General features: G+C 37.8%; 86 protein-coding genes, 1 pseudogene and 3 riboswitches (1 of these 90 cut by a window edge). Of the genes and pseudogenes, 61 read left to right on the plus strand and 26 right to left on the minus strand.

The window, feature by feature from the left end; translation table 11 throughout:
* The 5 genes from aceA to F1560_RS10895 all read left to right on the plus strand — a co-directional run.
* Positions 1–887: the 3' portion of an isocitrate lyase gene (gene aceA, locus F1560_RS10875; protein WP_149474637.1), read on the plus strand. 391 nt of this gene lie to the left of the window's left edge; 887 of the gene's 1,278 nt are visible here — the last part of the coding sequence; its start codon lies off the left edge, out of view; the stop codon is at positions 885–887.
* A gap of 368 nt (positions 888–1,255) precedes the next feature.
* Positions 1,256–2,527 (plus strand): C40 family peptidase, encoded by a 1,272-nt coding sequence (locus F1560_RS10880; protein WP_245347617.1) that lies wholly within the window; start codon positions 1,256–1,258, stop codon positions 2,525–2,527.
* Between the two features lie 278 nt (positions 2,528–2,805).
* Positions 2,806–4,305, plus strand: coding sequence for a BCCT family transporter (locus F1560_RS10885; RefSeq protein ID WP_149474638.1), 1,500 nt, complete (start codon positions 2,806–2,808; stop codon positions 4,303–4,305).
* A 448-nt stretch (positions 4,306–4,753) separates the two neighbouring features.
* A complete protein-coding gene (locus F1560_RS10890) occupies positions 4,754–6,049 on the plus strand; it encodes a hemolysin family protein (RefSeq protein WP_149474639.1) in 1,296 nt (431 codons plus the stop codon).
* A gap of 475 nt (positions 6,050–6,524) precedes the next feature.
* A complete protein-coding gene (locus F1560_RS10895; protein WP_149474640.1) occupies positions 6,525–7,331 on the plus strand; it encodes a VLRF1 family aeRF1-type release factor in 807 nt (268 codons plus the stop codon).
* A gap of 115 nt (positions 7,332–7,446) precedes the next feature.
* On the opposite strand, the gene F1560_RS10900 is transcribed toward F1560_RS10895, so the two are convergent.
* The 7 genes from F1560_RS10900 to F1560_RS10930 form a co-directional block, all read right to left on the minus strand.
* The gene (locus tag F1560_RS10900) at positions 7,447–7,890 is read right to left on the minus strand and encodes an SH3 domain-containing protein (protein ID WP_149474641.1); all 444 of its coding nucleotides are present in this window, start codon (positions 7,888–7,890) and stop codon (positions 7,447–7,449) included.
* Between the two features lie 79 nt (positions 7,891–7,969).
* Complete coding sequence (gene crcB / locus F1560_RS10905; protein WP_149474642.1) at positions 7,970–8,314, minus strand: fluoride efflux transporter CrcB; 345 nt, start codon at positions 8,312–8,314, stop codon at positions 7,970–7,972.
* Complete coding sequence (locus tag F1560_RS10910) at positions 8,311–8,676, minus strand: fluoride efflux transporter FluC (RefSeq protein WP_246811927.1); 366 nt, start codon at positions 8,674–8,676, stop codon at positions 8,311–8,313. Before F1560_RS10910 ends, crcB begins: the two co-directional genes overlap by 4 nt.
* Before the next feature lie 14 nt (positions 8,677–8,690).
* Positions 8,691–9,104 (minus strand): Fur family transcriptional regulator, encoded by a 414-nt coding sequence (locus F1560_RS10915; protein ID WP_149474644.1) that lies wholly within the window; start codon positions 9,102–9,104, stop codon positions 8,691–8,693.
* A 55-nt stretch (positions 9,105–9,159) separates the two neighbouring features.
* A complete protein-coding gene (locus tag F1560_RS10920) occupies positions 9,160–9,990 on the minus strand; it encodes a metal ABC transporter permease (RefSeq protein WP_149474645.1) in 831 nt (276 codons plus the stop codon).
* A gap of 16 nt (positions 9,991–10,006) precedes the next feature.
* The gene (locus F1560_RS10925) at positions 10,007–10,762 is read right to left on the minus strand and encodes a metal ABC transporter ATP-binding protein (protein WP_149474646.1); all 756 of its coding nucleotides are present in this window, start codon (positions 10,760–10,762) and stop codon (positions 10,007–10,009) included.
* Positions 10,763–10,830: 68 nt separating this feature from the next.
* On the minus strand, positions 10,831–11,796 hold the full coding sequence (locus F1560_RS10930) for a metal ABC transporter solute-binding protein, Zn/Mn family (RefSeq protein ID WP_149474647.1): 966 nt from the start codon (positions 11,794–11,796) through the stop codon (positions 10,831–10,833).
* Positions 11,797–12,085: 289 nt separating this feature from the next.
* Between F1560_RS10930 and F1560_RS10935 the strand changes: the two genes are divergently transcribed.
* From F1560_RS10935 to sufB, 17 genes are all read left to right on the plus strand, one after another.
* Positions 12,086–14,473: a 3-hydroxyacyl-CoA dehydrogenase/enoyl-CoA hydratase family protein gene (locus F1560_RS10935; RefSeq protein WP_149474648.1), complete on the plus strand. Its 2,388-nt coding sequence runs from the start codon at positions 12,086–12,088 to the stop codon at positions 14,471–14,473.
* Positions 14,474–14,491: 18 nt separating this feature from the next.
* Positions 14,492–15,667 (plus strand): acetyl-CoA C-acetyltransferase, encoded by a 1,176-nt coding sequence (locus F1560_RS10940; RefSeq protein WP_149474649.1) that lies wholly within the window; start codon positions 14,492–14,494, stop codon positions 15,665–15,667.
* A 204-nt stretch (positions 15,668–15,871) separates the two neighbouring features.
* The gene (locus F1560_RS10945) at positions 15,872–17,656 is read left to right on the plus strand and encodes an acyl-CoA dehydrogenase family protein (protein ID WP_149474650.1); all 1,785 of its coding nucleotides are present in this window, start codon (positions 15,872–15,874) and stop codon (positions 17,654–17,656) included.
* 142 nt (positions 17,657–17,798) lie between these two features.
* Positions 17,799–18,272 (plus strand): DinB family protein, encoded by a 474-nt coding sequence (locus tag F1560_RS10950; protein ID WP_149474651.1) that lies wholly within the window; start codon positions 17,799–17,801, stop codon positions 18,270–18,272.
* Positions 18,273–18,439: 167 nt separating this feature from the next.
* Positions 18,440–18,796, plus strand: coding sequence for an arsenate reductase family protein (locus F1560_RS10955; protein WP_149474652.1), 357 nt, complete (start codon positions 18,440–18,442; stop codon positions 18,794–18,796).
* Positions 18,797–18,903: 107 nt separating this feature from the next.
* On the plus strand, positions 18,904–19,284 hold the full coding sequence (gene gcvH / locus F1560_RS10960) for a glycine cleavage system protein GcvH (RefSeq protein WP_149474653.1): 381 nt from the start codon (positions 18,904–18,906) through the stop codon (positions 19,282–19,284).
* 239 nt (positions 19,285–19,523) lie between these two features.
* Complete coding sequence (locus F1560_RS10965) at positions 19,524–19,880, plus strand: toprim domain-containing protein (RefSeq protein ID WP_149474654.1); 357 nt, start codon at positions 19,524–19,526, stop codon at positions 19,878–19,880.
* A gap of 22 nt (positions 19,881–19,902) precedes the next feature.
* Positions 19,903–20,217, plus strand: coding sequence for a thioredoxin family protein (locus F1560_RS10970; RefSeq protein WP_187773698.1), 315 nt, complete (start codon positions 19,903–19,905; stop codon positions 20,215–20,217).
* An 81-nt stretch (positions 20,218–20,298) separates the two neighbouring features.
* Positions 20,299–20,402, plus strand: a riboswitch (SAM riboswitch).
* Between the two features lie 159 nt (positions 20,403–20,561).
* A complete protein-coding gene (locus F1560_RS10975; RefSeq protein WP_149474655.1) occupies positions 20,562–21,593 on the plus strand; it encodes a methionine ABC transporter ATP-binding protein in 1,032 nt (343 codons plus the stop codon).
* Positions 21,583–22,251, plus strand: a complete 669-nt coding sequence (locus tag F1560_RS10980) for a methionine ABC transporter permease (RefSeq protein WP_149474656.1) — start codon at positions 21,583–21,585, stop codon at positions 22,249–22,251. The genes F1560_RS10975 and F1560_RS10980 overlap by 11 nt, the downstream gene beginning before the upstream one ends.
* Positions 22,252–22,323: 72 nt before the next feature.
* Positions 22,324–23,157, plus strand: a complete 834-nt coding sequence (locus F1560_RS10985; RefSeq protein WP_149474657.1) for a MetQ/NlpA family ABC transporter substrate-binding protein — start codon at positions 22,324–22,326, stop codon at positions 23,155–23,157.
* A 209-nt stretch (positions 23,158–23,366) separates the two neighbouring features.
* On the plus strand, positions 23,367–23,537 hold the full coding sequence (locus F1560_RS22140) for a YuzK family famiily protein (protein ID WP_187773699.1): 171 nt from the start codon (positions 23,367–23,369) through the stop codon (positions 23,535–23,537).
* Between the two features lie 220 nt (positions 23,538–23,757).
* Complete coding sequence (gene sufC, locus F1560_RS10990; RefSeq protein ID WP_149474658.1) at positions 23,758–24,543, plus strand: Fe-S cluster assembly ATPase SufC; 786 nt, start codon at positions 23,758–23,760, stop codon at positions 24,541–24,543.
* 16 nt (positions 24,544–24,559) lie between these two features.
* Entirely contained in the window at positions 24,560–25,870 is a 1,311-nt protein-coding gene (sufD, locus tag F1560_RS10995; RefSeq protein ID WP_149474659.1) for a Fe-S cluster assembly protein SufD, read from the plus strand.
* Positions 25,870–27,090, plus strand: coding sequence for a cysteine desulfurase (locus F1560_RS11000; protein WP_149474660.1), 1,221 nt, complete (start codon positions 25,870–25,872; stop codon positions 27,088–27,090). The genes sufD and F1560_RS11000 overlap by 1 nt, the downstream gene beginning before the upstream one ends.
* On the plus strand, positions 27,080–27,514 hold the full coding sequence (gene sufU, locus F1560_RS11005; protein ID WP_149474661.1) for a Fe-S cluster assembly sulfur transfer protein SufU: 435 nt from the start codon (positions 27,080–27,082) through the stop codon (positions 27,512–27,514). The genes F1560_RS11000 and sufU overlap by 11 nt, the downstream gene beginning before the upstream one ends.
* 35 nt (positions 27,515–27,549) lie before the next feature.
* Positions 27,550–28,947, plus strand: coding sequence for a Fe-S cluster assembly protein SufB (gene sufB / locus F1560_RS11010; protein WP_149474662.1), 1,398 nt, complete (start codon positions 27,550–27,552; stop codon positions 28,945–28,947).
* A gap of 243 nt (positions 28,948–29,190) precedes the next feature.
* On the opposite strand, the gene F1560_RS11015 is transcribed toward sufB, so the two are convergent.
* Entirely contained in the window at positions 29,191–30,477 is a 1,287-nt protein-coding gene (locus tag F1560_RS11015) for a S8 family peptidase (RefSeq protein WP_149474663.1), read from the minus strand.
* Positions 30,478–30,811: 334 nt separating this feature from the next.
* Here F1560_RS11015 and F1560_RS11020 point away from each other — a divergent pair, with 334 nt between their 5' ends.
* The 12 genes from F1560_RS11020 (at position 30,812) to F1560_RS11075 (ending at position 45,571) form a co-directional block, all read left to right on the plus strand.
* A complete protein-coding gene (locus F1560_RS11020) occupies positions 30,812–31,258 on the plus strand; it encodes a MarR family winged helix-turn-helix transcriptional regulator (protein ID WP_149474664.1) in 447 nt (148 codons plus the stop codon).
* Between the two features lie 13 nt (positions 31,259–31,271).
* Entirely contained in the window at positions 31,272–32,474 is a 1,203-nt protein-coding gene (locus F1560_RS11025) for an MFS transporter (protein WP_149474665.1), read from the plus strand.
* A 275-nt stretch (positions 32,475–32,749) separates the two neighbouring features.
* Complete coding sequence (locus F1560_RS11030) at positions 32,750–34,027, plus strand: nickel pincer cofactor-dependent isomerase, group 22 (protein ID WP_149474666.1); 1,278 nt, start codon at positions 32,750–32,752, stop codon at positions 34,025–34,027.
* Positions 34,028–34,431: 404 nt separating this feature from the next.
* Positions 34,432–35,412: a TAXI family TRAP transporter solute-binding subunit gene (locus F1560_RS11035; protein WP_149474667.1), complete on the plus strand. Its 981-nt coding sequence runs from the start codon at positions 34,432–34,434 to the stop codon at positions 35,410–35,412.
* Between the two features lie 55 nt (positions 35,413–35,467).
* Positions 35,468–37,456 (plus strand): TRAP transporter permease, encoded by a 1,989-nt coding sequence (locus F1560_RS11040; RefSeq protein ID WP_149474668.1) that lies wholly within the window; start codon positions 35,468–35,470, stop codon positions 37,454–37,456.
* A 19-nt stretch (positions 37,457–37,475) separates the two neighbouring features.
* On the plus strand, positions 37,476–38,186 hold the full coding sequence (locus F1560_RS11045) for a FadR/GntR family transcriptional regulator (protein ID WP_246811928.1): 711 nt from the start codon (positions 37,476–37,478) through the stop codon (positions 38,184–38,186).
* Positions 38,187–38,297: 111 nt separating this feature from the next.
* The gene (locus tag F1560_RS11050) at positions 38,298–39,029 is read left to right on the plus strand and encodes a FadR/GntR family transcriptional regulator (protein ID WP_149474669.1); all 732 of its coding nucleotides are present in this window, start codon (positions 38,298–38,300) and stop codon (positions 39,027–39,029) included.
* Positions 39,026–40,438: an FAD-binding oxidoreductase gene (locus F1560_RS11055; RefSeq protein WP_149474670.1), complete on the plus strand. Its 1,413-nt coding sequence runs from the start codon at positions 39,026–39,028 to the stop codon at positions 40,436–40,438. Before F1560_RS11050 ends, F1560_RS11055 begins: the two co-directional genes overlap by 4 nt.
* Positions 40,431–41,714 (plus strand): (Fe-S)-binding protein, encoded by a 1,284-nt coding sequence (locus F1560_RS11060; protein WP_149474671.1) that lies wholly within the window; start codon positions 40,431–40,433, stop codon positions 41,712–41,714. Before F1560_RS11055 ends, F1560_RS11060 begins: the two co-directional genes overlap by 8 nt.
* 277 nt (positions 41,715–41,991) lie before the next feature.
* Positions 41,992–42,099, plus strand: a riboswitch (SAM riboswitch).
* A gap of 183 nt (positions 42,100–42,282) precedes the next feature.
* Positions 42,283–43,650 (plus strand): LLM class flavin-dependent oxidoreductase, encoded by a 1,368-nt coding sequence (locus tag F1560_RS11065; protein WP_281292635.1) that lies wholly within the window; start codon positions 42,283–42,285, stop codon positions 43,648–43,650.
* A gap of 143 nt (positions 43,651–43,793) precedes the next feature.
* Positions 43,794–44,072 (plus strand): hypothetical protein, encoded by a 279-nt coding sequence (locus F1560_RS11070; RefSeq protein ID WP_149474673.1) that lies wholly within the window; start codon positions 43,794–43,796, stop codon positions 44,070–44,072.
* A complete protein-coding gene (locus tag F1560_RS11075) occupies positions 44,069–45,571 on the plus strand; it encodes a sodium:solute symporter family protein (protein WP_149474674.1) in 1,503 nt (500 codons plus the stop codon). Before F1560_RS11070 ends, F1560_RS11075 begins: the two co-directional genes overlap by 4 nt.
* Before the next feature lie 321 nt (positions 45,572–45,892).
* On the opposite strand, the gene F1560_RS11080 is transcribed toward F1560_RS11075, so the two are convergent.
* Positions 45,893–47,020: a YkvI family membrane protein gene (locus F1560_RS11080; RefSeq protein WP_149474675.1), complete on the minus strand. Its 1,128-nt coding sequence runs from the start codon at positions 47,018–47,020 to the stop codon at positions 45,893–45,895.
* Positions 47,021–47,817: 797 nt separating this feature from the next.
* Between F1560_RS11080 and F1560_RS11085 the strand changes: the two genes are divergently transcribed.
* From F1560_RS11085 to F1560_RS11115, 7 genes are all read left to right on the plus strand, one after another.
* Positions 47,818–48,639, plus strand: a complete 822-nt coding sequence (locus tag F1560_RS11085) for a sulfite exporter TauE/SafE family protein (protein ID WP_149474676.1) — start codon at positions 47,818–47,820, stop codon at positions 48,637–48,639.
* A gap of 12 nt (positions 48,640–48,651) precedes the next feature.
* Positions 48,652–50,055: a bifunctional metallophosphatase/5'-nucleotidase gene (locus F1560_RS11090; RefSeq protein ID WP_149474677.1), complete on the plus strand. Its 1,404-nt coding sequence runs from the start codon at positions 48,652–48,654 to the stop codon at positions 50,053–50,055.
* Positions 50,056–50,140: 85 nt separating this feature from the next.
* Positions 50,141–50,449 (plus strand): YunC family protein, encoded by a 309-nt coding sequence (locus tag F1560_RS11095; RefSeq protein ID WP_149474678.1) that lies wholly within the window; start codon positions 50,141–50,143, stop codon positions 50,447–50,449.
* Positions 50,450–50,749: 300 nt separating this feature from the next.
* Positions 50,750–51,526, plus strand: coding sequence for a sporulation protein YunB (yunB, locus tag F1560_RS11100; RefSeq protein WP_149474679.1), 777 nt, complete (start codon positions 50,750–50,752; stop codon positions 51,524–51,526).
* A 47-nt stretch (positions 51,527–51,573) separates the two neighbouring features.
* A riboswitch (Lysine riboswitch) is annotated at positions 51,574–51,753 on the plus strand.
* A 254-nt stretch (positions 51,754–52,007) separates the two neighbouring features.
* The gene (locus tag F1560_RS11105; protein ID WP_149474680.1) at positions 52,008–53,558 is read left to right on the plus strand and encodes a Na+/H+ antiporter NhaC family protein; all 1,551 of its coding nucleotides are present in this window, start codon (positions 52,008–52,010) and stop codon (positions 53,556–53,558) included.
* A gap of 153 nt (positions 53,559–53,711) precedes the next feature.
* Positions 53,712–55,247, plus strand: coding sequence for a sodium-dependent transporter (locus tag F1560_RS11110; RefSeq protein ID WP_149474681.1), 1,536 nt, complete (start codon positions 53,712–53,714; stop codon positions 55,245–55,247).
* Positions 55,247–55,354 carry a methionine/alanine import family NSS transporter small subunit gene (locus tag F1560_RS11115; RefSeq protein WP_149474682.1) on the plus strand — a complete coding sequence of 36 codons (108 nt, stop codon included), beginning with the start codon at positions 55,247–55,249 and terminating at the stop codon, positions 55,352–55,354. Before F1560_RS11110 ends, F1560_RS11115 begins: the two co-directional genes overlap by 1 nt.
* Positions 55,355–55,408: 54 nt before the next feature.
* Here F1560_RS11115 and F1560_RS11120 read toward each other — a convergent pair whose 3' ends face one another.
* Positions 55,409–56,377 carry a M23 family metallopeptidase gene (locus F1560_RS11120; protein ID WP_420874406.1) on the minus strand — a complete coding sequence of 323 codons (969 nt, stop codon included), beginning with the start codon at positions 56,375–56,377 and terminating at the stop codon, positions 55,409–55,411.
* A gap of 46 nt (positions 56,378–56,423) precedes the next feature.
* A complete protein-coding gene (locus F1560_RS11125; protein ID WP_149474683.1) occupies positions 56,424–56,999 on the minus strand; it encodes a YhcN/YlaJ family sporulation lipoprotein in 576 nt (191 codons plus the stop codon).
* A gap of 303 nt (positions 57,000–57,302) precedes the next feature.
* Between F1560_RS11125 and F1560_RS11130 the strand changes: the two genes are divergently transcribed.
* Positions 57,303–57,578, plus strand: a complete 276-nt coding sequence (locus tag F1560_RS11130) for a YutD family protein (RefSeq protein ID WP_149474684.1) — start codon at positions 57,303–57,305, stop codon at positions 57,576–57,578.
* Positions 57,579–57,792: 214 nt separating this feature from the next.
* Here the strand turns inward: F1560_RS11130 and F1560_RS11135 are convergent, their stop codons facing one another.
* From F1560_RS11135 to F1560_RS11145, 3 genes are all read right to left on the minus strand, one after another.
* Entirely contained in the window at positions 57,793–58,143 is a 351-nt protein-coding gene (locus tag F1560_RS11135; protein WP_149474772.1) for a DUF2200 domain-containing protein, read from the minus strand.
* A 103-nt stretch (positions 58,144–58,246) separates the two neighbouring features.
* Entirely contained in the window at positions 58,247–58,459 is a 213-nt protein-coding gene (locus tag F1560_RS11140; protein WP_149474685.1) for a hypothetical protein, read from the minus strand.
* A gap of 149 nt (positions 58,460–58,608) precedes the next feature.
* Positions 58,609–60,054 carry an amidase gene (locus tag F1560_RS11145; protein ID WP_149474686.1) on the minus strand — a complete coding sequence of 482 codons (1,446 nt, stop codon included), beginning with the start codon at positions 60,052–60,054 and terminating at the stop codon, positions 58,609–58,611.
* A gap of 127 nt (positions 60,055–60,181) precedes the next feature.
* On the opposite strand from F1560_RS11145, the gene F1560_RS11150 reads away from it, so the two are divergent.
* Genes F1560_RS11150 through F1560_RS11160 form a run of 3 tightly spaced genes read left to right on the plus strand, consistent with a single transcriptional unit; the run spans position 60,182 to position 62,078 of the window.
* Positions 60,182–60,619 (plus strand): DUF86 domain-containing protein, encoded by a 438-nt coding sequence (locus F1560_RS11150; protein ID WP_149474687.1) that lies wholly within the window; start codon positions 60,182–60,184, stop codon positions 60,617–60,619.
* Positions 60,620–60,630: 11 nt separating this feature from the next.
* On the plus strand, positions 60,631–61,266 hold the full coding sequence (locus F1560_RS11155) for a helix-turn-helix transcriptional regulator (RefSeq protein ID WP_187773701.1): 636 nt from the start codon (positions 60,631–60,633) through the stop codon (positions 61,264–61,266).
* Positions 61,267–61,307: 41 nt separating this feature from the next.
* Positions 61,308–62,078, plus strand: a complete 771-nt coding sequence (locus F1560_RS11160) for a TIGR01457 family HAD-type hydrolase (RefSeq protein ID WP_149474689.1) — start codon at positions 61,308–61,310, stop codon at positions 62,076–62,078.
* Between the two features lie 57 nt (positions 62,079–62,135).
* Here the strand turns inward: F1560_RS11160 and F1560_RS11165 are convergent, their stop codons facing one another.
* Entirely contained in the window at positions 62,136–62,651 is a 516-nt protein-coding gene (locus tag F1560_RS11165; RefSeq protein ID WP_149474690.1) for a phosphatidylglycerophosphatase A family protein, read from the minus strand.
* Between the two features lie 345 nt (positions 62,652–62,996).
* Here F1560_RS11165 and F1560_RS11170 point away from each other — a divergent pair, with 345 nt between their 5' ends.
* Positions 62,997–63,962, plus strand: a complete 966-nt coding sequence (locus F1560_RS11170) for a protein kinase family protein (protein WP_149474691.1) — start codon at positions 62,997–62,999, stop codon at positions 63,960–63,962.
* Positions 63,963–63,985: 23 nt separating this feature from the next.
* Positions 63,986–64,951: a 2-hydroxyacid dehydrogenase gene (locus F1560_RS11175; protein ID WP_149474692.1), complete on the plus strand. Its 966-nt coding sequence runs from the start codon at positions 63,986–63,988 to the stop codon at positions 64,949–64,951.
* Positions 64,952–64,995: 44 nt separating this feature from the next.
* Here the strand turns inward: F1560_RS11175 and F1560_RS11180 are convergent, their stop codons facing one another.
* Positions 64,996–65,220, minus strand: coding sequence for a NifU family protein (locus tag F1560_RS11180; RefSeq protein ID WP_149474693.1), 225 nt, complete (start codon positions 65,218–65,220; stop codon positions 64,996–64,998).
* Positions 65,221–65,386: 166 nt separating this feature from the next.
* Here F1560_RS11180 and F1560_RS11185 point away from each other — a divergent pair, with 166 nt between their 5' ends.
* From F1560_RS11185 to F1560_RS11195, 3 genes are all read left to right on the plus strand, one after another.
* Positions 65,387–65,716: a YuzD family protein gene (locus tag F1560_RS11185; protein WP_149474694.1), complete on the plus strand. Its 330-nt coding sequence runs from the start codon at positions 65,387–65,389 to the stop codon at positions 65,714–65,716.
* Positions 65,717–65,731: 15 nt separating this feature from the next.
* Positions 65,732–66,589, plus strand: a complete 858-nt coding sequence (dapF, locus tag F1560_RS11190) for a diaminopimelate epimerase (protein ID WP_149474695.1) — start codon at positions 65,732–65,734, stop codon at positions 66,587–66,589.
* A gap of 69 nt (positions 66,590–66,658) precedes the next feature.
* Positions 66,659–67,015 carry a HesB/IscA family protein gene (locus F1560_RS11195; protein WP_095309255.1) on the plus strand — a complete coding sequence of 119 codons (357 nt, stop codon included), beginning with the start codon at positions 66,659–66,661 and terminating at the stop codon, positions 67,013–67,015.
* Positions 67,016–67,249: 234 nt separating this feature from the next.
* On the opposite strand, the gene F1560_RS11200 is transcribed toward F1560_RS11195, so the two are convergent.
* Positions 67,250–68,245, minus strand: coding sequence for a nuclease-related domain-containing protein (locus tag F1560_RS11200; RefSeq protein WP_149474696.1), 996 nt, complete (start codon positions 68,243–68,245; stop codon positions 67,250–67,252).
* Positions 68,246–68,346: 101 nt separating this feature from the next.
* Positions 68,347–69,333, minus strand: a complete 987-nt coding sequence (locus F1560_RS11205; protein WP_149474697.1) for an NAD(P)/FAD-dependent oxidoreductase — start codon at positions 69,331–69,333, stop codon at positions 68,347–68,349.
* Positions 69,334–69,743: 410 nt separating this feature from the next.
* Here F1560_RS11205 and F1560_RS11210 point away from each other — a divergent pair, with 410 nt between their 5' ends.
* From F1560_RS11210 to F1560_RS11220, 3 genes are all read left to right on the plus strand, one after another.
* On the plus strand, positions 69,744–70,958 hold the full coding sequence (locus F1560_RS11210) for an NAD(P)/FAD-dependent oxidoreductase (protein WP_149474773.1): 1,215 nt from the start codon (positions 69,744–69,746) through the stop codon (positions 70,956–70,958).
* A 110-nt stretch (positions 70,959–71,068) separates the two neighbouring features.
* Positions 71,069–71,380, plus strand: coding sequence for a YuiB family protein (locus tag F1560_RS11215; protein ID WP_149474698.1), 312 nt, complete (start codon positions 71,069–71,071; stop codon positions 71,378–71,380).
* A 174-nt stretch (positions 71,381–71,554) separates the two neighbouring features.
* Positions 71,555–72,220, plus strand: a complete 666-nt coding sequence (locus F1560_RS11220) for a 3D domain-containing protein (protein WP_149474699.1) — start codon at positions 71,555–71,557, stop codon at positions 72,218–72,220.
* A 55-nt stretch (positions 72,221–72,275) separates the two neighbouring features.
* On the opposite strand, the gene F1560_RS11225 is transcribed toward F1560_RS11220, so the two are convergent.
* The 3 genes from F1560_RS11225 to deoD all read right to left on the minus strand — a co-directional run bounded on the left by F1560_RS11225 (position 72,276) and on the right by deoD (position 74,301).
* Entirely contained in the window at positions 72,276–72,752 is a 477-nt protein-coding gene (locus tag F1560_RS11225; protein WP_149474700.1) for a divergent PAP2 family protein, read from the minus strand.
* A gap of 128 nt (positions 72,753–72,880) precedes the next feature.
* On the minus strand, positions 72,881–73,477 hold the full coding sequence (locus F1560_RS11230) for a biotin transporter BioY (protein ID WP_149474701.1): 597 nt from the start codon (positions 73,475–73,477) through the stop codon (positions 72,881–72,883).
* 116 nt (positions 73,478–73,593) lie between these two features.
* Entirely contained in the window at positions 73,594–74,301 is a 708-nt protein-coding gene (gene deoD / locus F1560_RS11235; protein WP_149474702.1) for a purine-nucleoside phosphorylase, read from the minus strand.
* Between the two features lie 211 nt (positions 74,302–74,512).
* Between deoD and F1560_RS11240 the strand changes: the two genes are divergently transcribed.
* Entirely contained in the window at positions 74,513–74,776 is a 264-nt protein-coding gene (locus tag F1560_RS11240) for a phosphocarrier protein HPr (RefSeq protein WP_149474703.1), read from the plus strand.
* Positions 74,777–74,862: 86 nt separating this feature from the next.
* On the opposite strand, the gene kapB is transcribed toward F1560_RS11240, so the two are convergent.
* Positions 74,863–75,261 carry a kinase-associated lipoprotein KapB gene (gene kapB / locus F1560_RS11245; protein WP_149474704.1) on the minus strand — a complete coding sequence of 133 codons (399 nt, stop codon included), beginning with the start codon at positions 75,259–75,261 and terminating at the stop codon, positions 74,863–74,865.
* 119 nt (positions 75,262–75,380) lie between these two features.
* Here kapB and F1560_RS11250 point away from each other — a divergent pair, with 119 nt between their 5' ends.
* From F1560_RS11250 to F1560_RS11275, 5 genes and pseudogenes are all read left to right on the plus strand, one after another.
* Positions 75,381–75,575, plus strand: coding sequence for a hypothetical protein (locus tag F1560_RS11250; protein ID WP_149474705.1), 195 nt, complete (start codon positions 75,381–75,383; stop codon positions 75,573–75,575).
* 104 nt (positions 75,576–75,679) lie between these two features.
* Positions 75,680–76,261: a superoxide dismutase family protein gene (locus tag F1560_RS11255; RefSeq protein WP_149474706.1), complete on the plus strand. Its 582-nt coding sequence runs from the start codon at positions 75,680–75,682 to the stop codon at positions 76,259–76,261.
* Positions 76,262–76,604: 343 nt separating this feature from the next.
* Entirely contained in the window at positions 76,605–78,044 is a 1,440-nt protein-coding gene (locus tag F1560_RS11260) for a spore germination protein (protein WP_187773702.1), read from the plus strand.
* Positions 78,045–78,074: 30 nt separating this feature from the next.
* Positions 78,075–79,244, plus strand: coding sequence for a Ger(x)C family spore germination protein (locus F1560_RS11265; protein ID WP_187773703.1), 1,170 nt, complete (start codon positions 78,075–78,077; stop codon positions 79,242–79,244).
* Positions 79,245–79,291: 47 nt separating this feature from the next.
* A pseudogene (locus tag F1560_RS11275) lies at positions 79,292–80,391 on the plus strand (GerAB/ArcD/ProY family transporter).
* 225 nt (positions 80,392–80,616) lie between these two features.
* On the opposite strand, the gene F1560_RS11280 reads toward F1560_RS11275, so the two are convergent.
* Positions 80,617–81,795 carry a MalY/PatB family protein gene (locus F1560_RS11280; protein WP_149474711.1) on the minus strand — a complete coding sequence of 393 codons (1,179 nt, stop codon included), beginning with the start codon at positions 81,793–81,795 and terminating at the stop codon, positions 80,617–80,619.
* Positions 81,796–82,284: 489 nt separating this feature from the next.
* On the opposite strand from F1560_RS11280, the gene F1560_RS11285 reads away from it, so the two are divergent.
* Both F1560_RS11285 and F1560_RS11290 read left to right on the plus strand, forming a co-directional pair.
* Complete coding sequence (locus F1560_RS11285; RefSeq protein WP_149474712.1) at positions 82,285–82,836, plus strand: RNA polymerase sigma factor; 552 nt, start codon at positions 82,285–82,287, stop codon at positions 82,834–82,836.
* Positions 82,829–84,376, plus strand: a complete 1,548-nt coding sequence (locus F1560_RS11290) for a hypothetical protein (protein WP_149474713.1) — start codon at positions 82,829–82,831, stop codon at positions 84,374–84,376. Before F1560_RS11285 ends, F1560_RS11290 begins: the two co-directional genes overlap by 8 nt.
* A gap of 53 nt (positions 84,377–84,429) precedes the next feature.
* Here F1560_RS11290 and F1560_RS11295 read toward each other — a convergent pair whose 3' ends face one another.
* The 3 genes from F1560_RS11295 to F1560_RS11305 all read right to left on the minus strand — a co-directional run bounded on the left by F1560_RS11295 (position 84,430) and on the right by F1560_RS11305 (position 87,406).
* A complete protein-coding gene (locus F1560_RS11295; protein ID WP_149474714.1) occupies positions 84,430–85,776 on the minus strand; it encodes a glucose-6-phosphate isomerase in 1,347 nt (448 codons plus the stop codon).
* Between the two features lie 149 nt (positions 85,777–85,925).
* Positions 85,926–86,303, minus strand: a complete 378-nt coding sequence (gene yugI / locus F1560_RS11300) for a S1 domain-containing post-transcriptional regulator GSP13 (RefSeq protein WP_149474715.1) — start codon at positions 86,301–86,303, stop codon at positions 85,926–85,928.
* Between the two features lie 104 nt (positions 86,304–86,407).
* Complete coding sequence (locus tag F1560_RS11305) at positions 86,408–87,406, minus strand: potassium channel family protein (RefSeq protein ID WP_149474716.1); 999 nt, start codon at positions 87,404–87,406, stop codon at positions 86,408–86,410.
* Between the last annotated feature and the right edge of the window lie 135 nt (positions 87,407–87,541).

Below are 87,541 nucleotides of genomic sequence, written 5' to 3' on the forward strand. Positions count from 1 at the left end.
ATTATTCGGAAGGGAATACAGACATCGATTGGTTTGTTCCAATTGTGGCAGATGCAGAAGCAGGTTTTGGCGGACAGCTTAATGTATTTGAATTAATGAAGTCGATGATTGAATCTGGGGCAGCTGGGGTTCACTTTGAAGATCAATTATCCTCAGAAAAGAAATGTGGACATTTAGGTGGTAAAGTATTGCTGCCAACACAGACAGCAGTTAAGAATTTAATCGCAGCACGTTTTGCTGCAGATGTGATGGGTACTCCAACAGTAATTATTGCCCGGACAGATGCCAATGCAGCTGATATGATTACGAGTGATGTTGACCCGTATGATGCACCGTTTATCCAAGGAGAACGAACTTCTGAAGGGTTTTATCGAACCAAGGCTGGCATCGATCAAGCAATCGCTCGTGGATTAGCATATGCACCGTATGCGGATATGATTTGGTGTGAAACTTCAGAACCGAATATGGAAGAGGCACGGCATTTTGCTAATGCGATTCATGAGAAGTATCCGAATAAGTTATTAGCTTATAATTGCTCTCCGTCCTTTAACTGGAAGCGTAAACTTTCTGATGACGAGATTGCTAACTTCCAGAAAGAGCTTGGGAAAATGGGTTATAAATTCCAGTTTGTTACATTGGCAGGATTCCATGCGCTTAATCATAGTATGTTTGAGCTGGCAAGAAGATACAAGGATGAGGGGATGGCAGCATACTCTGAATTACAGCAAGATGAATTTGCAAGTGAGAAGTATGGTTATAGTGCAACACGACATCAGCGTGAGGTAGGTACTGGCTACTTTGATGAGGTAGCACAAGTAATATCTGGGGGTACCGCTTCAACGACTGCTTTGAAAGGATCGACAGAAGCAGAACAATTTACAAGCTGATTATCCCTAATGTGTGTATAGGTCTAAACTCCTCATGAAACAGAATAAAGTGATACCAAAAAGTGCTTATCCTAATAAAATAGGATAGGCATTTTTTGGTAACAAGCAATTTTTTGTCGGATTATTCAAACAACTATATTATTGTTTTGTTAAGATATGAAGAAAAAATAGGCGATTTATGTCGTTTTTGAAATATAATTGTAACATTACTATAATATGAATGACATTTTACAATGTTATAATTCATATTGCCTAGAAAAGTTAATACATAATTAAAAAATAATCACATAGCTGTAGCAACACTGAATTCATAAGGAATTACATAAAAAGAGCTTTGCGGTGTGAAATGGGAAGCGGGGAAATGAAAGTTGAGAAAGACATTTATGGCATTATCCACTGTTGCAGTGGTTGGTTTAGGTAGTACTTTATTCACTGTATCAGCCCAGGCAGAATCCATTCAAGATATTGAAAACAAGCAAGCACAAATTCAAGAAGACCGAGACGCAATTAAAGCAAACTTATCTGATGCTGATAGTAAAATAGCAGAGGTTTTGATAGATTTAGAGGAATTAAATGAAGAAATTGAGAAGGTAAATAAAGCTTTAAAAGAAAACCGGAAGCAAATGGATCAAACCAATGAAGCTATTTCTGAAAAAGAAGATGAGGTAGCTCAACTAGAAAAAGAAATTAAAGAGCTAGAAGAAGCTATTGAAAAGCGTTTTGAAATATTGAAAGAACGCGCTGTATCTTACCAGCAAAATGGTGGGGATATTAGTTACCTTGAAGTGATTTTCGGTTCACAGAACTTTGGTGATTTTATTAGCCGTGTTTCAGCAGTAAATAAAATTACAGAGTCTGACAGCACATTAATCAAAAAGCAAGAAGAAGATAAAGCGGCTGTTGAAGAAAAACAGGATGCTGTACTTGTGAAATTAGATGAATTGAATGAAATGAAGGTTGAGATTGAAGGTATTCTTGCATTAATTGAAGATCAAAAAGCTTCAAATGAGGATAAAAAAGAAACGCTAAAATCGAAAGAAAACGACTTGCTTGCATTAAAGGAAGAACTTCAAGTTGAAGATTCTAAGCTTGCAACATTAGAAAAAGAAGTAAGAGCTAGTTTACAAGCTGCAGTAGAGCCTGCACCTGAAACAGTAATTGCTAATGCAAGTGCTAATGAAAATGTAGATACAACAGGTTCATCCGAAAAAGCTACATCTGGTGGAGAGTTGCAAACATTAAGTAAAGAATCAACATCAAGACCTGCAGCATCTGGTAATATCAATACAGCAATTAATGCTGGATTCTCTCACATAGGAACTCCATATGTTTGGGGCGGAAAAGGACCAGGTGGATTTGATTGTTCTGGATTCGTATCTTGGGCATTTGCTCAAGCAGGAATTTCTATTCCATCAAGCACTACAGGCTTAGCGTCAACAGGTACACAAGTATCTTCTGGCAATATGCAGCCTGGTGATATCGTATTCTTTGACACATACAAAAAGAATGGCCATGTTGGAATCTACCTTGGTGGCGGTAAGTTTATCGGTGCACAAAATTCTACGGGATTAGCTGTTGCTGATATGACAAGCGGTTACTGGGCAAGTAAGTTTTCAGGTCATGTTCGTAGTGTAAAATAATAGATTAATAGAAGAACCATTCTGGATTTTTGCAGAATGGTTTTTTTGTGTTTATGAAAGTAGATAATTTTTCTGGAGGAATAGCTGCTATCAAAATAGTTAAAAAAGGCTTGGATTATGTTTTCTCCATTCCTATAATCTGAATACTGTGCGATATTACCCGTGAAAAAGTAAAAAGTGGTTTAGATAATGATGAAGAGGGTAATAGTGTATATGTTGTATAACCGTACATATAGATTTTGCAGCAAAAAATTGCAGCTGAAGAAAGGAACGCATCGATGAAAAACAAAGCATTTTTAAATCCAGTATTTTTTGTTTCAGCTATTGTTATTTTTTTATTAGTCATTACCGGAGCTATTGCGCCTTCACGATTTGGAAAAGTTGCTGAGACATTATTTAATTTTACGACAACGAATTTTGGGTGGTTTTATTTACTTGCCGTATTTATTTTTATCGCATTCTTAATTGGTCTTGCAATAAGCAAATACGGAAGACTGAGACTAGGGAATGCAAACTCTCGTCCAGAGTACCCTTTCTTTACATGGATTGGGATGCTTTTTTCCACAGGATTTGGTTCTGGTCTGGTGTTCTGGGGTGTCGCAGAACCAATGAGCCATTTTTTAAACACACCATTTCCTGGGCTTGATGCCCAAACTCCAGAAGCAGCAAGAATTGCAATGGGATATGCATTCTTTAACTGGGGAATTAGCCAGTGGTCTGTATTCGCGATTGTTGGACTTGTCATTGGTTATGTACAATTTAGAAAAGATAAAAATGGCCTTATTTCCACTTCGATTCGTCCTGTCGTTGGATCGAATCAAGTTGTGGCGAATACAGTCGACTCTTTTGCAGTTATCGCAACGGTAATGGGGGTTGCAACTTCATTAGGACTTGGGATTTTACAGATGAATGGTGGAATGACTTCGATATTTGGACTACCGAATTCAATCGGAATTCAAATTCTCATTGCTTTAGCAATGCTCATCACCTATTTATCTTCCTCTATAACAGGTTTAAATAAGGGAATGAAATGGTTAAGTAATATTAATCTTGCGGCCTGTCTATTATTGTTACTCTTTGTTTTCTTTGCAGGTCCAACGGTATTTATATTAGAAACTTTTGTTTTAGGCTTAGGTGACTATTTGACAAATTTTGTTCAATATAGTTTACGGATGACACCATACGAAGGTGGTACATGGGTGCATGAGTGGACGATTTTCTATTGGGCATGGGCAATTTCTTGGTCCCCATTTGTTGGTGCTTTTGTTGCACGAGTTTCAAAAGGTAGAACGATACGAGAATTTATTTTTGGTGTGCTCGTAGTTCCACCTGCGATTGCCTGTTTATGGATTGCTGTATTTGGAGGCACAACGCTGTACAGTGATTTAAATTTGGGAACACAAATAGCAGAGGCAGTAGATGTAGATTTAGCAGTTGCACTATTTGAAACCTTTGGGACGCTGCCATTTTCGGCAATTACTTCTGTGCTAGCTATTCTACTCATTTTTACATTTTTAGTAACCTCTGCAGATTCAGCAACCTATATAATAGGAAGTATGACGTCAAAAGGAAGCATAAACCCTTCTATTATAACAAAAGTTATCTGGGGTATTTTAATTACTGCAATTGCTGTTGTTTTGCTAATGGCAGGTGGCCTAGAGGCATTGCAAACTGCGTCATTAACTTCAGCATTGCCATTAACCGTTGTCATTCTTATTATGATGATTTCATTTTTAAGAATTTTATCGAAAGACTTTCGAGATAAGAATAAGCGTTAGTATGAAACAGCTGGAATTTCCAGCTGTTTTTTTGAGAATAGAATAAAATATCTCTCGCATTGACCAAATGGATTACGCTTCATAAGTATAAGGGTCTCCTATAAAGCAAAGAATGATTTCATAAGAATACCTATAACGAAAGATGATTTGTTTTATAACAACTTTCCATGTGTTTTGTAGAGCTATGAAACAAAATACGGCATAAAATTTTACTTTGTTAATTGTACGTTAAATATAGACTCATATTTTCAAATATATTATAATCATTTTAGGGAAGTAGGTGATTCAGGTGGGAAGGTAAAACAATATAACAGATTCAGCAATGATTCGGTGAATGTATTTTTTACCTATGTGTTGAATCATCAGCGTACGGAGTTTCATTTTTATTATACTTAATTTTTAGAAATCAGGAGGTGAAGTCCTTGTGTTTTAAGCACAAGGACCTTAATTGGACGTATCCACGATAGTGAATTTACTTGCAGTTGCTGTACTAATCGCATTTACCGCTTTTTTTGTAATGGCGGAATTTGCCATTGTAAAGGTGCGAAGTACACAACTTGAACCACATATTGAGAATGGTAAGAAAAAAGCGATTTATGCTAAACAGGTTGTCTCACATTTAGACGAATACCTATCTGCTTGTCAGCTTGGGATAACGATCACGGCTTTAGGTATTGGACGTTTGGCAGAACCTACATTTGAGCGAATGCTCCATCCGGTATTCGGTGCACTTGAACTTGGCGGTGCACTTGTAACGACACTTTCAATTGTAGTGTCATTTGCATTTGCTACCTTTCTCCACGTTGTTGTTGGGGAACTGGCGCCGAAAACGTTGGCAATTCAAAAAGCAGAGCAAGTTACACTGTTTGTTGCAAGACCGCTAATGTGGTTCTATCGTTTGCTCTTCCCATTCATTTGGTTCTTAAACGGTTCAGCTCGACTCTTAACACGTGCTATAGGACTAAAGCCTATAAGCGGTCATGAAGAATCGCACAGTGAAGAAGAACTTCGCTTGATTCTTGCAGATAGTTATAAGAGTGGTGAAATCAATCAATCAGAAATGATGTATGTGAATAACATTTTTGATTTTGATGAACGTGTAGCAAGGGAAATAATGGTTCCTCGAACGGAAATGATTTATTTTTCAAAAGAGGACACTTTCGAAGCAAATCTTGATATTATTCGCGAGGGGCAATTTACGAGATACCCTGTCGCTGACGAAGATAAAGATAACATTATAGGCTTGGTAAACCTAAAGGAAGTTCTAACCGGTAAATTTGATGATCATAAACCCAATACAATCGAGAAATTTATTCGTCCGATTATCCATGTTTCAGAAGCAACACCGATTAAGCAGCTTCTGCTTAAAATGCAGAAAGAACGAATCCATATGGCTATTGTAAATGATGAATATGGTGGAACGGCAGGTCTTGTTACAGTTGAAGATATACTGGAAGAAATCGTAGGAGATATCCGAGATGAGTTTGACGAACATGAGATGCCAGAGGTAGAACAAGTCGACGAAAACACCCATCTTGTTTCTGGAAAAATTAGCTTAGAAGAAGTAAATCAACTGTTAAATATTTACCTTGCTGATGATGAGGTCGATACGATCGGTGGTTGGTTCTTTACGAATAATCTGGAAGCCGAAGTTGGAGCAGTAATGGAATATGAAGGCTATGAATTTATTCTAGAGGAAAAAGATGGATATCAGATTAAGCGAATTAAAATTGTGAAATTATAATGTGTGAAAAAAAGGCAAGCTTTCATGAAGAGAGTTTGCCTTTTTCTGTGAGGTAAGAAAGTAGAAGCTCCTATAGTACATGAAGTCTAGAATTCAAGTTAAATTCTGTTCATCGAGGAGCTTACTTTAAAGGAATGGTTAAAAAAGCAGGGATTCATTCTTTGGAAGAAATGGATGCTCATTACGAGGAGAAAGCGGCTCTAACACAATCTATAGATAGTGCTAATGCTTATCTATATTTAGCATGAGATGAATCGAAATATGTAACCGGATTAGAAATAGGTGTTGATGGTGGATGGACGGCAAATTCTTAATAGTCTAGACCATAACCTCTGATAGAAATTGTTATCAGAGGTATTTATTATGTTTGGCATTTATTCGTCATTTACAAAATGGATTGAAAGTAATACGTATAGGTTTAGATTTACTGAATATAGGTTAAAGGGATAGTACAATTTCTTTTAGGAGGTTGCCAATGGATATAAATGCAAAATTAAAAGAACTAGAAAATGTAAAGACGGCAGGTAGTAATAAGGTTTTTACAATGTACTTAAATACAGATAGAACCGATCCGGATCAGCAAGGTGGAGAGTGGAAAATCCATTTCAAAAATGGCATGCGGAATTTTGAAAGTTATTTAAGTGAAGCGAATGATAAAGAAGAGCTTCATAATTTCCAAGTCGTAAAGAAAAAGGTAGAGCGATTTATTAAGGAAAACGAGCAACAGCAGCTAAAGGGGATTATTGTATTTGCAACTGCAGATGATGAGGTTTGGTACGCAGAAATCGTCCAAATGAGATTAGAGAATGAGTTTTATTGGCAAGAAACACCAGAATTAGATCAGTTTCGAAAGCTAAAAGAAACCTATCCAAAGACGGGAATCATTCTTGTGCAACAAAATCAAATAAAGGTTATCGACTCTTATCTGAACCAAATTGAAGATACATTTTCTTATGAGCTCGATGTCGAAACGGATACATGGCGCATAATGCAAGGACCACGTAAAGGTACCTCTGGCACGACAGGGCTAGGTTCCACTAATTTACAGAAGGATAAGTTCGAAGCTCGTTATGAAGTGAATCAACAGCGCTGGTATAAAAAAATTGCTCCTAAAATAGACAAGCAAGCGAAAGATAGAGGTTGGCAGAAAATAGTTGTTGTTGGTGAGAATGGTGCTTCCAAAGTACTTACAAATCAGATGAGTAAATCGGTCGATGAAATTATCCAGAAAAATATGCTTGACCATGAAGAATCGAAGGTTATGCATGAAGTACTGGGGTAAGGATTGAAATGAACATAATAAGCACATAAAAAAGCGTCTAAGCGGGTCAACGCTTAGACGCTTCATGAATGGTACGCATTAGGCAAAAACAAGCAAGCTAATCCTATGGCGAAAATTAATCTTTTTCACTTAAATATTTTTCATTCACATAGCCTGTAAAATCTGGCGTTGTTATTTTAACCCATTCACTTCCGTCATCTTCCACTTCTACTTTCTGATCAATTGTTACGATACCTACAATGTCATAATCCGTGCCAGGGCCACTGCGCGCATTTAATAAATCAGCTGTGACATAACGGGTTGAATAAGTTATCTCCTCAGATTCATCCTCATCTTCTGCTTGGTTGTTCTCGTTGTCATCAGTTGAGAGATCAGAAGTATCATTTTCATCGTCGCTTATAGTTGTTAAGCTATTGTTTGTAGCCTTAGCCAAACCTTGTTCTTCACTAGTAGCAAAGTCCGGATTCATAAACTGATGCTGCATAATGGCAACAAATGCAATAAAGACAGCCGTTAGAATGAGTAATATTGTAAAAATAATAGCTTTTTTTCTATCCATTTCTCACTTCTCCTAAAACTAATATCTAGAAGATAGTATACATGAAATGATAGAAAAAGGAAAAGAAGAAACCAAAGAATCAAAACAGTCGAAGAACAAGGAGTACTACTGCAATAGAAACAAAAAAAGAACTAAAGACATAGCCAATAGCCTTCCAGTATCTTTTTTCCAATAACAGGTTCAACGTTTCATTGCCGAAGGTTGAAAAAGTAGTATATGCTCCACAGAAACCAGCACCAAGGAATAGCCAAATCTTATCGGAAATCATTCCATCTTGGTTGAACTTTAATAAAAACGCTAAAAACATGGAGCCGCTTATGTTGACAACCCATGTAGCGAGTATTCGTTTATTTAATTGAAGCGAGATGGCATACCTAGCAATACTTCCAATAAAACCACCGAGGGCGACGAGTAATAGATTCATGCGTTTACCTGCTTTCTAGCAGCTATACGGTAACCTAGAAAACATAATGCAAGTCCAACAAAAAAAGAAATCAATATGTAGCTGATAGCCATTGCAACACTTTCATTCCATAATCTAGCTGTTTCAAGGGCTAGTGTAGAAAAGGTGGTAAAAGAGCCAATCACGCCGACAGTGAGTGCCGCTAATAATTCTGGAGCCAGCTTTTGTTTTGCATATGGGTGATTTAAAAGGAAAGGGAGCAAAAAACAACCAATTAAATTTACAGTCAATGTGGCGAAGGGGTAGCCGTTCGTATCTCCATAAAGCAAGGAAATACAGTACCGGCCCCCCGCACCAAGCATGCCACCTATTCCTACAGCCAACAACAGTTTTACACTCATGCGCTTTTACAAAGTGGACATAAACCATAGATTTCAAACTTATGACCTTCAATTGCATAGTTTGCAAGTGTTTGCTGTACTTCATCCATTGGACAAACCACAATTTCTTTTGTTTTTCCACATGCATTGCAAATAAAATGATGATGATGATGATGTGTACAATTCATTCGAAAGTGTTTCTCACCGTTTAGTTCTGTTGTTTCTAGAATTCCTACTTCATTATATAAATGAAGGTTACGATAGACCGTATCAAAGCTGATACCCTCATACGTTTCTTCCAGATAATTGATTAAATCCTTGGCAGTACGGTATCCATCAGCCTTTTCAAAAAAGGCGAGGATATCTTTTCGTCTTCCTGTTGTTTTATAGCCTTTATTTCTTAGTAATTCAATCGCTTCATCGATGTTCACGCTAAATCCCCTCCTATATTCGTTTGGGTTAAGAGGTAGCACTTTAAGAGGTAGTTCAAACACGAATTTTAATTCGTTTTATTCCAATAGCAATTAATAAAATAATAATGGATACCATTACAATCGTGCCACCTGGCGGGATGGATAAATAATATCCCGATATGAGTCCGATAATGACGGATAGCTCTCCAAATAAGATCGATAAGAGCATCATTTGTTTAAAACCTTTAGCAAGTCGCATGCTTGCCGCAACGGGTAATGTCATTAAGGCAGATACGAGCAGTACACCGACTATTCGAATCGATGCAGCAATAACGAGTGCGGTCAGCACGATAAAAAGTAAGTGAATCCGTTTGGAATGTAGTCCTGATATCGTTGCATGCTCTTCATCAAATGATAAAGTAAAAAGTTCCTTATAAAATAGTACTACTACTAGTATAACAAAAATTGCGATTGCAAGTATCATTAAAAAGTCATTTTGACTGACAGCGGAAACCGACCCGAATAAATAATTAAATAAATCGGTATTAAAGCCATCAGCGACGGATATGAAAATGACACTTAATCCAACGCCACCGGATAAAATAATTGGAATGGCGAGCTCCTGGTACGCTTTATACACCGAACGGAGCTTTTCAATGAGAATGGATCCGAGCACGGAAAAGGCCATTCCGCTATACAATGGTCCAATCATTAGTCCGAACTTCTTTTCTGCCATTAGTCCAAAGGCGATTCCAGCCAGGGTTACATGGGACAATGCATCTGCAATTAAAGATAAGCGTCGTACAACTATAAATGTACCGAGGAGTGGGGCGATAACTCCAATAAGCAATCCCGTTAAAAATGTGTATCGTAGAAAATCATATTGAAAAAAGTCCGCTAGCATAATAGTTCCTCCAACATCAATGATTGTGGCTAACAATATTTACGGGATGTCCATAAAATTGTGATAAGTCCTTTTCGGTTAAGGACGTGTATTCTTCTGGTTTTCCATGAAAATGTAATGTTTTATTAAGACAAACGATATCTGTTGCATATTCTGTCATGGTGCCCGTATCGTGTGTTACAAGCAACAATGTTTTATGTTGCTTTTGGTGTAATTGGTTCAATAGCTCATAAAATCGTTTTACATTTTCATAGTCGATACCAACCGTAGGCTCGTCCAGAATAATTAAATCTGGGTCGCTAACTAGTGCACGAGCAATAAAGATCCGTTGCTGCTGCCCACCGGAGAGGTTACCGATATTTTCATATGCGTATTCAAGCATTCCAACTTGATCGATTGCATGTAATATTTTATCTTTATGTGTTTTATTAAAAAATTTAAAGTAACCGATTGTTGCAGTTAGCCCGGAGGAAACCACTTCATAAACGGTTGCGGGAAATCCTTTATTAAAAGCATTTGCTTTTTGAGAAACAAATCCAATTTTATTCCGATCCTGAAGTTTATCTACGTTTTCATTAAAGATGTTGATGGACCCTTGGTCAGGCTTTAGTAATCCAAGAATAAGTTTAATCAAGGTTGTCTTTCCACCACCATTCGGGCCGACTACCCCCATGAAAGCCCCTTTAGGAACTTCAAAGTTAATTTGATCAAGTACCGTTTTATTTTCATAAGCGTAACTAACGTTTTTCATTGTTACAGCAGGATATTCCATGATGACACCTCTTTCCTTAAAATATAGGAAGCATCTGCTTTCCATAAATGCAGATGCTAAAAGATAGACTATTTCGTTGCTTGGTTAAGAATATCTAAATTGTATTGCATTAAAGATATATAATCCTCACCATTTGTGATATTTTCCTCTGTTAATACTGACAAATTATGAATCATTAAAGCTGTTGCGCCAATTTCATTTTGAATAATTTCAGAAACACGATTTGAACTGTTTTGTTCGAAAATAATAAAGTCTAGGTTATAGCTCTTCGCTTGATCGATTATTTCGGTTAATTTCTTTTGCGAAGGCTCACTGCTGGAAGATAATCCATTGATCGAGATTTGCTCAATTCCATAACGTTCCTCCCAATAACCGAACGCCGCATGTGAGACAAGAATATGTGTATCATTTTTTGCTTCTAATGTTTCTTGGAACGTTTCATCTAATGCAAGTAAATCAGTTTCCAATGAAGTAAAGTTTTCATTGTAATAGGCTTCCTTGTCAGGATTAAGCGCAATTAGTTCCTCTTTTATAATAGCTGCCATTTCAATCATTCGAATCGGATCGATCCAAATATGTGGATCATGATCACCGTGACTATGCCCATCGTGCTCATGCTCATGTCTGTCCTCTGAATCTGTTTCATGATCATGGTGATCTTCTTCAGTATGGAAGAGTTCTTCGTGTTCGCCAATTTCAATTAATTGTACATCCTGAGAGGCTAGTGCACCTGCAGCACTTTCAGCAAAGCTCTCCATACCAGCACCTAAATAAATGAATGCGGCACTATCGGCAATAGCAGTAATATCTTTTGTAGTAGGTTCGTAGGAATGGGCATCCACACCAGGAGGATAAACGGTTTTCGCTACTACTGTATCCCCGCCAATTCGTTCAACAGCGTATTGAATTGGATAAATCGATGTAAAAATTTCAAGCTGTCCATTCTTTGCATTTGAACTTTCGCCAGCTGAACTGCATCCAGCAATAAATATACTTAGTAAAATGATGAACATAAGATTTTTAAAGATTTTCATGTATACAAACCCTTCATATAACGATAAAATAAATAATCCTTTCCTATCATAACGTAACCATTCCGGTTTGTAAATAGGAATGATTACGATGATCAATAATCGTTTTCACAGTTATTGAATAGAAGTTGGGATCTGCATATACAAATAGATGTATAAAAAATTAATTAAATTTATTGCGAAATGTCAGATATTCGTTTATAGTAAGAAATAGATGGATAGGAAACTGTCTTTTATTTTTTAAACAAAAATGAATGATTATTCATTCACTATGTGATTGGGGGATGAAAAATTGAAGCATTCAATAAAAACGGCAGCCGTACTCGGTTCGGGTGTGATGGGATCTGGCATTGCTGCGCATTTGGCGAATTTAGGAATAGCTGTGATGATACTTGATATTGCGCCAAGGGAATTAACGGAAGAAGAAAAGCAAAAGGGTCTAACGCTAGAGGACTCTAAAGTTCGGAATCGAATCGTGGCAACAAGTAAAAAAGCATTGTCAAAGCAGAAACCATCGCCAATTACGACAAAGAAAAGTCTTGATTTGATTACGATTGGCAACATGGAAGATGATATGGAAAAACTAGCTAACGTTGATTGGATAATTGAAGTGGTGGTAGAAAACCTGGAAGTGAAGAAGAAGGTTTTTGCTGCAATTGATCAGTATCGGACGGAAGGGACCATTGTAAGTTCCAATACTTCTGGTATTTCTGTCGAAGCAATGATTGCAGAATGTTCGACGGACATGAGGAAGCACTTCTTAGGAACTCATTTTTTCAATCCGCCGCGCTATTTGAAATTATTAGAGGTAATTCCAACTGCCGATACAGATCCAGAGGTACTTATATTTATGAAGCGTTTTGGTGAGGACGTGCTTGGAAAAGGTGTAGTGGAAGCGAAGGATACGCCGAATTTCATTGCAAATCGGGTTGGTACGTATGGTTTGCTTGTAACCGTCCAAGAAATGTTAAAAGGCGGTTTCTCGGTTGGTGAGGTTGATTCCGTAACAGGAACGTTAATTGGTAGACCGAAAAGCGCAACATTCCGAACACTGGATGTTGTTGGTCTCGACACATTTAGTCACGTAGCAAAAAATGTATATGATTTAGTAGAAGGGTCGGAAAAGGATCTATTTACTGTACCAGATTTTATGAATACCATGCTAGAAAAAGGGTGGTTAGGTGCAAAAAGCGGTCAAGGTTTTTTTATCAAAAAAGGTCGCGACATTTATGAGCTGAACCCAAAAACAATGGAATATGAAGAACGTAAAAAGCTTAAAACAGCCGCAACAGAAATGGCGAAGCAAGCAAAAGGGTCACGAGGAAAAATGAAAGCGCTTCTCTCGGCTCGTGGTGACAAGGCAAGTGACCTTGTATGGTCGGTTATAAAGCCAGTTCTCTTATATTCGGCTGAGTTATTAGGAGAGATTGCTGATGACATCGTTTCAATCGATCAAGCAATGAAATGGGGATTCGGCTGGGAGCTTGGTCCATTCGAAACATGGGATGCAATTGGAGTTCGTGAATCTATAGACCGTATGCAGAAAGAAGGAGCAGATATACCTGCATGGGTGCTCACAATGCTTGAAAGCGGGAAGGAATCCTTTTATCAATCGGCAGAGGGTGGTATTCACTACTATGATGAAGGTGAATACAAGGAACAGCAATTTAATCAAAAAGAGATCCATATTAAACGTCTAAAGGAAACCAATAAAGTTATTAAAAAGAATACTGGTGCAAGCTTGATTGATATGGGAGATGGAGTTGCCTTACTAGAGTTCCATTCACGAAGCAATGCAATTGGAATGGACATCATTCAGATGGTGAACCATTCCATCGATGAAGTTGAAAAAAACTACGAAGGACTTGTTATCGGGAACCAAGGAAAGAATTTCTGTGTTGGAGCGAATCTAGCAATGATGTTAATGGAAGCACAAGATGATAATTTCTTTGAACTAGATATGGTTATTCGGCAGTTTCAAAATATGGCAATGGCGATTAAATACGCTGAAAAGCCTGTAGTAGTTGCTCCGTTTAATATGGCTCTAGGTGGTGGGGCTGAGGTATCTTTACCAGCAGCTGCGATTCAAGCATCACCAGAAACGTATATTGGCTTAGTAGAAGTGGGGGTCGGACTTATTCCTGGAGGTGGGGGTACGAAAGAGTTGTATTTAAAAGCGATTCGTAATCTACCAAAAGGTGTCCCGTTTGATTTAACGAAAGTTGCAAATGACGTTTTTGAAAAAGTTGCAACAGCAAAGGTTTCTACATCTGCTGCAGAGGCAGTTGAAAATGGCTACCTCGATACAAACGACCGTATTAGTGCTAACCCAGATCATCTTTTATATGATGCTAAACAAAGAGTGCTCAGTTTAGCCAACGAAGGTTATAAGAAGCCGCAGCGAGAAAAAATTCCAGTAGTTGGTGACGCTGGTTATGCTGGCATGCTCATGGGAGCAAAGATGATGGAGTATGGAGGCTATGCATCAGAACATGATGTGAAAATTGCTGATAAATTAGCTTACGTTTTATCAGGTGGACGAATTAAAGAAGGAACTGAAATAGATGAGCAAGTAATGCTTGATCTCGAGCGTGAGGCATTCTTAAGCTTGATTGGAGAGCCTTTAACACAACAGCGTATGCAGCACATGCTTGTTAAAGGGAAGCCACTACGCAATTAATCGAAAGGGGGAGAAAACGTGAAAGAAGCAGTAATTGTTGCTGGTGCAAGAACACCGGTTGGAAAGGCCAATAAAGGCTCACTAGCAAATACAAGACCAGATGATTTAGCTGCACGAACGATTCAAGAGACTTTAAAACGTGCCGGAGGATATGACGGAAACATTGATGATGTCATCATTGGCTGTGCAACTCCAGAAGCAGAACAAGGAATGAATATGGCTCGAAATGTAGCTGCACTTGCAGGATTAAAAAATGATGTACCAGGTATTACAATCAACCGCTATTGTTCATCAGGGTTACAAAGTATCGCCTATGCTGCAGAGCGCATTATGGTTGGAGCGAGCGATACGATCATTGCAGGTGGAGCGGAATCAATGAGCCTTCTACCAATGGGAGGACATGTGCTCAAACCGAATCCGAAACTTGTTCAGGAATTACCAGGTTATTACATGGGAATGGGGCATACAGCGGAAGAAGTTGCGAAGCGCTTTGCAATCTCTCGTACAGATCAAGATGCATTCGCCGTACAAAGTCACCATCGTGCAGCCAAAGCATTAGAGGAAGGCAAGTTTAATGATGAAATTGTAGCTGTCGAAATAAACGAGCGTGTTATCGGCAAGAACAATAAAATTGAAGAAAGAAAGTCATCGTTTACAATGGATGAAGGAGTTCGTCCGGATACAACAGCGGATATTTTGGCAAAGTTACGTCCTGCCTTTCATGTAAAAGGTTCTGTAACAGCAGGAAATGCATCGCAAATGAGCGATGGTGCAGCATCAGTACTTGTGATGGATCGTGAAAAAGCTGAAGGAGAAGGGCTGACACCAATCCTGAAATTTCGTTCGTTTGCAGTTGCTGGTGTAGAACCAGAGATCATGGGTGTTGGACCTGTTGAAGCAATACCGAAAGCGCTAAAAATTGCTGGGTTAGAGCTTTCAGATATTGGTTTATTTGAGCTTAATGAAGCATTCGCCTCTCAATCTTTACGCGTTATACAAGCACTTGATCTTGACCCTGAAAAAGTAAATGTGAATGGTGGAGCGATTGCATTAGGACATCCACTGGGATGCACAGGAACGAAATTGACATTAACTTTAATGCATGAAATGAGACGGAGAAATGAGCAATTCGGAATAGTAACAATGTGTATTGGTGGCGGCATGGGAGCAGCGGGTGTTTTTGAACTTCTGTAAATTCCGTGAAAAGGAGTTCATAATTTACTTATGGATCCCTAATTACGGATGTTCAGACAGAATAGGCTGATAGATTTCCTGAAATGGCTGATATTCCCCCAAAAAAAGCTGATGTTCACAATTTAAAGGCTGATAGATTTAAATAAATTCCATGATGCGGTTTACGAAAGTGATTAACATTCCTAAACGGAAAGGGAGATTCATATGAGTGAAACAAGGGATAAAATATTCAAGGGTGGCGGATTCTTAGTTGAGGATTTAACGGGTGAAGATATTATTACACCAGAGGACTTTACAGAAGAGCATCACATGATTGCAAAAACGACAGATGATTTTATTACGAGTGAAGTTTTACCGAAGTTGGATCAATTAGAAAACCATGAATTTGAGCACTCTGTTGAGCTATTAAAAAAAGCTGGGGAACTTGGTCTTCTAGGTGTCGATGTACCAGAGGAATATGGCGGCTTAGCACTTGATAAAATTAGCTCTTCTTTAATCACAGAAAGATTTTCCCGTGCAGGCGGATTCTCAATCACACATGGTGCTCATGTAGGGATAGGTTCACTTCCAATCGTATTTTTTGGAAACGATGAGCAGAAGGAAAAATATTTGCCGAAACTTGCAACCGGTGAATTGATCGCTGCGTATGCACTAACAGAACCTAGCTCTGGATCAGATGCGCTAGGCGCAAAAACGACAGCAAAATTAAATGAGGCTGGTACACATTATATTTTAAATGGAGAGAAACAGTGGATTACAAACTCAGCTTTTGCAGATGTATTTGTTGTCTATGCGAAAATTGATGGGGAGCATTTTTCTGCCTTTATTGTTGAAAGGGAGTACCCTGGTGTTTCAACTGGTGTGGAAGAGAAGAAGATGGGAATAAAAAGCTCATCAACACGGACGTTGATTCTCGAAGATGCAGAAGTACCGGTAGAAAATTTGTTAGGTGAAAAAGGGCGCGGCCATATTATTGCCTTCAATATTTTAAATGTTGGGCGCTATAAGCTTGCAGTCGGAGGAGTTGGTGGCGCTAAGCGTGCACTAGAGCTTGCTGCAACTTATGTAAACGAGCGCAAGCAGTTTAATACCCCTATTTCAAGCTTTTCTTTAACACAGGAAAAGCTAGCAACAATGGCTTCTGAAATTTATGCAAATGAAAGTGCAGTTTATCGAACAGTAGGATTATTTGAACAGCGGATGGGTGCGCTAACAGATGAACAGTTGAAGGATGGACGTGAAGTAGCACGGGCAATTGCTGAATACCAAATTGAGTGCTCCATGACGAAATATATGGCGACTGAATTGCTAGATTATACGGCAGATGAAGCAGTACAGATGCATGGTGGTTATGGGTTTATGCAAGAGTATGAAGTAGAACGGATTTATCGTGACTCACGAATCAACCGTATTTTTGAAGGCACAAATGAAATTAATCGTTTGCTAGTTCCGGGAACATTGCTGAAAAAAGCTATGAAAGGTGAACTGCCACTGCTGCAAAAAGCTCAAGGATTACAAGAAGAATTAATGATGATGATGTCAGAAGAAGTTGGTACAGAGCCTTTGGAGCAGGAAAAGTATTTACTGCGTAATGCGAAGAAAATAGTTCTTCTCGGTGCAGGTTTAGCTGCGCAGAAGTATATGCAGAAATTAGAAGGGGAGCAAGAAATCCTTGTAAACTTAGCTGATATGGTCGCAGAGGTTTACAATATGGAATCAGCAATACTTCGTACGGAAAAAGCAATTAGTAAGGATGGGGAAGAAAAGAACAAGCAAAAACTGCTTTATACGCAGGTTTATGTGCAGGAAGCATTTAATCGTATCGAAGCAGATGCGAAAGAAACATTAATCGCAGTAGAGGAAGGCGATACATTACGGATGATGCTTTCATCACTTCGTAAGCTAACGCGACATACACCAATCAATGTCATTGCGAAGAAGCGTGAAATTGCTAAAGGTATTATTGAAGAAGAGAAATATATCGTCTAATCTTCTGTGCCACTCCTGATCGAACAGGAGTGGCATTATCTATTGAGTTGTTGAACTAATTGTTTCTCGGCATAATATTTGATGAAAAATTTTAGTGCTGTTAATCTTAAAATAGCCATTGTTAAAAGAAAGGGAGATAAATATGTATCGTACTGTCAAAGACTTTGTGAACGATTGGGATCATGCTGCAAATGGAACAATTGCGGTTCTCGAATCGTTAACAGATGATAAACTAGATCAAGCAATCGTAGAAGGCCACAGCACCTTAGGGTGGCTTGGGTGGCATTTGGCGACAAGCCCAGTATTCTTTAGCGGACTTGTAGGTGTAGAAATTGATACACCTGAAACTCAAAATGCTACACCAGAAAAAGCAAGTGAAATAGTAGAAGTATATAAAAAAGTAACAACAGCAGTTAAAGACCAAGTCGAACAAACTGTAACGGATAAAATGCTGGAAGAAGAAGTAAATGCTATGGGAGGGACTGTGGCAAGAGGCGCATTGTTACGTACACTCATTGACCATCAAACCCATCATCGTGGACAAATGACCGTGTTATTACGTCAAGCAGCCTTGCGAGTACCTGGTGTGATGGGTCCAACAAAGGAAGGCCGCTAAAAGTGAAGGCCATGAAGAAAATGGGCAGTCTTTTACCTGTTTTCTTCATGGCATATTTTGCTTGGTTGGAATATAAAATAAACTGCTAAGGAAGCTATACTAATAATTTTATAGAAATCATGATAGAATAAAGTTTTAATTGTTTAGATTGACTGGAGGAGTTGTACATGACGCTAACATTTTACTGGTACCCTAATTGCGGAACATGTAAAAAAGCGAAGAAATGGTTTGATGATCATAACATCGATTACACAAGTATACATATTGTAGAAGATACACCTTCAAAAGAAGAGCTACTTGGTTTAATTGCCAACAGTGATCTGCCAGCTAAAAAATTCTTTAATACAAGTGGGAAGAAATATCGTGAACTAAATATTAAGGAAAAAATAAAAGATGCCAGTACAGAAGAAATGGCAGAAACGCTTGCTTCTGATGGAATGTTAATCAAACGTCCGATCGTCACGGATGGCTCAAAGGTAACTGTTGGCTTTAAAGAAGAAACATTCCAAGAAAATTGGTTGTAGTTATTCGTTCAAAATGGTTAACTTTTCGTTTAATTTAATGTAAAGACTAGAAAAATACATGGTTAGATTGTATAGTTAAATTGGAATGAATTAATGGAGGGATTACAATGAGCTTGCCACAAGATTTGCTTTATTCAAAAGAACATGAATGGGTTAAAAAAGAAGATGGAAATGTACGTATTGGAATTACTGACTTTGCCCAAGATGAGCTAGGTGACATCGTTTTTGTTGAGTTGCCTGAAGTAGGAGACGAAATTACTGCTGACGAGCCGTTTGGTAGTGTGGAATCTGTAAAAACAGTTTCTGAATTATATGCTCCAATCAGCGGGAAAGTGGTCGCAGTTAATGAAGAATTGGAAGATAGCCCAGAATTTGTAAATGAATCTCCTTACGAAAAAGCATGGATGGTTGTTGTTGAACCTTCTGATGAAGCTGAGCTTGAGCAATTATTATCTGCAGATGCATATCAAGAATTAACTGAAGAATAATGCCCAAAGGCTAACTTACGCGCGTAAAAGTGTATAGTTAGCCTTATTTCAATCATATAATGTATGTAAATAGATGTTGTTCAAAAAATCTGGTGAAAATGACTAACGAGAACAGCGAACTTCAACTAATCATCGACACACCTTGTGCCGAACGTCGAAGTCAATTCGATCTTTTTCATCTTTCTTTTGAACACGCATTAAGAAGGCAACTTTTTTGCTTGCATAAGGAGTGCTGTGGCATGATAACTACTGAGTTTGATAAAGTGATTATTGTCGAAGGGCTTACAGATAAGAAGCAAATAGAAAAAGTAATCAATGACGAGGTTATAATCGTATGTACAAACGGTACATTTGGAGTAGAGCGATTTGATGAATTGCTGGAAACATACGAATTGGATGAGAAGGATGTGTTTATTCTAGTTGATGAGGATAAATCTGGAATGAAATTGCGTAAGCAGCTAGCTCGTGAGCTACCACATGCGGAACATATTTATATTAGCAGTGAATATCGTGAGGTAGCGGCAACTCCAGAGAAAATCCTTGCGAGCACACTTCTGAGTAAACATTTTTCTGTTCATCCTATATTTTTAATATAGATTGTGCTTAAGGTGGTTAGAAATGCAGCAAATAACAGAAGAAAGTCTGAAACAGGAACGCATGTTACTCTATATTTATACACCTTTTTGTGGAACATGTACGGTGGCAAGGTCCATGCTGGATACAATCGAGTCTGTCCATGGAATGGATATCTTTTATGAGATGAATGCGTCCTTGTATCCAGAATTTATGCAGGAAAATAAAATTGAAAGTGTACCATGCCTTCTCATTAAAGAAGGGAATCAAGTGAAAGAAAAAATCTATGCTTTTCAATCGACAGGCAATATATATAGCTATTTAATGACGTATAAACCGGAAATATTTGCCATTAAATAGCTATATGCCAATTATGATTGACACAGGTATTTTAGCATGCTACGATAGTGTCACCGAATTGCTAAATCGAATACGATCTATCTCTTATCTTGAGCGGTGGAGGGACTGGCCCTTTGAAACCGCGGCAACCTTCAATTTTTTTGAAAGGTGCCAATTCCTGCAAAGTAATCTTTGACAGATAAGAGAACGTGAGACTTTATCATAATTACGTCTTTCTGTTCTCTTACAGATGGACGTTTTTTGTTTTTGCAAAATGGATAGTATAAACCTACATACCTGCACAAGTACAAGGAAGAAAATTACTTAAGACATGGTGATAGCCAGAACGAAGAGGAGGACGTGAAGTGATTTCGATTGAAGGCTTACGTAAGGTTTTTAAATTAAATAATAATGACATTACAGCTGTCGATGATTTGACGCTTACTATACCTGAAGGCGAGATTTTCGGTGTTATTGGATACAGTGGTGCAGGAAAGAGTACATTTGTCAGACTGCTTAACCGACTGGAAGAACCATCATCTGGAAGAATTGTTATTGATAATCAAGAAATAACAGCACTTAATTCGAAGCAGCTTCGCCTTGCAAGACAGGGAATTGGCATGATTTTTCAGCATTTCAATTTGCTCTGGTCGAGAACGGTTGAGGCAAATATTGCGTTTCCACTCGAAATCGCGGGAGTTCCTAAAGAGGAGCGTGCAAGGCGAGTACAGGAGCTCATTGATTTGGTCGGGCTTAGTGGACGAGAGAAAGCATATCCATCCCAGTTAAGTGGCGGTCAAAAGCAGCGTGTTGGGATCGCACGAGCACTTGCGAATAACCCAAAAGTGCTGTTATGTGACGAAGCAACTTCGGCATTGGATCCCGAAACGACGAACGCTATTTTAAATTTGCTCGTCGATATTAATCAAAAGCTCGGTCTGACAATTATTTTGATTACACATGAAATGCATGTGATTCGAAAAATCTGTAACCAAGTAGCGGTTATGGAACAAGGGCGAATTGTTGAACAAGGGAATGTGCTTGATGTATTTACTCATCCAGTACAGTCAGTTACGAAGAAGTTTGTACAGCAAATAATGGGTACAAACGAGGAAGAGGACGATATTACGAATTTAATCGACAACTATAAGGATGGAACGCTTCTAAAGCTTCAATTTATAGGAGAAGCAACGAATCAAACCTTGATAAGCGAAATTGCAAAGCGCTTTGATATCCATCTCAATATATTGCAAGGAAAAATTACACAAACACAAGCAGGCGGATATGGAACACTATTCGTTCAGGTTATGGGTGAACAAGAGGAAATTGATAGAGCAGTAAGCTTTATACAGGAGCAGACCTCGGTCGAAGTGGAGGTTATCCGGGATGTTAACTGAGTTATTCCCAAATATTAAATATGATGATTTAGTTGAAGCAGTTTATGAAACATTTTACATGACAATCATTTCAATTATTGGAACATGTATAATCGGTCTACTATTAGGTTTGCTTTTATACCTAACGACAAAAGACGGCATCTGGCAAAATAAATACATTAATTTTATCGTAGCGGCTTTTGTAAATATATTTAGAGCGATTCCGTTTATTATATTAATCTTATTACTGTTTCCATTTACCAACTTTCTTATCGGAACGATACGAGGACCAAATGCAGCATTACCAGCATTAATAATTGGTTCTGCGCCGTTTTATGGTAGACTCGTTGAAATTGCACTTAAGGAAGTGGATAAAGGAGTAGTAGAGGCAGCGAAAGCGATGGGTGCGAAAACCCGTACAATCATTTTTCGTGTCTTAATTCCTGAATCAATGCCAGCTTTAGTATCAGGGCTTACCGTTACCTCTATTGCGTTAATAGGTTATACCGCAATGGCTGGTGCTATTGGTGCAGGTGGTCTTGGAAGCTATGCGTATTATTTTGGATTTCAGCGACGAGATTTTGATGTCGTATTTCTTTGTACCATTATTATTGTAATTATCGTGTTTATATTCCAATTTATTGGGGATTTTATTACAAACAAGCTTGATAAACGATAAGCATTTCCAATGCATCAAAATAGGTGAAACCTATTTAATGATAATAACAAATAAAGAAGGGGAGAAATGAGAATGAAAAAGATTTTAGCATTCGTAGCATTTGCACTTGTACTATTATTAGCTGCTTGTGGTGGAAATGATTCAGACAATGGTTCATCAGAAGAAACAGCAGAAATCACAGTTGGAGCATCAAGTACTCCGCACGCAGAAATTTTGGAAGAGGCGCAGCCACTACTTGAAGAACAAGGTATAACACTTCATATTGAGGAGTATCAGGATTATATACTTCCAAATGATGATTTAGATAATGGCACATTAGATGCGAACTACTTCCAGCACATTCCATATTTAAATCAAACCGTGGAAGACACTGGCTATGAAATCGAATCGATTGGAGCTATTCACGTAGAACCAATGGGCGTATATTCAAAAGGGATTGCATCTGTTGATGACATAGAAGATGGGACGGAAGTTATTTTAAGTAATTCTGTTTCCGATCATGGACGTGTTTTAGCATTATTTGAGCAGGAAGGTTTAATTACATTAGATGAAAGTGTAGAAAAATCTGCTGCAACAATAGACAATATCGTTGATAATCCAAAGAACTTAGTTTTCTCACCGGATTATGAGCCGGCATTCTTGCCAGAGCTTTATGAATCAGAAGACGATACACTTGCTGTTATCAATACAAACTATGCGATTGGTGCAGGACTTAACCCATTAGAGGATGCTTTATTTATTGAAGGGGAAGAATCCGAATACGTAAACGTTATTGCTGTAAGATCCGAAGATGCTGATAACGAAGGATTAAAGAAACTGATTGATGTATTGCATTCTGAGGAAATTCAAAACTTTATTACGGAAAACTACGAAGGTGCAGTTGTACCAGTCGGTGGCAGTAATTAATTATAATTGAATAAGAGCATTTTAAAGGATACACCCGCTATTTGCCATTATTTAATGTCGTTACTATGTTTTAACGTTGTGATTCGTTCATTTATAGAATAATCCATCCATAGAGGTTTAAATCCGAATTGTAAAGGGAACCTTTCTAGTGTTACCATATTGATGTAACCAAAACGAAAGGATGATTCACTATTGACAGTGGTCTGAGTTTGAATTACACTTCGGAAATGGAAAAAGGAATGACGAAGTCTCGACACGTTTGCTATGAGGAATACAGCAGAAATCTTGCAAAGCGAATGGACGTGGAAAAACAACGAGAGCGGGAATATAAAAAGGCAAAAAGGCTTGTGGCAGAAATGGATAGCCAATTAGTAAAATAATAAACATATGATTATCATTGGTGCTGGTGTCCAAAGAAGGATATCAGCACTATTTGTTTGTACTATTATAGCTAGTTTGATATGGTTAAACTAGGAATGGGCTGTACACCTAAAAGAGTTGATAATTAATTGGAAATGCTTTAAGATTGTAATGAGAATAAGGTGAGAATGATATCAATTCATTTCATACTAGAAAATAGCTTACTTGGAGGTATGTTTTATGTCAGGATCAGTTTTAGAAATTAAGAATCTTCATGTATCCATTGAAGATAAAGAGATATTAAAAGGTGTAAACCTTACGATAAAAGGTGGAGAGTTCCACGCAATCATGGGGCCGAACGGAACAGGTAAATCTACCCTTGCTTCTGCAATCATGGGGCATCCAAAATATGAAGTTACAGAAGGTAGTATTACACTTGATGGTGAAGATGTACTGGAGATGGAAGTAGATGAGCGTGCTCGTGCTGGTCTGTTTTTAGCGATGCAATATCCAAGTGAAATCAGCGGTGTAACAACTTCTGACTTCCTTCGTTCTGCAATTAATGCTCGTCGTGAAGAAGGCGATGAAGTATCCCTAATGAAATTTATTAAGCAATTAGATAAAGACTTAGATTTACTTGAAATTGATCAAAACATGGCTACACGTTACTTAAATGAAGGTTTCTCTGGTGGGGAGAAAAAACGTAACGAAATCCTTCAATTATTGCAAATCAACCCTGCTATTGCAATTTTAGATGAAATCGATTCTGGTTTGGATATCGATGCATTGAAGATTGTATCTAAAGGAATTAATAAAATGCGCGGAGAAAACTTTGGTTGCCTAATGATTACGCACTACCAACGTTTACTAAACTACATTACTCCTGACTTTGTTCACGTTATGATGCAAGGCCGTGTTGTGAAATCAGGTGGACCTGAGCTTGCGAAACGCTTAGAAGCAGACGGTTATGAGTGGATTAAAGAAGAGCTAGGTATTACAGACGAAACAGTAGAACAAAACGCGTAATGTTAGGAGGAGTAAAATGACTGTCGAAACAAAGCTGCCATTTGATAAAGACTATATAGAACAGTTTTCTAAAGATCGGAATGAACCTGCGTGGATGTCTGAATTACGCGTGAGCGCTCTTTCTCAGGCGAACACGCTTGAAATGCCAAAGCCGGATAAAACGAATATCCGTAACTGGAATTTCAAAACGTTCAAACATGAATTTACATCAGGTCAGGCTGTTAATAATACAACCGAATTACCTGAGGAAATACAAGCATACTTTGATGAAGAAAATAAAGCAGAAAACTTGTTGATTCAACGTAATCATACAGTTGCGTTTTCTACGTTAAGTGAAGACTTAAAAAATAAAGGTGTTATTTTTACAGACATTTTTACTGCGTTGAATGAGCATAATGATCTAGTTGAAAAATACTACATGAAAGAAGCAGTTTCTGTTGATCAGGATCGTTTAACTGCACTTCATGCTGCATTGATGAATGGTGGAATCTTTATCTATGTTCCTAAAAATGTTCAAATTGAAGCACCGATTCAGGCTATTTTCTGGCAAGAAGATCCGGAATTAGCATTGTTCAACCATGTGTTGATCGTTGCTGAGGAAGGAAGCTCGCTCACTTACTTGGAGAACTATGTATCTCACAATGAAGAGCAAAAAACGGTAGCAAACATTGTAACAGAAGTATTTGCTCATGATAATGCACAGGTTGCCTATGGTGCAGTAGACCATTTTGCAGCTGGAACGACAACTTATGTGAATCGTCGTGGTGTTGCACAGCGTGATGCGAAAATCAACTGGGCATTAGGACAAATGAATGACGGAAATACGGTTTCCGAAAACATTACCTATTTGCTAGGTGATAATGCAACGTCAGAGGCTAAAGCTGTTACGGTTGGACGTGGTAAACAAACACAGAACTTTACGTCAAGCATTCGCCAATTTGGTAAACAAACCGATGCATTTATTTTACAACGTGGAGTTATGAAGGGTAGTGCAACTACAATCTTCAACGCGATTGGTAAAATTGAGCATGGTGGTTCGAAGTCGAATTCGGAGCAGGAATCACGTGTACTCATGCTAAGTGAAAAAGCACGTGGGGATGCTAACCCAATTCTATTAATTGATGAAGATGATGTAACAGCTGGTCATGCAGCTTCTGTTGGTCGTGTTGATCCTTTACAAATGTACTACTTGATGAGTCGTGGACTTACAAAGGAAGAAGCTGAGCGCTTAGTTATTCATGGCTTCCTTGAGCCAGTAGTATCTCAGATTCCAATTGAGTCTGTTCGTAAGCAATTGACTCAAGTAATTGAAAGGAAAGTTAATTAATGGATGTTAAAGCCATTAAAGAACAGTTCCCCATTTTAAACCAGGAAGTTAATGGACATCCTTTAGTATATCTTGACTCATCAGCGACTTCTCAAAAGCCGCTTTCAGTCATTGAGGCGGTTAATACCTATTACCGTGAAGATAATTCAAACGTACATCGGGGCGTTCATACGTTGGGAACAAGAGCAACGGATAAATATGAGGGAGCTCGTGAAAAGGTTCGTGCGTTTATCAATGCAAGCAGTGCAGCTGAGATTATTTTTACTAGAGGGACGACAACAGCGATTAATCTTGTTGCTTCCAGTTACGGGAGAGCGAATTTAAAACCAGGGGATGAAATTGTGATTACGCCAATGGAGCATCACAGTAACATTATCCCATGGCAACAAGCTGCAAAAGCAACTGGAGCAACACTCAAATATATCCCATTGCAAAGCGATGGAACAATTACGTTAGAAGCTGTTCGTGAGACGGTAACAGCAAATACGAAGATTGTGGCAATGACACAGGTTTCTAATGTATTAGGAACAATTAATCCGATAAAGGAAGTTACAAAGATTGCTCATGAGCAAGGTGCAGTTATGGTTGTAGACGGTGCCCAAGGTGCTCCGCATTTGATGGTAGATGTAGCGGATCTTGATTGTGACTTCTATGCATTTTCTGGACATAAAATGTGTGCACCAACAGGTATTGGTGTTTTATACGGAAAAAGAGAACTTCTTGAAAACATGGAACCAATTGAATTTGGTGGCGAAATGATTGATTTCGTAAACCTATATGATTCTACGTGGAAGGAATTACCGTGGAAATTTGAAGGTGGTACACCAATCATTGCAGGTGCAATTGGACTTGCTGCAGCAATTGACTTTTTAAATGAAATTGGTCATGAAAATATTTTAGACCATGAACAAAAATTAGCAGACTATGCGATGGAACAATTACGCACAATAGATGGTATCTCAATCTATGGCCCTGAAAAACGTGCTGGACTCGTTACATTTAATCTTGATGATGTACATCCGCATGATACAGCTACAGCGCTCGACGCTGAAGGAATTGCTGTTCGTGCTGGTCATCATTGTGCACAGCCATTAATGAAATGGCTTGATGTAACAGCGACTGCACGTGCCAGCTTCTATCTATACAATACAGAAGAGGATATTGATCGACTGGTTGAAGGGCTGTTGAAAACAAAGGAGTATTTTGGTAATGTCTTTTAGTAACCTCGATACACTTTACCGACAAGTAATTATGGATCATTATAAAAACCCTAGAAACCGTGGACAAATCGAAGGTGACTCGTTAACCATCGATATGAATAACCCAACATGCGGTGATCGAATTCAACTGCAGATGCAAGTTGAAAATGGTATTGTAAAAGATGCCAAATTCGAAGGGGAAGGCTGTTCAATCAGTATGTCATCTGCTTCCATGATGACACAAGCAATTAAAGGGAAAAGTCTTGAACAAGCAGTTAAAATGTCGAGGGCATTTTCTGAGATGATGCTTGGTAATGAGATTGATACAGAAGAATTGGATATGGGAGACATTGAAGCGTTGCAAGGTGTCTCTAAGTTTCCAGCAAGAATCAAGTGCGCAACCTTAGCATGGAAGGCAATGGAAAAGGGAGCACTGGAGGACTAGGTATCGTTTTTTAAATACCAAGAGGAGGTTATATAATGGCTAAAAAAATGCCTGAAATGGAAGAATATAAATATGGATTTCATGATAAAGACGTCTCTGTTTTCCGAACAGAAAGAGGATTAACACGTAAAGTCGTTGAAGAAATCTCTAAAATGAAAGAAGAGCCACAGTGGATGCTTGACTACCGCCTGAAGGCATTAGAGCATTTTTACGAACGCCCAATGCCACAATGGGGTGGAGATCTTACTGAACTTGATTTCGATGAGATTGTTTATTACGTTAAACCATCTGAAAAACAAGGTAGAACATGGGATGAAGTACCTGCAGAAATCAAAGAAACATTTGATAAGCTTGGTATTCCAGAAGCAGAACAAAAATATTTAGCTGGTGTATCTGCACAGTATGAGTCTGAAGTAGTTTACCATAGCTTGAAAGAAGACCTTCAAGAACTAGGTATCGTATTTAAGGATACTGATACAGCGCTAAAAGAAAACGAAGAGTTATTTAAAGAATACTTCGGTAAAGTTATTCCATATTCTGATAATAAATTCTCTGCGTTGAACTCAGCGGTATGGTCTGGTGGATCATTTATCTATGTTCCAAAAGGTGTTCAAACGTCAACACCATTGCAAGCATATTTCCGTATTAACTCAGAAAATATGGGACAATTTGAAAGAACATTAATCATTGTTGATGAAGGTGCTTCTGTACACTATGTTGAGGGCTGTACAGCACCAGTCTTTACAACAAACTCGCTTCACAGTGCAGTTGTTGAAATCATCGTTAAGAAAGATGCATATTGCCGTTATACAACGATTCAAAACTGGGCAAATAACGTATATAACCTAGTTACAAAGCGTGCGGTATGTGATGCAAATGCAACAATGGAATGGATTGACGGTAACATCGGTTCGAAATTAACGATGAAATACCCTGCGATTTTATTAAAAGGTGAAGGTGCACGTGGTAACACGCTATCAATCGCTATCGCTGGTAAAGGACAATTACAGCATGCAGGTGCAAAAATGCATCATTTAGCACCAAACACATCTTCAACGATTGTCTCAAAATCGATTTCGAAGCAAGGCGGTAAGGTTTCTTACCTTGGTCTTGTACACTTTGGACGTAAAGCAGACGGTGCACGTGCAAACATCGAATGTGACACGTTAATCATGGATAACGAATCGTTCTCTGATACGATTCCATACAATGAAATCTTAAATGATAATATTTCATTAGAGCATGAAGCTAAAGTTTCTAAAGTTTCAGAAGAGCAATTGTTTTACTTGATGAGTAGAGGCTTAACAGAAGAAGAAGCAACAGAAATGATCGTAATGGGCTTCATCGAGCCATTTACAAAAGAACTACCGATGGAATACGCAGTAGAGATGAACAGATTGATTAAGTTCGAAATGGAAGGCTCTATTGGATAATACCTTAAAAAACCCTTGTCACAACAAAAATTGTGGCAAGGGTTGTTTTAATTGATGTTACGTTCGTGTCCATTTAACAAGGTAATTAACTGTATTCCTGCTCGTGAGGGAAATTCGCGTATTTATTTCAAATGCATCACTAGGTACTAGGATCATCATAGAGACAAAAGTCCACTGGAGCAGGAAAGTAGAGCTTCTAACTTTCTACTTGGCATCTGCAAAGCTATTGCATCTTTTTATTATTTAACTCTCAATCAAATTACTAGCATTTAAATAACCAGCGCCTTGAATATGTGGGGATTGTCCCAAATCTTCACACGCATTTAAAAGCCTTTCTTTTACTTGATCTGGTGTAAGATTTGGATCACTTTGAAGTAATTGTGCAATCACACCTGCGCATATTGGTGTAGCCATTGAAGTTCCGGATAAGGAGATATAGTGAGTGTCTACACGTGCTGCTTTATTCGTTTTATCGAGGAAAGATTTGGGCGCTCGTAATGAGATAATATCGACACCTGGTGTAAGCAAATCTGGTTTTATAAGACCATCGATTGTCGGACCTCTGCTTGAGAAATCGGCTACTGAATCATCTGATCGGTCAACGGTATTATTATCGTCAGCTGCACCGACTGTAATGACCTTTGGACTTATACCTGGACTTGCGATGGTTTGTTCTCCAGGCCCCGAGTTACCAGCAGCTACACAGACAACCATTCCGTTATCCCAGGCTACTTCAGCCGCATTTACGACAGGATCATCTTCTGCAGGTGTTACAGCATCAGATCCAAGTGAAAGGGAAAGAATATTAATATTATATTCGGATTGATGCTGGATACACCATTCGATCCCTTCAATAACAGTTGATAATGAACCAGCCCCCATTTTATCTAGTACCTTGACACCAACTAAATTAGCTTGGGATGCTGGAGCTTGGTATTGTTCATTGGATAATAAGCCATTACCTGCTGCATCACCAGCACAATGGGTTCCATGACCGTTATCATCATAGGGATCAGATTTATCATTAACGAAATCCTTAAAACCAACGATGCGACCTTGTAAATCATCATGTGGATGTATACCTGTATCGATAACTCCAATGGTGACGCCTTCTCCTGTTAACCCATTATCTTTTAAAACATTTGAGTTTATTGCCGGGGAAGCAGTATCTAGTAAAGTTGTCACCTTTCTGTCTAAATAGACTTTTTGAATATGGTTACAGTTTTTAATTAAATGCTCCATTTTTTTTACAGATAATTTAGCTGAACAACAGGAAATAGAAGGAAATTCGCGAAGAGAACGGCACTTTGTTTCTTTTACATCATTTAAACCATGAGCAAAGGAATCTGGGTCAAATTTTATTACAACCGGTAATTTCTTTGTCTTCTTTCTAACACGCTCAATGGAGCTTTGTAGAAAACAAGGGATATAGCGAAATGGTCGATAAAAGTTAACCAATTCTCCCCTTATATTTTTGTCAATTTTTTTTCCGTTGCGTCGGACTAAGTCAATCATTGAAAAATTTAACATAAACATTCTCCTTTCTTTGATTTACGATATTCTACGTAAATTATTAGAAAAGAGAGTGATTAAATAGTATAGAAAACAGTAAAAAAGGTAGATAACTATATTGCTGATAGGGCGCATTGCTCGTGTAGAAGTGGGATTTAGAGAAAACTTTTTCTAGTAAAGTTTGTGTTTCGTTTTATAAGTTATCATCCATGTATCAAAAAGAATTAGACTATCCTATTAGGATGTTTCTGTTTAGTAGTAGAAAAAGCTTTTATAATCCCCCCACAATATCTAGACAATCTCCGGAAATCCTGTTATCATGGATAATTGTTACTCAAGATAACCATTATCCATGATAACTATTCAGGAGGTGTTTTCCATACAATCTGCACAGAAGTTTTTTCATCAATTAATTATGTTGTATCGTCCTTTTGAAAATCGTCTAAATGTCTTGTTGAATAAGCATAATCTGCATCGAGCGCAATGGACTGTACTGTATTACTTGTACAACTATGGTAATGCAACACTTGTTGAGATTTCACATTATCAAGGAGTGGAGAAACCTACCATCACAAGAACCTTTGCCAGTTTAGAAAAATTGGGTTATGTCGAACAGGTGGCTGGAAAGGATAAGCGCGAAAAACGCATGCAGTTAACTAAACAAGGAAGAGCAGTTTATGAAGAAGTTCGTGTTACCATTGATCGGTTTGAAATGGAAATTTTACAAGATACCTCAGAAGAAGAATTAATCGATTTTATTCGTATAATGGAAGGAATTAAAAATAATATAAAGAAGTGAAGTGATAGAAACCGTGAAACAAACAAAATCCCAATTATGGACGAAAAATTTTATGATTGTAGCAGCGGCAAATTTTTTCTTGTATTTAGTTTTTTACCTATTATTAGTGACGATGGCTGTTTATGTAGTCGATAAGTATCATGTTTCAGAGAGTGTAGCGGGCCTTGTAACAGGTGTTTTTATCATCGGAACATTGGTAGGGCGTTTGTTTATTGGACGAATGATCTCAACTATTGGGAATAAGAAAGTATTATTTTTGGGTCTCATCTTTTTTATTTTGACGTCCCTATTATACTTCATCCATGCAGGAATAGAAGTTCTGCTGATAACTCGATTATTGCACGGAATTGCGTTAGGTGTGGCAAGTACAGCGACAGGAACTATTATTGCTGAGGTGATTCCTGATGATCGAAAAGGAGAAGGGATTGGCTATTTTAGCATGAGTATTACGTTGGCAACAGCAATTGGCCCATTCTTTGGACTATATATGAGCTCAAATACGAGCTATCAAGTGATTTTTGGCTTTTGTCTAGCATTAGCAATTATTAGTTTTATTATATCTCTGTTTGTTAAGGTACCAATCATAGAAAAACCTGTAAAAGCTGCTGAAAGAAAGAATTTAAAGCTTTCTGACTTTGTAGAACCAAGAGCATTACCAATTGCACTCATTGTGATTATTGTGTCACTTGGTTATTCCAGTATGCTTTCTTTTATAAATTTCTATGCGATTGAAATCAATCTTGTCAATGTGGCAAGCTTCTTTTTTGTTGTCTATGCAGTTGCTATCTTAGTATCACGTCCATTTACAGGTCGCTTAATGGACTTAAAAGGTGAAAACGCAGTGATGTATCCAGCATTTATTCTGTTTGGTGCAGGATTACTGCTTTTAAGCTTTGCAACGAATAGCATTACCTTATTAGCAGCTGGTGTTCTGATTGGTCTAGGATTCGGTAACATGCAATCCATTACCCAGGCTATCGCGGTTAAAGTCACACCACCGCATCGAATTGGATTAGCGACATCAACCTACTATATCGCACTTGACGCTGGACTGGGATTCGGTCCTTATGTACTTGGATATCTGATTCCGCTAACTGGATATAGTAGCTTATATATCATAATGGGATTGATGATTCTCGTTACGACAGCAGTTTATTTCTTCGTGCATGGAAAAAGGCAAGAATCGGTGGGGTACTATAAAACTAAAATCAATTAACTGAGTTAGTATTTTGTATTGCTCAACAAATGAATATAATAACAAGACCCTTTTCACAGCATTGTTGGTGATAAGGGTTTTGTTTGTCTTCATTATCAAGGTGAAAAAATAGTGTAAAAGATATATTACAGATTCCATTTAGTTTAAAAATATTATATTTTTATGAAAAAATATTGTATGCTAATAGTGGGATATTAAATTCAAAATAAACTATAAAATGATAGCGATTTCATCCGTTTTAACGTTATTATTGTATTTTACAGAGGGGGATATAAGTGCTTTTATATGAAATCGAGCAAAAGTTTCAAGGGGTAAAGATTACGGATATAAAAGAGACAATAAGGGGAGAATTACAACAAAATAAACAATTACACTCGCTTCCTAAACATGCAGAAATTGCTATTACGGCAGGGAGTAGGGGAATTGAAAATATTGTACAAATCTTACGAGAAACCATTTTATATTTAAAAGAAAAGAATTACCGCCCCTTTATTGTTCCGGCAATGGGAAGTCATGGCGGGGCAAATGCGGCTGGACAAGTCGAAGTACTTCACCATTTAGGAATTATGGAAGAATCGATGGGAGTTCCGATTCGCTCTTCAATGGAAGCGGTTAAATTAGGGATAACACCAGAAGGTTTACCAGTCTACATGGATAAGAATGCTTATCAAGCAGATGGTATTATCGTAATTAACCGAATAAAAGCACATACAGCTTTCCGTGGAAAGGTAGAAAGTGGATTAAGTAAAATGGTAACAATCGGGTTAGGAAAGCAAAAAGGTGCTAGCTTTGTACATAGTCAGGGAGCGGATGAAATGGAGCGCAATATTATGGCTATTTCGAAGTACGCAATCAACAACTCCTCTATCTGTATGGGACTAGCCATTATTGAAAACGGATATGATCAAACATCTGTAATTAAAGGTGTTGCTGCCCATAATTGGCATATACTTGAAGAAGAACTATTAAAGAAATCTAAGGAACTCATGCCATCACTTCCATTATCAGAACTCGATATTTTGGTAATAGAAGAGATTGGTAAAAATTATAGTGGTACTGGACTGGATCCGAATATTATTGGCCGAATGCGAATTGATAGTGTTCCTGAACCAACAGAAATAAATATTAAGCGTATTCTGGCGCTCGACTTATCGGAACAATCACATGGTAATGCTCAAGGGATTGGTTTGGCTGACTTTACAACAGAAAAATTGATTCATAAGATAGATCGAAAACCGACATATATGAACGCACTTACAAGTACATTTTTAAAAAGAGTTATGTTCCCAATGTATTATGAAACGGAACAAGAAGCATTAGAGGCTGCATTTACAAGTTTGGGGCCAGAAATAAATCGCAGTGAAGTTGATTTTATACAAATCCCAAATACGCTACATTTAAGCAGATTGTATATTTCTGAAAGTGGGTTGAAAAAGATAGATAAACAAAAAATCAATTATGAAATAATAAGAAAGCTAGAGTTACATTTTGAAAATGGGAAAATAAAAGCTAGATTATTAGCAAGTAATCGGAAAAAATCAGAAATCGTATAATACAATAAAAAAGTTGATTTATCAGAATGTATGATCCATTTGTAAAATGATTTTCAACATGTCTTATGGAATGCGGGCTCCATATTTTGTCGTTGAAGGTGTAAACTTCTACAGTTAAAAAAGGTATAATCCCACTCAGATTATGAGAGGTTATACCTTTTTAATTTGCATGGATCTCTTTAGGGATTCTATATTTTTACAACATAATTTATAGAAAATATATTAGTCACGCTTGATAAATAATTTACCAAGCAAACAAATTATTAGATATATCTGTAACAAAAGAATAAAAGTAATTTTTTAATAATTGTTAAAAAAAGCTTGATTTGTAATGTTGTAACATTGTATACTTGTAATACAAATTTATAAAAGCGCTTACATTGGCGTGGGGGGGAGAAACATTTATGAAAAAAATTATAGCTCCAATCTTTATTGTGCTTGTACTGGTGCTATCGGCATGTGGGGATACAAAATATCTGTCCGTTGCAACCGCCTCCTCGGGTGGTACATATTATCCAATCGGAGTTGGATTGGGTCACCTTTGGACAGAAACAATGGAGGAAATGAAGGTTACAGGTCAATCTTCAGCAGGTTCTATCGAAAATATCGATCTACTTCGAAAAGGGGAAGCTGACCTAGCTATTTTGCAAGGGTTAATTGGTGCACAAGCAATCGAAGGATCTGGAAGTTTTGAAGGGAACGCTTATAAGGAGTTACGTTCGATATTGATGCTTTGGGGAAATGTGGAACATTTTGTATTAATGAATAACAAGGTGGAAACAGGAACAATTGAAGATATTGAAGGAACATCCTTTTCTGTTGGACCACAAGCAAGTGGAACAGAAGAATCTACAATTACCATTATGCAGGGTTTTAACTTAACAAAAGACAATATTACAACTGAATATTTAGGGTATGACGATACAGTTTCTGCAATGAGAGATGGTCGGCTTGATGGGGGATCTTTACCAGCTGGAGTTCCTGTATCTTCTGTAATGGATATGTATGCAAGTGGAGTTAATGCTAGCGTGCTGGAAGTCACAGACGAACAACTCGAATCTATCAATAATATTTATAATACATGGTACCGATTTGTAATTCCTGCTGGTACATATCCAAATGTGGATGAAGATATTAATACGATAGCAATGCCTAATTTTCTAGCGGGATCAGCAGATTTAGATGAGGAAGTTGTTTATGAGCTAACAAAGGCTGTCTATGAAAACTTAGATCAAGTACATGAAATTCATAGCTCAGCAAAAGAAGTTTCACTAGAGACTGCGCTTGATGGGTTACCTGCTCCTCTTCATATTGGAGCATACAACTATTTTGTGGAAATAGGTTTAGAAATTCCAGATGAACTTGTTCCTCCAGAAGCAAATTGAGGATGGAGAAATTAATCTATAAAGTTATTTATTAACTTGAAAGGTGGTAAAACGATTGTTTTTTAAAAAGAAAGCAGCCAATGATGTTCAGAATATTGATTTAGATAATGAAGGTGGAGGAGGGATTCGACAACTAGAAGGAAACCAAGCGATCGTTATTGCAGTATTTGCAATAGGATTGTCCCTTTTTGCTATCTATTCAAATAGTTTCATGAATATTCAAGAAATCTATCGAAACACAATCTTTCTCGGGTTTATTTTCGTCTTAGGATTTCTATTAAATCCAGCTACTAAAGCCGGGAATAAGCATAAATTTTCTATACTTGACATGATTTTTGCAGTTGCAGGCTTAGCGGGTGTAATTTATATTCTTATGAATTATATTGCTATCCACAATGATAGAATGTCACAACCAATTGTATGGGATTATGTGTTTGCTATTATTACAATTATTGCTTTATTAGAAATTTCGAGAAGAAGCATTGGGATATTCATTCCAGTACTGACTCTAGGAGCAATCATTTATGCCTTATTTGGACCTTATTTTCCAGGTGTTATGGGACATGCTGGATTTTCGCTAGAGCGATTATTATTCCGTTTTTATATGACGACGGAAGGTATTTTTGGAATGACCTTATCGATTGCAACTACGTATATTGTTCTCTTTATCTTATTTGGAGCATTTTTAAGTGCTAGTGGGGCAACTAAATTGTTTAATGACTTAGCTGTTGCTATTGCAGGACAACGTCGTGGTGGTCCAGCCCAGGTTGCTGTCCTCTCTAGTGCTTTAACAGGCTCATTAAGTGGGAGTGCGGTCGCGAACGTCGCAACAACAGGTCCGTTTACGATTCCATTAATGAAGAGTATTGGGTTAAAGCCTAAATATGCTGCTGCAGTTGAAGCATCTGCATCTACTGGTGGAATGATTATGCCACCAATCATGGGTGCTGCAGCATTTATTATGGCAGGTTTTCTTGGAGTTAGCTACAACATCGTTATTCTTGCAGCCATTATCCCTTCATTGCTTTATTATGCTGGCTTAATTATTGCTATTGATATTGAAGCAAAAAAAGAAGGATTAAAAGGAATGAGTAAAGATTCCATTCCACAGGTTTGGGCAGTGCTGAAAGAAGGAGGTGTTCTCCTGGTACCACTCGTAATTGTAATTCTTACACTATTATCAGGGAAAACTCCTATTGCAGCAGGGTTTGCAGGTATTATTTCTGCTATTATTGCGAGTTGGCTTACAAAGAGTAAAAGTAATCGTATTACGATGAAAAAAGCAGCAGGTGCACTGATTGATGGGGCAAAAGGATCGATTCAAGTAGCAGTTGCATGTACATCCGTTGGTATTATTATTGCAGTTGTAACGATGACAGGTCTAGGTGCAACACTTTCGTATAACATTATTGCATTATCTGGTGGATCATTAGCGGTAATATTACTATTAGTTGCGATCACCTGTATCGTTTTAAGTATGGGTTTACCTTCAACCGCACTTTATATTGTAGTAGCTGTTACAGCAGCACCTGCATTAATTGAGGCGGGAGTGAACCCGGTCGCTGCACATTTCTTCGTATTTTGGTTCGGCGCACTTTCTAATATTACACCACCGGTAGCACTTGCTTCCTTTACTGCTGCTGGACTTGCTGGGGCAGATGCGATGAAAACGTCATGGATAGCTCTAAAACTATGTTTACCAGGATTTATTATACCGTTTATGATTGCTTATAATCCAATTATGGTTATGCAAACGGAAACTGGGGAAGTTGCTTCTGCTTTAAGTGGTATTCTTGTATTTATAACTGCGGCTTTAGGAGTCTATGCACTTTCTATTGCGGTATTTAATTTCTTCCGAACAAAATTAAATATCATTGAACGAATTGGTTTCTTCGTTGTAGCGTTACTTTTAATTAATCCTGGTTTGCTTACAGATGCAGTGGGCTTAGCTATAGGGATATCATTTTTAACATGGCATATTATTCGTTCTAAGAAATTAGAAAATATTTCCACTCAGGAAGAAGATAAAGCGGTTGGAGTTTAACGGATAAGGAGGTTCTCCCGTGCAGATTGAAAGAAAAAAAATATCTGAATTGGTACTTGAGGAACTTAAAAATATGATAAAATCTGGTGAATTTCCACTGAATAGTAAGCTACCATCTGAAAAAGAACTTACACAAAAGTTTGGAATTAGTCGTGTGCCTCTAAGGGAAGCATTAAGTGTATTAGAAGCTAGTGGCATTATTGACTCCAAACAAGGTGGAGGGTATTGGGTAAAAGAAGTAAATTTAGCGAAGATGTTTGAAACGACTCATTTTGATATGGTTGATATAAGCCAAGTACATGATTTATTAGAGATGCGTACAATTATTGAATCAGAAGCAGCTTTTCTTGCGGCAACTCGTCATAGAGAAGAAGATATAGAGGAATTAAAGTCGAGCTTAGATGCGTTCAGAAAAGTAATGAATGATGAGTGGTCGGTAGGATATGAAGCAGATTTTTCCTTTCATGGGCTTCTTGTAAGAGCTGCATATAATCCATTTTTAACGAAGACGATGAATAATTTATCCGATCTTCATTTACGAGCATTAAAGTTCTCGTTAGAAAAAAACTTAGGCTGGGCAGCGAAAAGAAAAGAAGTTTATCTAGAACATGTAGAGATTTATGAAGCAGTTAAACGTAGGGATGGTCATGCAGCAAAAAAAGCGGTTATCAATCATTTAACGAAAGCACGTATTAAACTCAATGACGAGCGGGTAATTGAAAGTGATTAGAAGTGGAATGAAAGAAAGTTTTGCAGAAAAAAGAAACAATAGCCTTGTTTCTTTTTTCTATAAATACTCTGGACTGTCCACTGAGCCGCTATACAGATTGGAGGGCCAACTGTGGCATTTACACCAATAAAAAAGCAGAAAAAAATCTATCAAACTATCATTCAACAAATTAAAAATTCCATTGCAGATGGAAATATTTTACCAGGTGAAAAACTGCCGTCAGAAAGGGCACTAGCTGAGATGTTCAGTGTTTCAAGAACCTCTGTGAAAGAAGCGGTAACTGTACTGGAATCATCCGGAATTATCACCGTACGCTCCGGGGTTGGAATGTTTTTAAATGAAGATTCACAGCAAGACTTATTACATAAATTTTCACAAATGATGGATGAAAAAGGTTCTGCCTTTATTGATCTCATTGAATTAAGGCAAGCAATAGAAGGAGATGCTGCGTATCATGCAGCAACTAGGATGACGAATGATCAGAAAGAAAAATTAACAAGCATTTATCATCAACTACTTGCAGTTGAAAAGAATGGGTTGATTGCACTAGAAGAGGATTACGCTTTTCATTATTGTATCGTGGAAGCTTCTAATAATCCGGTTATGTTAGAAGTGATGAATCTAATTTCGGATAAGATTAGGTCAAACCTAAAAGAGAGCAGAGAACATTCGATTAAGAATGACATGCTCAATCAACAGGTGATGAAGGAACATGAAAATATTTTTACATCCATTATTCATAAGAAAGCTGAATTAGCAAGGAAGACAATGTGGGAACATCATCAAAATATTAAAGAACGCCATATACAAAGTCGTTTGATAAAAATGGGGGAAGAAAAGTGAAACAAGAACAGCTGACTGCATTACTGAAAAACATCGTGAAGGAAGAAAAAAGAATCCTTACAGATAAAGTAGACTTATATAGTTATTCTTTCGATGCTTCGTTTGGTGTTCATGTTCCAGATATCGTTATCCAACCGAAGTCCGCGTCTGAGGTATCAGAAATTATGAAACTAGCAAATGAACACGGGGTACCTGTTTATCCTCGCGGGCAAGGAACGGGTTTAAGTGGTGGTTCACTGCCAGTCAATGGGGGTATTGTACTTGATTTATCAAAGTGGGATGAAAGGCTTGAGGTGGATTCGGAAGATATGGTTGTCGTTGTCTCTCCTGGTGTCCTAACAGCAGCCATTAATGATGCTGCCCTCGAGGTTGGGCTTATTTACCCGCCAGATCCAAGTAGCTCGAATGTATCGACAATTGGAGGCAATTTAGCAGAGAACTCAGGAGGTCCAAGAGGCTTAAAATATGGTGTAACAAAAGATTACGTCATCGGACTTGAAGTCGTTACACCAGAAGGGGAAATTATTCGTACTGGTGGTAGAACGGTCAAAAATGTGACCGGATATGATTTAACAAAGCTTATCGTTGGTTCGGAAGGAACACTCGGTGTCATAACGGAAGCAACACTTCGACTTTTTCCAAAACCGCAAGCAACAAAGACGATGATGGCAGTATTTGATGACATTGTTTACTCTGGAAAAGCAATTACAAAAATGTTAAGTTCGGGAATTTTACCATCGAAGCTAGAAATAATGGACAATGGATCGATAAAGGCAGTAGAAGCTTATGAACCACTAGGTCTTCCGACAGATGCAGAAGCATTGCTTTTAATTGAATTGGATGGGCATCCACAAGCAATTGAAGATGAAATACGCAGTGTAGAAATTGTATGCAAAGAGGCGGCAGCAAGAGATGTACGTGTTGCGAATACAACGGAGGAAGCAACTGAGTTATGGAGAGCACGTAAACTCGTATCACCTGCGATTGTCCGGGAAAAACCAACGAAGATTTCCGAAGATGCTACAGTACCTAGAAGTAAGATTCCAGATATGTTTGGTCGATTAAAAGAAATCAGAGAAAAATATAAGGTGGATCTCGTTGTTTTTGGTCATGCTGGTGATGGTAACTTGCATCCGAATATCATCGCTGATAAACGAGATCAGGAAGAGATGCGACGCGTAGAGCAAGCAGTAGAAGAAATTTTTAAAGCGGCGATTGAACTGGGTGGAACATTATCCGGTGAACACGGCATTGGCACACTTAAAGCGCCGTTTATGGAAATGGAATTAGGCGAAGTCGGACTCGATATGATGAAACGAATTAAGGATAGCTGGGATCCGAATAATATTCTCAATCCAGGGAAAATCTTCCCGAAAGCCGGTCAAAGGTTGGTGTTAACGAATGGCTGAACTAGCTTATGAAGAAACGTTTGACTGTGTACAATGTGGTTACTGTTTACCTGCATGCCCTACCTATTTAACAATGGGAAAAGAAACACACTCACCTAGAGGACGAATTAATTTAGTGAAAATGGCTGCTGAAGGGCATATTTCCTATTCCGAATTAGAAGGACCGATTAATTTATGCCTAGGGTGTAGGGCGTGCGAAGTAGTATGTCCAACAAATGTCCAATACGGAAAAATCTTAGAATCAGCGAAAGAAGTTATCAGGGAAAATAAAAGGGAAACAAAAACGATAACGAAGCGTGCAAAATTATTCCAAGAGTTTGTCTTTGATAAAGCAATGCCAAGTAAGAAAATCCTAAGCACTGCAGGCACAGGACTTGCGCTATACCAGAAGTCAGGATTACAAAAGGTTGCAAGGAAAACAAAGGCAGTAAACATCTTGCCTGAAAACTTACGTACATTTGAGAAAATTTTACCAACAGTTGAAGGACCGACTCAACGAAAAAAACGGGCAGAACATTATCCAGCTGAATTAAAACCAGCGTTTCGTATTGGATTTTTCACTGGATGCATCATGGATACGATGTTCTCTTCTATTAATACCCAGAGCATAAAGTTACTTCAACGTGCTGGTTGTGAAGTTACCGTGATTAAAGAACAGACATGTTGTGGTGCAATGCAAAACCATAGTGGGGCAACTGAAATCACGAAAAAGTTAGCAAAAGCAAATATCGCAGCATTCGAAAAATATGAGTTTGATTTTATTGTAAATAGCATCGGCGGTTGTGGTGCACAATTAGTAGAATATGATCACTTATTAGAACATGATCCTGAATGGGTAGACCGTGCGAAACAGTTTGCGCAAAGGAATGTGGATATAAGTGTCATCTTAGGACAATTACGTTTGCCATTTGAAAAGAAAATGAACAAAGTGGTAACTTATCAACCATCTTGTCATATGTCGAATGTTCAAAAACGGGTAAATGAACCGCTAGAGCTGTTAAAGTCTGTACCAGGAATTACTTATTTAGAACTCCCAAATAAAAACATGTGCTGTGGATCAGCAGGAATCTACAATATTGTCAATTATGAGGAATCAATGGATGTTTTAGATGAAAAAATGAAACATGTTAAGAAGGTTTCTCCGGAAGTGGTTGTTACGACAAACCCTGGTTGTCATTTGCAAATGAAAGTTGGAGTTGAGCGAGAGGGATTGTCAGAACGGATTGAGGTTGTTCATATTGTTGAGTTGTTGGCAGAGGCTTGTGGGGTTGAGTAGATTAGTAGTGGAAATGAGCATTATTGGTTAACGGATATATGTGTGAATATCAAGGTTATTCTTTAGCTTCTGTATAACATGTTAATTAACCCTGAATTGATAACAACAATAATAGGGTTGCGGTTTTAGCCTCGCTTCTAATTTCAGAAAGGTTCATGGGAAAAGCTAAAATTTCTAAGGGTAGAGATATGACATCTACGTGATTAATATTCTAAAGATAAAATCATTCTTGACTAATCGGATTTATTGGAATATACTAAACGCAACATTTAAATAATTCTTATCAAGAGAAGCCGAGGGATCTGGCCCTGTGACGCTTCAGCAACCTCTGATAATATCAGGAAGGTGCTAATTCCAGCGGGATTTATTTCTTGAGAGATAAGAGTGGAATTGATAACGGTAAACACCCTCTTTTCTCATGATTTAGAAAAGAGGGTGTTTTATTGTTTTATAAATAAAAAGAAATTTATGGAGAATAGCTAAATGGTTAAAGTTGTTCGAAAAAGTTTTTTAGAGTAAAAAAATTGAAAATTCAAAAGTGAGGGGCTAATAACATGACAAAAAAAGAATCTACTTAAATGCATTTGATATGAATTGTGCTGGACTTTATTCACCGGGATTATGGACACACCCTAAAGATAAATCCTCAACCTATAAAAGTGCTGATTATTGGATACATCTGGCTAAAGTATTGGAAAAAGGGCGCTTTGATGCTATTTTTCTGGCTGACGTTTTAGGGATTTATGATGTATATGAAGGCTCACGTGATGCTGCAGTAAGACAAGGAGCTCAAGTTCCAGTAAATGACCCTGCCTTTGTAGTTCCAATTATGGCTCAAGTGACAAAACATTTAGGTTTTGGTTTAACAGCCTCTACAAGTTATGAACATCCATATAGTTTTGCAAGACGTATGTCGACATTAGACCATATAACGGAAGGGCGGATTGGCTGGAATATTGTTACTTCTTATTTAAACAGTGCTGCAGTGAATCTTGGGTTAGACCAGCAAATAAGTCATAGTGAACGCTATGAAATTGCGGATGAATATTTGGAAGTGGTTTACAAGCTATGGGAAGGAAGTTGGGAAGAAGACGCTGTTTTGGTAGATAAAGAGAAGGGAATATATGCAGATCCAGAAAAAGTACATGACATAAGACATGAAGGAAAATACTTTAATGTTCCTGGGGCGCATTTAAGTGAGCCTTCCCCTCAAAGAACACCAGTTATTTTTCAGGCTGGAGCTTCAAGCAGAGGAAGGAAGTTTGCAGCTAAACATGCTGAACTTGTATTTATTAGTGCTCCGACAGCAGAAATTACGAAAAAAACCGTAGACTCCATTCGAGAAGAAGCAAAACACGCTGGACGTAATCCAAATGAGATCAAAATCCTTTCTTCACTTACACCAATATTAGGTAGTACACAGAAAGAAGCAGAAGAAAAATATGAGGAATACAAAAAACACATAAGTTATGAAGGTGCGTTGGCACTATTAGGTGGATGGACAGGCATAGATTTTTCGGTATATGACCCAGAGGACAAAATTGAATATGTCAAAAGTGATGCAATGAAATCGGTAGTTGAAAATTTCACAAAAGTGGACCCGAATAAACAATGGACAGTAAGAGAATTAGCCAATTTCGTAGGTATTGGTTCTGTAGGTCATGTTGAAGTAGGTACACCAGAAAGAGTAGCGGATACAATGGAAAAGTGGATTAATGAGGTTGGGATTGATGGGTTTAATATTTCCTATGCGATTACACCTGGAACCTTTGAAGAATTTGTGGATGGTGTCGTTCCTATTTTACAAGAGCGTGGTCTTGTTAGAAAAGAGTATGAGGAAGGTACTTTTCGTAACAATCTTTTCGGATATGACCGTTTACCAGACCACCATGTTGCAGCTCAATTTCGAGAGATTCACTCGAAAACAGAAGTTTAAGAAATGTATTACTGAGTATAAGAAATAGTATTTTATTGGATTTGCAGATGAAGATAGAGGGGATTATAGTTTTCATCATAATCCCTCTTTTAAATTTATTGTTTATTTTAAATTATTAAAATATATTGTTGGAGGGTATTAAGATGCTCATTAATATTAGAAACAAAAAAAACAGCATTTTTTTAATTTATTATTCTTTAATATCTGTTTGCATGACTTTTCCAGGACTATTTGATTTAGCAAATAGAATCGAGCCATGGGTATTCGGATTACCGTTTTCAATGTTTTATCTTTTTTTATGTGTTGCTCTTTTATGCGCGGGGTTATGCATACAGTTTTTTATTGAAAGTAAATTAGGTGAACTAGATATTGAGGTTACGCCGAAAGATAATAGTAATGTTAGTGGAGGCGAGGAAAGTTGAATATAATACCCTTAATAATGATATTTACCTTTTTTGCGATTATGCTTTTTATTATAAGGAAAAAGTTAGGTGTCAGTTCTTTTGAGGACTATGCAACAGCTAACCGATCTTTTGGTTTTTTTGCTTTAACTTTTTCGGTTTTAGCAACATGGATTGTTGGGGCTATGTATACGGCTTGGGCAGGAATGGCTGTGACCTATGGGTTTACAGCATTATATTGTATAGCATATGCAATAATAACAATGATTGTTATGTATTATGTTGCACCAAAAACATATATTTGGGGTGTGAGGTATGGAATTAAAACGCAATCGGAATTATTAGGGTTTAGGTATCAAAGCAAGTCTTTACGAATGCTAACTGGAATTTGGGGTATAGTGTTTACAATCCCTTGGTTGATAGTTGAGATTGTAACTCAGGGGTATGTTTTTGAATATGCTACCGGTGGTTTGATTTCCCAGTTTTGGGGCATGGTCTTGGGTATAATAGTAGTTGCCGTCTTTGTTTCACTGGGTGGTATGCGATCCGTAATAACTGCGAATGTTTTTCAGGGTTTAATATTAATATTTGGTGGTACCGCTCTAATGATTTACTTTGTATATAAATACTTTGGAGGATTTGCTTCAGGATTTGAAATGGTAGTTAATGATTATCCTGGGATGCTTACTTATCCTGGTCCTGGTTGGGATTCACCGACTCCGTATTGGACATCAATTGTGATATTGAGTGGTTTAGGTGGGTTTTTGTGGCCATGGGCATACAATAAGTTATTTGCGGGAGATAGCATACGGACTATAAAAGTTTCTGCTGTACTCGCACCAATTATATACGCAATATTCTTTTCTATATTTGTTGTTACTGCTATATTTATTCATTCTTACGATCAAACGCTTTCTGATGTACAAGGTGCTTTTTTATGGATAGCCAGTGAATCCGGTCCTATAGCACTTGGACTGCTAGGTGTAGTAATTATGGCAAGTAGCGTTGGAACAGTTAGTGGTATAATACAGGCAATTAGTACAACAATATCGAGAGATTTAGCACAAGTAATAAATAGGAAGATTTCAGATAAGAAAGCAGTATATATAGCAAGAATTTCAGTTGTTGTTATTTCAATTGTTTCTTTGTTTTTTGGTACAGCAGATTTGGGATTAATGGTTTTTCTTGCATTATTTACTTATGATGGAATAATCCTGCTTTTTCCAGTTGTTATTTTAGGATTGTACTGGAAACGTGCTAATAAAGAAGGAGCAATAATTGGTTTGATTGCAGGAACTGCACTATCTATGTTCTTACGATTTTTTAATCCTAATTTTATTGAGGGTTGGGGTTGGCAGCCAGGAGTTTATGGTTTAACTTTAAGTTTTATTATTATGATAGTTGTAGGATATATGAAAAATCCAAGTGCTTTTGTACAAAAACTATGGGAAGATACAGAGATTATTTATGCAGAAAATGTCAGAGTTCCTACATTAAAGCCAAGATCACGTATTAGCTAAAAGTACAATTAAACATATAATTAAATATTATAGTGACAATGAGAAGGTCTAGAGACTTTTTATAAAGTAGACGTTGGGAGATTAACTTGATGTTGTATGAATCCTAATTTAAACATCAGTGATTATGGACCACGATATTGAGCTGCTATTTGAGAGATTTTAAGTCAGTAAGTGCTGAAACAGGGCTACTGGTTGTAGAGCCCAAAAAAATAAATAGCCATTGTAATGTTAATGCCAATGGCTATTTATTTTATCTAAACCTTTATCTACTAATTGCTTACAATAAATTAAAAGAATTGTATTTTCCAGCAATCTTTCACCTTACATTATTTTCGCATCAAGTGACTTGCCATCATTATTCTTATCTTTTTTATTCTGGATAATATTTCTTATACTTTTAAGAATCATTAAGGCTAGTAAAATTATACCTACATACCCATTAATTACATAAACAACATTTACAAGCCTATCAAACGGAATAAATAATCCAACAATTGTTCCTATAATTGCTAGTATTATCGTAACATACTTAAACTTACTACTCTTTTCATCTGCAATTTTGGATGAAACTGTCCAAAGAAGTGGTACAGCTGTAGAATAGATCGCTGCTACAACTATCAATGAAAATATTACTGCTACACTAGGATGTATATTTCCTGCTAAAATTAATGAGGGTACTAAAGATCCTTCGACTTGCTGAATATTAGCCATAAACCCTAAGGCTACCACTATGATAGCCGCCGAAAAACCAAGCGCTCCGAAAATTGCACCAAGAGATGCAGTTTTTTGGTTTACTGCTGTTGTTCCCATTGTAGATAAAAATGCAGCTAGCCACAGCATACAAAATCCTACATAAGAACCCGCTGCGAATACCCAATTACTTGATGCTTGCATTAAATCTAAATCAGGTATAATCTGACTAACCGTAATTAAACCAGAAGGATTCATAACAATAGCTGAAATCCCCAATAGTATAGCCAAAATACATATTACTGGTCCAATCTTGCCGATTACATCTACTATTTTGTTAAGCCCAAATAATACCGTAAATCCTGCAAGTATGGCTAATCCTATAGCACCTATTGAAACTGGAAGTTCAAATTGCTGTTTGATTGTGGCTCCTGATCCTCCAATCATTACAATAAAAGATAGATAAATAAATAATATTGAAAAGTAATCAAAAAATTTACCTATTGTCTTTCCGCAATAATATGTGTAAATATCATTCGGTTTCGGAAATTTATGCTTATACCCCGTCACTATAAAACTAGTTCCAACATACAAAAAAAGGAGGAAAACTACTATTGCTCCAACAATACCCATATATCCATACGCAACAAAATACTGCATTATTTCCTGTCCAGTTGCAAATCCTGAACCTATTAAAAATGCTATAAAAGCTCCGCTAAAAGCAATAACTTGTTTAAAATTTACATTATTACTCTCCATACACACCCATCCCACTCTCTTTTTAAGTATAATGCTAGACTCTTTAAAATTTCTAAGTGAAATTTTAGTTACCACCTCAAATTCTATAAAAAAGAAAATGTAATAGATTTTACTTATGCCTTGAAGTTGAAAATTTCTAAAACACATAGGTGTCTAACTAATGAAAATAAAATATTTTTAAAATAGTGGAAATATTAAATGTGTAAGCGCTTGCTGACATTATAATGCGTTTTTTGAATCATGTGAAATGATTAATTGTGATGTTACCCATCTTGTTTATTGATGTGTTCAATTAAATTGAAATTATGAAAAATAGGAGTGGAGTTTTAAGAAGTGCTTTCATACTGCATTCATCAATTTTAGTTAGAGAGAAGTGTGTTCGTTGTTCTAATTGCATTTTAAATATATTGACCGTGATAGGCTGTTATTGGTAGAAATACCTAGCATGGCCTGAAATAGTATGCTTTCGTAAGGTTCGAGTATAAAAAATTATGTACAATAGCTGAGGGGAAAACCTTCATCTATTCTCTGTTTTTTTATGAACTCTGTCCATCTGATAGGATAATGGGATTTTTAACTTATTGAAAAACGGAATGAACTACTCTCATCAGGTTTAATAATTATTGAACCCCTTACTAGTAAATTCGACGTAAGCAAATAAGCATTTCGTCACATCTCGAAAACGCAATTTTTCCTTAGAAGAAATATGGTATAGAAAATTAAACACTTTCCAAACACAGTTACCCCCACCAATATGATAAGATATAAATACAATATAATAGATGGTAGGGGTTGTTTTGGTTTTTATTATATGTTTAGTTATTGGACTGATTACTGCATTTGTCGGGTCAATGTTTGGACTTGGTGGAGGTATTATTCTTATCCCAACGTTGTTGATGGTTAGCTCTTTTTTAGACAGCTTTGCTTGGGTGACGCCACAGTCTATTGTTGGAATTTCTTTGATTGCGATGATTGTTACAGCATTATCTTCAACGCTGGCATATGCGAAGGGGAAACGAGTTGATTATAAAACGGGGCTTTTATTTCTTACTGGGAGTATACCGGGCGGTGCAATTGGTTCTTGGTTAAATCAATTTGTTGATTCGAAGTCATTTTTATTGTATTTTGGCGTATTAATGATTGTTATATCCCTGCTTTTCTTTATCAAAAAGGATCGAGCACCTAAAAAGGAGTTCACTGGAAATGAAAAAGGTGTTCGTACATATGAATTATATGGACAGACATATCGGTATCGTGTACCGATTTTAGGTGCCTTTTTACTATCGCTAATTGTCGGAACTTTATCTGGACTTTTTGGAATTGGTGGTGGTTCCATTATGGTGCCGGCAATGATTCTATTGTTCGGATTCCCTGCACATGTAGCAACAGCAACATCGATGTTTATGATTTTCTTTGTTAGTATTGCAGGTGCTAGTACTCATATTGCACTCGGACATATTGCATGGGAGTATGTTTTGTTTTTTATTCCAGGAGCTTGGTTTGGTGGGAAGCTTGGTGCGAAAGTGAATCAGCTTCTTCCTGGGAAAATATTAGAATGGGGATTGCGTGTCATTTTAATATTTATTGGATTGCGTATGATTTTTCAAGGATTATCCTAAGGAGTTATGTAAATGGAAGAAAAACTCTATTTTTATTATACGAATGATTTGCACAGTGATTTTGATCAATGGCCCAGAGTTGTGACATATTTAAAAGAGTCTCGCGAGCTACGAAGTAAACGGGGTGAAGTGAATTGGACAATCGATATTGGAGATCATGTAGATCGCTCTCATTCCATAACTGAAGCATCGATGGGTAGGGCGAATGTCAAGCTATTGAATGAAGCAGGTTATGACCTTGTAACCATTGGCAATAATGAAGGAATTACGATATCGCATCAGGATTTATATCACTTATATGATGAGGCTGCATTTAAAGTTATTTGTGCAAATTTACATAGTACTGATAACATTCAGCCACCATGGCTTCGTCCTACAGTTAAAATCGAGACAGATAATGGTGTGAAAATTGGTATGATTGGCTTAACAGCACCATTTAATGCCTTTTATGAGCTGTTAAATTGGCACGTCTCCTCTGAAATTGAGATTTTAGATAAATATGTGAAGGAATTAGAACAATCCGTAGATATCATTATCGTCATGTCACACCTTGGAATTACTGTTGATCAGGAAATAGCACGAAGATATGATGCAGTTGATGTAATAATTGGCGGACATACACACCACCTGCTTCGTAGTGGCGAGTATGTAAATAATGCTGTAATTACTGCAGCAGGAAAGCATTGTGCCTATATAGGTGAAGTTATTCTTACGTGGGATCATGAGCAGAAAAAGTTAGTGAAAAAAGAAGCGTATACGACCGATATTACGCATTTAGAAAAGGACGATGTAACAGAGCAGACATTACATGCAATGCAAAAAGAGGCAGACAGCTTGCTTGGAGAAACGGTTGTACAGATCGATAGTCCGATGGAAGTGAATTGGTATGCGGATACACCAATTATGCAGGATCTTACAAATACGGTGAAAGAATGGACGAAAGCGGATGCTGCGATGCTGAATAATGGCTTACTGTTGGATAGCATACCAGCAGGGATTGTCACGTATAAGGATATTCATCGAATTTGTCCACATCCGATTAATCCTGTTGTTGTTGACCTAAAAGGAAATGAATTGATTGAAGTTATTCGTGCATCACTAACAAAAGAATTTATGCAGCGGGAATTGAAAGGTTTTGGGTTCCGCGGGAAAGTTTTAGGGAGAATGATGTTTGCTGGGCTTGATGTAGAGGTCGCATTCCATAAAAATGGTGAGGAGTATGTAAAACGGGTTCTGCTTGAGAATGGGCAGCCGATCGATCCAGAGCATACGTATTATGTTGCGACTGCGGATACCTTTACATTCGGTCGTTTACTGCCAGAAGTAGCTAAATCAGATTCCAAGCATTATTTCGTACCTGAATTTTTAAGAGACTTGCTTGCACAGACACTACGCGCGAAATTTCCGACGAATTAAGATTGAGCAATTTTCTAGTTGTGACACGTTGCCACCTTCATGCATACACATATAAGGTAAATTGTGAAGGGGGCATTTCATCATTATGATTACGGTGAATCCACTAGAAGTAGACGGTATGATTTTTATGGCGGTAAGTGTCGAGCTTCCAAAAACGAATTTGCTAATGATATCCAATGACATTGGCTATATCATGTGTGCAGCATTGGATGTGGATATTTTTAATGAAATACCGAAGCTACAAGAGCGTAATGTCGTTGCAGGGCGTGCAATGGGCGTACGAACAATTGATGAATTATTACATGCACCGCTGCAGAAGGTAACAGACGCTTCAAAGGCTTATGGCTGGGAAGTCGGCATGACCGGAAAGGATGCTTTATTAAAAATATCGTGATCTTCTTAAATGTCTTCCATTTTGGGAGACATTTTTATTTTCACGGAACTAATTCTATTTACTTATTTTGCAGACGGCTGGCTAATGTCGAAATACTAGAATGACTGAAAGCGGACGGTAAAAGACTGGAATCGAGAGTGGAAAGGCTGATGCTCCCAATTTGCAAGTCACTTCCAAATTCATTCGTGCAATCCCATCTAGGTGCGCATAGATACGTTAGTGTTTTTCTTAAGCTCCCTAAATTCTCTAGTCTAACCCTCTTAGAACAAGCATAAATTTATTCCAGAGGGGGTATCTGAGTTGAGACATAAAAAACGCTTTCGCAAAAGAAGAGCATCGCCTCCAGGGAAGCACATTTTAATCATAACAATAATCGTATTTATTGTCTGTGTATTTTTAAGCATTCGATTAATTGATAAACGAATTGAACCTGTTCTAATGGAAATAGCGACAGTAAAGGTCGATGAGTTTGCAACTCGGGCGATAAATTCAGCTGTTCGGTATGTTGAGGACTATAGCTTTGAAGACATGTTAGACATTACATATGACAATGAAGGTCATTTTGCAACGTATAACTGGAACCCTTCTGTCATTAGTGAAATCAACCGCGTCGCAACGGATCGGGTAGAGGAATTTTTCATTAATGTGAACCGGGGGGATCCGCTTGTATTTGAAGATCCGCTCCTAGAACCATATGATTATAGTGATGGTGCTGAAGATCGAGCGAAACAGGATCCGACATTGGTGGAGATTCCTCTTGGGCAGGTTACAGGAAATACGGTACTAGCTAACCTTGGCCCGAAAATACCGATTAATTTAGAGATTGTTGGAAATGTCCGGACGAATGTTATCCGAGAAGAAGAAGAATTTGGTATAAATGGCGCTTGGGTGTCATTATATATTAATGTGGAGGCAGATGTTCAGATTGTCATTCCATTTACAACGGAAGTAACAACCGTAAACACGGAGATCTACCTGGATGGTGGAGCCATTATGGGGAAGGTTCCAGATTTCTATGGTGGCGATGGTGGCGGGCCTTCGATTGCTGTGCCAAAAGACGACTTGCAGAATAACTAAAAGTCTAGTATAGTATTGAGGTAAATGAATAATAAACCTTATCAGATCGGTGAGGTAGAGGCGCAAATATTATTAGTAATCAACAGGAGAATGACAACAGTGATGGTTGATGAAAGGGGTACTTGCCGAAGCGTAATAAGGGTCAAACTTATTATTTGCTGGTATATCTTTGAACAAGAGATGTACTGTCATGCTTAAATGGATGTGCATGGAGAACTACTGATCGAGATGGAGGATAACGTATATTGTAATTGTAAAAAACAATGATGGTTATTTTCTGTCATTGTTTTTTTGTGTGCTTTTTATTAGAAAACTTGGCATGCGTCAAGCTTTTGGCGAATACCTTAGCTGCACTTATGCAGAAAGGGGAGTTATACTTTCTTTTCTGCTAATAGCAATCACATATGTTCGTATACCAGCATTTCGCCATCAATTCGTATCTCTAATACACATCTGAGATTATAAATATGGAGGGACTACAATGGAAGGTACCATTTATTCAATTATTCCAGCACTAATTATGCTTGTGCTCGTTATCGCGACGAGGAAAATTTTATTATCCTTAGGTTCGGGAATTGTAATTGGAGCGTTATTTATTCATGATTTTAATATTTTGCAAGCACTGAAGGAAATTGGGCTTGTATTTTATGAAATCTTTATTTCAGAAGGGGCTTTAAATACTGGGAATCTCCTGTTAGTTGGATTTTTATTATTATTAGGTATGATGACCGCATTTTTACAAGCATCTGGGGGAAGTAGAGCATTTGGTGAATGGATGATGAAACGTGTGAAAACACGTACTGGGGCTCAAGTTATGACCGGTATTTTAGGATTAATTATTTTTATTGATGATTATTTTAACAGTTTAGCGGTTGGGCAAATTGCAAGACCATTAACAGATCGTCATAAGGTTTCACGTGCAAAGCTTGCTTATTATATTGATTCGACATCAGCGCCAATAACTGTTATGGCTCCAATATCAAGCTGGGGAGCTTATATTATTGGAATTCTTGGAGGATTATTTGCTGCCAATGGAATCACAGAATACCAGCCGATAGAGGCATTTATCTGGATGATTCCGATGAATTATTATGCAATAGCTGCGGTCCTGCTTGTGTTTATCGTAGCATATTTTCAATTTAATATTGGCCCAATGCGTACCCATGAAAAGCGTGCGATGGAAACGGGCGAGCTTTTAAACCCGGAGCAGAGCACGGTTGCAGGGGATTTAAGCGATGTGTTTAAACCGAATGAAAACGGAAAAGTGTACCATTTATTTGTACCGATTGTGGTTCTTTTTGTAGCAACGGTTGTAGCGATGATCACAACTGGTATTGTAGCAACAGATGGTCGAGCTACGATCCTCGATGCTTTTGCGAATACAGATGTTAATTTATCCTTAGCAATTGGTGGAATTTCAGCTGTATTAACGTCATTAATTTTCCACATGGTTCAAGGAAAGCCAAAAGCAAATACAGCGAAAATATTTGCTGAAGGAATCAAAACGATGCTTCCAGCTATTTACATTTTAGTGTTAGCTTGGATGATTGGGTCGATTATTGGTACGTTGGAAACTGGGACATATTTAGCGAATTTAGTTAATAATTCCTCTATAAGTGTTAGCTATCTACCGTTAATTTTCTTTGTGATTGCAGCAATAATGGCACTGTCCACAGGGACTTCATGGGGAACGTTTGGTATCATGCTGCCGATTGCGGCAGAAGTAATGAGCAATACGAATATTGAGTTATTACTTCCAGCATTAGCCGCTGTACTTGCTGGCTCTGTGTTTGGTGATCATTGCTCACCAATTTCAGATACAACGATCCTTTCATCAACAGGTGCAGGTGCGAACCATATTGACCACGTTTTAACACAGCTGCCTTATGCAGTGATTGCAGCAGTTGTAGCAATACTCGGCTATTTATTGCTTGGGTTGACAGGACAAATCGTTCTTTCCTTGGCTGTTGCACTTGTGTTTCTATTTGGAGTTGTATTTGTGTATCGAACGGTTTTAGGTACTAAAAATTAGTTACAGGATATTTTGTACTGCTAAAGATGTGTTTTGGCTGCTTAGCCATGACACATCTTTTTTATTTAAAATATATAGAAGAGTAATTATTCCTAATATTTATAATACAAATAATATAGAAGCTTGTATAAATAAAAAAGGGGAGGTTTGTTTATGGAAACACGTTCTCAGTGGGGGACAAGGGCAGGTTTTATCTTGGCTACAGCCGGATCGGCTATCGGCCTTGGGAACATTTGGCGTTTTCCAGCAGTTGCCTATGAAAATGGTGGAGGGGCGTTTTTGATTCCTTATCTGTTTGCGTTACTTACTGCCGGAATTCCGATTCTGATATTGGAATTTACAATGGGACATAAGTATCGTGGGTCAGCACCATTAACATTTAAACGAATGCATAAGAAAACAGAGTGGATTGGCTGGTGGGGAGTTGCAGTAGCATTTATCATATCTACCTATTATTCAGTAATTGTTGCCTGGGCTATTTCTTATTCTGTATTCTCCTTTAACTTGGGGTGGGGAGAAGACACGCAAGGGTTCTTGTACGGCGACTACTTAAAATTAGCAGAAGTACCAGGGCAGATAGGGAGTCTAGTTCCTGGTGTGTTGATTCCTTTAGTAATTGTTTGGGCACTTGTCTTAGGTATCTTATTTAAAGGAGTTAAGAAAGGGATTGAAATTGCAAATCGCATTTGTATACCAGCATTAGTCATCATATTCCTCATTATCGTTATTCGAGCAATAACACTTCCAGGTGCCATGCAGGGATTGGACGCATTCTTTGCACCAGATATTGGACAAATATTTTCTCCTGATGTATGGATTGCTGCATATGGTCAAATCTTTTTTAGTCTATCCATTGCTTTTGCCATTATGATTACGTACGCTAGTTATTTGCCAAAAAAATCGGACATTACAAATAATGCTTTTATTGTAGGCTTTGCAAACTCTGGATTTGAATTGTTGGCAGGTATTGGGGTGTTTGGTGTATTAGGGTTTATGGCTTTGCAGTCAGGCTTACCAATTAATGAAGTTGTAAGTGGTGGGGTTGGCTTAGCCTTTGTAGCATTTCCAGCGATTATTAATGAATTCACAGCCTTTAATGAATTCTTTGGTGTATTATTCTTTATTTCTTTAATGTTAGCTGGGCTAACTTCATTGATTTCGATCACAGAAACATATGTATCCGGTGTAGCTGATAAATTTCAAATCTCAAGGAAAAAATCAGTGATGATCGGTGGTGGGCTAGCAGCGGTTATTTCGTTACTATTTGCTACTCAAGGTGGATTGTTCTTCCTAGATGTAGTCGATTACTTTATTAATCAATTCGGTGTGGCGATGCTTGGATTGGTTGAGGTTATCTTAATTGTTTGGATTCTACGTAAGGCGAAAATGTTCAAAAACCATGCAGATGGAATTTCGGATATTCGACTTGGTTCATGGTGGACGATAAGCTTAGGAGTTATTACACCAATCGTAATGGGGTATATGATGTATGGCTTGTTTAAGCAAAATTTATTAAAACAATTTGCTACGGACACGGGTAACTATGAAGGGTATTCCAATACATTTATTCTTGTTGGTGGCTGGTCAATAGCAATAGCAGCGCTAATCATAGGTATTATCATGTCGTTAACCAAATGGAAAAATAAGGTATCACCAGAAGAAGTTGACGAGAAGAGGGAGGCTAAATAATGAGTGGTGCATCAATCACTGTTATGATTATCGGAATGATCATTATTTGGGGTGGCCTTGTAGCAAGTATTTGGAATGCGATGAGAAAGTCAAAGCAAGCTGATTAATGAATAATAAAGGAGTCTTTACCATTTTTTATAAGGTAAGGACTCCTTCCATTGTTATCTCTTATCTCTAGCCATTCGCTCCCATTTCCGTAAATATGGATACGGGTCAAAGGACCATTCGCTATACCCATTATCTTTATACATTCCATAATGTAGATGTGGTGGGAATTTTCCTGATGTTCCTGGTGGGCCATAGCCTGTCGATCCGACACTCCCGAGAACATCTCCTGGCTTAACGACTTGTCCAAGCTTGATATTGTCGTCATAACCACTCATATGTGCGTAATAATGATAAATATTGAATATATCGCGGATTCCGATACGCCATCCCCCGTAGAGATTCCAGCCCATCATTTCGATCACTCCATATGTGGTTGACTGAACAGGAACACCGTAGTTAGCGAAGATATCTGTACCCTCATGGATACGTAATCCACCAAAACCTCTTCGATCACCCCACGTATTTCGATAACTATAATTGTGATTGATCGATACTGGGAAGTCTCGATCCGTTAAATTGATATCTTGGAACGTTTCGAATACCTTTGCTGTATTCATGATTGTTTGAACGGTTAAATCACGCTGATAGTGATTCCACAGTGCTATTTTTATATCATCTTTTGTAGGTCCATATTCTAAAATAAGCATCGCCATCGTATAAAGTACATCTTCTTCATTCGTTGGATCTGCCTTTCCGTCACCATTTCCATCTTTTCCTTTACCATCAAACGTGTCAATGATAGCTTCTTCTATGATTTGTGAGCTGTTTCCCGGTCCGAACCATAGCTCTGTTGGGAACCCAATGGATATTACTTGCTCAGGCTCATCACTATTTTTTATATTTCGCTCATAGTTATCAATGGCAGCAAAATAGTACCAAGGAATTTGTGTTAGTGCTTCAGTCTTTTTAAAAAGTGCCATCCGTTCATCATAAATCGAATCCTCATCCTCAGCATAAACAGAGCTAGCGTGCAACAAAAGAAAGGCAGCGATAACAATGGAAAAGATTATTCTGTTCGTCAATGTATTCACCTCCCGTACTCATTTTTTAGTGTTTTTGAATGAATGACTATTCAACAGCGTCTTTAATATTTCGATTTTCCTTTGATGTTTTTTCCATTTCTTTTATAATGGCGTGAATGGTGTTATCATAATTTCGGTTTTCCGATGTTGATCGATGTAGGCTTTGGATATCCTGCATGAGTGTTTCATTATCGGAAACATGGATATTAAAAAAGCTGGGCATGATAGATGCAGCAGTTTTCTCACTTACATCAGCTGCTTCCTCAGCTGAAAGTTCTTCATTTCTTTGATAAGCAATTAAAACTTCTTTATCTGTAACGAGTGTTGCTACTTCTTCAAAACCATCATTTCTAAGAATAATTTTCGTGATCATGTCAGCCATTTCGTTGCGATCGATGGTAAGCTGCTGTTCACCGTTCTCCATTTCATTATCCAATTGATCCTTCGTGTACCGAACATATCCTAGCTTTGAGCTCAGTTCATCATCGGTAGGTTCTGGCGTATTTCTTGTTGGATCCAATTCATCGAGTATTTGTTCCCGCTCACTTGTCGAATTATCAAATGTTGTACAGCCAACAAGGATTGTCGTTATCGTAAGCATCATAACAAGGATTGCTTTCATGTTCTTCCTCCTACATATAAAAGGTTGTTCAAAAAGTCCGGTGAAAATGACACATCGAATTACTTCGTTGGCTTGCTTCTCCGCTACTCACGTATTAATTGCATACGTTCCGTTGCTCAAAGCTACGCCGCCTCGAACTTCTTGGTCATTTTCATCCTCCTTTTAAACACGCAATTATAAATTGATTAGTTCTAGTTTCTTTAAAAAGGCGAAAATAATGCATGTAAATATTTCTGGTTTCTATATCGTGACGTATGGTAAACTAGAAGCAACATATGTGTGTATATAAGTGGGGTGAAACACTTGATTGAATTAAATGGTAAAAACTATGAGATTATAGAAAATATAAGAGAAGGCTTTCAAGAGGAAGCACTTAAAAATCGATATTCTGAAATATTGGCGAAGTACGATTATATCGTAGGAGACTGGGGCTATGAGCAGCTCCGGTTAAAAGGATTTTACAAGGATAGAAATGCAAAAGCGGCGATCGATTCCAAAATAAGCACATTAGATGATTATTTATATGAATACTGTAATTTTGGATGCGCCTATTTTGTGTTGAAGAAAGTACATAAGTAAAAGGTAGCAGTTCAAACACCTGAGCTGCTACCTTTTGTCGTCCTCGTACACGTACACACCATGTCTCGGATGAGACCCATCTATATGTCTTGATGGTGGTTGTAAGCTTTCGAAAAAAAGTAAAGTTTGATCAAAAGACCACTTTAAATACAGATCTTCGATTCTTTTATATGTTATAAATGGAATGAATCAGTGCTTCTTCAATGGTTAATTGTTATGTTCGCAAAATCTTTTCCATCTTTTTTCCTTTTGCTAGCTCATCGATTAGTTTATCCAAATAGCGAATTTCCTGCATCGTTGGTTCTTCGATATCTTCCACTCGAACACCGCAAATTACACCTTTGATTAAAGTCCGTGAAGGATTCAGTTTGGGAGCTTCTGCTAAAAAGGTCTCAAAGTCTGTCTGTTTTTCCAGTTGCGCTTCTAACGTTTCCTGGCTATATCCTGTTAACCAACAAACGATTTCATCGACTTCTGTTTTCGTACGTCCTTTTTTCTCTGCCTTCGTAACATAATGAGGATAGACACTTGCGAAACTCATTGTATAGATCCGATGTTTGGCCATAATAAATTTCATTCCTTTCACTGTGCTCAAGGCACAAAAACACCCCTTTAGACAATCTTATCCAAAGGGGGAAAGCTTCGCAACTTTTTAAAACGTTGCGACTTTATTTGAATCTATCCTGATTTTTATCGGGAAATGTAAATGCACTTGTGCGATATTGTCCCTTACCCCACGGTTCGGACTTACTTGTTACTTTCTCCTCATTGTTGATTGCTGAACCAGATGGCCCCTCTGGAAATTCTTCCGGAATTAACTGATTACGCTGCTGATCTACATTCGAGAAATCCGAAAAACGGTTGTTCTTTTTATTTGTCATAACATTACGCTTCCTTCCATGCTGCAAGTAGTGGTGTAGGTAGGAATAGTATTTGATGAAATTTGGATCATATTCGGTGGTGTTTAGCTTGTAAAAAGTTAACAAGCATTATTGAAACGTCTTTTTATAAGGAAAAACAGTCATTCCGATTACATGAATGACTGCTGCGCTGTTTCAGTTGTGTAAAGCACATATCCTCTAAATTTCTTTTCAATTAATCTTCCTAGGCGGAATATTGCATCTTCATTACCAGTGGAACTCATGATTTGAATGCTGATTGGCATATTGTTTTCATCGGTTCCAACAGGAATAGTTAATGCCGGAAGTCCCCATACATTTGCGTAGGCTGCATAGGGCATATACTGTAAAAATGTTTTTCGAATCGAGAAAATTTCCTTGAAAACTTGACCATGTCGGAGTGCCCCAGAATGATAAACGGGAAAAATGAGCAGGCGATTTTTTAAATACGTTTTTAATAATTCGTCTCCTTGTTCAATAATTGACTCGACTTCACGAATGCGCTTTCTTGACGGTCGAAACATTTTCGCACCCATAATGGCCCAGGAAAGATATGGATGTACCTTCGTTCGTTGCGTTAATTTTTCTTTAAAGAAAGAGGTGTAAACACTCGACCTGTCATTGTTATATGCTTCTTGTTCAATCAATTTACTCCCTTCCATTGACATTATTTCTTGCCAAATTAGAGCGCTGTCTCTGAAGTAGGGAGGAATAGATTGTTTCGTAGAGAAAGTCTTTTCTAGAAAAAGCTCCACTTGGTTAAGTATGAGTTTTGTTTTTTCTGATAAAGGATAATCAATCGTACTAGGTAAAACTTCAATTCGAAAGCGGTTTAAAGGCTTTGGATCTAAAGAAATACCCGAAAGAATCTGATAAAATAACCGCATATCTTGAACAGATTTCCCCATTGGTCCAATCGTTAGCATTCGGGCTTGAAGCGCATGTATAACAGCTGGAAAGTGACCATCGTTTGAAATGGTGAACATTCCGGGCTTAAAGCCGACTATTCCATTGAAATGTGCTGGAAAACGAATTGATCCGCCAATGTCCGAGCCAATGCCTGCAGCAGCTCCGCCTACAGCAAGAAGTGCACCTTCTCCTCCCGACGAGCCTCCAGCAGTTCTGTTTGTATCCCACGGGTTATTTGTTCTTCCGTATAATTTATTTTCTGTTTCCTGGCAGAAGCAAAGTGCAGGTGTATTGGTCTTTCCTAAAATAATTGCTCCGGCTTTTTTTAAACGTCCAACGACTTCGGCATCAACCCTGGAAATCAAATCCTGCCGGTGTTCCAAACCGCCTGTCGTTTTCATTTCTGCAACATGCAGTGATTCCTTTACTGATATCGGTACACCGTGAAGTGGCCCTTTTACTTCACCTCTAGCTAGCATCTGATCCAATTCATTTGCTTCATAAATTGCAGCATCAAATCGATCCTCAACCATCGCATTGATGTTTGGATTCACGTTTAAGATATGAGCAATATACGCTGAAACAGCAGCTTTGCAAGTAACCTGCTTATTTTGAATTGCACTTGCTATTGATGTTGCATCCATCGCAACAAGTTGACTATCGTTCATTGTGCTTCCCTCATTATAAAGTTGTAATTATTATGAATACAATCATCTTAAATATACCATGTTTCCATTCATAATCATACGTAATATGATATGATAAAATTATAGACAGATATCGGGGGTAATATGTATGTATTTCGTAGATCGTAGCAAAATTGAGAAAACGCTTTTATATGTAGATCAAATCTTAGAAGTACTAAGAAATCATCAAGCTACCAGCTTTACTGAGAAATTAAGCTTGGAACGTATGGTACATGTAAGTATTGAAGCGATGCTTGATGTCGGGAACATGATGATTGATGGATTTATTATGCGTGATCCTGGAAGTTATGATGATATCATTGATATTTTAGTGGATGAAAAGGTGCTGCCAGCAACTGAAGAAAAAGCATATAAAACATTGGTATCGCTTCGTAAAATGCTCATTTCTGAATATACTGACGTAAATCATGATGTGCTGCTGGAAGCGAAGGATGCATATCATACGGTATGGAGCGAGTTCAGTAGCAAAATTCGGACGTACTTGAATAATGAGCTAGGAGTAGCAAACGCATTTTCTAACGAGTGAAGGTGATGGTTATGAGTAAGCGCACACCAACAAAGCAACAGCTATTGAATATTTTAAAAAAGGCTAACAGATTAACAATTGCGGAGATCATGGTGCATTTCACTATTTCTGAAATTGCTGTGAGAAAACAACTCCACGAACTTGTACAACAAGGTTATGTTAAGCAAAAGTCCCATAAACAAAAGCTCGGTAGACCATATCTTACGTATGAACTTTCAGAGAAAGGTCATGAAACATTTCCGAACCAATATAAAACAATCCCAGTGGAACTCCTTGAAGATTTAGAGGAATTACAGGGTACACAAGCTGTTCGTGCGTTATTGGATAAGTATGGGGAACGGGAAAAAGCCTATATGGATAAAGTGATGCAGGAGGATGACCTGGATAAAAAAGTAGCTGAAATGGCACGAATTCAAAATGAACGTGGATATATGGTGGAGATTGAGAAAACGGCTGAAGGCGACTTTGAGATTCGAAATTTCAATTGCCCGGTCGCCGCCATTGCATCGTGTTATCATCAGATGTGTACGAACGAGCAAAAGCTTTATGAAGAACTTTTCCCTGAAAGTGAAGTCAGAGCGCATTCGTTTATTACACACGGTGATCACGTTTGCAAATGGACAATAAAAAATCCGAATGGAAGGTGACGTTGTTCATCTTCTTTTTGTTTCGAGAGGAGAGGTTTGATATGAGAAATTATAAAGGTTATTTAATTGACTTGGACGGTACGATGTATCGTGGAACAGAGGCGATTGCTGGAGCTGCTGAATTTATCAACGAGCTCCACAGAAAGGAAATACCTTATTTATTTGTAACGAATAATTCTTCTAAAGCCGCAGAGGATGTATCGAATAAATTAAATACGATGGGAATTAAAGCTGAGCCCAATCAAGTAGTAACATCAGCTCTTGCAACAGCTAATTACATAAAATCAATAAAGGAAAGAGCTGCATGTTTTGTTATTGGTGAAACAGGACTGCTCGAAGCATTGGAAGCAAGTGGAGCTATTATTACGGATTCGGATTGTGACTTCGTTGTAATGGGAATTGATCGACAAATAACCTATGAAAAATATACCAAGGCTTGTCTGACTATCAGAAATGGTGCAAAACTGATCGCTACGAATAGTGATGTCGCTATTCCAACCGAGCGTGGTCTTCTTCCAGGGAACGGTGCTCTCGCTTCTGTGGTTTCGGTTAGTACTGGAGAAAAGCCGCTATATATTGGTAAGCCAGAACCGATAATTATGGAAGAAGCACTTAAACTTCTCGGCTTATCGAAGGAAGAAACATTGATGGTTGGTGATAATTATCACACTGATATTTCAGCTGGTATACGTGCTGGAATCGATACGTTAATGGTTTTTACCGGGGTGACTCCATTTGAGGACTTAGAAACATTGGAGGTCCCACCAACGTATTATGTACATCAATTAACAGAGTGGCTAGATAAGATCTAGTCTAGCTACAGCTAAATAAAAAAGAAACACACAGATCAGTTTGTGTGTTTCTTTTCCTTAAGCATCCACATCATCCAACGCATCTGCATCGCTATGCGCTAATCTACTTGACGCAGCAGCTGCGATTGCTCCAACAATATCATCGAGGAATGTATGAATTTCACCGCTGGATTTATCATTTAGTTTTTTCAAAATACCAGGTTTTTGTTTATCAATATAACCGAAGTTCGTCATCCCGATTGATCCATACACATTAACGATTGATAGTGCAATTACCTCATCAATTCCATAGAGTCCTTCATCAATTTCTATCGTTCGCTGCAATGGCTGACTTAGTTTTTTCTGTTCAGCTAGCATATCGAGTTCAATCCCCGTTAAAATCGCATTTTGTACCTCGCGTTTTGTCAGTACACGTTCTACATTGTGGCGGCAATCATCCATCGATAAATCATTATGATATTTAGATTGTAAATAATAGACAAGCTCCGCAATATCTTCTACATTTACACCACGGTCGGTTAAGGCTTGTCTTGCTTTCACTTCAAGTTCACTTTTCTTCGTGTATTTCGCCATCAAATCACCTTTTCTTTATTATAGTTAAATTATCTTTGGTACATTCATACACTTTAAAAGGATGTTCAAAAAGTCCGGTGAAAATGACACATCGAGAACAGAGGATCTTCGACTAACTACCGACACGTATCCTGTGGAAGCTCGTTAGCTTGCTTTTCCGTGCCTCACGTATTAAAGGATTCAATGAACTTCTGTTAAAACCGTCCACGTCCTGTGGACAACACAGAAGTCACGACATCCTGTGGAAGCCCGGTACGGGGAGCTACGCGGCCTCGAACTTATCGGTCCTTTTCATCCTCCTTTTGAACAAAGACTTTAATAAATGAGGAAAAAGGGGAGATCGTTTTGCCACTAACAGAAATGCTCGCTATCTATTACCGTATCCATTCAGAAGGAAAAATATCATTCGGCAACAGAGAAGGGTACAAACAGGGTGATACAATCTATTTTACCATTCCAGGAAGAAACAAGGAAACAATTCTAACCGAACAAGCAGCATTGACCTATTTTTTAAAGGGAAATCCAGTGGAAATAATGACACTTCCAATTCCAAATTCACAAGGTGAATGGTTCACATCCTATGGTGAAAATTCATGGATGGTTATGCAAATGCAACAATTGGAAAGTAGAGAATATTCCTCGAAGCCCGCGGGTATTCGTCTTGCTGAATTTCATCAAATTGGGTCAACGTTTGGTTATGAACCTAAATCGATATCAAGCTATGGGAAATGGAAAGAATTATGGATAGAAAAATTAACTGCCTTTGAGGCTGGAATCGGGCGTGAAGCACAGGAGAAGCCATCCGATTATTATCGTATGTTAATGAATTTCTTGCCGTATATAATTGGATTAAGTGAAAATGCAATTCAATTTCTGCAAGAAAGTGAGCGGGAACGAAGAATACTTGAAACGGATCAAGGAACCATTACCTTTAATCGCTATGAATCGTTGAATTATCCTGTTATTTGGACAGATCAGCTCATGTACGATCATCCAGCGAGAGATATTGCTGAATATATACGTAGTACTATCCTAAATAATGACAAAGCAGAAAAAGTAATTTCTTTTTTAAATGACTATCAACAGGTAGTGCCAATTTCTGTGTTTGGTTGGCGGTTAGTCTATGCTCGTTTGCTTTTTCCAATCCATCTGTTTGATTTCATTGAACGAGGCTTTACTTCACCGGATATCAAAGGTTTGGAAAAAATAATCGAACAGCAAGCATTGCTTGAGAAGTTTTTGGGTGAATTTTTTCAACTGACAGGTGTGGATGCTGAAACTTGGGGGATTCCTGTGGTACACTGGTTGTAATTGGTTACAAAGAGAGGGATAACATGGGAAAAGCCACAATTTATATCACAAGAAACATTCCAGAAGCATTATTAAAACCGTACGAGGAAAGCTTTTCATTCCGAATGTGGGAGAGGGAGGATGTACGTGTACCACGAGATGTGCTGTTAGAGGAAGCAAAGCATGCTGACGGCTTGTTGACTGTACTCAGCGATAACGTGGACGAAGAGCTTTTAGCACAAGCGCCAAACCTAAAGGTTGTTGCCAATTTAGCTGTTGGTTATGACAATATTGACGTCGATGCTGCGAATAAACATCAAGTCATTGTTACAAATACACCGGATGTGTTATCAGAAACAACGGCAGATTTAGGGTTTGCACTACTAATGGCAACAGCAAGAAGAATTGTCGAGGCAAGTACACTTATTGAACAAGATAAATGGAACGAGTGGGCACCATATCTTCTTGCAGGAGCTGATATTCATCACAAAACAATTGGCATTCTTGGAATGGGAAGAATTGGTGAAGCGATCGCAAAACGTGCTACAGGATTTAATATGAACGTTCGCTATCATAACCGAAATCGAAAACCAGCAGTTGAGCAGGAACTCGGTGCTATTTATTCTAGTTTTGATGAGTTATTGAGTGAATCAGACTTTATCGTTTCAGTTGTACCATTAACACAGGAAACGGCGAATACTTTCAATCAAGTAGCTTTTGAAAAAATGAAAACAAGCGCGATTTTCATTAATATTTCCCGAGGGGGAGTTGTTGATGAGTCTGCATTACTAGAGGCATTGGATAAAGGGGAAATCCGAGCGGCGGGTCTTGATGTCTTCCGAGAAGAACCCATTCGATCTGACCATCCGTTTGTTGGAAGAGACGATGTCGTCTGCCTGCCACATATCGGTTCTGCGAGTGTGGAGACACGTACGACAATGATTCAGCTTTGTTTGGATAATATTAGTGCAGTTCTGCAAGGGAATAAGCCAAAAACTCCAGTAACATAAAAAAAGGCAGACATTTGATTGTCTGCCTTATACAATATATTTATTTAGAATACTTGTTCAAGCTCTTTAACGCCAGGAACTTCTGCAATTAATGCACGTTCAATTCCTGCTTTTAATGTGATGGTAGAACTCGGGCAGTTACCACACGCTCCCATAAGGCGAACGAGCACTACACCGTCTTCATCTACATCAACTAATTCAACATCTCCACCGTCACGTAGTAAGAATGGACGTAATTTATTTAAAACTTCTTGTACTTGCTCTTGCATATCCATCTAACCCCTTTCCATACTTCTATTATAGAATGACTTCCTATAAAAATCTATCTAAACTTTATTAAGTTCGTTTCAGTTACTTATAGTTTATCTTTTTACGAGGATTTTGTAAAATAAAAGAAACTAGGATAAGCTAGATTATAGGAAGGGGTGGGGTAGTTTGAATACCAAAAAAGTGACCATAACGGTTTATGGAGCAGAGCAAATCTGTGCAAGCTGTGTAGGAGCACCTGGCTCAAAGGATACGTACGAATGGCTTCAAGCAGCAATCGGTAGGAAATATATTGCTGACCCAATTGCATATGAATACATTGATATTAATCAGCCGCAGGATGTGGATAAACATCAGGCATTCGTTGAACAAATTTTTGAGGAGGATTTATTTTATCCAATTGTTTTTGTGAATGATGAAATGGTAGCAGAAGGGATCCCACGCTTGAAAACAATCTATCAATCTTTGGATAAGCATGGTGTACAACTACAGTCTTAGAAAGTTGGAGTATAAATGGAAATACCTTTTATCAAAATGCATGGTCTTGGGAATAATTATATTTATATTGATTTATTCCAATTTAACATAGAAGAAGAACTCCTTTCCGATCTTGCTCAGAAAGTAGCGAATGTCAATACTGGGATCGGCTCAGATGGGATGATTTTAATGCATCCGAGTGAAAAGGCTGATCTTGGGATGCGAATTTTTAATAAAGATGGTTCAGAAGGAAAAAGCTGTGGGAACGGACTGCGTTGTACTGCGAAATACGCGTATGAACATGGAATTGTGACAAAGGAAAAATTTACAATTGAAACACGAGCGAATATTGTAGAAGCTGAAGTTACTGCAAATGACGAACAGGTAGAACTTATTACGATTAATATGGGACGCCCAGAATTACGTCGGGTGCACATTCCAATGATGGGAAGTGATGATCCTGAAGTTATCTCGGAGCCATTTGTCATTAATGGTGAAGAATTAGAGGTGACTGCCATATCGATGGGAAATCCTCATGTGGTATTTTTTGTAGATTCAATTGAGGCAGCACCCTTGTATGAACTTGGTCCTATTGTTGAAAAAGACCCTCGTTTTCCAGAGGGGGTCAATGTAGAGTTTATCGAAGTTATTTCTTCAAATGAACTTCATTTCCGTGTGTGGGAACGAGGCTCTGGTGTCACACAAGCTTGCGGTACAGGAGCGTGTGCTGCGGTAGTTGCTGCGACGTTAAATCACCACTGTAACAAAAATGAGGCGGTAGTTGTTCATTTGGCGGGTGGCGATTTAACGATTAAATGGGATGAAGCTGGAGACGTGTGGATGACCGGTGGTGCAGAGATCATCGCTAAAGGTGTGTTCCAATATGTCGAGTAGAAATAGTTGAACAACTTGATTTCTCTTTGTATACTTAAATATATAGTTTGAAATGAGGAGGTCCGTAAAATGGTCATTACATTGACAGATAATGCCAGCGCTCAAATCAAAGAGATGATGCAGGAAGAATCCGCGGGTGCACATCTGCGCTTTGGAATTAAAGGCGGGGGATGTAGCGGATTATCTTATTCTCTAGGGTTTGAATATGATATAAATGAAGAATTAGACGTTGTAGAAGATATAAATGGAATTCCGGTTGTTTTTTTCAATCAGGACATTCCGATTATTGAAGGAACTACTATTGATTTTAAACAAAACATGATGGGTGGCGGGTTTGCAATTGATAACCCGAACGCTATCGTATCCTGTGGGTGTGGCTCATCTTTCCGTACAAAGGATAAAGTAGGAACACCAGGAGATTGTTAATCAGAACCGGGGCGCTGTATGGTGCTCCGTTTTTTTGTGGGTTCGCGGTTAATTGCGTTTTGGCTTGGTGTGGAATCGCTTTGCTCACGATCGAACAAGGCTGAAATACGATCCAAATCTGCTAAAATACGATCCAATTCAAAAGGAATACGGTCCAATTCAAACAAAATACGATCCAATCACAAAAAGAGCGCACATAAAGTGCGCTCGCAAGCCAAGCTAACCTTGCATTATTCATTCATCATGATCAAGTAGCTGTGACAGTTTCTCGAAATCGAGCAAATAGGTACGATTTTTATATGTGCCATGATGTTTTAGAGGTAATACGTTTAATAATTTTGACGTAACCGACCTAGAATTCAGCAGTGTAAAATCACGAAAGCGTTTGTTTGTTATTTCATGGTCAATCAGAAGCAGGTAATCGATTAGGGATTGAATATGTGCATGTATACTTTGGAATCCACAGCGACCACATTTCCAGTAACCCCATTCTCGACGCATAGAAGGCGTCGTACATCGGATACACAGAATACCTTTGATTAACTGCTTTTCTTGAAGATGATACCTCGCTAATTCATTGGTCATTAATGGAGTGTGATTTTTAAGCAGCAGGGATGATAATTCATCAAGTTGATGCTGGGATAGAATCTGAGTTCGGAAACGGTTTTTCAAACTGTTGATTTTAAAAGGAAGACTTGCTGAGTGAACGACAGAATCAAAGATATGTGCTGCGTTTGATGAGGCCTGTAATAAGGAGGAAGATTTGCTGGAAACGACTAAGGGGATAATTGGTATGGCTGGAACTGCGTGCCTATTGAGGAAATCTTGAAGCTGATGCTGATGGCGATGGATCTGTGTTATTGGGTATGGAAAAACTTCTTCCTTGTCTTCATTGGTACGAATCAATTGCTGTGCAGTGTCGTCGAAGTAAAGCTTGCCTGCTATATGTTTGACTTCTAAAATAAATATACAGAAGGGGGAAACGAGCAATAGGTCGATTTGAAAATGATAGCCGTTAATCCAAGGAAGTCTTAAGTCATGAAAAATCAAGTAATCATCTCGGGTAAAGTTTAAATGGAATTCTAACGAGCGTTCACCTTGATTACCTGCGTAAGCAATTCGCAAATCTTGTCCGATTCTCTCTCTTTGGGGATGAGAAGCAGGCAATCTTCTCAGCAATGCCTCTTTTTTATAAATGGAAAATGGAGTCGTAAAAGTCTTTTTATACAAGAAATCACCTCACAGTCAGTTAGGATAATGATTCGCCATAAACGCCTTGAATTCCTGCTTAGATCATTAAAAAAAGCCATCCAAATCGGATGGCTAACAACCTAAAACATTGCTGTTGAATGCTTTGGTTGGATACGTGCTTTTGGATCGATGTAATTTTTAGCGTTATTAATAGCTGTTGGTCCTTCACCAAATCCAGTAACAATCAGTTTTACTTTTCCTTCATACGTACAAATATCGCCTGCAGCATAAATTCCTGGAATATTTGTTTCCATTTTTGTGTTGACCACGATACTGTTTTTCTCAATTTCGAGACCCCAGTTTTTGATAGGTCCTAGGCTTGAGATAAAGCCATAGTTACAAATAACATCATCTACTTCTATTTCGACTGTTCGATCACCTTTTACCTCTTGGAAAATAATTTGATCAATTTTATCAGACGTAACTATATCTGAAGGAGTGAATGGTGTTAATAGTTCGACAGTTGAAGCTTTTAGCTGCTCTACACTGTGTTCGTGTGCGCGGAATTCATCACGCCTGTGAACGAGTGTCACTTTCTTTGCAACCTTTTCGAGCATAAGTGCCCAGTCCACTGCTGAGTCGCCCCCGCCTAAGAGAACTACATTTTTATCTTTAAATTGATTCATATCCTTTACATAATAGTGTAAATTAATCCCTTCAAAACGTTCGCTTTCACCAATATTGAGACGGCGCGGCTGGAATGCACCATTTCCAGCTGTGATGATCATTGTTTTTGTGAAATGAACTTCACCAGTATTGGAAGTTAATTTAAATGAATCATCCTCAAGCTTTTCTACGGTTTCAATAGCTTGTCCAAGCACAATCTCAGGATTGAACATGTTTGCCTGTTCCTCTAGTCTATCGACAAGCTCCTGGGCGCGAACCTTTGGAAATCCCGCTACATCGTATATGTATTTTTCCGGATAGAGGGCTGTGAGCTGTCCACCAGTATGTGGCAAGCTTTCGATTATCTTTACGCTCGCTTGGCGCATCCCGCCATAGAAAGCCGTAAATAATCCGGTAGGGCCCGATCCGATAATTGTGACATCATATATTTGTTCAGACATGATAAAAACCCCCGATATATTTCAATAAATTATCAACATTCTTATCGTACCACAACCGATTCATGAAGTGTATGGTTGAAAACGATTTTACTGGTAATCGAAAAAACAGTTAATAAATATACAATTAGGAAAATAAAATATAGGGTTGAAAACTTTCATGAAAAACGCTAATATAGGTTAGTGAATATTACAGAATGATGACAAATTAGTTTTAATATAATTATAGAAAAAGAGATTCTGGATTTAGTCAGGTTTTATATTTGGCAATAAAGAAGCATAAGTACTTTGGCATTCACAGCAAGGACTGGTGAATACCCAATTTTTCTAAAGAAAACTAGTGAAATATGTCACATAGGCTTAGAGGACTAGAGTGACTACGTAAAATGAGAAAAATGGAGTAGTGAATGAGAATGAATAAACCACATATTGTAATTTTAGGTGCAGGATATGGTGGAATGATGACTGCCTCAAAATTACAGAAAACGATGCATATGAATGAAGCGGATATTACCCTTGTCAATAAAAATGATTACCACTATCAAGCAACTTGGCTACATGAAAATGCCGCTGGAACACTTCATCCAGACCGAACAAAAATTAAAATTAAAGATGTTATTAATTCAAGAAAAATTAATATTGTTTTAGATGAAGTTATTAGCATTAAGCCAGAGGAAAAAATAGTGAAGTTAGCGAATACAGAACTGAAATATGATGTACTCGTTATTGGATTAGGTTTCGAAGCAGCTACATTTGGCATTCCTGGACTAGGGGAAAATGCATTGATGATTGGTGATATAAATAGTGCTCGTTTAGTGAGGGAGCATTTGGATTATAACTTTGCTAATTATCATAATGAAGCCGAAAAAAATGATGCACGACTGAATATTGTCATTGGTGGCGGTGGATTTACCGGTATCGAGTTTGCCGGTGAATTAATCAATCGAATTCCAGAGCTATGTGCGGAATATGATATTGAGAAAACGCAAGTTAGGGTTATTGTTGTGGAAGGAGCGCCGACGATTCTGCCAGGATTTGATGAAGAACTTGTGGAATATGCCATAAACTCCTTATCATCTCGTGGGGTAGAGTTTATTAATGGTGCAATGTTGAAGGAATGTAATAAAGATCGTATCGTCTATGAAAAAGACGGAAAGCTGACCGAGATTCCGACAATGACAACCGTCTGGGCAGCAGGAGTAAAAGCAAATTCAATTGTGGAGCAGTCTGGTTTTACAACAAATCGTGGTAAGGTAGAAGTGCGTAAGGATATGCGTACACCAGATTATGATGATGTGTTTGTGATTGGAGATTGTGCGCTAATTATGAATGAGCAGACGGGCAGACCTTTCCCGCCAACTGCACAAATTGCGATTCAGCAATCTGGAACGGTAGCTCATAACGTAAAAGCGGCAGTACGTGGAGAAGCGCTACAATCTTTTGAGCCAAATCTATTAGGTACAATCGCTTCACTTGGTCATGATGATGCAATTGCTGAGGTTTTAGGACGTAAATTATTTGGTTGGAAAGCGACGGTTATGAAAAAAATGAGTGATAATCGTTACCTGTTGAAATTAGGCGGTATTGGCCTTTTAATGAAAAAAGGGAAATTTAACATTTTTTACTAATATGAGTTATAACAAAAAAGCAAAGGAAGCGTACAGCCTTTGCTTTTTTGGCTTTTTATTATAAAATGACAGTTGTATGCTTAATCGATTACATGAGGGGAGTTACTGGATTGATACAATTAATCGTTTCCATTGTTTTATATTTCGTCATTTTTTTCGGAATCGCATTCATCTTAAATATGCTGTTAAGAAGGACATGGCTGATGGCATTTCTTTATCCGTTTGTTGTCATTATGATTATTGATAATCTATCAACAATGGAATATTTTACAAATACAAGTGCGGCATTCTCGCAACTAGGTCAAGAATTAGTGAGCTTAAAGTTCGCTGATATACTTATCCTATCTTCTGGACTTGCAGGAGCAATCGTATCTGGTTACGTTATAAAAATCTTGCGTAAAAGCGGCTATCGGATGTTTTAATTGCTTCAATAGACATTTACACCATGGTTAAAATGAAGCGATAGAGATTTACCTACCTACATAAGTGCATAAAGGCATGCTACTGTATCTGTGATATATGCTAAGTAGTTTTCTAATATTTTCATGAATAAAATTTTACTAGATTGGAAATGATGACATCCAAGAGGTGTTATTATGAAAATCAAACATTTTATTTGGCATGTTGGGATGTTGACATTGATTATGGTTTTGCTTGTGCAGGCAGTGACATCCATTTCAAATGCTGGGGAAGAACATCCGGAGTCGGGTACTGTGCTGACGTCAAAAGCAGCAGAGCTCAGGCAAACAGTGTTAAAACATAAGGGATTAAATGTTTCAAAATCGAAGCAACGTTATATTTCAAGCAATGAAATGGAAGCGCAACAAACGATTGAGGAAGCAATTGACTTTGAACAATATCCAGTTTCAACAGTAGTAGCAACTGGTTATACAGCCGGAATCGAATCGACCGGAAAAATGCCAGATCATCCAGAATATGGGGTTACATTTTCAGGTGTAAAAGTGAAACGAGACTTGTATTCTACTATTGCTGCTGACTTAACGATTTATCCGATAGGAACAATTCTTTATATTCCCGACTACGGCTATGGTGTTGTTGCTGATAAGGGAAGTGCGATACAGGGAAATAAACTTGATTTATTTTACCACACAGTGGATGACGTTTATGAACAGTGGGGTAAAAGGGAATTAGAAGTCTATATCGTAGAAATGGGCAATGGAGAATTGACTGAAGAACAGCTTAAAGCGTTAAATGAAAATGAAACGATGCAAGTATTCAGGCAACAATTTAACGAAGGTTAACGAAATACAAAAAAGACTCCCCGAAATCAACTATCGGGAGTCTTTTTAGCTTTTATCATTGGAAAAATGGATAGAGTAAGAAAGCAATACCAATTCCAGTCAAGCCACCAAAAAATACTTCAATCGGCTGATGTCCTAATAGCTCTTTCAATTCCCTGCGCTTCTCATATTCTTCCTTTTTATTCCAATCCTTCGCACTTTCTGTAAAGTACTGAAAGTCTTTAATTAATCGATTAAGCACAGCTGCATGCTCCCCAGCTTGTCTACGCACACCAGAAGCATCAAACATCGTGATTACACTAAAGATGCATGCGAGTCCGAATACACTTGATGTGACACCGTCAACGATTCCAATAGCAGTTGTCAGTGCAGTGACGGCTGCAGAATGACTGCTTGGCATTCCACCAGTGCTAAATGCGAGACCTGGTTGGAACTCTCGTGTAAAGATTAATTTAATTGGAATTTTAATTACTTGAGCAAATACAATTGCTGTTAAGGCTGCCCACAAAGGGAAATTTAAAAATAACTCCATAAGCTATAAAACATCCTTCCTACTGCAATATCCTGATTAAACCTGCAAGTTGCGTGGGTGCTCCATCATATTGCTGTTATTTTACCATAGAGAAGTGACCAGGTAAACGGATGACTATAGCATAAGTCTTATGAAGCACTTATATTCTTCAATGTGGAAGGAATTCGTTTGGCAAGGCTTAACATAAAAAGGGCAGCAATAATCGATAATATAGCATCCTTTATCATGAATGGAATCATTCCTGCCCATGCGACTGAATAAGAAATCGGTAAAGCTAGCCACGTGTTCATAGCGGTATACATATATGTAGTTCCAAATCCGTAATTGATGAATAAACCAATAATTGCAGCAAAGATAAAGTATGGAATCGAACGAGTTTGTCGATTCTCTATCATCCAGCCAACAATAAAAGCAATTAAAATAAAGGAAAAAATAAATCCTCCCGTTGGACTAATTAACTGAAAGAATCCTCCTTTTAAACCAGCGAATATCGGTAATCCTGCCGAGCCAAGTAATGTATAAACAACCATCGATATGGTTCCAAGCTTTTTCCCAAGCATCATTCCTGCTAAAATAGCAAAGAATGTTTGTAAGGATACAGGAACGGTTGTTCCTCCAATTGGAATTGTCAAAAATGGAAACCAAACCGTAATATTCGCACCGATGGCCATTAAACAAACAAACATGGCCCCAAACGTTAAATCTATTGGACGTAATTTCGTCATGTGAAACTCCCCCTTATACCAAAATAATAAGAGGGTACATTTATAATGTCAACCAAAATTTAATTTGAGGTGACAAAAAAGACAGTCATTATTCGACTGTCTTTGTGAAAATGGGTTTATTTAATGATTGCCTCTAGAGCGATTTCCATCATGTCATTGAAGGTTGTTTGGCGTTCCATTGCTGTTGTTTCCTCTCCAGTAAGGATATGGTCAGAAACCGTAAGTACAGACAATGCTTGACGTCCATATTTTGCTGCAAGGGTGTAAAGTGCAGTTGATTCCATTTCAATTGCTAGGACGTTGTATTTCGCAAGCAGTTCGTTTACTTCTTTCGCATTATCACGATAGAATGTATCGCTTGTAAAAATATTACCAACGCGAAGGTTAAGTCCTTTTTCCATACCAGCATCATACGTGTTCTTGAGTAATTCAAAATCGGCAATTGGAGCATAATCAATGCCGTTAAAAATTAATCGGTTCATTTGTGAATCTGTTGTTGATCCTTGGCCTAAAATAATATCACGGACTTTTACATCCTTTTGGATCGCTCCACATGTACCAACTCGAATTAGTTTTTTTACATCATAACTTTGAATAAGCTCATTAACATAAATGGAAATAGAGGGTACACCCATTCCTGTACCTTGTACAGAAACGCGCTCTCCTTTATATGTGCCAGTATAACCCAACATACCACGTACCTCGTTGTAAAGTTGCGCATCTTCTAGGTATGTTTCTGCAATATATTTTGCACGCAGGGGATCTCCCGGTAAAAGTATTTTATCAGCAATTTCACCTTGTTTTGCACCTATGTGAACACTCATTTATATTCCTCCTTGTATCTGAAGCAGTTCTTTTCAAAATAACGTTATCATAACAGCTCATGAAAGACAAATTTCCACTGTATTCGATTTTTTTTTGCTTATTTCTTTCATTAATTTCTGTAATTGTATATAATAGAAGTAGGTTTATGTGAATCACATAACATAAATGTTTGAAAAAATATTATAAATAGATTTGGAAGGATGAATTTTAATGAAATCACAAACATTTACAATTACTGCTGAAACTGGTGTACATGCAAGACCTGCAACGTTATTAGTTAATAAAGCGGGCCAGTATGATTCTGAGGTTGAAGTATCGTATAAAGGAAAGCAAGTTAACTTGAAGTCCATTATGGGAGTAATGTCACTAGGTATTCCAAAAGGATCTGAAATCGAAATCATTGCTACTGGAAATGATGAAGAAGAAGCATTGAACGGTGTTGCTGAAGTAATTAAAGAACACTTAGGTGAATAAACGACACATCGTAAGCGTCTGCAGGCTGGATAAGTTCTGTGCTTATGGCGCTCAAAAAGAAGCTAGAGGACAATTGTTCTCTAGCTTTATTCTTGATTATACAATTTTTCGTAATACGTCGTTTCTAGATTATCGAGCTTTTGCTGTGCCATTTTGTTAAATGGCGTATCTTCTGCTCCGATTTTTTCCTTGTACGTTTCCACTGCTTCTTTTAAAGATTTTCCATAGGCTGGAATTTCTCCTTCATATGCGTGAACGGCTGCTTTTTTAACGTTCATTTTTTCACGGTATGCCAATGCTTTTCGTTCGTGGAAAAAGACGTCATCGAGTTTTCCGTAATTGTGCAAGTCTCCTTGTAGCGGATGTTTTTGGACAGCAAGTACTTCAACGAGAAAGTTCTCGCCACGTAGTTCTTTTATAACTCCAATATAAGTTCCTGAACGATAATGCGCCTTTACTATACTTCCGATTGAAATCTCAGACATCAAATCACTCTCCTTAGCTCTAGTTTGCCAAAAATAAGGCAGATTAGCGAATATTTGATTTTGTTAGTTGGCTAATAATAGAAGTTTGTTATAATTGATAGAGAAGGATGTGAAGATTGATGATGCCGTTTCTTTATTTTCCAGAAGATAAGACGGAATATATTCCAGCAGTTATTGCATTGACGATTTTCATCATTTTAGCAGTTATTGCAATGTACCTGATGGTGAAAAAATCGAAGAAAGATGAGCAAAGTTTCAATAAAAAATATCATCAACAATTGGAAAAAAATCAACATACAACAGATAATACGTAAGCTAACGCAAAGTCCCCTTATTAAAAAATAAGGGGCTTTTTTGTTTAGATTAATTCCTTGTTGCAAATACTGAATAGAAAGGAATGCAAAAGGAGATTTTTTACATGCGTTTTATTGTTGTTTTAATTACCTTACTTTTATTAATTGCTTGCCAATCATCAGATGAAATTACCAGTAAGACAGTAGAAATGTATAATGGAACCGGAGATAGAGTTGGAACAGCTGCACTAAATGAAACAGCAGAGGGAGTGCAAATTGAGCTTACCTTGGAAGGGCTAAATCCTGGCTTTCACGGGATACATGTCCACGAATACCCGGTCTGCGAAGGACCAGATTTCACAAGCGCTGGGAACCATTTAGACCCAGAAGGGAACGAGCATGGCCTCATGCATCCGGATGGTGCACATCTTGGTGATTTGCCCAATATTGAAGCGGATGGTGCTGGGCTTGTTGATGTAGAATTGATGCTGCCAGAGGCGACGATGCTTGATGGAAAAAATTCGCTTTTTGGAGAAGGTGGAACCTCTTTAATTGTTACGGAAAATCAGGATGATGGTGTGAGTCAGCCAAGCGGTAACTCTGGAGCAAGAATTATTTGTGGTGTGATTGCAAAAGAAGATGAAGATGGCGAGTCCGAAGATGCACCGACAGATCCCACGGAATTTAATGAGGACCAAGAAGAGTAGAAAACTTGCGTCGAACAAGTGGTGAAGTAGTTGTCAAAAATGACACTTTCCGTTTAAGTTACGGCTTGTTATTTATCTTAATAGCAAGCCGTTTTTATGAAAAGAAATGATAATCGCAATGGAACTGTAACATGAAAATGTTGAGTCACCATACATAATAACCTCTCGAACAGGTAAGAATAATTTGTATGATTGATAGAGGGGACGTGATTTTATCATTAAAAGTATCCATAAGCTATTTCATTTTTTTAACAGTAAACACCCTCTTGAAGAACAATCGAGTCCGTTTCAGAACGAAGTGCTCACAGGGAAATTAGAGCATGATGCGAACGAATTAAAGGTAGTGTTCGAGAAATCTTCTGATATCGTCTATCGAGAGCTGCATCTTGGAGAGCAAAAAGGAATGCTGATCTTCTTTGATGGGCTTGTCGATCTGCAGTTAATCGACTCTGATGTTTTGAAGCCGTTATTAAATTGCGATAATCAGGAGTTAAATTCTTCGGAGATAATTTCACTGAAACAGCTGCTGAAACGAGTTGTTACAACAGCTGACATTTCTAGTAGTCAAAAGCTGCAAGATGTCACCAATCATATTTTATCGGGAGATACGGTTTTATTAATTGATGGAATGACGGAGGCACTATTCATTAGTTTGAAGGGCTGGGAGAAGCGAGGAATTGAACAACCGGAATCGGAAGTAGTCGTTCGTGGACCAAGAGATGGATTTACGGAAGATTTACGGACGAATACGACTTTAATTCGAAGAAGGTTAAAAACACCGAAGTTAAAAATGGAGCAAAAGACAGTAGGGCGATTATCGAAAACCGATCTCGTCATTACATATATAGAAGGTATAGCGGACGATTCATTAATTCAGGAGATTCACGAACGAATTAATCGAATAGATATTGACGCTATCTTAGAAAGTGGATATATCGAAGAATTAATTGACGATAACCCATTTTCAGTTTTTCCTTTAGTTGGTCACACAGAGCGTCCAGATAAAGTAGCTGGAAGTTTATTAGAAGGAAATGTTGGTATTATCATTGATAATACACCTTTTTGTCTGATTGCTCCACAAACGTTTTTTCAACTAATTCAAAGTCCTGAAGATTATTATCAGCGCTATATTACATCTTCATTTATTCGGATTTTACGATATTTGTTTTTAATTGTCTCCTTATTGTTACCATCGCTCTATGTTGCTATAACGACATATCATCAGGAAATGCTTCCAACAAGTTTATTGCTTAGTATAGCTGCTGCTCGGGAGGCTACTCCTTTTCCTGCTCTTATTGAAGCGTTAATCATGGAGGTTGCTTTTGAAGGATTACGAGAAGCTGGTGTTCGTTTGCCTCGAGCGGTAGGATCAGCTGTTAGTATTGTCGGGGCATTGGTCATTGGTCAGGCAGCCGTAGAAGCTGGCTTTGTCTCCAGTACGATGGTTATTGTTGTCGCCATAACTGGAATAGCTTCGTTTGTTATACCAGGCTATGAACAAGCCAACTCTATTCGGATTCTTCGTTTTCCGATGATGTTTCTTGCTGGGTTTATGGGGCTATATGGGGTTTTCTTAGGCGTGATAACCTTACAAATATATATTTCCCGACTCCGATCGTTTGGGGTCCCGTATTTCTCTCCAATTGCTCCATTGGATACAAATAATTTGAAGGATATATTTGTTCGCGCGCCATGGTGGGCGATGAATAAGCGTCCAGGATATGGCGGGAAAAATAAAACGAATCGGATTAAGCGTAATTCACGTCCCGGGCCAAATCAATAATAACGTATGTCGAAGCGGAAGGGAACATGTATGAGACAAAAAGGTATGTTTTTTTTACTTATTGTGATGTTACCACTTCTTACTAGTTGTTGGGGCAGGACCGAGGTAATTGATATTGCCTTAGTAACTGCTATTGCAATCGACAAAGGAGAAAATGAAGATATTCTACTTAGCTTACAAATCGCTGTTCCTAAAAGCCTTGGTGCTCAAGATGGTCAAGGATCAGGGAAGTCTGAATCAACAATAGTGGTTTCAGAAGAGGGAGAAAGTATTATGCAGGTATACCGTAAAATCCAGATGAAGTTGTCCCGGGAAATTTTCTTTGCCCACAATAGTGTGATTATTATTGGAGAAGAGCTGGCAACGGAAGGTGTTTCTTCTGTACTAGATTTCTTCTCGAGGTATCGACAACCGCAATTAGCTAGTACGATTTTATTTACAAAAGAAAAAGCTAGTGAGGTGTTAAGCTTAAACCCTCATATAGAAGCGATGACATCAGAGGAAATTACAGAACAAGAAAAACGAGGAGCTGGGCTAGAAGTTAAAGTGAGGGATTTTGTAACACGCATGTTAGCTGATGGCGATGAACCGTTTGCTTCACAAATTTCAAGTAAAACATTACAAAAAGAGGATGACTCCTCAGAATTGGTTCCGTCGCTTGATGGTGCAGCAATCTTTAAGGGAGATAAATTAAAAGGCTGGATGAATGGGATAGAATCTCGAGGAGTATTATGGATTCGCGATGAATATATGTCTGGAGTGATAACCGTTAAAGTGATAGATGATCGAGGTGGTGGGAATATCGGGGCAGAAATACGTCAAGTATCTTCTAAGATTAAGGCGGAAGTATCAAAAGAAAAAGTGAAAATCATAGTCAAAACCTATGGAGATGTTGAAATCTTTGAAAATTCCTCTCAGTTGGATTTGAATGATCCGGAAAAGCTCCAAACTGTAAAAAAAATGTTTGAAGAAGACGTAAAAGATAGGCTTGAACTAACGTTGGATAAAGCTCAAAAAGAATTAGGGTCAGATATTTTTGGTTTTGGACATGCGGTTTATCGATCGAATCCCAAACTGTGGAATGACGTGTATAAGAATAAGTGGGAAGAAGTTTTTCCAGAAATTGAAATCGAGATAGCTACTGAAATCAAGTTAAAAGGTACTGGGTTTAGTTCGCAGTCAATGACATTGTCGAATTAGAATGATGAAGGAGAATCCTTTTACCGTTAAGATTTTGGGGGGATTGTATGGAACGTATATCGGTCTATCAGCTTTTTACAATTACAGTGTTTTTTCAGCTTGGTACATCTGTAATATTTGGTTTTGCTACGGCTGCTGGTAGAGATGCATGGCTAGCAATTCTAATCTCTACTGCTTTTGGAATACTGTTGATTTTAATGTATGTTGCCCTAATGAAGTTGAACCCGGGATTAGCTTTTGTGGAATGGTTCCCGACACAACTTGGTAAATGGATCGGTATGCCGATTGCTTGGCTGTACCCACTAATGTTTTGTATGTGGCAGGGCGTATTATATCCGATGTGAAATCGATTATTCCAGATACGCTCCTACCTGATACCCCACCATGGTTTGTCGTTCTCACGCTTTTATTAGTAGTTGTATGCGGGATTTCATCAGGAATTGAAGTTATTGCTCGACTAACGGAATACTTGTTACCGATGGTATTATTAATCTTTTTTATTGAGGTTAATCTACTCTTTTTTTCTGATGTTGTGAATGTTAACTACATCCTTCCTGTTCTTGGACAGGGGTGGGGAAAAATTTGGTCAGTTGTATGGCCAACAGGTATCACACAAACATTTGCGGAGACGTTAACATTAGCGATGATTTGGCCATTGGTAAAAGAAACTGAAAAGGTATGGAAGGTAACAATCTTAGCTACAATTGTAACCGGAATAACGATTGCTGGAGTTAGTTTGATGCAGTTTCTCGTATTTGGTGAAGATATTCTAGAGCGTACCCTGTATCCTGTTTATATATTAATGCAACAAATATCGATCGCTGATTTCTTTGAAAATCTTGACGCAATTGTAAGTCTGGTTATGATTCTCACTGCTTTTGTTAAATTAACACTTTACTTTTTTGCTGCAGTTCGTTCAATTCAATTGTTATTGAATCTAAGATCGAGTCGCTACCTAATTTTACCTGTAGCTATTATTATTTACACTTTGGGCATAACGATGTCTGAAAATATAAGTGAACATGTCTATGTTGGAACTCAAATTTTTCCGCTTGTTTTATGGGTTCCATTGTTAATTATTTTGCCCTTTCTATTGCTAATCGTGTCGTTGATACGGAAAAAAATTACGAAGTCATCATCGAATTAAATCAAGGAGTGATTAGAATATGAGCAGGTTTCTCTGGCCTTGGCAGACTAATGTAGTGATAGAGTATCCGTGGATTTTGTTAGTATGTATTGTGATACTTTCGCTTCCATTATCAATTGTCTCGTGGGTACGGTGGAAAAAATGATGGGTTATCTTTAGAATTTAAACATGTTCTTTTCAAGCAAAAACACATGATCAGCTAAATGACCATGTGTTTTAACGTGTCTATTTCGTTAAAGCCTGTACGGCATCAATTATCCGTTTGACACCTTCTTCTAAAGTAGCACGTGGACAAGCAATATTCATACGCATATATTGGTCGCCACCTTCTCCATAAGACGCACCAGCATTCAAGCCAACCCTTGCTTTTTCAATCATGAATTTATTTAAAGACGTACTATCCATATCGAGTGCACTACAATCAACCCAGAGTAGATAGGTCCCTTCTGTTTTCACTACTTTGAGTTCAGGTGCATGCTGATCAAACATTTCGGTTACATAATTGGTATGACTTTCAAGTAAGCTGTTTAATTCATCAAGCCATGGTTTACCATGCGTATATGCAGCTTCCATCGCGGTATTTCCCATTGTATTCAATTGGTTATGGAAACCTTGCTTATTAAATGATGCATCAAGCTTCTTGCGATTTTCATTATTGCTTGTAATCACATAAGATGCGTCTAGTCCTGCAAGATTGAATGTTTTCGATGGTGCCATACACGTAATCGTATGATCGGCAACTTCCTCAGAAAGTGATGCAATTGGGATATGCTTCTGACCTGGGAAGACGAGATCAGCATGAATTTCATCGGAAAAAATCATGACATCATATTTCAAGCATAGTCTTGCCATCTCTTCTAGTTCTTCTTTTTTCCACACACGACCAACAGGGTTATGTGGGGAGCATAAGATAAATGCTTTTACACCAGACTTCAACTTATTTTCAAAGTCTGCAAAATCAATCGTGTAGTAATTATCTTTATTAACGAGTGGATTCTTCACCAGTTCTCGATCATGCGCTTTGATGACATTATAGAATGGTGGGTAGACAGGTGTTTGAATAAGAATTTTATCTTTTGGTTCTGTAAAGGCTTGTACGGCTATATGTAAGCTGGTAACAACGCCGTTACTATAGGATAGCCAAGTTGGGTCAACTGTCCAGTTGTGTCTTTTTTCTAACCAATTGATGATCGACCCAGATACTGCCTCATCAATTACTGTATATCCATAAATCCCGTGCTGTGCCCGTTTAATTAATGCTTCATTAACAGCTTCTGGGGCTTTGAAATCCATATCAGCGACCCACATCGGTAGTACGTCATCTGATTGGAACATGGCCTGTAACATGTCCCATTTAACAGATCTGGTATTTTTACGGTCAAATATTTCCTTAAAGATACTCATAAGATGCCTCCTAGTAATTCATTAATGCTATTATAACAAAGAAAGCTTGAATGAAAACGAAAAAAAAGCAAAGCGTTAAAACGCCTTGCCTACAGGGGGAATACGAGAAAGTCTTACATTTATAGTATTACCCCGAAATAAAAAATATAAACAGGGATATTTAAATTTTTTCATGTGCGAAAGATAGAAACTGCGAAATAACTTCTAATTACTTAGTTTGAGCAACTCTCGGCGTCCGGGATCGCTCCGGGCGGATGTGAATAAAAGTTGTGTTCCAGCGTATTTTGCTAAAGAAATAGTGAGCCTAGTAATAGCGTAGTGTGTTTCCATAGCGAGTATACGCACAACCCATTATTATTCGTTAGTTTGTAGTTTCTTTCCAACTACGAAATGTTTTTCACTTACATTCTAAAAGTTAAACAATGAAGAAACATTTGTCGAGAAACTTTCGTTACATAGGTAGTGGCGGGAAAGGAGGGGGAGGTATAGGTGGATGAATGTGAGATTGTCAATCGAGCAAAATTAAAGGATGAAACTGCCTTTGAGCAATTAATTGATACATATAAGCCTGTAATTGAACGATTTGCTTATCAATTGGGTGTGAAACAAGAAAACATTCCAGATATTGTTCAGGAAACCTTTATCAAAATTCATCGGAAATTACATCAGTTTCAAAAAGGGAAATTTACAACTTGGGTTTTTCAAGTAACACTAAATGTAGTGCGAGATCAATATCGTAAACAAAAAAGAGAGTTGAAGCTAATTGATAAAGCGAAGCAAAGTCAATTGCAAACGATTCAAAGTGGCTATTATTTTGAAAAACAAGAGCATTTATTTTTACATGAATGTATACAAAAGCTTGATGAAAAATATAAGATTCCACTAATTTTGTTTTATTTCCATGATAAATCCTATGATGAAATTGCACTTATTTTAAAAATTAAATTATCCGTTGTGAAGACTAGAATCCACCGTGGAAAAGGAAAATTAAAGGAGCTTTTCGAAACATCGATTGGAGTGGAGGTTTACCAAAATGGATGATAAGCAATTGGAAAAAATGCTTCACGATATGAAAGATGACTATAATAAGTTACCTGAATATACAAATACCAAAACCGTTATGCATACTATTTTTTCCAGAAAAAACACAAAATGGAGGCGGTTGTTGCCGACTGTTGCGGTGATAGCTGGAATGCTTTTATTTATGATTGTTGCACTTCCGTATCTGAATGATGATCAGCAAGGGGATAGGGAAGCTGAATACTTGAAACTTTATTATCAGCAAAAGAAAGAAGCTTTTCGCAAGGAACTTGGGATAGAAAGTGTGGAATCGTTTCGTGAGGTCAAACAGGCTGAGCAGCTTGTGGAACAGTTTGCACTTATGAATCAATCTGGAGAGTTTGAACGGATTAAATCGGAAATTGATTATTTATTTACCCCGCCCAAGCAAGCGATTGAACAATTGAATAAAGCTGGAGAATCAATCGGGAAAAACTTTGAATTTGGTTTTAAAATGACAGATATGGAGTATTCACTGCAAATCTATATGATGGAACTGTTTGAAAAATACGCTCTTACAAATCAAGAGCAGAAGAATTTAATAGAGGCACAGCATGACCTGAAGAGTTTTACTGGACCATCTGAAGTAAAGGCATTTTTAGAGCTGCTTTATGAACAAGGCTTTGTTCTTAAAGCAGAAGAGTTTGAATCGCCAGCTATAAAGGTTCAAATGGACTATTTTTGGATTATCGGAAATAACGAGAGATTAAAGAATATGGAATGGTTTGAACGCTATTTAGAATTAGTTGAAACAAAAATTGATCTGTATGCGCCTGGCATCGATAATAAACACGAAATTCCATGGGATGAGTTTGACACAATCTTATTGGAAATAGAGGATCTGTTTAAGGATTATCCAGAGGCGAAAAACGTTTTATTTGAGGAAACCTATTTGCAAAATGTTATACATTGGTATTTAGAGGGTTATATCGAAGCTGGTGCTTATTCGTATCCTGCTACATTAAATCAAGATGCAAGGGATGAGTTATTACATTTTGTTAACGAGCATATGGACTCTAAGTATTGGGAGATTGTGAACGGAGCTGTAGTGTTATATGAAGCAAATGATTGGAAAAAAACAGATCATCTTCAGCTTTGGGGTTTAACGAATAAACTATCACTTTTTTTCGATGATAAATTTGAAGGATTGCAGTTAAAGGATATTCATGAGGTGAATGGTTGGCCAATATTAAGTTCTACACCAAAGACATATATAGAATATGTAGAGGAACAAGATGTGTCATTACTTGAAAAGCTCTCATCAATGGAGATTATCTCGCTCTATTTTTATGCAGTCGAAAAGGAAGCAGAAGAGGATGTTCATGCTTTAGTAACTAATCTTGATTTTAACCTAAACGAAGTAAATGCTAAGGGTTTGGTCTATATTATTCGAACGGATCATGCGACTCATCATGAAACATATCAATTAATAGGACAGGACAACCATAACATACAAGCAGAGGTGCAGTTGAGTAAGGAAGGAAATATGTGGAAGATTTCGAGCGTTGAATTATATCATTAAAAAAAGCACCGTTCGTGCTCTGATTTGAGACGACGGTGCTTTTTAAACGTTAATTATAAGCGTTTCTCTAATGCTTCTTTTTCTTCCTCAAATCCAGGTTTACCAAGTAGTGCGAACATATTTTTCTTATACGCTTCTACACCAGGCTGGTCAAATGGATTGACGCCAAGTAGGTAGCCACTAATAGCACATGCTTTTTCAAAGAAGTAAACCATGTAACCGAAAGTATAGGCATCAAGTGCAGGTAATTCTACAATTAGATTCGGAACATCGCCATCAGTATGAGCAAGCATTGTACCTTGGAATGCTTTATCATTGATTTCATGAATGGTTTTACCAGCTAGGTAATTCAAGCCATCTGAATCATTTTCTTCTGCTTCCAATGTTAAATCTTTTTTCGAAGTATTCACGTGAAGTACCGTTTCAAATATATTGCGACGGCCTTCTTGGATATATTGACCAAGTGAATGCAAGTCCGTTGTGAAGTTAGCAGACGAAGGGTAAATCCCTTTTTGATCCTTTCCTTCACTTTCGCCAAATAGTTGTTTCCACCATTCGGAGAAATATTGTAAGCTTGGCTCATAATTAATTAGAAGCTCTGTTACTTTACCTTTGTTATATAGAACATTACGCACCGCTGCATATTGATATGCAGGGTTGTTAGCAAGTGTTGGTTCAGCTAAGTCATGCATTGCATCCTTTGCACCTTGCATCATATCATCGATAGAAATGCCACTTACTGCAATTGGCAGTAATCCTACAGCAGTAAGAACAGAATAGCGGCCACCAACATCATCTGGAATAACAAATGTTTCATAACCAGCTTGGTCTGCAGATGTTTTTAATGCCCCTCTTGCTTTATCTGTAGTTGCATAAATACGAGCTTTTGCTTCTTCTGCACCATATTTTTCCTCTAAGTATTTTTTGAAGATTCGGAATGCGACAGCAGGTTCTGTTGTTGTTCCGCTTTTTGAAATAACGTTAATGGAAAAATCTTTGTCCTTAAGTAACTCTAATAGCTCATTCATATAAGTAGAGCTTAAATGATGTCCAACAAAGATAACCTGTGGTGCTTGTCTTTCTTCTTTCGAAAGCAGGTTTTGGAAGGAATGATTGAGCATTTCTAACGCTGCGCGAGCTCCAAGATAAGATCCGCCAATACCAATAACAAGCAATACGTCAGAATCATTTTTGATTTTTTCTGCGCTTGCCTTTATTCGTGCGTATTCTTCTTTATCATAGTTTTCGGGTAAATCGATCCAGCCAAGAAAATCGTTACCTGGGCCAGTTTTTTCATGTAGCATATGATGTGCTGATTCCACAAATGGGCTTAAGTAATCAACTTCATGCTGGTCAAAAAATGTAAGAGCTTTATCATAGGTAAATGAAACGTGTGACATTGACATCCTCCTTTAATTGCAATCAAATGCATACCCTAACTTTAATCGATTAGTATGGTGAAATCAAGAATGATGCAATTGGAATTGCCAATGAAAAAAACATACACAACGAAGTTCAATACTTACGTGTGTATGTTTTATATTGTGACTTATTTCTTTGCTGATTGATCGATCCACTCTTGAAGCTTATCTTTCAGTGTGTTAAATCCAGCTGAATCATTGTCTTGCTGGAAAGTAGGCTGTGCTTTTTTCTCTCTAGCAGGTTTAGCAGGCTTCTTTGGTGCTTCTTCTGTAGCACGGATAGATAGCGATACTTTGTTTTTTGCTTCGTCTACATTCATTACTTTAACTTTCACTTCGTCACCAACAGTTAAATGTTCATTGATATCTTTCACATAACCATGTGTGATTTCTGAGATATGAACTAACCCTTGATTTTCTTCATCTAAAGCAACAAATGCTCCATATGGCTGTATACCTGTAACTTTTCCGTCTATAATTTGACCAGCTTCAAATTTGCTTGTCATGCTGAACAACTCCTATATTTAAATTCGTTTCTTTTTACACAATATACAATTATAGCACAAAGTATTAATTCTAGCAAAAATTACTTGAAAAATGATAGGGAATGTTACCAACGAGTTAGGGAGATTAGAATATCATTCTCACTTAAGGTTTGATCTGCCTTAGGGTGTACAAGGTATTTCTCATCACGAATAAATCCAAGTATCAGGTATCCCTGTTGTAATAGATGATTGGAAATATGCAGGAATGTTTTGCCCTTCAACTCACTAGGCAGCTGCACATGAGTAAATTGCTGTTGTATCAACAGTTGAATAACATCCTCAAAAGGGGTAGCAGTTTTTGAATGATTTAACTCATGAAAAAATAAACCACTCATAAATTCATTTGATCGGATAATCGTCGTTGCACCAGCTCGCAAAGCATTTTCAATTTGAATTTTGGATAAAATCTCGGCAACGATCGGTATCTGCTTGTTATTCCCGCGAATTGCAATTGTAGCGAGAATCGTATAATTATCTGCTTGCCGTTCATTTTTGTTTAACTCAGATGTGATTAGAACGCGGTCAGCATACTTTATATTCGCTTTTTCTAATATCGTGTCTTCACTGGCATCCCCATTAATAAAATGGACAGGATATTCTTGGAAGGTGAGGTGACGTAGCGTTCGGTCAATTAGAACGATTCGTGTGCTTGGATGATTTTTAGAAGCGATGTGTATTAATTGTTTTGTACGCTCATTCCAACCGATAAAGATAAAGTGATTCTTCCCTTTGAATGGGAGTCTTCCACATTCAAGATCCTGCTCATGTTTTACCGTTGCAGTGGACAATGAAGTAATATAAAAAGCGATTAAACCACCACCAGTTAGGATAAGTAGAATGGCAATAATTCTCCCTGTTGACGTTAGAGGGACATAATCACCGTAGCCGACAGTTGCACCAGTAACAAAAGCCCACCAAATGCCGTCGAATATCGTTGGAAATTGGTTTGGTTCGAACAGGTGAATCATCGTCCCGAAGAAAGTCATCAGAATAAAAATTGTAAGTAGAAGCTTAATGGCAGTCGGTAAACGAAAATAAAGATGTTTAAAAAAGCGAATACTCATAGCATCACCTTAATGAGGATGGATTTACAGTTTAGTATGAGCTAAGAGGGGAGTGTTATTCAAACATACAGACAAGAAAAGGGCGAGTGCTGGCGATATATATATCGTCAGCACTCGCCTCATTAGAGTCTAAGC

The sequence above is a fragment of the Oceanobacillus polygoni genome (genome assembly GCF_008304605.1).
Taxonomy (GTDB): domain Bacteria; phylum Bacillota; class Bacilli; order Bacillales; family Amphibacillaceae; genus Oceanobacillus; species Oceanobacillus polygoni.

Excerpts from the sequence above, each read along its gene's own strand:
- F1560_RS10885 (WP_149474638.1), top strand. The coding sequence starts at position 2,806 with ATGAAAAACAAAGCATTTTTAAATCCAGTATTTTTTGTTTCAGCTATT.
- F1560_RS10895 (WP_149474640.1), top strand. The coding sequence starts at position 6,525 with ATGGATATAAATGCAAAATTAAAAGAACTAGAAAATGTAAAGACGGCA.
- F1560_RS10900 (WP_149474641.1), bottom strand. The coding sequence starts at position 7,890 with ATGGATAGAAAAAAAGCTATTATTTTTACAATATTACTCATTCTAACG.
- crcB (WP_149474642.1), bottom strand. The coding sequence starts at position 8,314 with ATGAATCTATTACTCGTCGCCCTCGGTGGTTTTATTGGAAGTATTGCT.
- F1560_RS10920 (WP_149474645.1), bottom strand. The coding sequence starts at position 9,990 with ATGCTAGCGGACTTTTTTCAATATGATTTTCTACGATACACATTTTTA.
- F1560_RS10925 (WP_149474646.1), bottom strand. The coding sequence starts at position 10,762 with ATGGAATATCCTGCTGTAACAATGAAAAACGTTAGTTACGCTTATGAA.
- F1560_RS10930 (WP_149474647.1), bottom strand. The coding sequence starts at position 11,796 with ATGAAAATCTTTAAAAATCTTATGTTCATCATTTTACTAAGTATATTT.
- F1560_RS10945 (WP_149474650.1), top strand. The coding sequence starts at position 15,872 with ATGAGTGAAACAAGGGATAAAATATTCAAGGGTGGCGGATTCTTAGTT.
- F1560_RS10950 (WP_149474651.1), top strand. The coding sequence starts at position 17,799 with ATGTATCGTACTGTCAAAGACTTTGTGAACGATTGGGATCATGCTGCA.
- F1560_RS10955 (WP_149474652.1), top strand. The coding sequence starts at position 18,440 with ATGACGCTAACATTTTACTGGTACCCTAATTGCGGAACATGTAAAAAA.
- gcvH (WP_149474653.1), top strand. The coding sequence starts at position 18,904 with ATGAGCTTGCCACAAGATTTGCTTTATTCAAAAGAACATGAATGGGTT.
- F1560_RS10965 (WP_149474654.1), top strand. The coding sequence starts at position 19,524 with ATGATAACTACTGAGTTTGATAAAGTGATTATTGTCGAAGGGCTTACA.
- F1560_RS10970 (WP_187773698.1), top strand. The coding sequence starts at position 19,903 with ATGCAGCAAATAACAGAAGAAAGTCTGAAACAGGAACGCATGTTACTC.
- F1560_RS10980 (WP_149474656.1), top strand. The coding sequence starts at position 21,583 with ATGTTAACTGAGTTATTCCCAAATATTAAATATGATGATTTAGTTGAA.
- F1560_RS10985 (WP_149474657.1), top strand. The coding sequence starts at position 22,324 with ATGAAAAAGATTTTAGCATTCGTAGCATTTGCACTTGTACTATTATTA.
- sufC (WP_149474658.1), top strand. The coding sequence starts at position 23,758 with ATGTCAGGATCAGTTTTAGAAATTAAGAATCTTCATGTATCCATTGAA.
- sufD (WP_149474659.1), top strand. The coding sequence starts at position 24,560 with ATGACTGTCGAAACAAAGCTGCCATTTGATAAAGACTATATAGAACAG.
- F1560_RS11000 (WP_149474660.1), top strand. The coding sequence starts at position 25,870 with ATGGATGTTAAAGCCATTAAAGAACAGTTCCCCATTTTAAACCAGGAA.
- sufU (WP_149474661.1), top strand. The coding sequence starts at position 27,080 with ATGTCTTTTAGTAACCTCGATACACTTTACCGACAAGTAATTATGGAT.
- sufB (WP_149474662.1), top strand. The coding sequence starts at position 27,550 with ATGGCTAAAAAAATGCCTGAAATGGAAGAATATAAATATGGATTTCAT.
- F1560_RS11015 (WP_149474663.1), bottom strand. The coding sequence starts at position 30,477 with ATGTTAAATTTTTCAATGATTGACTTAGTCCGACGCAACGGAAAAAAA.
- F1560_RS11020 (WP_149474664.1), top strand. The coding sequence starts at position 30,812 with ATGATAACTATTCAGGAGGTGTTTTCCATACAATCTGCACAGAAGTTT.
- F1560_RS11035 (WP_149474667.1), top strand. The coding sequence starts at position 34,432 with ATGAAAAAAATTATAGCTCCAATCTTTATTGTGCTTGTACTGGTGCTA.
- F1560_RS11060 (WP_149474671.1), top strand. The coding sequence starts at position 40,431 with ATGGCTGAACTAGCTTATGAAGAAACGTTTGACTGTGTACAATGTGGT.
- F1560_RS11070 (WP_149474673.1), top strand. The coding sequence starts at position 43,794 with ATGCTCATTAATATTAGAAACAAAAAAAACAGCATTTTTTTAATTTAT.
- F1560_RS11080 (WP_149474675.1), bottom strand. The coding sequence starts at position 47,020 with ATGGAGAGTAATAATGTAAATTTTAAACAAGTTATTGCTTTTAGCGGA.
- F1560_RS11090 (WP_149474677.1), top strand. The coding sequence starts at position 48,652 with ATGGAAGAAAAACTCTATTTTTATTATACGAATGATTTGCACAGTGAT.
- F1560_RS11095 (WP_149474678.1), top strand. The coding sequence starts at position 50,141 with ATGATTACGGTGAATCCACTAGAAGTAGACGGTATGATTTTTATGGCG.
- F1560_RS11105 (WP_149474680.1), top strand. The coding sequence starts at position 52,008 with ATGGAAGGTACCATTTATTCAATTATTCCAGCACTAATTATGCTTGTG.
- F1560_RS11110 (WP_149474681.1), top strand. The coding sequence starts at position 53,712 with ATGGAAACACGTTCTCAGTGGGGGACAAGGGCAGGTTTTATCTTGGCT.
- F1560_RS11115 (WP_149474682.1), top strand. The coding sequence starts at position 55,247 with ATGAGTGGTGCATCAATCACTGTTATGATTATCGGAATGATCATTATT.
- F1560_RS11125 (WP_149474683.1), bottom strand. The coding sequence starts at position 56,999 with ATGAAAGCAATCCTTGTTATGATGCTTACGATAACGACAATCCTTGTT.
- F1560_RS11135 (WP_149474772.1), bottom strand. The coding sequence starts at position 58,143 with ATGGCCAAACATCGGATCTATACAATGAGTTTCGCAAGTGTCTATCCT.
- F1560_RS11140 (WP_149474685.1), bottom strand. The coding sequence starts at position 58,459 with ATGACAAATAAAAAGAACAACCGTTTTTCGGATTTCTCGAATGTAGAT.
- F1560_RS11145 (WP_149474686.1), bottom strand. The coding sequence starts at position 60,054 with ATGAACGATAGTCAACTTGTTGCGATGGATGCAACATCAATAGCAAGT.
- F1560_RS11150 (WP_149474687.1), top strand. The coding sequence starts at position 60,182 with ATGTATTTCGTAGATCGTAGCAAAATTGAGAAAACGCTTTTATATGTA.
- F1560_RS11155 (WP_187773701.1), top strand. The coding sequence starts at position 60,631 with ATGAGTAAGCGCACACCAACAAAGCAACAGCTATTGAATATTTTAAAA.
- F1560_RS11160 (WP_149474689.1), top strand. The coding sequence starts at position 61,308 with ATGAGAAATTATAAAGGTTATTTAATTGACTTGGACGGTACGATGTAT.
- F1560_RS11165 (WP_149474690.1), bottom strand. The coding sequence starts at position 62,651 with ATGGCGAAATACACGAAGAAAAGTGAACTTGAAGTGAAAGCAAGACAA.
- F1560_RS11175 (WP_149474692.1), top strand. The coding sequence starts at position 63,986 with ATGGGAAAAGCCACAATTTATATCACAAGAAACATTCCAGAAGCATTA.
- F1560_RS11180 (WP_149474693.1), bottom strand. The coding sequence starts at position 65,220 with ATGCAAGAGCAAGTACAAGAAGTTTTAAATAAATTACGTCCATTCTTA.
- dapF (WP_149474695.1), top strand. The coding sequence starts at position 65,732 with ATGGAAATACCTTTTATCAAAATGCATGGTCTTGGGAATAATTATATT.
- F1560_RS11195 (WP_095309255.1), top strand. The coding sequence starts at position 66,659 with ATGGTCATTACATTGACAGATAATGCCAGCGCTCAAATCAAAGAGATG.
- F1560_RS11205 (WP_149474697.1), bottom strand. The coding sequence starts at position 69,333 with ATGTCTGAACAAATATATGATGTCACAATTATCGGATCGGGCCCTACC.
- F1560_RS11210 (WP_149474773.1), top strand. The coding sequence starts at position 69,744 with ATGAATAAACCACATATTGTAATTTTAGGTGCAGGATATGGTGGAATG.
- F1560_RS11220 (WP_149474699.1), top strand. The coding sequence starts at position 71,555 with ATGAAAATCAAACATTTTATTTGGCATGTTGGGATGTTGACATTGATT.
- F1560_RS11225 (WP_149474700.1), bottom strand. The coding sequence starts at position 72,752 with ATGGAGTTATTTTTAAATTTCCCTTTGTGGGCAGCCTTAACAGCAATT.
- F1560_RS11230 (WP_149474701.1), bottom strand. The coding sequence starts at position 73,477 with ATGACGAAATTACGTCCAATAGATTTAACGTTTGGGGCCATGTTTGTT.
- deoD (WP_149474702.1), bottom strand. The coding sequence starts at position 74,301 with ATGAGTGTTCACATAGGTGCAAAACAAGGTGAAATTGCTGATAAAATA.
- F1560_RS11240 (WP_149474703.1), top strand. The coding sequence starts at position 74,513 with ATGAAATCACAAACATTTACAATTACTGCTGAAACTGGTGTACATGCA.
- kapB (WP_149474704.1), bottom strand. The coding sequence starts at position 75,261 with ATGTCTGAGATTTCAATCGGAAGTATAGTAAAGGCGCATTATCGTTCA.
- F1560_RS11250 (WP_149474705.1), top strand. The coding sequence starts at position 75,381 with ATGATGCCGTTTCTTTATTTTCCAGAAGATAAGACGGAATATATTCCA.
- F1560_RS11255 (WP_149474706.1), top strand. The coding sequence starts at position 75,680 with ATGCGTTTTATTGTTGTTTTAATTACCTTACTTTTATTAATTGCTTGC.
- F1560_RS11265 (WP_187773703.1), top strand. The coding sequence starts at position 78,075 with ATGAGACAAAAAGGTATGTTTTTTTTACTTATTGTGATGTTACCACTT.
- F1560_RS11280 (WP_149474711.1), bottom strand. The coding sequence starts at position 81,795 with ATGAGTATCTTTAAGGAAATATTTGACCGTAAAAATACCAGATCTGTT.
- F1560_RS11290 (WP_149474713.1), top strand. The coding sequence starts at position 82,829 with ATGGATGATAAGCAATTGGAAAAAATGCTTCACGATATGAAAGATGAC.
- F1560_RS11295 (WP_149474714.1), bottom strand. The coding sequence starts at position 85,776 with ATGTCACACGTTTCATTTACCTATGATAAAGCTCTTACATTTTTTGAC.
- yugI (WP_149474715.1), bottom strand. The coding sequence starts at position 86,303 with ATGACAAGCAAATTTGAAGCTGGTCAAATTATAGACGGAAAAGTTACA.
- F1560_RS11305 (WP_149474716.1), bottom strand. The coding sequence starts at position 87,406 with ATGAGTATTCGCTTTTTTAAACATCTTTATTTTCGTTTACCGACTGCC.